This window comes from Wolbachia endosymbiont (group A) of Apotomis capreana (genome assembly GCF_964027025.1).
Lineage (GTDB): Bacteria > Pseudomonadota > Alphaproteobacteria > Rickettsiales > Anaplasmataceae > Wolbachia > Wolbachia pipientis.
The window spans coordinates 864,926-980,268 of the sequence record NZ_OZ034721.1; the positions used below are offsets into that span (position 1 = coordinate 864,926).

Annotated in this window: 112 protein-coding genes, 1 tRNA gene, 6 pseudogenes and 1 riboswitch (1 of these 120 cut by a window edge); of the genes and pseudogenes, 40 read left to right on the top strand and 79 right to left on the bottom strand. The window is 35.1% G+C overall.

What is annotated here, in order from left to right; translation table 11 throughout:
* Nucleotides 1-77 precede the first annotated feature (77 nt).
* Together dut and AAGD50_RS04275 are read left to right on the top strand one after the other, a co-directional pair.
* Nucleotides 78-539 carry a dUTP diphosphatase gene (gene dut / locus AAGD50_RS04270; RefSeq protein WP_006279458.1) on the top strand — a complete coding sequence of 154 codons (462 nt, stop codon included), beginning with the start codon at nt 78-80 and terminating at the stop codon, nt 537-539.
* 78 nt (nt 540-617) lie between these two features.
* The gene (locus AAGD50_RS04275; RefSeq protein WP_246484087.1) at nt 618-878 is read left to right on the top strand and encodes a hypothetical protein; all 261 of its coding nucleotides are present in this window, start codon (nt 618-620) and stop codon (nt 876-878) included.
* Nucleotides 879-936: 58 nt separating this feature from the next.
* On the opposite strand, the gene AAGD50_RS04280 is transcribed toward AAGD50_RS04275, so the two are convergent.
* The 9 genes from AAGD50_RS04280 to yidC all read right to left on the bottom strand — a co-directional run bounded on the left by AAGD50_RS04280 (nt 937) and on the right by yidC (nt 5,787).
* Nucleotides 937-1,344: a transposase gene (locus AAGD50_RS04280; RefSeq protein ID WP_174516160.1), complete on the bottom strand. Its 408-nt coding sequence runs from the start codon at nt 1,342-1,344 to the stop codon at nt 937-939.
* Nucleotides 1,345-1,466: 122 nt separating this feature from the next.
* The gene (locus AAGD50_RS04285) at nt 1,467-1,877 is read right to left on the bottom strand and encodes a transposase (protein ID WP_151807722.1); all 411 of its coding nucleotides are present in this window, start codon (nt 1,875-1,877) and stop codon (nt 1,467-1,469) included.
* A 63-nt stretch (nt 1,878-1,940) separates the two neighbouring features.
* Nucleotides 1,941-2,069: a hypothetical protein gene (locus AAGD50_RS04290; RefSeq protein WP_264339183.1), complete on the bottom strand. Its 129-nt coding sequence runs from the start codon at nt 2,067-2,069 to the stop codon at nt 1,941-1,943.
* A gap of 7 nt (nt 2,070-2,076) precedes the next feature.
* The gene (locus AAGD50_RS04295) at nt 2,077-2,484 is read right to left on the bottom strand and encodes a transposase (RefSeq protein ID WP_007548764.1); all 408 of its coding nucleotides are present in this window, start codon (nt 2,482-2,484) and stop codon (nt 2,077-2,079) included.
* Nucleotides 2,485-2,503: 19 nt separating this feature from the next.
* Nucleotides 2,504-2,704, bottom strand: a complete 201-nt coding sequence (locus tag AAGD50_RS04300) for a hypothetical protein (protein ID WP_010082383.1) — start codon at nt 2,702-2,704, stop codon at nt 2,504-2,506.
* Nucleotides 2,688-3,017 (bottom strand): transposase, encoded by a 330-nt coding sequence (locus tag AAGD50_RS04305; protein ID WP_007548762.1) that lies wholly within the window; start codon nt 3,015-3,017, stop codon nt 2,688-2,690. The genes AAGD50_RS04300 and AAGD50_RS04305 overlap by 17 nt, the downstream gene beginning before the upstream one ends.
* Nucleotides 3,018-3,189: 172 nt before the next feature.
* Nucleotides 3,190-3,672 (bottom strand): transcription antitermination factor NusB, encoded by a 483-nt coding sequence (gene nusB / locus AAGD50_RS04310; protein ID WP_007549265.1) that lies wholly within the window; start codon nt 3,670-3,672, stop codon nt 3,190-3,192.
* A complete protein-coding gene (locus AAGD50_RS04315; protein WP_264723741.1) occupies nt 3,672-4,100 on the bottom strand; it encodes a 6,7-dimethyl-8-ribityllumazine synthase in 429 nt (142 codons plus the stop codon). The genes nusB and AAGD50_RS04315 overlap by 1 nt, the downstream gene beginning before the upstream one ends.
* Nucleotides 4,078-5,787: a membrane protein insertase YidC gene (gene yidC / locus AAGD50_RS04320; RefSeq protein ID WP_264723739.1), complete on the bottom strand. Its 1,710-nt coding sequence runs from the start codon at nt 5,785-5,787 to the stop codon at nt 4,078-4,080. Before yidC ends, AAGD50_RS04315 begins: the two co-directional genes overlap by 23 nt.
* A 134-nt stretch (nt 5,788-5,921) precedes the next feature.
* Here yidC and AAGD50_RS04325 point away from each other — a divergent pair, with 134 nt between their 5' ends.
* Entirely contained in the window at nt 5,922-6,437 is a 516-nt protein-coding gene (locus tag AAGD50_RS04325) for a TIGR02281 family clan AA aspartic protease (RefSeq protein WP_006279648.1), read from the top strand.
* Between the two features lie 6 nt (nt 6,438-6,443).
* Here the strand turns inward: AAGD50_RS04325 and secF are convergent, their stop codons facing one another.
* The 3 genes from secF to AAGD50_RS04340 all read right to left on the bottom strand — a co-directional run bounded on the left by secF (nt 6,444) and on the right by AAGD50_RS04340 (nt 9,354).
* Nucleotides 6,444-7,319: a protein translocase subunit SecF gene (secF, locus tag AAGD50_RS04330; RefSeq protein ID WP_264339180.1), complete on the bottom strand. Its 876-nt coding sequence runs from the start codon at nt 7,317-7,319 to the stop codon at nt 6,444-6,446.
* Between the two features lie 200 nt (nt 7,320-7,519).
* Nucleotides 7,520-7,825 carry a hypothetical protein gene (locus AAGD50_RS04335; protein WP_265040959.1) on the bottom strand — a complete coding sequence of 102 codons (306 nt, stop codon included), beginning with the start codon at nt 7,823-7,825 and terminating at the stop codon, nt 7,520-7,522.
* A gap of 182 nt (nt 7,826-8,007) precedes the next feature.
* On the bottom strand, nt 8,008-9,354 hold the full coding sequence (locus AAGD50_RS04340; RefSeq protein ID WP_174515809.1) for an IS110 family transposase: 1,347 nt from the start codon (nt 9,352-9,354) through the stop codon (nt 8,008-8,010).
* A gap of 259 nt (nt 9,355-9,613) precedes the next feature.
* On the opposite strand from AAGD50_RS04340, the gene AAGD50_RS04345 reads away from it, so the two are divergent.
* Both AAGD50_RS04345 and AAGD50_RS04350 read left to right on the top strand, forming a co-directional pair.
* Complete coding sequence (locus AAGD50_RS04345) at nt 9,614-10,027, top strand: hypothetical protein (protein WP_341810007.1); 414 nt, start codon at nt 9,614-9,616, stop codon at nt 10,025-10,027.
* A 569-nt stretch (nt 10,028-10,596) separates the two neighbouring features.
* Nucleotides 10,597-11,616 carry a virulence RhuM family protein gene (locus AAGD50_RS04350; protein WP_138265019.1) on the top strand — a complete coding sequence of 340 codons (1,020 nt, stop codon included), beginning with the start codon at nt 10,597-10,599 and terminating at the stop codon, nt 11,614-11,616.
* Nucleotides 11,617-12,999: 1,383 nt separating this feature from the next.
* Here AAGD50_RS04350 and AAGD50_RS04355 read toward each other — a convergent pair.
* The 6 genes from AAGD50_RS04355 to AAGD50_RS04380 are packed head-to-tail and all read right to left on the bottom strand — an operon-like array spanning nt 13,000 to nt 19,041.
* Complete coding sequence (locus AAGD50_RS04355; protein WP_264724053.1) at nt 13,000-15,135, bottom strand: AAA family ATPase; 2,136 nt, start codon at nt 15,133-15,135, stop codon at nt 13,000-13,002.
* Nucleotides 15,136-15,177: 42 nt separating this feature from the next.
* The gene (locus AAGD50_RS04360) at nt 15,178-16,347 is read right to left on the bottom strand and encodes an AAA family ATPase (RefSeq protein ID WP_341810008.1); all 1,170 of its coding nucleotides are present in this window, start codon (nt 16,345-16,347) and stop codon (nt 15,178-15,180) included.
* Nucleotides 16,344-16,835 (bottom strand): hypothetical protein, encoded by a 492-nt coding sequence (locus tag AAGD50_RS04365; RefSeq protein ID WP_264724055.1) that lies wholly within the window; start codon nt 16,833-16,835, stop codon nt 16,344-16,346. The genes AAGD50_RS04360 and AAGD50_RS04365 overlap by 4 nt, the downstream gene beginning before the upstream one ends.
* A 26-nt stretch (nt 16,836-16,861) precedes the next feature.
* Entirely contained in the window at nt 16,862-17,671 is an 810-nt protein-coding gene (locus tag AAGD50_RS04370; protein ID WP_264724056.1) for a helicase RepA family protein, read from the bottom strand.
* Between the two features lie 19 nt (nt 17,672-17,690).
* A complete protein-coding gene (locus tag AAGD50_RS04375) occupies nt 17,691-18,500 on the bottom strand; it encodes an ATP-binding protein (protein WP_264724057.1) in 810 nt (269 codons plus the stop codon).
* A 52-nt stretch (nt 18,501-18,552) separates the two neighbouring features.
* Nucleotides 18,553-19,041: a sigma-70 family RNA polymerase sigma factor gene (locus AAGD50_RS04380; protein ID WP_264724058.1), complete on the bottom strand. Its 489-nt coding sequence runs from the start codon at nt 19,039-19,041 to the stop codon at nt 18,553-18,555.
* Nucleotides 19,042-19,293: 252 nt separating this feature from the next.
* Here AAGD50_RS04380 and AAGD50_RS04385 point away from each other — a divergent pair, with 252 nt between their 5' ends.
* The 16 genes from AAGD50_RS04385 to AAGD50_RS04460 all read left to right on the top strand — a co-directional run bounded on the left by AAGD50_RS04385 (nt 19,294) and on the right by AAGD50_RS04460 (nt 33,040).
* Nucleotides 19,294-19,977 (top strand): hypothetical protein, encoded by a 684-nt coding sequence (locus AAGD50_RS04385; protein ID WP_341810009.1) that lies wholly within the window; start codon nt 19,294-19,296, stop codon nt 19,975-19,977.
* 6 nt (nt 19,978-19,983) lie between these two features.
* The gene (locus AAGD50_RS04390) at nt 19,984-21,915 is read left to right on the top strand and encodes a DUF4815 domain-containing protein (RefSeq protein WP_264724060.1); all 1,932 of its coding nucleotides are present in this window, start codon (nt 19,984-19,986) and stop codon (nt 21,913-21,915) included.
* 20 nt (nt 21,916-21,935) lie between these two features.
* On the top strand, nt 21,936-23,132 hold the full coding sequence (locus AAGD50_RS04395) for a hypothetical protein (protein ID WP_264336323.1): 1,197 nt from the start codon (nt 21,936-21,938) through the stop codon (nt 23,130-23,132).
* Nucleotides 23,133-23,139: 7 nt separating this feature from the next.
* The gene (locus tag AAGD50_RS04400; protein WP_174517025.1) at nt 23,140-23,325 is read left to right on the top strand and encodes a hypothetical protein; all 186 of its coding nucleotides are present in this window, start codon (nt 23,140-23,142) and stop codon (nt 23,323-23,325) included.
* Complete coding sequence (locus tag AAGD50_RS04405) at nt 23,322-24,776, top strand: hypothetical protein (protein WP_264724061.1); 1,455 nt, start codon at nt 23,322-23,324, stop codon at nt 24,774-24,776. Before AAGD50_RS04400 ends, AAGD50_RS04405 begins: the two co-directional genes overlap by 4 nt.
* Before the next feature lie 22 nt (nt 24,777-24,798).
* A complete protein-coding gene (locus AAGD50_RS04410) occupies nt 24,799-25,359 on the top strand; it encodes a hypothetical protein (protein ID WP_264724062.1) in 561 nt (186 codons plus the stop codon).
* On the top strand, nt 25,352-26,533 hold the full coding sequence (locus AAGD50_RS04415) for a phage tail sheath subtilisin-like domain-containing protein (RefSeq protein WP_264724063.1): 1,182 nt from the start codon (nt 25,352-25,354) through the stop codon (nt 26,531-26,533). Before AAGD50_RS04410 ends, AAGD50_RS04415 begins: the two co-directional genes overlap by 8 nt.
* 15 nt (nt 26,534-26,548) lie before the next feature.
* The gene (locus AAGD50_RS04420) at nt 26,549-27,055 is read left to right on the top strand and encodes a phage major tail tube protein (protein WP_264724064.1); all 507 of its coding nucleotides are present in this window, start codon (nt 26,549-26,551) and stop codon (nt 27,053-27,055) included.
* A 37-nt stretch (nt 27,056-27,092) separates the two neighbouring features.
* Entirely contained in the window at nt 27,093-27,347 is a 255-nt protein-coding gene (locus AAGD50_RS04425) for a phage tail assembly protein (protein WP_264724065.1), read from the top strand.
* Nucleotides 27,348-27,462: 115 nt separating this feature from the next.
* A complete protein-coding gene (locus AAGD50_RS04430) occupies nt 27,463-29,727 on the top strand; it encodes a phage tail tape measure protein (protein WP_264724066.1) in 2,265 nt (754 codons plus the stop codon).
* On the top strand, nt 29,727-30,083 hold the full coding sequence (locus AAGD50_RS04435) for a phage tail protein (RefSeq protein WP_038536970.1): 357 nt from the start codon (nt 29,727-29,729) through the stop codon (nt 30,081-30,083). The genes AAGD50_RS04430 and AAGD50_RS04435 overlap by 1 nt, the downstream gene beginning before the upstream one ends.
* Nucleotides 30,080-30,289 carry a tail protein X gene (locus AAGD50_RS04440; protein WP_038536967.1) on the top strand — a complete coding sequence of 70 codons (210 nt, stop codon included), beginning with the start codon at nt 30,080-30,082 and terminating at the stop codon, nt 30,287-30,289. The genes AAGD50_RS04435 and AAGD50_RS04440 overlap by 4 nt, the downstream gene beginning before the upstream one ends.
* Nucleotides 30,290-31,225 (top strand): contractile injection system protein, VgrG/Pvc8 family, encoded by a 936-nt coding sequence (locus AAGD50_RS04445; RefSeq protein WP_264724067.1) that lies wholly within the window; start codon nt 30,290-30,292, stop codon nt 31,223-31,225.
* A 52-nt stretch (nt 31,226-31,277) separates the two neighbouring features.
* A complete protein-coding gene (locus AAGD50_RS04450) occupies nt 31,278-31,790 on the top strand; it encodes an ankyrin repeat domain-containing protein (protein ID WP_264724068.1) in 513 nt (170 codons plus the stop codon).
* Nucleotides 31,791-31,874: 84 nt separating this feature from the next.
* Nucleotides 31,875-32,102: a hypothetical protein gene (locus AAGD50_RS04455; RefSeq protein WP_151807931.1), complete on the top strand. Its 228-nt coding sequence runs from the start codon at nt 31,875-31,877 to the stop codon at nt 32,100-32,102.
* Between the two features lie 20 nt (nt 32,103-32,122).
* Nucleotides 32,123-33,040, top strand: a complete 918-nt coding sequence (locus AAGD50_RS04460; RefSeq protein WP_341810010.1) for a patatin-like phospholipase family protein — start codon at nt 32,123-32,125, stop codon at nt 33,038-33,040.
* Nucleotides 33,041-33,132: 92 nt separating this feature from the next.
* Here the strand turns inward: AAGD50_RS04460 and AAGD50_RS04465 are convergent, their stop codons facing one another.
* Both AAGD50_RS04465 and AAGD50_RS04470 read right to left on the bottom strand, forming a co-directional pair.
* Nucleotides 33,133-34,035, bottom strand: a complete 903-nt coding sequence (locus AAGD50_RS04465; protein ID WP_208571565.1) for a helix-turn-helix domain-containing protein — start codon at nt 34,033-34,035, stop codon at nt 33,133-33,135.
* 25 nt (nt 34,036-34,060) lie between these two features.
* Nucleotides 34,061-34,975, bottom strand: a complete 915-nt coding sequence (locus AAGD50_RS04470) for a helix-turn-helix domain-containing protein (RefSeq protein WP_264724071.1) — start codon at nt 34,973-34,975, stop codon at nt 34,061-34,063.
* A gap of 363 nt (nt 34,976-35,338) precedes the next feature.
* On the opposite strand from AAGD50_RS04470, the gene AAGD50_RS04475 reads away from it, so the two are divergent.
* A complete protein-coding gene (locus tag AAGD50_RS04475; RefSeq protein WP_264724072.1) occupies nt 35,339-36,220 on the top strand; it encodes an Rpn family recombination-promoting nuclease/putative transposase in 882 nt (293 codons plus the stop codon).
* Nucleotides 36,221-36,491: 271 nt separating this feature from the next.
* Here the strand turns inward: AAGD50_RS04475 and AAGD50_RS04480 are convergent, their stop codons facing one another.
* Both AAGD50_RS04480 and AAGD50_RS04485 read right to left on the bottom strand, forming a co-directional pair.
* Nucleotides 36,492-46,232, bottom strand: coding sequence for an ankyrin repeat domain-containing protein (locus AAGD50_RS04480; protein ID WP_264724073.1), 9,741 nt, complete (start codon nt 46,230-46,232; stop codon nt 36,492-36,494).
* Between the two features lie 101 nt (nt 46,233-46,333).
* Nucleotides 46,334-47,569, bottom strand: coding sequence for a hypothetical protein (locus AAGD50_RS04485; protein WP_264724074.1), 1,236 nt, complete (start codon nt 47,567-47,569; stop codon nt 46,334-46,336).
* 922 nt (nt 47,570-48,491) lie between these two features.
* Here AAGD50_RS04485 and AAGD50_RS04490 point away from each other — a divergent pair.
* Both AAGD50_RS04490 and AAGD50_RS04495 read left to right on the top strand, forming a co-directional pair.
* The gene (locus AAGD50_RS04490; protein ID WP_264724095.1) at nt 48,492-49,931 is read left to right on the top strand and encodes a hypothetical protein; all 1,440 of its coding nucleotides are present in this window, start codon (nt 48,492-48,494) and stop codon (nt 49,929-49,931) included.
* A gap of 147 nt (nt 49,932-50,078) precedes the next feature.
* On the top strand, nt 50,079-52,010 hold the full coding sequence (locus AAGD50_RS04495; RefSeq protein WP_265040951.1) for an ankyrin repeat domain-containing protein: 1,932 nt from the start codon (nt 50,079-50,081) through the stop codon (nt 52,008-52,010).
* Nucleotides 52,011-52,295: 285 nt separating this feature from the next.
* Here the strand turns inward: AAGD50_RS04495 and AAGD50_RS04500 are convergent, their stop codons facing one another.
* The 13 genes and pseudogenes from AAGD50_RS04500 to AAGD50_RS04560 all read right to left on the bottom strand — a co-directional run.
* Entirely contained in the window at nt 52,296-53,771 is a 1,476-nt protein-coding gene (locus AAGD50_RS04500) for a recombinase family protein (RefSeq protein WP_341810139.1), read from the bottom strand.
* A gap of 10 nt (nt 53,772-53,781) precedes the next feature.
* Nucleotides 53,782-54,213, bottom strand: a complete 432-nt coding sequence (locus tag AAGD50_RS04505) for a DUF2924 domain-containing protein (protein ID WP_341810011.1) — start codon at nt 54,211-54,213, stop codon at nt 53,782-53,784.
* A 4-nt stretch (nt 54,214-54,217) separates the two neighbouring features.
* Nucleotides 54,218-54,682: an ankyrin repeat domain-containing protein gene (locus AAGD50_RS04510; RefSeq protein ID WP_341810012.1), complete on the bottom strand. Its 465-nt coding sequence runs from the start codon at nt 54,680-54,682 to the stop codon at nt 54,218-54,220.
* Between the two features lie 26 nt (nt 54,683-54,708).
* A complete protein-coding gene (locus AAGD50_RS04515; RefSeq protein WP_341810013.1) occupies nt 54,709-55,419 on the bottom strand; it encodes an ankyrin repeat domain-containing protein in 711 nt (236 codons plus the stop codon).
* A 167-nt stretch (nt 55,420-55,586) separates the two neighbouring features.
* Nucleotides 55,587-56,753, bottom strand: coding sequence for a phage tail protein (locus tag AAGD50_RS04520; protein WP_341810014.1), 1,167 nt, complete (start codon nt 56,751-56,753; stop codon nt 55,587-55,589).
* Between the two features lie 263 nt (nt 56,754-57,016).
* Nucleotides 57,017-57,817 (bottom strand): annotated as a pseudogene (locus AAGD50_RS04525) (baseplate J/gp47 family protein).
* Nucleotides 57,818-57,819: 2 nt separating this feature from the next.
* Nucleotides 57,820-58,155 carry a GPW/gp25 family protein gene (locus AAGD50_RS04530; RefSeq protein ID WP_264375260.1) on the bottom strand — a complete coding sequence of 112 codons (336 nt, stop codon included), beginning with the start codon at nt 58,153-58,155 and terminating at the stop codon, nt 57,820-57,822.
* Between the two features lie 2 nt (nt 58,156-58,157).
* Nucleotides 58,158-58,412, bottom strand: a complete 255-nt coding sequence (locus tag AAGD50_RS04535) for a PAAR domain-containing protein (RefSeq protein WP_047759655.1) — start codon at nt 58,410-58,412, stop codon at nt 58,158-58,160.
* Nucleotides 58,409-58,873 (bottom strand): phage baseplate assembly protein V, encoded by a 465-nt coding sequence (locus AAGD50_RS04540; protein WP_264724209.1) that lies wholly within the window; start codon nt 58,871-58,873, stop codon nt 58,409-58,411. Before AAGD50_RS04540 ends, AAGD50_RS04535 begins: the two co-directional genes overlap by 4 nt.
* Nucleotides 58,860-59,333 carry a hypothetical protein gene (locus tag AAGD50_RS04545; protein WP_250120148.1) on the bottom strand — a complete coding sequence of 158 codons (474 nt, stop codon included), beginning with the start codon at nt 59,331-59,333 and terminating at the stop codon, nt 58,860-58,862. The genes AAGD50_RS04540 and AAGD50_RS04545 overlap by 14 nt, the downstream gene beginning before the upstream one ends.
* Entirely contained in the window at nt 59,330-59,815 is a 486-nt protein-coding gene (locus AAGD50_RS04550; RefSeq protein WP_370107316.1) for a phage tail protein, read from the bottom strand. The genes AAGD50_RS04545 and AAGD50_RS04550 overlap by 4 nt, the downstream gene beginning before the upstream one ends.
* Before the next feature lie 19 nt (nt 59,816-59,834).
* On the bottom strand, nt 59,835-60,152 hold the full coding sequence (locus AAGD50_RS04555; RefSeq protein WP_250120149.1) for a hypothetical protein: 318 nt from the start codon (nt 60,150-60,152) through the stop codon (nt 59,835-59,837).
* A 96-nt stretch (nt 60,153-60,248) separates the two neighbouring features.
* A pseudogene (locus AAGD50_RS04560) lies at nt 60,249-61,139 on the bottom strand (major capsid protein); the annotation flags it as partial.
* 49 nt (nt 61,140-61,188) lie between these two features.
* Here AAGD50_RS04560 and AAGD50_RS04565 point away from each other — a divergent pair.
* Nucleotides 61,189-61,951: pseudogene (locus AAGD50_RS04565) on the top strand (IS5 family transposase).
* Here AAGD50_RS04565 and AAGD50_RS04570 read toward each other — a convergent pair.
* The 20 genes and pseudogenes from AAGD50_RS04570 to AAGD50_RS04665 all read right to left on the bottom strand — a co-directional run.
* Nucleotides 61,945-62,187 (bottom strand): annotated as a pseudogene (locus AAGD50_RS04570) (baseplate assembly protein J); the annotation flags it as partial. The pseudogenes AAGD50_RS04565 and AAGD50_RS04570 overlap by 7 nt on opposite strands.
* Nucleotides 62,188-62,189: 2 nt before the next feature.
* Entirely contained in the window at nt 62,190-62,525 is a 336-nt protein-coding gene (locus AAGD50_RS04575) for a GPW/gp25 family protein (protein WP_264724210.1), read from the bottom strand.
* Between the two features lie 2 nt (nt 62,526-62,527).
* A complete protein-coding gene (locus AAGD50_RS04580; protein WP_174515618.1) occupies nt 62,528-62,782 on the bottom strand; it encodes a PAAR domain-containing protein in 255 nt (84 codons plus the stop codon).
* Between the two features lie 2 nt (nt 62,783-62,784).
* Nucleotides 62,785-63,249, bottom strand: a complete 465-nt coding sequence (locus AAGD50_RS04585) for a phage baseplate assembly protein V (RefSeq protein ID WP_174515619.1) — start codon at nt 63,247-63,249, stop codon at nt 62,785-62,787.
* Nucleotides 63,236-63,709 (bottom strand): hypothetical protein, encoded by a 474-nt coding sequence (locus AAGD50_RS04590; RefSeq protein WP_174515620.1) that lies wholly within the window; start codon nt 63,707-63,709, stop codon nt 63,236-63,238. The genes AAGD50_RS04585 and AAGD50_RS04590 overlap by 14 nt, the downstream gene beginning before the upstream one ends.
* Nucleotides 63,709-64,218 carry a phage tail protein gene (locus AAGD50_RS04595; RefSeq protein ID WP_265041215.1) on the bottom strand — a complete coding sequence of 170 codons (510 nt, stop codon included), beginning with the start codon at nt 64,216-64,218 and terminating at the stop codon, nt 63,709-63,711. The genes AAGD50_RS04590 and AAGD50_RS04595 overlap by 1 nt, the downstream gene beginning before the upstream one ends.
* Nucleotides 64,219-64,524, bottom strand: a complete 306-nt coding sequence (locus AAGD50_RS04600) for a hypothetical protein (RefSeq protein WP_264724213.1) — start codon at nt 64,522-64,524, stop codon at nt 64,219-64,221. It abuts the gene before it with no gap.
* Between the two features lie 173 nt (nt 64,525-64,697).
* Nucleotides 64,698-65,702 carry a major capsid protein gene (locus AAGD50_RS04605; protein ID WP_264724214.1) on the bottom strand — a complete coding sequence of 335 codons (1,005 nt, stop codon included), beginning with the start codon at nt 65,700-65,702 and terminating at the stop codon, nt 64,698-64,700.
* A 51-nt stretch (nt 65,703-65,753) separates the two neighbouring features.
* Entirely contained in the window at nt 65,754-66,122 is a 369-nt protein-coding gene (locus AAGD50_RS04610; RefSeq protein ID WP_264724215.1) for a head decoration protein, read from the bottom strand.
* A 167-nt stretch (nt 66,123-66,289) separates the two neighbouring features.
* Entirely contained in the window at nt 66,290-67,375 is a 1,086-nt protein-coding gene (locus AAGD50_RS04615; protein ID WP_264724216.1) for a S49 family peptidase, read from the bottom strand.
* Nucleotides 67,376-67,400: 25 nt separating this feature from the next.
* Entirely contained in the window at nt 67,401-69,191 is a 1,791-nt protein-coding gene (ltrA, locus tag AAGD50_RS04620; protein WP_264724217.1) for a group II intron reverse transcriptase/maturase, read from the bottom strand.
* A gap of 481 nt (nt 69,192-69,672) precedes the next feature.
* The gene (locus AAGD50_RS04625; protein ID WP_341810015.1) at nt 69,673-71,097 is read right to left on the bottom strand and encodes a phage portal protein; all 1,425 of its coding nucleotides are present in this window, start codon (nt 71,095-71,097) and stop codon (nt 69,673-69,675) included.
* The gene (locus AAGD50_RS04630) at nt 71,097-72,128 is read right to left on the bottom strand and encodes a YhcG family protein (protein WP_264374238.1); all 1,032 of its coding nucleotides are present in this window, start codon (nt 72,126-72,128) and stop codon (nt 71,097-71,099) included. The genes AAGD50_RS04625 and AAGD50_RS04630 overlap by 1 nt, the downstream gene beginning before the upstream one ends.
* A 26-nt stretch (nt 72,129-72,154) precedes the next feature.
* Nucleotides 72,155-72,373, bottom strand: coding sequence for a gpW family protein (locus AAGD50_RS04635; protein WP_264374239.1), 219 nt, complete (start codon nt 72,371-72,373; stop codon nt 72,155-72,157).
* The gene (locus tag AAGD50_RS04640; protein WP_264724219.1) at nt 72,373-74,193 is read right to left on the bottom strand and encodes a phage terminase large subunit family protein; all 1,821 of its coding nucleotides are present in this window, start codon (nt 74,191-74,193) and stop codon (nt 72,373-72,375) included. The genes AAGD50_RS04635 and AAGD50_RS04640 overlap by 1 nt, the downstream gene beginning before the upstream one ends.
* Nucleotides 74,190-74,312, bottom strand: coding sequence for a hypothetical protein (locus AAGD50_RS04645; RefSeq protein WP_264719160.1), 123 nt, complete (start codon nt 74,310-74,312; stop codon nt 74,190-74,192). The genes AAGD50_RS04640 and AAGD50_RS04645 overlap by 4 nt, the downstream gene beginning before the upstream one ends.
* Before the next feature lie 14 nt (nt 74,313-74,326).
* Complete coding sequence (locus AAGD50_RS04650; RefSeq protein WP_264724252.1) at nt 74,327-74,824, bottom strand: MarR family transcriptional regulator; 498 nt, start codon at nt 74,822-74,824, stop codon at nt 74,327-74,329.
* Between the two features lie 7 nt (nt 74,825-74,831).
* The gene (locus AAGD50_RS04655) at nt 74,832-76,070 is read right to left on the bottom strand and encodes a DNA modification methylase (protein WP_264724220.1); all 1,239 of its coding nucleotides are present in this window, start codon (nt 76,068-76,070) and stop codon (nt 74,832-74,834) included.
* 131 nt (nt 76,071-76,201) lie between these two features.
* Nucleotides 76,202-76,678, bottom strand: coding sequence for a crossover junction endodeoxyribonuclease RuvC (locus AAGD50_RS04660; protein WP_264724221.1), 477 nt, complete (start codon nt 76,676-76,678; stop codon nt 76,202-76,204).
* Between the two features lie 37 nt (nt 76,679-76,715).
* Nucleotides 76,716-77,735 carry a virulence RhuM family protein gene (locus AAGD50_RS04665; RefSeq protein WP_265024618.1) on the bottom strand — a complete coding sequence of 340 codons (1,020 nt, stop codon included), beginning with the start codon at nt 77,733-77,735 and terminating at the stop codon, nt 76,716-76,718.
* A 287-nt stretch (nt 77,736-78,022) separates the two neighbouring features.
* Between AAGD50_RS04665 and AAGD50_RS04670 the strand changes: the two genes are divergently transcribed.
* Together AAGD50_RS04670 and AAGD50_RS04675 are read left to right on the top strand one after the other, a co-directional pair.
* On the top strand, nt 78,023-79,255 hold the full coding sequence (locus tag AAGD50_RS04670) for a hypothetical protein (RefSeq protein ID WP_264724223.1): 1,233 nt from the start codon (nt 78,023-78,025) through the stop codon (nt 79,253-79,255).
* Nucleotides 79,221-80,327: a hypothetical protein gene (locus AAGD50_RS04675; RefSeq protein WP_264724224.1), complete on the top strand. Its 1,107-nt coding sequence runs from the start codon at nt 79,221-79,223 to the stop codon at nt 80,325-80,327. Before AAGD50_RS04670 ends, AAGD50_RS04675 begins: the two co-directional genes overlap by 35 nt.
* A gap of 521 nt (nt 80,328-80,848) precedes the next feature.
* Here the strand turns inward: AAGD50_RS04675 and AAGD50_RS04680 are convergent.
* The 11 genes and pseudogenes from AAGD50_RS04680 to pgsA form a co-directional block, all read right to left on the bottom strand.
* Nucleotides 80,849-81,700: a Bro-N domain-containing protein gene (locus AAGD50_RS04680; protein ID WP_213862822.1), complete on the bottom strand. Its 852-nt coding sequence runs from the start codon at nt 81,698-81,700 to the stop codon at nt 80,849-80,851.
* A gap of 1,439 nt (nt 81,701-83,139) precedes the next feature.
* Nucleotides 83,140-84,888, bottom strand: a complete 1,749-nt coding sequence (locus tag AAGD50_RS04685) for an AAA family ATPase (protein ID WP_265024617.1) — start codon at nt 84,886-84,888, stop codon at nt 83,140-83,142.
* A gap of 25 nt (nt 84,889-84,913) precedes the next feature.
* Nucleotides 84,914-85,676, bottom strand: a pseudogene (locus tag AAGD50_RS04690) (IS5 family transposase).
* Between the two features lie 242 nt (nt 85,677-85,918).
* A complete protein-coding gene (locus AAGD50_RS04695) occupies nt 85,919-86,611 on the bottom strand; it encodes a thiamine diphosphokinase (protein WP_264724225.1) in 693 nt (230 codons plus the stop codon).
* Nucleotides 86,592-86,867, bottom strand: coding sequence for a SemiSWEET family sugar transporter (locus AAGD50_RS04700; protein ID WP_006280002.1), 276 nt, complete (start codon nt 86,865-86,867; stop codon nt 86,592-86,594). The genes AAGD50_RS04695 and AAGD50_RS04700 overlap by 20 nt, the downstream gene beginning before the upstream one ends.
* Nucleotides 86,856-86,958: riboswitch (TPP riboswitch) on the bottom strand. It overlaps the preceding gene by 12 nt.
* Before the next feature lie 76 nt (nt 86,959-87,034).
* Nucleotides 87,035-87,946 carry an SPFH domain-containing protein gene (locus tag AAGD50_RS04705; RefSeq protein ID WP_264724256.1) on the bottom strand — a complete coding sequence of 304 codons (912 nt, stop codon included), beginning with the start codon at nt 87,944-87,946 and terminating at the stop codon, nt 87,035-87,037.
* Between the two features lie 7 nt (nt 87,947-87,953).
* Entirely contained in the window at nt 87,954-88,892 is a 939-nt protein-coding gene (locus AAGD50_RS04710; RefSeq protein ID WP_264724226.1) for a M23 family metallopeptidase, read from the bottom strand.
* A gap of 3 nt (nt 88,893-88,895) precedes the next feature.
* Entirely contained in the window at nt 88,896-89,636 is a 741-nt protein-coding gene (locus tag AAGD50_RS04715; RefSeq protein WP_264724227.1) for a YebC/PmpR family DNA-binding transcriptional regulator, read from the bottom strand.
* 60 nt (nt 89,637-89,696) lie between these two features.
* Nucleotides 89,697-90,404 carry an outer membrane protein assembly factor BamD gene (locus tag AAGD50_RS04720; protein WP_264724257.1) on the bottom strand — a complete coding sequence of 236 codons (708 nt, stop codon included), beginning with the start codon at nt 90,402-90,404 and terminating at the stop codon, nt 89,697-89,699.
* Nucleotides 90,405-90,464: 60 nt separating this feature from the next.
* The gene (locus AAGD50_RS04725) at nt 90,465-91,406 is read right to left on the bottom strand and encodes a hypothetical protein (protein ID WP_264724228.1); all 942 of its coding nucleotides are present in this window, start codon (nt 91,404-91,406) and stop codon (nt 90,465-90,467) included.
* A 111-nt stretch (nt 91,407-91,517) separates the two neighbouring features.
* Nucleotides 91,518-92,060, bottom strand: a complete 543-nt coding sequence (pgsA, locus tag AAGD50_RS04730) for a CDP-diacylglycerol--glycerol-3-phosphate 3-phosphatidyltransferase (protein ID WP_341810016.1) — start codon at nt 92,058-92,060, stop codon at nt 91,518-91,520.
* Between the two features lie 134 nt (nt 92,061-92,194).
* Here pgsA and AAGD50_RS04735 point away from each other — a divergent pair, with 134 nt between their 5' ends.
* On the top strand, nt 92,195-93,517 hold the full coding sequence (locus AAGD50_RS04735; RefSeq protein WP_264724231.1) for a malic enzyme-like NAD(P)-binding protein: 1,323 nt from the start codon (nt 92,195-92,197) through the stop codon (nt 93,515-93,517).
* A gap of 14 nt (nt 93,518-93,531) precedes the next feature.
* Here AAGD50_RS04735 and AAGD50_RS04740 read toward each other — a convergent pair whose 3' ends face one another.
* The gene (locus AAGD50_RS04740) at nt 93,532-94,404 is read right to left on the bottom strand and encodes a P44/Msp2 family outer membrane protein (RefSeq protein WP_080717615.1); all 873 of its coding nucleotides are present in this window, start codon (nt 94,402-94,404) and stop codon (nt 93,532-93,534) included.
* A 164-nt stretch (nt 94,405-94,568) separates the two neighbouring features.
* On the opposite strand from AAGD50_RS04740, the gene AAGD50_RS04745 reads away from it, so the two are divergent.
* Nucleotides 94,569-94,787 carry a BolA/IbaG family iron-sulfur metabolism protein gene (locus tag AAGD50_RS04745; RefSeq protein WP_341810017.1) on the top strand — a complete coding sequence of 73 codons (219 nt, stop codon included), beginning with the start codon at nt 94,569-94,571 and terminating at the stop codon, nt 94,785-94,787.
* Nucleotides 94,788-94,802: 15 nt separating this feature from the next.
* Nucleotides 94,803-95,126: a Grx4 family monothiol glutaredoxin gene (gene grxD, locus AAGD50_RS04750; protein ID WP_006280013.1), complete on the top strand. Its 324-nt coding sequence runs from the start codon at nt 94,803-94,805 to the stop codon at nt 95,124-95,126.
* A 194-nt stretch (nt 95,127-95,320) separates the two neighbouring features.
* On the opposite strand, the gene fumC is transcribed toward grxD, so the two are convergent.
* The 4 genes from fumC to murC all read right to left on the bottom strand — a co-directional run bounded on the left by fumC (nt 95,321) and on the right by murC (nt 100,893).
* Nucleotides 95,321-96,715 (bottom strand): class II fumarate hydratase, encoded by a 1,395-nt coding sequence (gene fumC, locus AAGD50_RS04755; protein WP_077188081.1) that lies wholly within the window; start codon nt 96,713-96,715, stop codon nt 95,321-95,323.
* Between the two features lie 392 nt (nt 96,716-97,107).
* Entirely contained in the window at nt 97,108-98,130 is a 1,023-nt protein-coding gene (gene cgtA / locus AAGD50_RS04760; RefSeq protein WP_264724233.1) for an Obg family GTPase CgtA, read from the bottom strand.
* The gene (gene eno, locus AAGD50_RS04765) at nt 98,118-99,392 is read right to left on the bottom strand and encodes a phosphopyruvate hydratase (RefSeq protein ID WP_264724234.1); all 1,275 of its coding nucleotides are present in this window, start codon (nt 99,390-99,392) and stop codon (nt 98,118-98,120) included. The genes cgtA and eno overlap by 13 nt, the downstream gene beginning before the upstream one ends.
* A gap of 4 nt (nt 99,393-99,396) precedes the next feature.
* On the bottom strand, nt 99,397-100,893 hold the full coding sequence (murC, locus tag AAGD50_RS04770; RefSeq protein ID WP_264724235.1) for a UDP-N-acetylmuramate--L-alanine ligase: 1,497 nt from the start codon (nt 100,891-100,893) through the stop codon (nt 99,397-99,399).
* 26 nt (nt 100,894-100,919) lie between these two features.
* Between murC and AAGD50_RS04775 the strand changes: the two genes are divergently transcribed.
* The 3 genes from AAGD50_RS04775 to AAGD50_RS04785 all read left to right on the top strand — a co-directional run bounded on the left by AAGD50_RS04775 (nt 100,920) and on the right by AAGD50_RS04785 (nt 105,367).
* Nucleotides 100,920-101,594 carry a septal ring lytic transglycosylase RlpA family protein gene (locus tag AAGD50_RS04775; protein WP_010082236.1) on the top strand — a complete coding sequence of 225 codons (675 nt, stop codon included), beginning with the start codon at nt 100,920-100,922 and terminating at the stop codon, nt 101,592-101,594.
* 786 nt (nt 101,595-102,380) lie between these two features.
* Nucleotides 102,381-103,745, top strand: a complete 1,365-nt coding sequence (locus AAGD50_RS04780; RefSeq protein ID WP_155968480.1) for an ankyrin repeat domain-containing protein — start codon at nt 102,381-102,383, stop codon at nt 103,743-103,745.
* Between the two features lie 134 nt (nt 103,746-103,879).
* Nucleotides 103,880-105,367 carry a type II secretion system protein GspD gene (locus AAGD50_RS04785; protein ID WP_015588942.1) on the top strand — a complete coding sequence of 496 codons (1,488 nt, stop codon included), beginning with the start codon at nt 103,880-103,882 and terminating at the stop codon, nt 105,365-105,367.
* Between the two features lie 7 nt (nt 105,368-105,374).
* Here the strand turns inward: AAGD50_RS04785 and AAGD50_RS04790 are convergent, their stop codons facing one another.
* Together AAGD50_RS04790 and mtaB are read right to left on the bottom strand one after the other, a co-directional pair.
* On the bottom strand, nt 105,375-106,286 hold the full coding sequence (locus AAGD50_RS04790; RefSeq protein WP_070357048.1) for an outer membrane protein: 912 nt from the start codon (nt 106,284-106,286) through the stop codon (nt 105,375-105,377).
* Nucleotides 106,287-106,352: 66 nt separating this feature from the next.
* Complete coding sequence (gene mtaB / locus AAGD50_RS04795) at nt 106,353-107,579, bottom strand: tRNA (N(6)-L-threonylcarbamoyladenosine(37)-C(2))-methylthiotransferase MtaB (protein WP_010082135.1); 1,227 nt, start codon at nt 107,577-107,579, stop codon at nt 106,353-106,355.
* 389 nt (nt 107,580-107,968) lie between these two features.
* On the opposite strand from mtaB, the gene gatA reads away from it, so the two are divergent.
* Nucleotides 107,969-109,438 carry an Asp-tRNA(Asn)/Glu-tRNA(Gln) amidotransferase subunit GatA gene (gene gatA / locus AAGD50_RS04800; RefSeq protein ID WP_010962643.1) on the top strand — a complete coding sequence of 490 codons (1,470 nt, stop codon included), beginning with the start codon at nt 107,969-107,971 and terminating at the stop codon, nt 109,436-109,438.
* A gap of 180 nt (nt 109,439-109,618) precedes the next feature.
* On the opposite strand, the gene AAGD50_RS04805 is transcribed toward gatA, so the two are convergent.
* Nucleotides 109,619-110,212 (bottom strand): hypothetical protein, encoded by a 594-nt coding sequence (locus tag AAGD50_RS04805; protein WP_231115873.1) that lies wholly within the window; start codon nt 110,210-110,212, stop codon nt 109,619-109,621.
* Nucleotides 110,213-110,297: 85 nt separating this feature from the next.
* On the opposite strand from AAGD50_RS04805, the gene AAGD50_RS04810 reads away from it, so the two are divergent.
* The 4 genes from AAGD50_RS04810 to AAGD50_RS04820 all read left to right on the top strand — a co-directional run bounded on the left by AAGD50_RS04810 (nt 110,298) and on the right by AAGD50_RS04820 (nt 111,341).
* Nucleotides 110,298-110,600, top strand: coding sequence for a transposase (locus tag AAGD50_RS04810; RefSeq protein WP_151807816.1), 303 nt, complete (start codon nt 110,298-110,300; stop codon nt 110,598-110,600).
* 122 nt (nt 110,601-110,722) lie between these two features.
* Nucleotides 110,723-110,938 (top strand): IS3 family transposase, encoded by a 216-nt coding sequence (locus AAGD50_RS06835; protein ID WP_353286574.1) that lies wholly within the window; start codon nt 110,723-110,725, stop codon nt 110,936-110,938.
* 84 nt (nt 110,939-111,022) lie between these two features.
* Entirely contained in the window at nt 111,023-111,187 is a 165-nt protein-coding gene (locus AAGD50_RS04815) for a DDE-type integrase/transposase/recombinase (protein ID WP_156768661.1), read from the top strand.
* Nucleotides 111,177-111,341, top strand: a complete 165-nt coding sequence (locus AAGD50_RS04820) for an IS3 family transposase (RefSeq protein WP_080717614.1) — start codon at nt 111,177-111,179, stop codon at nt 111,339-111,341. The genes AAGD50_RS04815 and AAGD50_RS04820 overlap by 11 nt, the downstream gene beginning before the upstream one ends.
* A gap of 89 nt (nt 111,342-111,430) precedes the next feature.
* On the opposite strand, the pseudogene AAGD50_RS04825 reads toward AAGD50_RS04820, so the two are convergent.
* From AAGD50_RS04825 to AAGD50_RS04835, 3 genes and pseudogenes are all read right to left on the bottom strand, one after another.
* A pseudogene (locus AAGD50_RS04825) lies at nt 111,431-111,801 on the bottom strand (IS4 family transposase); the annotation flags it as partial.
* Between the two features lie 221 nt (nt 111,802-112,022).
* Nucleotides 112,023-112,886: a gamma-glutamyl-gamma-aminobutyrate hydrolase family protein gene (locus tag AAGD50_RS04830; protein WP_375138385.1), complete on the bottom strand. Its 864-nt coding sequence runs from the start codon at nt 112,884-112,886 to the stop codon at nt 112,023-112,025.
* Between the two features lie 228 nt (nt 112,887-113,114).
* Nucleotides 113,115-113,187: transfer RNA gene (locus AAGD50_RS04835), tRNA-Phe, on the bottom strand.
* A gap of 79 nt (nt 113,188-113,266) precedes the next feature.
* On the opposite strand from AAGD50_RS04835, the gene coaD reads away from it, so the two are divergent.
* Entirely contained in the window at nt 113,267-113,773 is a 507-nt protein-coding gene (gene coaD / locus AAGD50_RS04840; protein ID WP_015589048.1) for a pantetheine-phosphate adenylyltransferase, read from the top strand.
* 68 nt (nt 113,774-113,841) lie between these two features.
* Nucleotides 113,842-114,033, top strand: a complete 192-nt coding sequence (locus tag AAGD50_RS04845) for a zinc-finger domain-containing protein (RefSeq protein WP_006279326.1) — start codon at nt 113,842-113,844, stop codon at nt 114,031-114,033.
* A 16-nt stretch (nt 114,034-114,049) separates the two neighbouring features.
* Here the strand turns inward: AAGD50_RS04845 and AAGD50_RS04850 are convergent, their stop codons facing one another.
* Entirely contained in the window at nt 114,050-114,676 is a 627-nt protein-coding gene (locus AAGD50_RS04850; protein WP_264723665.1) for a phosphatidate cytidylyltransferase, read from the bottom strand.
* Nucleotides 114,666-115,343, bottom strand: partial view of a polyprenyl diphosphate synthase gene (gene uppS, locus AAGD50_RS04855; RefSeq protein WP_182309382.1) — the 3' portion only. Its footprint extends 18 nt past the window's final position; only the last 678 of its 696 coding nucleotides appear in the window; the start codon falls outside the window, past its right edge; its stop codon occupies nt 114,666-114,668. Before uppS ends, AAGD50_RS04850 begins: the two co-directional genes overlap by 11 nt.

Here is a 115,343-nt window from a genome sequence, read left to right on the forward strand (position 1 = left end):
TGACATCATTTACATTTATCACTTTTGCAGATACAATTTACATGCTATAATTGAGTCTTCATAGATGGTAAATTGGAGTGCAAAGAAGTAAAATTAAAGTAGAAATAAAAAGATTATCACACGGAGAAGACTTGTCTCTTCCATGTTATGCAACTACGCAGAGTGCTGGCATGGATCTTTATGCTGCATTGAATGATTCTGCTGTTTTAAATCCACTTGAAAGATTACTTGTTCCAACTGGAATTGTGATTGCAATACCAAACGGTTTTGAGGGGCAAATCCGCCCACGTTCTGGTCTTGCTGCAAAACATGGAATCACTGTCTTAAATTCTCCGGGTACTATAGACTCTGATTATCGAGGTGAAGTTAAAATTTGTCTAATTAATCTAAGTAATCAGCCATACGAAATAAAAAGAGGAGATAGAATCGCACAAATCCTTATTTCTCCTGTATCTCAGGTAATTTGGGATGACAGAGAAGAATTCTGCGCAGAAGAAACCGGTCGCAATGCAGGGGGCTTTGGCTCAAGCGGCAGGTAGCTTACGAAAAAGCTTGACTATGACAGTTCTTTTATACACAATTTAAGCATATTAATATTTTATTAAATGAAGTCGTTTATGCTAACTTTCAAAAATCATTGTGGCCAGCTCCACAAAGCAAACACTGTATTTGTTGCATTTACTGCTATATACGTTATAGGTGGATTAGCAATACTTTCAACACCGCTTTGGAGGCCTTCAACTTGCAAGCTAGCAGCTTTTGCAGCTACACCACTTGGAATGGGCGTTTTAGCATTTGTTGCTGCTGCGCTGACTTATTTAGCAAATTGCACAACAGATAATGTCATTCCAGTGCTCCCTTTCTTGTCATCCAAGTAGCTGACACTGGGATGGCTTTGTTGCATCACACTTTATGAGATGGTGATTTATGGTAAATTCATGTAACTATCTCAAATTTAGCCATACCAATATCAGTGAATTTATTAAGCAAATAGCATTTGATTAGCAGTTCTTTTTCTCGATTTATCTCAGATTTATTCCTAAAACTAAATCCGAATATTTGCTTTAATCTTGAGAAAAACCCTTCAATATAAGATCTTTTCCCATAATTTACTTCTTTTTTCCATTCTTTCATGCCATCTTCACCGTATAATTTTATTAACCTAATAGCAGCATTCCTGTCAGACATATAATCTATTTCTGGATGTTCTGCCGCATTGTTTATTGGTGGAATTTTTGTCTTTATATCATATTCGTTACACAACTTATAAAACTTGTGCCTATCACATGCTCTATCTGCATATAGTGCTTTTATGGCATGCTGAAAATCAACTTCTTTTAGCAAATCACAAGCTCCATAGTGATCAGCCGTTACTGTATTTTACAGCTATGGCTTTTTTGTTGTTTATATTCAACATTACGTGCAATTTTCTCGTTTGCTCATAGCCACGATATTTTCTGTCAGTGCTATTTTCCTTGCTGTGTGTTGTTGTATATACTAATTCCTGTACTGTCTATAGCAATTTCGATATCTTCCATATTATTTTTATCAATTCTGCAATCATTTATCTTAATATTAAGTTTCTTAAACCTTCTTGATGCTTGTGAATAGCTGATAACTGCCAAATCTCTTCCTATTTGTTGCAAATACCCTTTTATAAACCCGACTGTTTGTCTTAAACCAATTCTAAAGAAACTGACGATTATATGCACCAAAATCACAACTTTATCACTATAAATATAGTTGCCGCCCTGCATTTTTGGACAATTCTCGTACCAATTTTCTATGGCGTCATTGATATAACAAAAAATGCTTCCTCTTTCTTGGAGAAATTTGTTATATTCATGGCAGTTACTGACTCTCATTTTTTGTGGCATATTTTTTCTTCAACAGTTAAATGGCTATTTATAATGAATTTTGTCAGTAACTGCCAGTTCTTTTCACTTGAGCGATGCAACAAAGCCCACTGGGATCCAGCTTTTGATCGAAAATGTTGTATAGTGCACAATCAATTTTTCTGGATTCCAGTGGGCTTTGTTGCATCGCTCTTCGGATAGTAGGTAACGCACAATAAATTTATGAAGCTATCTCAAATTTAGCCATACCAATATCAGTGAACTTATTGAGCAAATAGCATTTAACAAGTAGTTCCTTCTCTCTATTTGTCTCAGATTTATTCCTAAAACTAAACCCGAATGTTTGTTTCAGTCGCGAGAAAAAACTTTCTATATAAGATCTTTTTCCATAACTCATCTCTTTTTTCCACTTCTTTATACCATCTTCATCATATGACTTTATGAGCTTGACTGCAGAATTTCTCTCAGCCATATAGTCTAACTTTGGATGCTCTGCTGCGTTGTTTTTCGGAGGAATTTTCGTTTTTATACCATATTGATTACACAGCTTATAGAGCTTTTCTCTGTCATATGCCCTATCTGCATATAGTACTTTTATGACATACTGAAAATCGACTTCTTTTAGCAAATCACAAGCTCCATAGTGATCAGCCGTTACTGTATTTTACAGCTATGGCTTTTTTGCTGTTTGTATTCAACATTACATGCAATTTTCTTGTCTGTTCATAGCTGCGATACTTTCTATCTTCGCTATTTTCTTTGCTATGACCAGGAGTGTTGTTGTATATACTAATTCCTGTACTGTCTATAGCAATTTCGATATCTTCCATATTATTTTCTGCAATCATTGATCTTAATATTGAGTTTCTTAAACCTTCTTGATGATTGTGAATAGCTGATAACTTGCAAATTTTTCCCAATTTGCTCAAGGTATCCTGCTATAAACCCAACTGTTTGCCTCAGGCCTATTCTAAATAAACAAGTTATTATGTGCACCAAAATTACAACTTTATCGCTATAAATATTGTTGCCACCTGGTATTTTTGGACCATTCTCGTACCACTTTTCTATGGCTTCGTTGATATAATGAAAAATATTTCCTCTTTTTTCTAGAAATTTGTTATATTCGCTATGGTTACTGACCCTCATTTTTTGTGGCATATTTTTTCTTTCAAGGTTAAATGGCTATTTTATAATGAATTTTGTCAGTAGCCACCAGATTTTTTCAGTTGCTATGCAACAAAGCCATCCCAGTGTCAAGCACTGGGATCTGGTAGACAATGTTCATACAGCAGCTACTCGGATGACACCTTGTGCTTGCTGGCTATAATTGCTAAGGATTTTTATTTAATTTAACTGCATCTTTTGCCTTATCCAATAACCCATTAATAAAACCTATTTCGCTTGGTTTATCAAGTAAATCAGATGCAATGTTAGTATATTCATTAATGACAACTGGAACTGGCGTATCACAATTAGCTAACTCACATATTGCAACACGCAAAATAGATAAGCTTATAAGATTTAACCGTGAAAGGGACCAACTTGGGTGTAAATAAGACTCTATTATTTTATCATATTCTTCACTGCTTTTTATAACCTTATATAACAAGTTTTCTAAGAACTGATGTTCAAATTCTTCACATTCAAATATATCTTTCAACTTATTTATGTAGTCCTTAAGCTCACAATTTTCCAGTTTAAAAGTGCTTTTGTTGTAACCTACGAAAATATTTGAATAAGCAATTTGTACAGCAAGAAATCTTGCCGTGCTTCTTTTTATGCGCCACTTTTTATCTACTGGTTTTTCCTCCATTATTTTAATTTATTGTGTAAATCTATCATACGCAAAACAGTTGAGGCTGCATGGCCACCAACGTTCTTTTTGTTTTTATCAGCTCTAACTAGTGCTTTATCTTTGCTGTCAGCGGTAATTACACCCATACCAAGGGGTATTGCATAATGCATAACAACCTCATTTAAGCCTTCAATTACTCCTTTACAAACATATTGATAATGATCGGTTTCACCGCGAATTACGCACCCAAGAGCTAAATAACCATCATAATTAGTATGCCCACTCTTGACTGCAAAAAGAATTGTAGCTGGTATCTCAAATGTACCAAGAACCTCAACTACATCGTAACTGGCATTACTGCCTTTTAATTTATCAATTGCACCTTCAAGCAAAAGGTTCGCTATTTCAGTATAATAAATCGAATTAACTATTAGTATTCTCGACATTTACTACCACTTTTTTTGTTAAAAACAACTTTATTAATGACTGTTGAATTAGAGTTATAATATTACTAAATATCCAATATATTACCAGGCCGGCAGGAAAAGAAGAAAAAATAAAGACAGAAATGTAAGGTAAAAACTTCATAACATTTACTTGAATATCATCTTTACTGGTTTGATCTTTCTCACTTAGCTTCTGCTGAATTATCATGGTGGCACCGAAAATTATAGGTAAAATGCCTATAGAAATAGGAAAGTTATAATTAAACAACCCAAATAATGTAAAGATGTTCGTTGGGTCAGGAGCTGAAAGATCCTTAATCCATAAAAAAAAAGGAGCATGCCTCATCTCTATAGTAACAAATAATACTTTATATAGAGCAAAAAATACCGGTATTTGTATTAGCATGGGAAAAATGCTCGACATTGGATTTACGTTGTTTCTCTTAAACAATGCAATTGTCTCTTTATGCTGCTTTAAGCTGTCATTTTTATACAACTCTTTTATACGAGTTAATTCAGGCTGCAGGCTTTTTACCTTAAACATCGAAATATATGATCTATTAGATAAGGAAAGCATCAAAAGTTTGATTACTAAAGTCAGCAATAATATTGCTAAGCCAAAATTTTTTAAAACGAAGTTAAAATATTCAAGCAGTAAAAACACTGGTTTAGTTATAAAGTAAAGAACACCAAAATCTACAGCTTTATCAAACAGGGGTATATTGAGAGTGTCCTTATAAGAATCCAGTAAATTCAACTTTTTTGCTCCAGCAAAAAAATAATTCACATTAGAAACGCTTGCACCAGGAAGTATGCTCTTGTAAGGTTTGACAAAATCTACTTGGAATTTATCAGTATTATTAACGTTTGTGTGTTTAATGCTTACATTTATTTTATCAGATTTTTCAGGTATGATGGCTGTGAGCCAGTATTTATCAGCAAAACCAAACCAATTTTTTTCACTCGTGCTTGCTTTTATTAAATGTTTTTTGGAAATATCCTTATATGTCCACTCCTCTAGTTTATTATCAAATGCACCCAGTACTCCTTCATGGGATATCCAATAAGATTCGTTGATATTGTCACGTTTACGGTTAATTTTACCATAAGGAACCAAAACTACATTATCCTTTGTATTATTTTCAACAACTTGCTCAACTTTAAACATGTAATTATCGTCGAGGTTAATTTTCATTCTAAATAAAATGCCATTCTCATTGTCCCAAGATAAATTGACCTCTTTTTGATTAAGTTTATCTGCTCGCCAGACTGCTTTAGAATCTGGAACTTTAATCTTGTTACTCGGATCGAGCCACCCAAATTCTGCAAAATATACATCTTTTGATTCTGCAGGTGACAGTAACACCACTTGTGGAGAAGAAGAACTCGGTTCTAAGTGGTAATTAGTTAAAATTAAGTCATCAAACCTTGCACCTTTCAGAGAAATTGATCCTTTAATCATGTTATTGGTTAAACTAACCCTCTGTTCTCGAGTAGAATTAATAATTTCAGAACGATTTTGGTGTATTATAGGAGCAAGGTCGTTAAAAGATTCGATATGTTCAATATTTTCAATCAATGGCTGATTTTGGTTTGTACTAAAAAAATTATCATAAATAATACGCCAAGACACCATGATTAACATGGAAAGGATAGCTGCCAAAATTAAACTTTTTGCTTCTGACATGAAATTAAATCAAACATATCTTCTTAAAGTGTATACTAAATATTGTACTAAAACAATGAAATTTACTTATTTTTAATAATAACTTTTAACGCTGATCTTTAAAATTTATTTTAATAGCTTCAAATTTTAACAATATGAACGCGGTGAAAAATCTAGTTATTTGGTTGCTAATAATAGCCACTACTGCAATGCTTATTGATTCACAAAGGGACAAACTAAGCGACAGATTTCTCAGTACTTTTTTACCATATAAAGGAAGAATTCAAAATAGCGGTCAGAATAGTGGAAGTATTGAATTTACGAAGTCATATGATGGACACTTTTATATTCAGGCTCAAGTCAATGATCGCAATATAACGTTTTTGCTTGATACTGGAGCAACCGATATTGTTCTATCACAAAAAGACGCATTACATGTTGGTATTAACTTACAAAATGTTCAGGATTTTAAAATATATGAAACTGCGAAAGGTCAAATAAAAGCTGGAGTGGTTCAAATACCTCAAGTTAAAATAGGAAATTTTTTGATTAATGATGTACAGGCAAGCGTTAACACTCATTCTATGTCTCATTCACTACTTGGAATGAGCTTTTTAAGGTATTTTCATTTCACTATAAGAGATAATAAGTTGATATTATACCGCGACTAAACACTTCTACAATCTACTTATCAAAGCTCTGTAGGTCAATATAGGAGCAGAAATAAATATTGCAGAACAAGTGCCAATCAAAATACCAAAAAAAATGATCAAGCTGAAGTCTCTCACTGCATCTGTGCAGATTAATACCAAAGGAAGAGCAGCAAGAAGGGTTGTACCAGAAGTTAATATAGTGCGAAATAATGTAGCGTTGATACTTGCATCTACTACCTCACTCATCCGCCCACTTTTACCACTCCTGCGATACTCTCGAATCCGATCATATATAATTACTGAGTTATTGATTGAATAACCAATGACAGTGAGGAGAGCTGCAACTGATGAAATATTAAACTCAATGCCAGTTAGGCTAATAAAACCAACAGTTAAAATCACGTCATGAATCAGTGCTGTTATTCCACTGAATCCACATTGCCAATTAAATCTAAACCAAACGTAAAAAAATATTCCAACAATCGCGATCAACATGGATAACATTCCTTCAAATATTTGTGTTGAGCTTATTTGTGGGCCAACATAGTCTATTTTACGATAGCTTATTGAGCTACCTAGCTTTTCTTCTAGTATGCTTTTTATCTTTTTGATTTTATCTTCATCTCCTTCATCTTTAAAACGCATGACTAAATTATCACCCGCTTTTGAACTCTGCACTGTAAAACCATTTTCTTTTAATGCATCGAGAATAGAGTGATTCTCATCTGAAGATTTTATCTCTATCAAAATTCCGCCTGCAAAGTCTATGCCTAAGTTCACTCCACGCAGTACAACAATGAGCATTGAAAAGATGATAAGAATAATGCTAACGAGTGCTGTCAAATTTCTATATTTACTAAACTTGATATTGAGGTTATCTGGAATGAGTCTAAGTGCCATGCTATTTACTTAAACTTGAATTTTATATACTTTTCAAAAAATTCACTAGTTTATTCTGTGATTGTTTGATTATGTCAATTTTTCCATCAGTTAATTCTTGTCTGTCAATTAAGTTCTATCTAGCTTGCATACTACCATTTTGAAGTACATTACAAAAGCGAAATACTGCCAATTTGGCCCATCATTTTATCTCTGCAAGCTTATCCCCCCCTTGCTATGTTAGCAACGCAACCTAAGCTAGGTTCCTTCATAGCAGTGTTAGGTACACTGCCATATCTTTCAAAACTTTCATGCTCTATAGCTTCCTCAACACTTTTTCCTCCTAAAAGACAGTTTTCCCCTAAACTTTTTCCCCTATTTTTTAACTCATTAAGCCTTGCTCTGTTTTCCCCATCAATCTCCACTTTTATTTTATTGCTGCCTTTCTCACTAGGACTTAGATAAATACTTATCTCTCCTACCTCAGTAGTAAAAGACATTTCAATACCACCTTTTGAGACATCCATGTAATTTCTTTTTCCCCCTATTTCTTCTACATTTTCAACTCTTACTATACTTTCTCCAATTTTGAGTATGCCAACTCTTAAATTTAAGTCTTTGGCTTTTTCATTGTTTAGGATTTCTGCAACTTCAACAATACTATCTTGCGAATATTCTATACAAAAATATCCATTATCCTTGTCTACTTCTAAGAAACTCTTTCTGCTAGTAGCTCTTTTTTAATCAAGACATAACCAAATTCACTAGCTTTCTTGCTTAGAGTCTTCACTATTTTTTCCTTATATAACTTTTCATAGTAATCAATGCCCTTCTCTACATATTCCTGTCCATACTTTAGCATACTATAAAAAATGCACGCCAATTTCCTAGCCGTAGCGGTAATCGCTTTCGGTGCTCCTAGTCGTTTTTTTAACCTTCTGCAATATGCACCAATCCCACTGTTGCTTCTTGACACACACTGGGCAGCCATCCTAAAAGCATTTGCAGCACGAGCAATAACTTTGCGAGTTCTCGTCCCAAATACTTTTTCCCCTGTAACTTTATTAGCAGGACTTAGCCCCAACCAAGAAGTAAAGTGCTTCTCTGATGGCCATTTATCGTGGTTCAAACCAACTTCTGAGATAATTGTTTGTATAGTTAGCACATCAAGCCCAGGAACTTTAGTAAAATCAATACCGGTTACTCTATACAGTTCTTCGTGTAAAGGAAAGTCTGGTCTGTTTTTTGAAAACCTATTCTTTATTTTGCTGCATCGCTTATTCTCGTCAGATTTTGTTTCAAATGTTTTGTAATATTGTTCGATGCTTTTGTCGCATTCTGCTATTTTTTCCTGATAAATATTATACAATTCAAATTCTTGCTTTAACACAAATAAGAGTTCCTTTCTGTAGTCGCCTTTTAGCGCTTTTGCCATGGTAGATCTATCATTTCTTATCCGTACATCTCTCAATTCTGATAATTTTTCAGGATTCCTTTCACCTTCAATTATTGCTTTGATAATTTGCATACCGGTCACTCCAGTAATATCACTTATGACTTTGTGTAATTGAACGTTCATTTGAATTAACGCTTTTTGCATACGTAGAATATGTGTGGATGCACTTTCAATCAGGTTGCTACGTTGCCTAACGTAATTACGCAACACACACATTTGATCATCAGGTCTAAACGACCCATGGAGTAATCCATAGCTGTGTAATTGTTGTAACCATTGACAGTCTTGAACGTCGGATTTTCTACCAGGCACGTTCTTAATATATCGTGCATTTACCAATTTTACCTCAAATCCATATGACTCAAGTATTTGAAACAAAGGAATCCAATATACTCCTGTTGATTCCATAGCTACTGTTCTAACTTTACATTTCTTTAACCACCCTGCTAAGTTATGAAGATCAACTGTAAAGCATCCAAATTTTTTGACACGTTGTTCATCTCTTCCTTCAGGTACACATACATAATGTACAGCTGAGCCGATATCAATTCCTGCTGTATCAGGATTCACTATTTCTAGTTTACTTTTTGCCTTTATCATGGTAATTATCCTACTATAACTTATAATGGAGAAGCACTTAAGCTTGGGACGGTTAGATTATACAATCTTCTAATCGAGGTAGTCATAATAGACTCCATCAGTGGTTTAACCGTTCCTCCAAAACCACGCTCCTAAACGGGCACTTAAGCACCATTGATCAGTCGGTTATAACTGCAGAAGTACTTCTTGATAAATTATATATAAAAATTGCTATGGAAGTGAAGAAATAGTTTCTTTCCGGTTTAACAAGATTTTTTTCTTGTTCGACGCTCCTAAAGAGAAGGAATTACTAAAGTTGCAATTGATAGAGGGCTCACTTTACGTAAACAATATAGAGATTCTAAATAAGAAAGCTGTAGCATGTATGAAAGTTTTGCGCGTATTATTTGAACAATTTTTGAATGATTGTAAAAAAGAATTACCTCCTGAAAAACACATGTTGCTTCGCATAACTGAAATAGAAAAGCGCCTAAATCTTGATCCAGAAGCAGATCCAGAACATCACATCAGAAAACCACTAAACACAATCCAAAGAACAATAAAAACCACCTTAGCTAAAAAATTAGGACTAAACATCGAACGTAATGATGTGATTCAAACAGTTGGTTGGCCTGGATCATCGCGTAGAGATTATGGTTACCGTATTAACCCTTTTACTGTGGTAGTTCGTTAACTGTGTTGACGAGAAGTAAAAGTAGTATATTTTACCCTAAAGTCACATCTAGCTTTAAAATACAGTTTTTGTCTTATTTAAAGAAATTTGAAAATATAAATTCTCAATTACGCAACTCACCAAAAACCTATCTCGTTTCTTTTGCTTTCTTCAATCTTTTCTACTCTGTTCGTTTGCCGACTTTTGTGTTTGAAGCACATCTACACTCAATGCCCTTCTATAATATATATACCGGATTTCTTGCTACTTTTTCCGGGATTTTCTGAAAAAAAGTTAAAATAATTTGAATGTAGCTCAGAAATTAAAGAGCTTTAAGAATCCGCTAAACGGAACTCCTAGACATCTTACTATTTGAGTTGTTTCCATTTTGGAAATAACTGTTTACTGGAGCTGAGAAGAGTTCAAATGGATTTTTGATAAAACATATATCCCCCTCTATCTAGCTCATTAATAAGTTATAATAGCTCTCTAAAGACGTTTTAAAGAATTTGGTTGCAGTAAAGACAATTAATTGGTTAAATTCCTTAAACTTCATTAATGGTTTGTTTGTAAGTTATAGGAGATAGATAATGGATGAGAATAAGATTGTATTTTATACTACCCCAGGTGGAAATATAGAAATTGAAGTTTTATGCAGAGATGAAAATCTTTGGCTTACGCAAAAAAGGATGGCTGAATTATTTGATGTGCAACTGCCGGCTATTAGTAAGCATATAAAGAACATATTTGAATCTGGTGAATTACAAGAAAAAGAAGTTGTTTCCACTTTTGAGGTAACTGCTGCAGATGGTAAAAATTACCCGACGCAATTTTATAATGTAGATACAATCATAGCTGTTGGTTATCGAGTTAATTCTAAAAAGGCTACATCTTTCAGAGTATGGGCTACAAAAGTTTTGAGGGATTTTATCATCAAAGGATTTGCATTGAATAGTGAACGGCTAAAAAACGGCCCAAAGTTTGGCAAAGATTACTTCAATGAATTACTTGAAAAAATCAGGGAAATACGAGCATCCGAACGTAGATTTTACCAGAAGATTACAGATATTTATGCTGAATGCTCTGCAGATTATGATCCACATTCGGATATAACAAGACAATTTTACGCAAAAGTACAAAATAAATTATATTGGGCAATTTATGGTTTAACTGCAGCAGAGTTGATATGTTCTCGAGTTGATCACGAAAAGCCACATATGGGGCTAACTACATGGAAAGATGGTTCTGGCAACAAAATTCATAAGAGTGATGTGAGTACTGCAAAAAACTATTTGACTGAAAAAGAGTTGAGTGAACTAAATCATATTGTTTCGATGTATCTAGATTATGCGGAACTTCAAGCAAGAAAGCATCGGCTAATGAAAATGCAGAATTGGGTTGAAAAGTTGGATGCATTTCTATTGTTCAATGATTATGAAGTGCTTAAAGATGCTGGTAAAGTTAGTGCTGAAGTTGCAAAAGCTCTAGCTGAAGGAGAATACGAAAAGTATAGAGTTATACAAGATAAATTACATGAATCTGACTTTGATGAATTAATTAAAGCAAGTAAAGAAAGTGAGAAAATAACTACAACAAAAACCAGCTTGTAGTTGAGCTATCTATGTTTGACATCTTGCTTTTATTTTAATTTCAAGGGGGGTGACCCACCCTTTAGAAAGCCCTATCTGCCAATAAATAGTGAAAACATGAATCTTTGTCTTCATTATACGCGATAAAATTGGAGACGTAAATAAATAAATTTAGATCTTTGTCTCCATTTTGAACTATTAAGCGGGTTAAGAGTTCTGTAGCTTCTGTTTCTTCTTCTATGGCAGTAACTTTTTTCCTTTAGCTTCATCTACAATTTGCTGATTTCATTACTGAGAGTTTTGCAATCAATTGCTCAGAGGTTTGCAATAAAAGTTGTTGTATTCTCATATAGTCTCCATTAAACCCTTATACTCACCACAAGTCGTTCAATCTTTTTTGAAGAATTTTCTTTGCAAAGTGTAAAAAATGTGTTAAACCTACTAGTAAGTTTATTTTGCAATAGTTGGGTTACTAAAGATGCCTTTTATTCGAGTTTTTAGGGGAGCTACACGCGTTAATTAAAAAAAGACGAACTTTTATATCTAAATTACAAATAGTGTTGTAAGGACCTCCTAAAGCGTTTTAAAAGGTAGGAGTATTTTGTTACCCTCTCTATGATAGAAGTGACATAAGTTGGCTGTTGCAAAAATAACGTTTCAAAAAGTCTACTAACCATTTGTTCTTTAAGTTTGAAAAATTTTCTTTGCAACCAACAAAAAAACATGATAGACTAGTTTTAGGGTTTCTTGTAGTAAATAAAAGTTTGGGGTAAAAAATAATTTAGAAGTGCCTCGTAATCGAGTTTTAAGCTACCCTACATGAGTAACTTAGGTCTTGGTGGTATAATTGTACCCTTGGGTCATAGAGTCTTTTTAAAACGCTATTATAAATTGTTTTGTCTTTCACTTTTAGGTCCTTCATTTTTTTTTTCAAGTTGTTCAAAATGCAATAGTAGGTTTTTCGTATTTTTGTCTCTGTGTTGTATTTCTATTAGTGACTACTTTTCCAAACTTCTTTCTTTTTGCTCAAAAGTTACTATGAACCATTACTATAGTTATTGTATTTTATATTAGTTTATTATTATATCATTTATTATTATTTATATATATATAATATATAAGATTCTCGGAAAGTGGAAATCAGCCACTGTAGCGGGTTTGAGTGTTACCAAATTAGCTAAATTTTTTGGAAATGGAAACGTAATATTTCTTATATTAGATGGCTAAAAATCAACGAATTTCAATGGTTTAAGTGTGAATATACTCTAATTTCCAAATCTTGATAAATTTTCCGGAAATCATGGAAATTTGGTCGTGTGGAATTCATTTTTTGTTCTTAAAACCTTACTTTCAGAGAGACAAAATGAACCCACAAAACTTTCATAAGTGAGCTTTAAGTATTTTTTAGAAGTTACCTATTTCAAACCTTCCTGCACCTAGCTTAAACTTACCTTCTCCTCTGGCAAAAGAACCAGTTTTGATATCAAGCCATTTATCCTCTTTTGAGTTTGTAGCCATACCTTTTACTATTTTTCTTTCGTTTAATAGTTCCTGTGCTAAACGTTCAAGTCTATGCCTACTAACACTATGAAATGCAGCTGGTAATCTATGCCGTTGTTGAAACACTCCTGGTCCACCTGTATGAGTAAACGGATGACCTTCTTCTGCTGACACTGCAATAGCTTGCATCAGTATCTTTTTTAAGTATTCATCAGATAATTTTCCAAGCTTAAATTCCTCAGATATATCCTCAAGCAAGCCAGTTGAGGAGCGTAAGTAAGTTCTTATATTCCTATCTGTTGCTCCATTAGACTTAACTATAGCTCCTTGGTATACTGCATTATTAACTTTACTAACCTTTAATGTATTAAATACAGTATTCTGATGCTCTTTTGAAGCAGGCCATAATGCAAAAGAACACCTAACTCCATCAACAAGTGCAGTTGTACCTCTTATCGCATCTCTTGCCTGTTCCACAGTCGTAATCGGTTCACTGCACTTGGGTTTTCTCATATGATGTGCTACAATTACAGCTGCTCCTGTTTCATTTGCTAAGTTTGCAAGTAACCCCATTGCGTAATACCCCATTTCTGGATCTGAGTTTATATTAGCATGGACAAATGATACTAGTGGATCAAATACTATTAGTTTTAGATCTTTTACTTTATCTAATTGTCTACAGATGTCTTCAAATTTATCTGAAGTTTCAGGACATTTACCACGCATGTTGCTTTTCACTATAGAAAAGGGCTCTCCCGTATTTGGAATAGGTATAATAAATAATCGATTTTGATATTCTGCTCTCTTGCTACCAGGATCAAGACGATCAAGACGACGGTGTATCTCACCTGCATCATCTTCTGCTGAAAAAATCACTACTGATCCATGCTCTGTAACAAGGGAACCAAAACCACATATCTGATCTGCATCACTTGCAACCTTAAGTGCCAAGTCAAGGAGTAGCATACCTTTACCTGTATCTCCCATAGCAGCTACTATTGAGGTAACACCTAAAGGAAATAAACCTTCAACAAGAAACCTTTGTATTGGTACTGAACCTAAATAACGACTCACACTCCAGTCTAAAATGTTAAGCGGCTGTTTTGTAGATCTTTCTAAACTTTTCATATTTGAAGTATTTGGAATGTCAGTAGATGGGGTATCAATAGTAAGTAAAGGAGTTGAAGCTAAAAATTCTTCAATGCTTATACCCTCCTTTACACAATCAGCAGCATCCCAACCTTTCGGCCTATCTTGTGGTATCTTAAGCTTAACAAGTGATGCAACTCCGATCTCTAAAAGCTTTTTTGCAGCATTTTCAGCATATCGTTTACCTGGTTCATCATTATCTGGCCATATAATAATGTGTTTACCTTTAAGTGGAGTCCAATCTGTCTTCTCAATAGGTGCATTTGCTCCAGACATTGCTGTTGTTGCAGTTATTCCTTTCTCTATCAGCGCTTCTGCACATTTTTCCCCTTCAACAAAAATAACTTTATCGGATTTCAAAATACCTGGAATATTATAGAGTGGCCTTATCTTCGGTGCACCAAAGTCAGATTTTTTTATATCAAAAGGAAGATATCGCTTTCCATTATTATCATCATAACGATAGACCCTAACAATAGCTTGGCCGTTTTCATCGTAATAATCCCAATATGCAGTTGGATTACTTGAAGTTTTGAAATGACCAAGCCACTCAGCTATAGAAGCCATTACTTCAGGAAACTCTATTCTTGTACTTTTTCTATTTACTCCCGCCCAAAGGTCGATAATGTCACCACCTTCTCCTGTTGCAAAATCATGCCATAGGCCAGCTTCACTGCCACTTAATTCTACTACTAGACTCTTTCCTTTATCACCTTGTACATTGCCTACATAAAACTTATCACCACGAAAAGTTCCTCTTGGTAATAGATATGAAAGGCATGATCTGATATTTAACAAAAGCTGAGCTTTTAGCTGTTCTTTTTCTAATAACGGTTTGTAATGTCCATTTCTTTGTGGTGCTGCTGTATTAAAATCATAATAGATATCCATAAAATTCCCCAATATATTTAAAATTTAACTTATGAAATTCAACTAAGCTGTTTTCCAGTGTCCGTTAACTTCACTGATGAATTTTGTTGGTATGGGTTTTCCATTTTTGAGTTCATACATTACTTGCAGAACATTTCTATGCTGACTAGGTTTAAATATTACTACTCCAGATGTATATAAACTTCTTAAAACATTATCACCACTCAATGCTTGAAATGGATTCTTTTTTAACGTGGTTGTTGACATTTTTTTGGTGTAATGTGTAACTATTACTCCAGCAGCAGGATTAGTTATAGAGCGTAGTTCATCAATACTATTTTGCAGAAAAGAGATCATACTCCTATAATCAAAAAGAGAGTCTATCACTATAAGATCAACTGTTTTTACATCGAGATTTTCCGACATAATTTCTTTTATTTTTTCCACATTCAAAGTTAACTGTACTTTTTTAGTAATAACTAAGTTTTCTGTTCCTTCACCAAGGATTTTCTTGCTGATTCTTAGCTTCTGTAAGCGCTCTCTATATTCCATTTCATTCTGTAGATAGAATATCTTAAGTGGCTTTGCAGGCTTCATACCAAGAAATGATACTCCAGCAGCTAAATGTACCAACATGGAAAGTAGAAAATTACTCTTTCCTATTTTAGGAGTTCCACCTATCACCAAAAGACCGCCTGGAGTTAAAATTCTTGGGCCTATTATATCTTTTGGCATTGGTGATTTATCATTCAAGTAATGCCTTGCTGAAAACGATGTAATTTTATGTTCTGTTGTGTTTTCTTTAGTATTTAACCACTTCTGAGCGGAATTTATATCACCTTTAACTAAAGTCCAAAGATCGATAATATCACCACTGATTCCTTTAGTAAAATTACGCCATTTTCCAGCTTCTTTACCCACTATTTTAACTGTAATCATATCCCCGTCACAGTTGCCAACATAAGTCCTCTCTCGATAAAAATTACCGTTTGGAATTAGGTAAGGTACACACTTCTTAATATTATCAATCAATAATCCTTTTATTTCCTTTCTCTGCATAAAACCCCCATACATACTTTTCATACGTTTAGAGTTGAGATTAGCTAGCTCACAAACAGTTTCAAAAGACTCTGAATCAAACCATTTAATTGCTTCTTTCTTTAGCTCTACTGCTGCATCTTTGATAGCTCTCTCAATTACAGCAATCCAGAGCTTCTCTTCGTCGTACTTCAAAATGGCAACCAATCAACTTCAGATTGTTCTAGAGTAATAACCGTAGCAATCTTGTTCTTTTCTCCATACCGATCAGCTTCAATACCAACTTTTGCAGTAAACTCTACCCCGTTAAAGTCAGCTATAGAGTTGATTTTTCTAGCAACCACTGCTTTTTCTGAAGTGTCATTTGAATGAATGTTCCGTGCTGACTCCAAAATACTTCTAAGCATAGAACGACCAGATTCTCCCCAAGTATCTTCTCCTTCAACTCTTGCTTTGCCACTTTTAATACCAATTACTTGAAAAATCTTACGTTTTGCATATTGACCTTCAGTGACGGTAAATTCAGCGTTTAAATAGATGCTGCCGGTAGCATAGCTTTTAGTGAACCAATTTTCATAACCTCCTGGTTTAATTGCCATTTTTACCTTGACTATTGTACCTTTTGGTATTAAATTGCTCTGCAGTTTTGCGTTATTAAAATCAGTTAAAAAATCTGATAACATATTGTCTCCTATAAATTAAGTAAAAATCAGTTACTCCATTGGTCTACAAGCTCCCAATGACCATTTATCTTATCGACAAGCTTGCTTGCTACACGTTCACCATTGCGCAGTTCAAATACTATTTGACGTACAGTACTTCCTTCATCATGAGCAAACATCACCATGCCAGTGCTATAAAATCCACGTAAAGATCCAGCACCGCTTAGGCCTTGAAATGGATCTTCTTCCAGCATCTTTTTCGATAATTTTTTTGTGTGGTGAGTGAGTATTATGCCCGAATCTGGATTGATAACATTTCTCAGTCTTTCAAGCGTTTTTTGCAAAAAGAATAGCATAGCGCTATTGTCATTTTCATTGCCATATTCACTTGAGTTGAAGATGTTGCGAAGAGGATCGATTGCAATAATATCAGGTTTAAAACGCTCTTTAATAACATTTTTAATTTCATCTATTTCTTCACTGCTGAAAGATAATTGTACTCTTGGTGTAATGATTAAGTTATTGGCAGCTATATTCAAAAGTTCGTTATCCAGTTGAAGTTGTTGCAAACGTTCTTTCATATATTCATATTCAATTTCAGTTTGCAGATAGAAAATTTTCATAGGTTTGCTTGGAGTCATACCCAAAAATGAAACTCCAGCAGCCATGTAAACAAGCCAAGAGATCAAAAAGTCGCTTTTGCCAATCTTAGGAGGGCCACCCAGTACCAATAAGCCTCTTTTTGTTAAAATTCTTGGTGAGATTATATCTTCTGGTATTGGTGATTGATCATTCAAGTATTCTTTCACACTGAAAAAGGGAATTTTTTGACCGATATTGAAAAAGCTTTGTTCCATAATAATTATTCTCCAATTTTTAATTAAACAGCAAAGTTTTGGCTTTAATTTTCGCAAGTAATTTACCTAGATGTGGTTCCTCAACCATATTCAGGCAGCCACTGCGATCTTTAGCTGGGTATCCCCAAGTATTAATAGTCTGACAGACAAATGAACGTTTCTCTGTACCATCATCTTTCTTGATTCCAACCATGCTGATTACCTCATCAACTATCCCTGGAATCTCACTAGCAGTTTTAGCCCCTTCACATTGAGGTAGCCAAGTTGGACGATTGCAGTCATCGAGATATTGACCTAATGTGCCAACTATGATGATGTCTTTATCTCTGATATGTTGAAACTGATTGAGCCAAGCCATCATCTCTTGAGCAAGCAACCCATAAGCAGCTCTTTTATCTTCTTTTCCTGATCTATCGGAAAAAGCTTCAGGTTGCATCCTTGCCCATAATAGACATAAACGTGAAGCAACGGTTATACTATCCACAAAGATGCATCGGTATTTAGAAACTTCAGAAAGAAGATCTTTATACTTGCCAGATACATGTTCATGGTGTTTTTGACTGTATGCTTGGTCAGATTTCAGCGCAGGGTTTGGACCACCAATTAGGCAGGCAATATCCCGAGCTTGATTCCAAGTACGAACACTAATAGAATCTCCCTGCCAATCTTGAACAGCAAGCAGACCTGCTTCAAAGTCAAGACATAGTGTTGGTTCACTTATAGTCTTTAAGAGACTGGTTTTACCAATACCGTAAGGACCAAAAATTACTACTTTTATGCCTGTAGTTGTTTTCAATCTTTCATTATTGTTTAAAATTTTAAAAGTCATTTATTCACCTCAATGGTATATGTTATATATTCAGGAAAGGTAGAATTTATGTTCAATTTTTCTTTTTGCCCTTGTAGTAGATGGAAGAGAGTTTTATACGTATTTTTCTTACCATAGTATTTAAAGTAGTTCTTGATATGTTGTTCATCTTAGCAACTTCATATAAGTTAAAGTACTTGAGTTGTTCGCATATCCTCTGCATCTTTCTTGGTAGCGTTGAAATCATGTAATCTACATCAGTACGTTTTGCTACTTCATCTTCAAAAGCTTCTGTTTTCTCAATATTGATGTAGTTATTAATATTGCGTTTTATACATAGTTGTTTCTCCAATAAGTTATTGGCACGACGTTCAGTTAATCTTGCTACAAAAGTGTTAAAGCTACCTTTGCTTTCATCATATCTATCAAGATAAGTCCAAATTTCACAGAAAAGTTCTTGCTCAAGATCTTCATGAGTTTCATGAGCAAAGCATTCAAAAAGTTTTAATCTCTTAGCTTGATACCGTATATTTTGAACAACTATGGCAGTTTTTAGTTTCATAACTTTTCCCTAAAACAATTAATGCTTTAAGGATGAGAACTTATAGGTGCACTTTGTAGGACAGGAGCAAAAATAAATAATACAGATGCAATTTTTAACCTATTGATATTCTATTGTTTTTTTTTCGAGAATAATACAGTTCGATTTTTAAATAATACTGCAACAAAAAATTAGGCAAAAATTCATTTTTTTTGGACAAAAATTTTCCAAATCCTGAATATATATTATATAAGCCTTTCAAACTCATCACAGGTGTCAATTCTTACACAATCAGGAAGAGCAGCAATAGCAGCAAGTATAAAAGAGCAATCTCTACATCTTGCCTGGGGAAGTGGTGATGGAAGCTCTGGAAGTAGCCATAAAGTAGAAAAAACTTTCGTTAAGGGTGAAATAAAACTTGATCATCAACCTGTTAAAGATGTGAAGGTTGTTACAGGACAAACAATGCATCAGCCAAGTGTTGACTATACAGTTGATAGCAGTACTGGTGTAATTAAACGTACGGAAAATAGCTCTATTCCAGTAAGTGATAAAGTTACCATAGAGTACATTCAAAGCACACCAGCTGAACCTATAAATTCTATAAAGCTCTTGAATGAACTTGGCAGACGTACTGCAGATGAAGTGCTATTCTGCACAGGTGATGAAAACGGCGAACTTATAACTCCTTCTGGAAGGTTTAAACCATCGAATGTACCAATCAATAATCTGTATCTTAAATTTACTTTCGATTTCACGGACGCAGCAAATCAAGTAATAAGAGAGCTTGGAGTTATGGTTGGTACAAAGGTGGTAGAAAAATTGCCTCCTGGACAGAGATATTTTGAACCAAAAGATATAGAAGACCATGGAATCTTGCTGATTTTAGAACACACTGTACCACTTATCAGAACTGCTGCCACAAGAGAGACTTTTTCATTTGTTGTAACCTTTTAGAATAAAATGACTTTAAACACCTATTATAACCGCTTTAATCCTGACAAAGAATACGAAAAAAGCTTATTTCTTGCTGGAAGAGGTTTGCAATCTGCAGAATTAAACGAGACTCAGGAGTATGCTCTCTCTAAGCTTAAAGGCATAGGCGATGCAATATTTCGTGATGGTGATGTTATAATAGGAAGCAATTGTATTATAGATAGAGAAACTGGTAAAGTTACGCTTGAATCAGGAAAAATCTATCTTCGTGGAGCGGTTAGAAAAGTTGAAAAAGAAGAGTTTGTTATTCCACTGAGTACCACAGTGCGTATAGGTGTTTATTACGTAGAATCTACCATTACAGAACTTGAGGATGAAAACCTTCGTGATCCTGCTGTTGGTACACGTAACTATCAAGAAGTAGGGGCTGCAAGGCTTAAAGTTTCCACCACTTGGAGTTATCAAGCTGAGGGTGTGACTACTAATGCTTCAGGAGAATTTTATCCAATTTATAACATTGAAAATGGAGTATTGATAGAACATTCACCGCCACCACAAGCAAATATAGTAACTACTGCTCTTGCTCGTTATGACAAAGAAGCCAATGGTTCCTATGTCGTAAATGGTCTTGAAGTAATGTTCCTGCAAAAGGAAGAGGGAGAAGGAGGAAAAAAAATATTTGTGATTAATGAGGGCAAAGCTCATGTTGATGGCTATGAGATTGAACTTCCTCACAGTATTCGTGTTTCTTTTGATGAAGATCCGGATATAAAATCAGTTGAATCAGAACCACATACTTTTCAGCCAAATAGCCAAAGAGTAATGGAACTGAAGGTGAATGATTTTCCAATAAGTGAAATTAAAAAAGTAGATATAACTGTTCAGAAAACCATTACTGTTACTCATGGTTCATACTCTGGAGCTATTGATCCGATACCTGACTCTGCAGTACTTGAGATTATTCAAGTTAAACAAGGCAATGTTATTTATGAAAATAGTGTAGATTATAAACTAAACGCAGGAAACGTTGATTGGTCATTACCCGGCAAAGAGCCAGCTCCTGGAAGTAGTTATCAAATAACTTACCGCTGTCGTACTCATGTAAGCCCTGAAGATATAAGTGAACAGGGATGCAAAGTAAAAGGAGCAGTTGATAACAGCTTGGTTTTGATAGATTATACCTGGAAAATGCCACGCTTTGATTTAATTACTATCGATAGCAAAGGAGTAGTAAGAAGAATAAAAGGTATAGCTCACCCTTGGCGACCATCAATGCCTAAAGCACCTAGCGGACAACTTTTGCTCTGCTACATTCATCAGACATGGAAAAACGGAGAAAAAGAAGGGGTAAAAATAGTGAATAATGCTATTCATGCTGTACCGATGAATGAGCTTGAAGCAATGAAAAAAGGAATAAATGATCTTTATGCTCTTGTTGCACAGGAACGTCTACGTAGTGATGCAAATTCAAGAGAGCCAACCACGAAAAAAGGAGTATTTGTTGATTCGTTTTTTGACGATGATATGCGTGATCAAGGAGTTTCACAGTCTGCAGCAATAGTAAATAAGGAACTAATTTTACCAATAGATGTAACTATTGCTGATATTGATGGGGAAGAAAAAACTTATTTGTTGCCGTATGAACTTGAACCGGTACTGGAGCAGCTTTTACAGACTAAAGGAGAAAAGATTAATCCATATCAAGCTTTTGATCCAGTCCCGGCACAAATTACTCTAAATAAAAACATTGACCACTGGACGGAGGTTACCACGAATTGGAAAAGTCCAGTAACTAGAGTATTTAATGTTAAAGAAACAACAGAGCTGCTGTCAAGTACTTCATACGAAACTGAATTTATGCGAGAAGCAACTCAAAATTTTGAGATTGAAGGTTTTGCAACTGGTGAAAAGCTTAAGGAATTAAAGTTTGATGGAATTTTTATTCAACCTAAAGCATAGAAAATATTTGAAAGAAAAACATGATCGCAACATTTATTGCTGATAACAGAGGAAAAATAAAAGGAAGATTTACTGTACCAAGAAACATTCCTGCTGGGACTAAGTTAGTGCAGTTCTTCGGTGATAAAGGCAGTTATGGAGAAGCAACTTATACTGGTAAAAAAACAATTACCATAGAGGAAAGAAGAAGAGTTATCGCAGCAAGAAGAGTTGATCCTTTAGCGCAAACATTTACTCTAAATGAAAGTAGGCACATAGGAGGCGTGGAACTATGGTTTGTAAATAAAGGCAAAAAACGTGTTGTTGTGCAGATTAGAGAAACAGCAGTGGGAGTGCCCTCGCAAACTGTCATTGCTGAAAGCTATATTGAGCCAAAAGATATAAAGATAGATGGCACAGCAACACGTATAGAGTGGTCACCAGTGTTTTGCCATGCAGGAGAGGAGTATGCAATAGTACTACTTACTGATGATGCAGATACTGCAGTAAAAATAGCAGAACTTGGCAAATATGATGCAGTAAATAGCCGTTGGGTAACAAGCCAGCCATATCAAGTAGGAGTATTACTTTCATCAAGCAATGCAAGCACCTGGACTCCACATCAAAATTTAGATTTAACGTTTCGGCTTTTGGCTGCAAAATTTAGCGAAAATTCTCACGTTATTGATCTGGGAAAAGTTACAGCAACCAATACTTCAGATTTAATTGTTTTGACGAACGTCGAAAAAGTAGCATTTGATACCAATGTGGAATTTATCTTAACAGATGAAGAGGGAAAAGAGAACTTTTTGTCTGATAATTTGCCACTTGCACTGCGTGAAAGACTATCTGGAGAGCTAACAGTAAAGGCAAGCCTAAAAGGAGGGCGAGAAAAAAGTCCAGTGCTATATCCTGGGTTACAGCTAGTTATGGGTAATATAGGGGAAAAAGGAGATTATGTTACAAGAAGTATTACAGCAGGAGCTAATACTAAAATCACCATAACGTACGATGCGCTGATACCTGGCACTGCAGATGTTAAAGCTTATGTACAAAAAAGCAACAGTGATTGGCAATTAGTAAATTTAACATCAGGAAAACCAATTGGAGAAAATTGGGTAGAGAGAACTCATGTGCTGACAAATTTTAATGCTAATGAGACAAGGATAAAATTAGTTTTAAGTGGAACGGTTATTTATCGTCCTAAAGTCAAAAATCTCAGAGTAATAGTAACATAAAATTTAAATGACTTTTGATCAAACCAAACGAGGATATCCTTTGCCGCATCCAGAGAACATAGCTGTAGAAGATGTAGTACGTATTCGCAGAGCCATAGAAAAGATAGATGAAGATATGAGTGAAAGAGAAGATGAACTTAAAAATAATTTTGAACGATTTAGATTTGAAACTTTTTTGAATTTTTGGGAATGAAAGAAGCAATAGAAGCATTACAGCAAAGGATAAAGGATTTAGCAGCAAATAGCACGGCTGATCAACTGGCATATCTTGCAAAATCGCTGGAATTGATAGCAGATAAAAAAGCTATTGCTGACATTGTACAAATAACTGAAGTAAAAGAGATAATTGATGCACTACAGAGAAGGCTTAAAGATTTAGCAGGAAGTAGTACACCAGATCAACTAGCATATCTTGCTAAAGCACTGGAATCAATAATCGACAAAAGTGCGGTTTCTGAAATTGTACAGATGACAGATGGTAAGTTAAAAGAACTCTTGAGCGCTGCAAGGACGCACTTAAGTGACATAAATAGCAATAAGGAAAATTCAATATCTGCAATAACTGAAGCGAAAACAGATTCTGTCAATGAAATTAACAAGCTTAGGGATAATTCCTTAAATACTTTAAAAGCATCATCAGATTCGCATATATCGCTACTTGATACGAGAAAGAATGCCAATATTGCAGCAATAAATAGCATTAGTAACAGTCATAAAGATGGTCTTAAAGGTTTAGTAGAAGATTTTCGTGCTGTTAATAATGTACCACCTGGCTCATCAATTATAGGAGAAATAGAAACTCGAATTGAAAACATCCTTAATGAGATAAAAACTAGAGATGATGAGCTGAAAGTGTCGCTTACACAAGAAATAAGAAAGCGCAACATGGTTGAACCTGGAGCATTACCTTTCTTATTTGGTGTACTTGGCAGAAAAAATAATTACTTTGGCCACGGAACTTTTATGACAGAGCTTGGAAAGTGGAGTAGTGATATAACAAAAACTGACTATATGTTACAACTACTAGCAGGTAGCCATACATACGATACAGATTACGTTAGTTTTTATCGACCAAGACAACTCAGTTTTATAGAGGGAAGTAAAGGAACATTTATTTACGGAGAGTTATGCACAAAAAGTTTTTCTGGTAGTTATGATGAGATATACTATTACCCATATGCTGCACTTGGAGTAGTATTTGTAAAAAATACAACCAATGTGAACATAAATAAAGCAATAGAATTTGTTGGATCATCATATTCGAGTACGGAGTATGGGGGTGCAGGATTATTTGTGGGAACTCCTGATAATACCAGTAAGTCAAGAATCTCTAAAATAATGTGGAAAAATATTTACCAATACACAAGTTCTGATAGCAAATTAGCCGGATCTGGCAACGTAGAAATTCCAGCAGGAAAAACAGTTGCAATATTACTTTACACATCGTCTTATTTATATTCCAGAACAAAAGTTAGTGAAGGTGTGCTCTCAGGTAATGTATATACCTATGGTCAATTTATCCAGTGGGGAATTTATAACATACGTAGCAATTTTCTCACCACAGGACTTGAGGTGGACGTAGAGAGAACGCTAAGAGCTTGGCAATGTCCAGGATTAGATGCCACCCACAAAATTTGGAATTGATACTAGAAAACGGAGAAAACCAATGCCAATTTATATTAGATTTGAAAATAACAAACAAGTAGAGACAACAACGCTTGAAAGTAAGCCAACTGGAAATGATTGGTATGAAGCACCAGAAGATTTTGATTGGCAAAAAAGCTATTGTCTAACAGAAGGAGAGAAAATTGTTGAAAGGAATAAGGAAGATATTGAGCTGGAATTATTGGAAAATGCGAAATTTTCTGCACTTTCTAGTCTCCGTACTTATTATAATAACTATACTCACCAATACGCAGGATATTCTCATCAGAAGTCTAAATCGTATCAAATACAAGAAAAAGCCGCAAAAAGCATTCTAGCAGCACCAGAATCTATGAATGAAAAGGATAAAGAAATTATAGAACCTTTAGCAAAAGTCCGTGGTATTACAATTATTGAAATGGCAAGAATAATTGAAGGAAAAGTAAAAAAAGCAGTAAAAGAAATAATTAAATGTGAAGAGTTGGAAGACATTACCAAGAAGAAAATTGCAGAAGCCAAAAGTGAAAATGAGCTAGAGAACTTACTAAACGATTTTAAACAAAAGATACAAAGAAATGGCTGAAGAATTTTTACATGGTGTAAATGTTATTGAGGTAACCTCAGGGGCAAAAACAGTACGTACAGCTAAATCATCAGTGATAGGTGTAATTGGTACTGCACCTGAAGCAGAAGTGGAAAGATTTCCACTGAATAAACCAATGTTAATTGCAGGAAGCTTAAAGGAAGCAGCAAAGCTTGGAAAGAGTGGCAATTTACCTTCTGCAGTAAATGGAATATTTTCCCAAATTGGTGCAACAGTAGTAGTTATTCGAGTTGAAGAAAGTGAGAACAGCGATCCAAAATTAAAAGAAGAAGAGACGCTGAAAAATATAATTGGCGGTGTTGATAAAGAAACCGGAGAATATCAGGGAATTGAGGCATTCTTAAGCAGTGAAAGCATAGTTCATGTTGCCCCAAGAATATTAATTGCACCTCAGTTTACTCACCAATTACCAGAAGATGGCAAAAATCCAGTAGTTGCAGCATTAATTCCTATAGCAGAAAAGCTGAGAAGCATAATAGTAGCAGATGGACCAAATACTAATGATGAAGAATCAATAAAATGGAGAAAAAGTGTAGGCAGCTCAAGAGTTTACGTAGTTGATCCATGGGTTAAGGTACTTATTGAAGGAAAAGAAGAAATCTTGCCAGCAAGCCCATTTGTAGCTGGTTTAATAGCAAAAGTAGATAGCGAACAAGGATTTTGGCATTCACCTTCAAATAAAAAGATAAACGGTATTGTTGGAACAAGCAGGCCTATTGATTTTACGCTCGGTAATACAAATTGTAGAGCAAACCACTTGAATGAAAATGAAGTAACAACGATAATTCATCAAAATGGCTACAGGCTTTGGGGAAATAGAACATGTTCAAATGACTCAAAATGGGCTTTTTTGTCAGTGAGAAGGACTGCAGATTTAATCAATGATAGTTTACTTAGAGCTCATCTCTGGGCAGTTGATCGCAATATTACCAAAACTTATATAGATGATGTGATTGAGGGGGTGAATTCATACCTATCAAGTTTAAAAGCACAAGGAGCGATTATTAGCGGAAAATGTTATGCAACTCCAGAACTCAATACGCCTGCGAATATTGCAAGCGGGAAAGTGTATTTTGACTTTGAGTTTACACCACCATATCCAGCAGAACAGATTACTTTCAGGTCACATCTTGTGAGTGGTACAATATTATAAAAATGGGAGAAAGAGATGTTACCGAAGATTTTAAAGAATTTTAATGTATTCGTAGATGGTCGTGGTTATGCAGGAAAAATAGATGAGATAACCTTACCGAAGCTTACCATAAAAACAGAAGAGTACAGAGCTGGTGGTATGGATATTCCAATAAATATTGATATGGGCATGGAAAAGCTTGAAGCAGATTTCACTTTTTCTGAATACGATACAGAGCTGTTTAGGCTATTTGGTCTAATAAATGGGAATTCAGTTTCTTTGACGCTCCGTGGTGGAATGCAAGGTAGTGGTAGCAATGATATTGAAGGAGTAATAATCAATTTAAGAGGCATTTTTAAAGAGTTTGACTTTGGTAGCTGGAAACCTGCTGAAAAAGCAACGCTCAAATGCACTGTAGCTGTCCATTACTATAAACTTACTATAGGTGGTAATGAATTAATAGAAATCGATGCTGAAAATATGATTAGAAAGATAAATGGTGTTGATCAAATGGCACTACTTCAGATGGTTTTAGGCATATAAAAAACATATTTGAAATTTTATTTTTAAGGAGGCGATAATGCACACTATAACACTTAATAACCCAATAACAATTGACGGGATTTCTGTCTCAGAATTATCGATGCGTGAACCTAAAGTAAGAGATTTACTTGCTATAGAACGCATAGAAGGCGAAGCTTTAAAAGAAGTAGCTTTAATTGCTAATCTAGCATCCGTACCAAAAGAAGTAGTTGAAGATTTATGTATTAAAGATTATGTAGAAATACAGAAGGTGCTAAAAGATTTTTTGTCGCCGCTGGAACAGAGGAGTTAAGATTCAATATTTTAAAACTTAGCTCAACAACAGGAAGTGGAATTGAGCAAATTATTAATATGAGTATAAAAGAGTTTCTAAAGTGGTTAGAAGTAAGTGAAGGAGTAACAAAAAAATGTCAATGCTTTCAATAAAAATAGGTGCGACGTTAGATGGTAGTTTTAACAATGCAATGACAGGTAGTGCAGCAAAGCTTTCTAAGTTGGGCGATAGTATAAAGCAGCTTGATTCGTCAATGAAATCTGTTTCCAAATTTAAGCAACTAAATCATGATGCCCTTGAAGCTATGAAGAATTGGAAGGAAGCGGAGAAGAAAGCAAAAGAATCAGCCGCAGCAATTGCTAAAGAGAAGAAGGAAAAAAAAGAGCCAAGCAAAGCACTGAGAAATGAATTCGAAAAATTGAAAGTATCGGCATCAAAGGCAAAAGAGGCTTATATTAAAAAGAGAGATGCACTTCACACATTAAATGAAGAAATCAGGAAAAGTGGAAAGGATATTAAATCTTTAGTGAGGGATCAAACTAAACTTGGTTCATCTATTGAAGTACTTAAAGGAAAATACAGTAAATTAGGATCTGTAATACAAAAACAGCAAAATGCTTTGGCAAAAAAAGCGCATTATAGGTCACAAGTAATGGAGACTATAGGACTAGGTCTTTCACTTGCAGCACCAATTAAAGTTGCGATTGACTTTGAAAGTGCTATGGCTGATGTTAAAAAGGTAGTAAATTTCAAGGATGGAACAAATGAAGCCGAAGAATTTGCTCAAAAATTGAAGAAATTATCCCGTGAAATACCATTATCAGCTGCAGAGTTAGCACAAATAGCTGCAAGTGGTGGTCAGCTTGGTATCGACAAAGATAAGCTACTTGAATTTACCACAACAGTAGCTAAAATGGCCACAGCATTTGACATGTCTGCTGAACAAGCTGGTGATTCTATTGCCAAACTCGCTAACATTTATGGAATCGCAGTAGAGAAGATGGAAGAAGTTGGTGATGTTATAAATTACCTATCAGATAATACTGCAGCTAAGGCGAACGATATGATTGAAGCACTCGCTAGAGTGGGTGGTAATGCAAAACAATTTGGTTTAGATATTAATCAGACAAGTAGTTTAGTAAATGCCTTCGTTAGTTTAGGTAAACAACCTGAAAAAGCAGCAACTGCAATAAACGCTCTACTTAGTAAACTTCAGACTGCTGAAGGACAGGGAAAAGAGTTCAGAGCAGCATTGGAATCCATAGGTATCACTGCAGAGGAAATGTCACAAAAGGTTGCTGAAAACGGGCAAAACGCTCTACTTCATTTTTTTGAAATTTTAGAAAAAGTAGATAGACAGGAACGTTCTCAAATTCTTCTCAACCTCTTCGGTCAAGAATATCAAGATGATATTGCATTGATAGTTGGGAGTTTGGAAGAATATAAAAAAGCAATAGGTTTTGTGACCGATAAAGAAAAGTATAATAAATCTATGCAAAAGGAATTTAATAACCGTGCAAGTACTACAGCAAATAATTTGCAGCTACTCAAAAATACAATAGCAGAGCTAGGAATGAACTTAGGGTCAGTTATGCTACCTCCTTTAAATTGGATAAGTAAGATTTTGAGGTCAATATCTACAGGTATAGCTTGGTTCGCAGAGAAGTGTCCAATTTTAACTACAGGAGTTATGAGCATAATTTCAGCTCTTATTATTGGCAAGATTGCAGTGGTAGGTTTTGGTTATGCATTTGCATTGGCTGGAGGTGGAATACTAACTTTTAAGGCTATTTTGCAGGGAACACTTTTGCCAGTATTAACTTCGTTATCAGCGCGAGTAATTCCAGCAGTAATCATGGGACTGAAAGCTTTAACGCTAACCAATCCTATAGGAGCTGCTATTGCTGGACTATCAGTTGGTACAGCGCTTGTAATTGCTAATTGGCAAAAGGTAAAGGACTTTTTTTCAAGTCTCTGGAAATCAATTACAAAATCTATAGAAAATTGGACTGGTATAGGAAAATTTTTTAATGATAGTCCAATAAAAGCATTAGAGAAACCAGTAGAAGCAAAAATAGGCAGTGCAACTAGTGAAAATAATGTTTTTAGTAAAGGAAATCCTTTATTGAATAATAATGCTTTTAGTAGAATTTCGAATAGTAGAACGAATATTGAAAGTGTGATTACAGAAAAAAGTTCTGTAGCAGATAATTCAGAGAAAGTTTTAAAAGACTGTGAAAAGTGTGAACAAAAAATTTTCAATCAAACTTTTACATTTAATATAAGTATAAAAGCAGAACCTAACCAAGATGTACGTAGTCTTGCTGATGCAGTGATAAAAAGAATAAGGGAAAAATCTCGTGATGTTTTATTTGATTCAATAGAACCAATTTACTAATGCTATCACTTGGTCAACATAAGCTTTCTCCAACAAGTGTAAGGTATAGTAAAGAAAATCGTTGGAGTACAATTGAGTGCATTGGTAAAATACCTTCATTACAAAATATTGGTCAAGGTGCAGAAAATATAGACTTAGAAGGAGTAATTTATTTCCATAATCTCAATGATTTAAATCAATTAAAAAGTATGAAAGAAACTGAGAAAAATCATGAACCAAGTATCTTAGTAGACAATTTAGGGAATGTTTTGGGAAGATTTGTTATTGTGCGGTTAGAAGAAAAGCAAACGTCGTATTTTCCCTGTGGATTACCAAAAAAGGTTGAATTTAGCTTAAGTTTAAGGAGTTATGTATGACAGTACATTATATAACCCGAGAAAATGAAATGTTAGATTACATATGTTTTAAGCACTATGGATATAGCTCTGGAGCAGTAGAAATAGTATTGGAGGCTAATCCTGGTCTTGCAGAGTATGGAAGTTTTTTGCCTACAGGATTAAAGATCAGGTTACCTAGAATACAAGAGCAATTAAAAAAATCGAAGTTAAAAGTGTGGGAATAAATGAAACCTGAATTTAGCATTGAAGGAATAAAAGATCATGTAATATCGGTGCATCTTACTGATGAATCTGGTACTATAGATGATGTCGCAGAGGTATGTGTTGATTATGGCAATGAAAATGTAGAAATTCCAAATGAATTGAACATAGCACTAGGTTATAAGGAAACGGGAATCTTTCCAATGGGTGTATATACAGTCAATGAAGTTACGATACAAGGCCCACCTAAGACCCTACTAATAAAAGCTCATGCAACAAATTTAAGAATATCTTTAAAAGCAAAGGTATCAAAAGAATGGCATCAAATTACCATAGAAAACTTAGTGAAAGAAATAGCCCAAAAACATGGATATGGACATAAAGTTGCTGAGGAATTTAAGAATGTATTGATACCCCATATTAATCAGGCAGATGAAAGTGATATAAGTCTGTTAACAAAGATCGCAACAGAGCGTGAAGCAATGGCAAAATTAGCTGGTGGGTATATATTATTTATTTCAAAAAACATGGCAAAATCAGCCACAGGAAAAGCTTTAGGAACAACGACTATTAGACCTCAAGACACAATTAATTGGAAAGTGCATTTTACCGTACGCGATAAATACAATTCAGTAGTAGCAAAATGGCACAGCTATGAAAAGGGTGAGACTATTAAAGAAATAGTTGGTAGCGGCGAACCAAGTTATATTATGCTAGAAATTTACCCAAATGCAGAATCAGCGCTAAGTGCAGCAAATGCCAAATTGAAACAATTGAAGCGTAACAATGAAACTTTAGATATAACTATGCCTGGTAATCCAGAGTTATTTGCAGAAGCAAAGCTTAATCTTATAGGTTTTAATCAAGCGGTAGATGGTGAATGGATAGTTAATAGAGTGGAGCATACTTTAAATACCTCAGGTTACCTTACTGTGTTGTCAGCATCTTTTAGTAAGTAATGTTAAGAAAAAATGAGTAAATGATCTATTTAATATTAAAAAGATGTTGAATATGGATAAATTGGGTCAATACACAAAAAACAAGCTGCATTTTTGGTGGCTTATAACAGTAATAGTATGTATTATTGCTACCTATTCCTACATGAAGGCAAAAGCTGAAGGTAATTATAAAACGATACTACGCATTGCTTCTCAAAATTGTAACTTAGATGTAGTAAAGTTTTCAGTAGAAAATTTATTAAGTGTTAACACACGAGTTCCTAAATTAACAGCATTACATCATGCATCTGATTCAGGATGCTTGAAAGTTACTAAATTTTTAGTATACCAAGGAGCTGACATTAGTGCATTAGGTGAAAATGAAAGATGGACAGCATTACATTTTGCTGCATTAGAAGGGCACTTAGAAGTAGTGAGTTTTTTACTGGAAAGAGGTGCAAATCCTGATGTTAGAGATAGAAGTGGAAAAAACCCTCGAGATGTAGCTGTAATAGAATCAAGGCAAAACAAAGACAAGCCCTACGATCAAATAATAAAGCTACTTGCAGAAGCAGAGGGCCGATAACAAAAAGTAATCACTAAAGCTGTAAGTTTTCTATAATCTGTATATAAACTTCTAAAACTATCCATAACAAGTTAATATTTTCACATGAAAAAGCAAAAAATCCCAATTACGGTAATTATTACCATATTAATCCAAACCGTAGCATTGATATGGTGGTTATCCAAGTTAGACTCAAGGGTACAATTTCACGATAAACTTATTGAATATGGTTTAATGGAAAAAGTGTTAGTGCTTGAGGAAAGGGTAAAAAATCTTTCTGAGGAATTGGATGAGTTTAAATTACACGTTCTAGGCGGAAAAATTAAATCTTAATACCCTTACCTAAATTCATAATGATTAAATATATTTTATCCGTTGATGGAGGTGGAATTAGAGGAATCATTCCTGCCATTATTCTAGCAGAAATAGAAAAAAGAACAAGAAAGAGGGTAGCTGAAATCTTTGATCTTATGGCAGGAACCTCAACCGGTGGAATTGTTGTAGCGGGATTATGTAGAAAAGATGAACGAGGAAATCCCCAATACTCAGCCAACGACCTAGTTGAGTTTTACCAAAAGTACGGAGCATATATTTTTAAATCTTCATTTTTGAGAAGATCAATATTTTCTTGGCTTAATTGCGCACAATACCCACATAAAAATATTGAATTTGTACTGGATAAATATTTTGGCGATGATATCCTTAAAAACACTTTAAGTAATGTGTTGATTACGAGTTACGATGTTCAGAATAACTGCCCATTTTTCTTCAAAAGCTGGAAAGAAGGTAATATTAAGCTAAAAGATGCACTCAGAGCTGCAACGGCTGCACCTACTTACTTTACACCTAAATATCTTAAAATCAACCACAAGGAAATGGTATTAGTGGATGGCGGGGTATTTGCGAATAATCCAGCGGCTTGTGCATATGCAAGTGGTAAGAGGTTATTTCCAAATGATGATATTCTACTGTTATCGATAGGTACTGGCAGAACAGATAGAAGCATAGCCAATTCAAAGAGATTGGGAAAAATAGGCTGGATAAAACCACTAATACATGTGATGTTTTCTTCAAGTTTAGATGCAGTGAACTATCAACTTAATCAAGTTATAGCTGATAAATATATACGCATACAATCGCAATTGAAAATAGCATCACCTGACATGGATAATATTACATCAAAAAATATCAAATCTCTTCAGCAAGAGGCAAAGGCAATGATAGAGGACAATCAGGAACTGATAGATAAATTCTGTGATGTTTTATCTTGATACGTAGAAATGCCAAAAAAATTCTGCAGAGCTAAATAAGGGTTTAGAATAGATAATATATTAACCATTTTTACTTATATCTTAAACATAATTCAATTTTCACACTCATCAACAGTTAGGCCACTTGCTCGCAAAATAACATCAGTAGAAACACCAGCCTTCACTAGATTTTTCGCAACCTTGATCTTTTCTGTTTTTTTAACTTTCTCTTTGCTATTCTTCATATCCCTAGATAAAAATTTCTTCACTAATTCTTGCTCTTCAGTTTTTCTTAGTAAATTAAGTAGTTCACTATCTTCATTTGTTTTAGGCAGCAGAACTTTAATATTCACTGATAATCCTTCTGCTATTTGATATAATTTGTCAAATGATATGGCAGTGTATCCTATTTCATACTCGTGTATTTCCTTGAGTGTTAAACCAACTTTGTTTGCTAAATCTTTTTGAGTATACCTTTTTATCAATCTCCATTCTCTTATTCTTTGCCCTACTCTATAGTATATAGAATCAGTGCAGACTTCTTTCTCTGTATTATCATACTCGTAAATAGATAAGCCGGTTGCTTGGGAAATTATGTCAACTGAAACTCCTTCTTTAACTAGATTTTTTGCTACTTCTAATCTTGCCTCCTCTTGATTGATTTTCTCGCTAATATGAACAAACCTGACTAATGAAGGTACTATTTTGCCTAACTTTTGATTCTCATATATTTTTGTTAGATAGAGTATTTCTTCGTCTTCATCTTCATACTCTCTTACTGTTATTGGTTTAGGTAATAGATCTACAACATTAACTGACAGTACTCTTGCTATTACATATAGTACTTCAATCGTAATAGGAATATACCCATTTTCATAATTGGTTACTTCTTTATATGCTAATCCGATTTTACTTGCTAACTCTGCTTGAGTACACCTTTGCATTAATCTACAATCTTCTATTTTTTGCCCTATTTTATAACTTATAGAACTAATATCTCTTACAGAAACAAACATATATACCTTACTTAGAAATAAATTTTCATGCAATTTGATCAGCGGATAAACCAACTATTTGCAAAATAATATCAATAGAAATTCCCCCTTTCACTAAATCCTTTGCAATTTTCATCTTTTCTGCTCTTTTCACTTTCTCTTCGCAAATTTGTATGCTTTCAAACAGAGATTTCATTAGTGCATGACGTAGTTCTTGGCTTTCAATTTTTTTGTATTCTTCAATTAAATTAGGTACCACTTTATCATCTGCATCCTCTGTTAGTTCAAGTAGGTCCATGATATTAATCGATAACGCCTTTGCTATCTCATATAATCTTCCCAGTGGAACAGCAGTTCTTCCTTGTTCATAGTTGCTTATTTCATCACGTGTTGTACTCATTTTCTTTGCTAAATCCTTCTGAGTATATTCCCGCACTAGTCTCCATTCTTTTATCTTCTTTCCTATTTTGCAGTATATAGAACCTATTTTTTCTTCAACACATTCATCAGCAGAGAGGCCAATTACTTGTGAAACAATATCAACAGAAATCCCTGCTTTAACCAGGCCCTTTGCAATTTTTACTTTCTCTGCTTTTTTACTACTTTTCTCACCAACTCGGGTAAATTTTGTTAGCAAGTAAAACACCTTGCGCAACTCTTGATCATTAATCGTTTTATATTTTCTTACTAGATTTAATATTTTCTCTCCCTCATCTTCAAAACAGATTTTTTCATTTGATACAGGAATTAGGTCTACAATACCAATCGACAATATCTCTGCTATAGCATACAATTTTTCAATCGAAATTTTACGTGTTCCTTTTTCATATTGTAGTACTATTTGATACGTTACGCCGATTTTTCCCGCTAAATCTTTTTGAGTATAACCCTTTGCTAACCTAAAACTTCTTACCTTCTTTCCTACTTCGTGATCTAAAGAATTAGTATAGCTAACGGTCATTCTTTTTCATAACCTGCCATTTTAAAAGTTTCAGATAGAAATTTTGCTAGCATATGTTACCTTTGTTGAGAACTAGTATATTAAATGCCTATACTATGACAAGCTAAGAAGTTCACACTTTAAATAGGTATCTTTGGAGGCTGCTAAATCATGAATCCATTTGTTGGCATTTTAATATACCTTATAGAAGAGTTGATAAAAAGATCTACAAAAGGGCGTCTAAGGTGCATACTAGGGTTATCTATGAAGGTAATTTTTCCCAACTCTTGAAATTTTGCTAACTTTAATAGGCTTTAGTATAAAAACGTTGAATATTTCTTCACAATTGTGTATAATGATTAATGCTTTTTATCTTACTTTCTCATGGCTCTTTCGAAGTTTCTTGACGCACGCAACGATTATGCATTTAAAAGAATATTTGGCACCGAGAAGAATAAAGATATCCTCATTCATTTCCTGAACGATATTTTAGGCTTTACTGGCTTAGCTGCTATTCACGATGTTGAATTCTTAGCTACCATTTTGGACCCTGAAATTGCCGCTAAAAAGCAGAGTATTGTCGATGTTCTTTGTAAAGACTCTCAAGGTTCAAGATACATCATAGAAATGCAGTTTACTAAGACCAAAGGCTTCGAAAAACGTGCTCAATATTATGCTGCTAAAGCCTACTCAAGTCAAGCTGATCAAGGTGATAATTATCATAATCTCAAGGAAATTATCTTCATAGCTGTTGCTGATTGTATTATTTTTCCAGATAAGGCTGAGTACAAATCTAATCATGTCATTTTAGATCAAAATAGCTTTGAACATGACTTAAAGGATTTTTACTTTGTATTCATAGAACTACCAAAATTTACAAAGACAAAAGAAGACCAATTAGAAAATATAGTAGAAAAATGGTGTTACTTTTTTCGCTATGCAGGAGAAACAAGGGAAGAGGATCTAGATAAGATAGTTGGTAGTGACGTAATAATAAAACGAGCTTATGAAGAAATGAATAAGTTTAATTGGTCAGAAGAAGAGTTACTAGCATATGAACAAATGAAAAAACGCATAATGGATGAGGTAGCTGCTTTAGCTCAAAAATTTGATGAGGGCCTTAAAGTAGGTCAAGAAAAAGGTAGACAAGAAGAAAAAATTGAAGTAGCAAAAAACTCACTCAAGGCCGGTGTATCTATTGATGTTATAGCTCAAATTACCGGTCTCTCTCATTCTGAAATTTCACAACTCGGGAAAAAAACATAATATTCCTACTTATTCACTTTAACATTATGGCTATAAAGATTACACATAGAATTATATAAATTACTATCATAACGTTACCCAAACTTCTATATCAAAGCTACATACTGTAAGTTCAATATGGAAAACACATGAAACACTTAGCATTTAATGTCTACTTCATCCATTTTAGCATTAAGACTATCAAACTTGCTACTGGTTGTTTCCCTAATTGTTTTGGCCACCCTCACTTTAAATTTTCCACTACTTGGCATATTACCTCTTATATTATAACCTACCTATTGAGATTACCTCCAAGTTTGGTTACTCCTACATCAGAAAGACAAGTTGATACTTTTGAATGGCTTTGAATAGAAGCATTACTTAAATAACTTTGAGGCTCTAAGCTCATTTCCTGTTTTTCTACACCACGAATCTCTAATTTACCATCTCCACCGTGTAATATCTGTTGTATTGATTGATTTAGCGCTATATCTAGTTTATTATCAAATATATTCATAAACTTGTCAAATTTCTTCGGACTTAACTTACCAGGGCATCCTGCTTCTCTACCAGGACATGCTTTCTCTAAATACGAACTTAAAACTCCTGAGATCTCATCAAATTTACCACTCATGATTTTCCCTGTAACTTCTTTCTGTATTTCCACAAAATCAATATTCAATCGATGCATTGATACACCACTTTTTAATCCAGCTTGCTCTACTACTTTCTCAAATTCCTTTGTAATATTGAGTGTATATCCCTGTGCCTCTAGTGGGGATATAGACTGACCTACTGTAGAAATATACTTTTGACCTGTAACTTTTCTAATTAATAAATCAAGTAACATTATTGTACCATTTACATCAATTGGTGCACTAATTTGTGAGATTGAACTTTGAGTGAATGTTTTCTCAGGTAAAGCAGCTCTAAACCCACCTATAGAGCTCTTTACCCAACCAAATAAATCATTTATCCATGAAGATGGTCTTGCACCACTACTTGCTACTATTTCGGGTTGATTACTCGAATCTATACTACGAAGCTTGCGTGATAAGTGATGAGAATTGTAATCTCCATGATGATGAAGGCGTTTACGTCGTACAGGTTTTTCTCTTTCTTTACTGAGCTCTTCCTCTAAATAATTTACAACATTATCATATCCTTTATCTCTAGCAATATCTAGAGGTGTTCTACCGTCAGCAGTTGAGGCATTAAAATCAGCACCTCTTTCAACAAGACGCTCAACGACGTCTAATGAACCCAACTGCACAGCCCAATGAAGAGGTGTCCAAGCTTCATTATCTTTGACCTTAATATCAGCACTGTTATCTAAAAGAAGTTCAACTATATTAAAATTATTGTTTTGAATGGCCAAGAACACAGGAGTCCAACCCTGCCCATCCTGAACATTAACGTTAGCACCTTGTCTGATACCGTCTCTAACTTTTTCAAGATCTCCTTTTTCTGTAGAAATTAATAATTCTTTATCTAGATCCAATTGTTTTTGTTTCAAAACTTCTACTATATCTTCGTAACCCTTTTGAATAGCTAGGTCTAAAGATGTCCTGCCGTACATTTCTGTAGCCTTTAAATTAGCACCCCTGTCAAGAAGTAGATTCACTACATTCAACCTATTTGCGTCAACAGCAAGATGCAAGGGTTTTTCATTATATGTATTTTCAACCTCAATATCAGCACCTTTATCAAGAAGAAATTGAGCTATATCCAAATTACCCCCTTGAGCAGCAAAATGTAAAGGCGTTCCCTGATACGTTATCTCATTATTAAATTTTGCACCGTTACTAATAAGAAGTTTGACCACACCCCATTTACCTGACTGAGCAGCATAAAGTATCGGTGTCCAATCACGCCCGTCTTGAACTTCGATACTTGCACCTCTGTCAAGAAGGAATTGAACCATATCCAAATTATTTCCTGATGCAGCAAAGTGTAAAAGTGTTTTACCTTCCTTGTCTTGAGCATCAATATTAGCTCCTCTATCAAGAAGAAGTTCTACCACGCTCCATTTACCTGATTGAGTAGCAAGAAATATTGGTGTGTAACCAAACTCATCTTGAACTTCGATATTAGCGCTCTCATCAAGAAGAAGCTTCACCTTATCCCATTCACCCGCTTCGGAAGCAAGATGCAAAGATGTCCTATCAAGTTTACCTCGAGCATTTATTTCTCCACTGTTTGTAACTTCAAAAGACGCAGAATTTTCCTGTAAATTGAGAATAGAACTCACATTATTTAATTTATCAATACTATCTGAATTATGTATTTTATCTACTTCATTACTTAATAATATCTCTTTGTCAGTAAATTTTATAGATAATGTTTTCATTTCAGGTTCTTTATAGAAATCTCTAAAATATATAATACACAACTCATTTGCTTCTATGCCAGCATTAAAGGCATTGGTAACTATCAAGTCATATTTATCATGAAGGTAGGTATACCGCCCTGCTTTTTTAGATATAATTAGTTTACTATTTTCTTCTATGTCTTGAGGTCTTACTACAATAATTTTCTCATCAGAAATAAAGAGTGAAGGCTTCAAATCTAAACTATCACCTATTTCCATAGGTGCATTATCAAAAATAATTTGTAATTTTTTATACCACTTATTTATAAGTGCATCTTTTAGCCTAACTGTTATTATATCTTGCCTTAAGCCAGTAGCTGATATAGACAACTTAATTAACAAATCACTTGCATCTTTAATAACCATTGATATTGGTTCAATACCCAAATCCTTATCTATTTGTTGTACCAACTTATACAAATCTAACGTACTCCTCAAACTCCTTTTTCTGTTGATATTGTCATTAATTACTACTTCTCGAATAGGTAAGTTTTCTATATCGAGTGTTTCATGGTATGAAGTAATTACACGTATACTGCTTTCTTCTACAACAATATTTCTCCTTTCACTTTCTTCTCTATTAAGTTCATTGTGTATATTTTCCAAAAACGCTGGACAAAAATCAGAGCTTCTTTTCCTCCTTTTACTTAAACATCTACCTAAATCTAACTTATTTTCTGATTGGCTGAGGAAAGTAGATTCTTCAACACTCTTAACCATGGAAGATATTTTACTCTGCTGATTATTTTCCTCAGTCAATATTAATTTAGAGCACTTACCTACTATATTTTGATCATATCCATTTAATAAAAGATTGTTTTGTAAATTCTTTGATAACGCTGAAACCTGAGTGTTCTTCGATTTATCTCTAAATTCAGTGAGTTGTTCTAAACTACAGAAATTTTCAGTAAAGCTAATTTGATTTTGGAATGACGAAAAACCTAAACATTGATACGTTGAATTTTTATTTGCAAAACCATCAATTGATATTAAACATTTAAAGTCAGTTTCTACTTTAGGAGTATATTTACTTCTATTGTGGTAATTTTCTGAAGCTTTATCAATTAAAGCTTGTATTTTTCTTACCTCAGATAAACTAAACCTATCTAATCTACGGATTACTATTGGTTCTAAACCTAGATCAAATTCCAACGTAGAAATTCTATGAAATTCATTATTATCCCAATCTTTTATATTGATCGTGTGATTAGACATCTTATCGCGAAATATCAGATCTGCACCATTGCTGAAAATTTCAACTTGACCAGGAGTAATATTCTTTAATATCATTACTCCTATGCGTTCCTCATCTTGTTCTATAGAAGTAGAGATATTTTCTTCCAACTTTTGATTGTGATGAATAATACTAGTAGAGTCACTGAAATCTTCAGTGTATTCTTTAAAAATTCTTTCATAATCATTTCTAAGTTTATCCTTATACTCCATTACATTATCAATGTTTCCTAATAACCCAGGAGATGGTAAAAGATCATTGTTATTCCAGAGAGAATAAGAAATATTTTCCCATTTACTTCGATCAGTATAGAATCCTTCTATTCTAATGATAAAAGGATTTTCACTTTCTCTTATTAATAAGAGATCATCCTTATCTTTATATTTCTCAATATCTTCAAGACGGGAATCTATCACTACATGATCATCTTCAAAATCTTTAGGCAATAAAAACATATTCTGAGTTTGTGTAGCTTGTAAAAAAGGAACTAATTTCCCTTTTTTTGAAGAAGAACATGACATTGATTGTACATAAGGAATAAATGCTTCTCCTTTGTGATTCATAATTATAAGATGCCTATAATTAGGATCTCGAAGGTAGCTTTTCACTCGAATGTTACTATTATTGTATTTTAAATGCAGATCACATTTGTAGATTGAAAAATCTTTTTCAACTACTCGCATAAATAGTATATCCAGTTTTTTATCATTTGAATTATTATCAATTTTGACTGCTTTACTACTTATATCATTGCTAACAAAATACACATCTCTTCCTTCTCCTCCCTTAGCAAACATAGTACCTTGATCAAAGTTAATTATATCATCTCCTGAAGAACCAAAAACCATGTGTGAAACTACACTATTATTTTGACTTTGTGTTTTACCTCTAACAACGCTCAAGACTTTATAACCCTTATGATTATTTAGAATTTTCTTGTAATGATTTTCTACAGCTCTAAAACCCTTTAGAGAATGTTCTGAATGTAGCTCAAATGATTTAATTTCTATAGTTGGTGAGTCCGATTTTTCAATTTTAGGAACAATATTACTACCATTTTTGTCTATTAGTGCAAAGTGAGGTTTATTACTGCTTTGTTCAACATAATTTTTTATATCGAGGGTAAATTGATTATTTTGACCAAAATTTATTTTCAAAGATAAAGTATTACTATTTTTAGAGTAAGTTATTTGATCACAATCACTTAATAAATCAAATTCAGGAAAACTTACAGTTCCTGTTCCATCTACGTCAATTTCTGAATATAACCCCCTACCCTTATAGTCTGCAGTTTTTACGTAAAAAGTATAATTGCTTTTTCTACCTTTGACTCTAGTATACGGCGAAATAATTACTTTTTTGCAACTTTCAACTACATCTTCCTTATTTCTATTAAAACCACCGCCACTATCTATTATAACATCACTGCTATCACTTTCTGTAAAATGCTCAGAATAACCCACGCATAAGATCTCATCTACCTTGTTCTGTCTTCCAACATAATGGTAATTAAAGAGGTTGTTACTAACATAATCATCAATTAATAAACAATTATTTATTTTTACCTTTAATTGTCCATAGGCACTAGGCTTAAAACGATAGTCAATCACACCTGTAACTTTATTTTCTGCTAATTGACTTAGATCAAGTATATTAATAGAGTTACTTCCACCAATCATTTTGCCTGAAAAGCTAGGGTTATTTACAAGAACAAACCTGTTCACTACATTATTACCACCAGTTATTTCTGCTGTACCTGAGCCAATTAGAAAATTATTGTGCCACTCATTACTTCCAACAATTGTACCTCTGTTTACATTTTGTAGATCATAAACAATTGTCTTGTCTTTCTGCGCCACGTTTACTCTACCACCTTGGTTAATAACCATTGCATTTTCACAGTAGTATACAGCTGACTTAACTGAGCTTTTAATACCTTTCTCATAATCTTGATTAGTAATCTGTGGTAAACAAAGCATGTTAGCACCTTTGATATAATCAGGTACAACACGTGAAAGATTTTTTGTATTGGCATTTTTCCTATTCATCATAATCGTTGCATAATCTGGACGAAGAGTATTACCACTTACTTTTCCAAGACCAACACCATAAGCAATAACACTATTAGGAGCATTATTTAAAGCCTTCCAAACTTGTTTAGCTAAACTATTAACTATGTCTTTCCTAGCTGCAAGATGCTGCACATCAGCTGCCATAGGTTGAAAAAGAAGTGTACGCCAAAAAATACTCCAATTCTCTCCATGGGTTGTATCATACTTTTTCTTGTACTCTACGATATTGCTAACACCACTATAAATTCCGCAACCTACCATGAGCCCAAACCCAACTGCAATACCAACTACCGGCATACTTGCTGCTGTAAGAGCAACACCAGAAACAAATGACACACCAGAAAAAGATATAGATGCTATATTATCTCTTATTTCTTTCTCTCCACATGGATTATCACTATTCTCTCTTTTTTTACAATCTACAATATTACTTGCTGACATGCCTATATCAACAATATCAAAGACACCAGTTAAAGCTCCTGCTGTACCTTTCGCTATTGTACTTCCAAATTTTACTCCTGCAACTCGAATAGCAAATTCTGTCTGTTCACCTAAAGCACCTGGTATAACTTTTCCTACAACCTTTTCAGCTGATGTTACAACTCTTGGAGTAATTTTAACCATTACATTCTCAATTGGTTGAGATGCAAAAGACCACCCTACTCCGCCTAGATTTAATCCACAATCCGTTGCTGTTCCATCCTTACAAGACACAATGGCACCATGGATCCCTCTTATTAATTGTATCCCACCAGCAGCATTCATTAACCTGCTTTTTAGCTTTAGATTTTTTGTTAAACTACTCTCTTGATGTACAATATCACCGTGCAAATCCTTGATACGTTCATTCTGGACATAGCGCTCATATCCTTGATCTTCAATTACCTTATCAACTAAATATTTATAGTCACCTTCAATATTTTTGTTCCTAACAAACTCCACTAGTTGAGCATTTTTTGCTTCATCTTGACTGTTTTTAACATAAGTTAGAAATTTTTCGCTATCAACTATAATTTTGTCCACATTATTTCCATCTACTTTCCCTTTACTAAACTCTTCCACATCACCCTTTGAAAATAAACAAGGATTGATACTTCTTCTACTTCTACCTCCTCCTACGCAACTATTTAGGTCGAATTTTGGTTGTTGTGTCCCAGCAAGTACAGCCTCTAAGTTAGCTATACGTTGTGGATCTATACTTAATGTGTTTGAAATACCTTCTCTCATACGTATAAAATGATTTTCTCTTCTTTGAATTCGCAAATGGTTACGTATTTCATCAGGAATATTACTTAATCTATTTCCTTGCAACACAGTATTAATATCTCTAGCGTTTTCTAACGCCCATAAGCCGCAATTATAACCATCTCTTTGTTGAATAACAGAAACATCATTAACGGTAATTTGAGCCTGTTGTAAAACTTGACGAATATTATCTGGAACATTATTACCCAACGAGTCTACATAGTATCCATTATACTGCCCATTTTGATGAGAGATGACCAACGTAACCCAGTGATTATTATCTAAATTAACAATTAAAGTTAATGGCCTTCTTTCACCTCTTGTTGTTACGCTATCTTGAAACTGTTGCAATTGATTAACTATATGTTCTGGTGATCCCACTATTTCAAACAATGTGTCAATTCCATAACCATATTTTATTCTTGCAATATCAGCTATATCATGTTGCTGCAGCCAATAATGATAATCTCGTTCTGCTGTTGCAGATTCTAACGTACGTAGATTCTCCTCTTGTATACCAGTATTTTTAAGTCTCTGAGTTATCTCTTGTATTCCTTCTAAATGTTTTCTCTTAGCTATGTCAATAGAACTATGAACTACTAGAGCATGGACAAGCTTATCACTCGTTAATATTAAAGAATTTTTATCCTTAGCCTTCACATTAACAACTACACCCATGAAAAACATTTTATCACTATCTGTAATTGCTTTCAGTGCCGCACCTTTAGCATATCTAATGTTTTGTTCTTTTGTTAATTTATCAACTTCCTGTTTTAGCTGATCTTGATTTAAGTTTTTACCTATAAGCTTAAATTCCAGTGCTATAGGAGTGTATTCTTTAGCACCCTGAGGTGAAGGACCAATACCTTGAATTACCATATCGACACGACCACCTGCTCCTACTTGAAATTCAGGTATAATTACAGTCTTCGCAGAAGTCTCCTGTAGCTTTAAATCACTGTAACTACTAAATAAACCATTAAGAATGGCTTGTAATCTTGCTTCATTAGTAATCAAATCTTTGATAGGGTAAATCGTATCTGCTACTTCAGTAAGCAACACTTTATAGGCTTGCAATGAAACCTCACCGTCGGAAGCATGTTGAGAAGTGATTGCTTGATCAAATTTTGCCTTTAATTCATCAGAATTAGGTATCTCAATAAACTTGCCATCTGTAAATTGTTGATCATTACCACTTGATTCATATTTACTTATCTGTTCTATTTCAAAAAGGTCTTCAAAAGATAACCCTGTTTCATATTTTTTGAGACTCATTTTAATTTCTATGACATTTCCTACTCCTCCTATTTCAGGTATGTTCAGCACTGGAATTTTTTTATCAGCATAGAATTCCTTTGTATTAGACTCTCGTATATGAAAAATGAATGCTGTGTTTTCTTGCCCTTCATTACCTTGAACAAATATTAATGTCATAACCGGGCTTTTGGACAAAGTGTACTCCGTTCCTCCAGACCAATCCAGAGGGTACTCACCATATGAGTATATATATTTTTTAATGTTACTTTGATCTTGACCAATCTTGTTGATTAAAATTGATTGACCTAATATGTCTCGACTGAAATAGTAATGATCTTTTGTTTCTTTATTTGCTGGAAAAGTATTGTATTCACTTGATAACAAATCCGTTATTTCTTGCTTAAAATCTTCCTCAGAAATTTGTTGATTATCCCACTCGCCAACTAGTTCGATAAATTCCTCCATCAAAGGAGCTGGTGGTTGTTTAATAGGTTGTACTTCGGTTTTAAACGGTTCCGCGTCATCTAAATTTAACCCAACAGCAATGGCATTATCTGCATTGGTTAAAATCCTCATCTTATTTGGTCTGAAACCTTCTATATAATCTTCAGCTTGTCTCAGCGCGTCACTTGGATCAACTTGTCCTTCAGTTCCAGCCTTGAGTTCAATAAGAATTGGAACTGAATCAATAGCACGATTAGGCCCACGAACAAGCAAAACAATATCAGCATAACCTCCACCAGCAAATTGTTCCAAATAGACTTTAGTGTTATCACGATATCGAAAATTATCGAATATTCCTGCTACAAAGCCATGTTGAGCAGCTTCGCGAGCTTTAATACCATAAACATTGCCCTGTAAATTTAAATTGGTATGAACTTTCTTAATATAATTGAGAATGTCTTCGAGATTATCCTGAACTTGATCTATTTCTGCATCTGGATTAACAAGCTTTTCAATATAATTTTCTAGATAGACAGATTTACCTAACTTTTTTGTCACTTCCTGAAACTTTATTGTAGGCTCAATGGGTTGATCTACAATTTTCTTTTTACTTTCTACCTTAATGTTTATTTTTTCATCTTCTCCATCACTCTTTAAGGTATATCCCTTTGCTGACGTGATTTTTGATAACTCCTTCCTAACATCATCACTAAGATCTTTACCTGACTTACTCAGAAACTGCTTGATTTCATCGAAAACCTTGCCTTTTAATTGATCACGACTAATCTCGATTGTTTTAACATTACCATATACATTCTTAGCTTTATACTCTAACACACCATCCCTTTTCAGATATAAGTATAACTTCTTTGATTTAACATCTTTGTCTGATTTAGGCTTGCTTTTTACTAACTCATACTTATCTTTTAAAATTTTTATTACATCAATTTGAAGCTTACGCGCATCTGATTTAGTATAATCTCTACCCATCACATTCTTCCACTCACCTGTGGTGAATTCGAAATTCTTAGTATTTGTTTGTTTAGAATGTTGAGCTTCTATATCTTCAGTGAAAATAAAAACATGTGTTTTGGACTCTGTTTCTGCTACAACCTTTAAAGTTCTTGCTCCCTCAAAACGAAAATGTGACTTCTTTATACCTAGCTTGTCATTAAGTTTAGTATCTAATACACTGGAAAAAGAACCTAAGAATCTATGGGGAAAAAAGCCAGGCTTTTCACTAGAATGTAAATAGGATGGTATTTGATCAACCAATGACTGATATCTTGCTTCAAAAGATTTATCCAGTGAACCCGCTGTATCAGAAGTTGAAGAATCTACCTTACCAAAAAGTAACTCCATTAGCTCGAAATCTTGTGGTTTTTCTTGCTGTTGATCGTTATTAACCATAACTAGCCCCCGATTTTAACCCTTTACAAATTTTATCCTCACTAAGCTCTTTGCATGCTTTCGTTTAAGTATAAGTAACTGAATTTTTAAAAAGAGAAACTCTACACTTCGCCTCTAACACCACTTACCTTCTGCTGTATAGTTTCTACATCTAATGATGAACTTGGTAACTGACTATCACCTGCTCCGCTATCTAATTGCCTGTTTCTAATTCCAGTAAATATCTCATGTATTGATTTATCTTCTTCCATAATAGATTGCATTTGCTCTTGATTAAGAGATTTAATAATTTCCGGCAATACCTTAATATCCGCATTCTTCTTGATCAGACAAGCAATTCTATTTCTAGATGCATATCCTACACCCAACTTATCTAAAAAGTGTTGCTTATGAGTTTCAAAGCCAGGACGATTCCACATGGAGGTGAGCATGTCACTGCCAGATTTAACACAATTATCATCTGGTGCAGAAACAAGCGAGTTTAATGCTGAAAACATTGATGTACTGTAAGCTTCAAGAGATAAATCTTCTGGCTTTAAATGTTCAAATAGCTTTCTAGCATTTTCGAAAGAATGGTTTCTTCTTAATATACTTAAAGTATAATAACACCCATGTTGTTTAAAATCCCTTTTCAATAACTCATGATACTTATCTTCATGAAGGTAACGTAGACAGAAATCAACCATACCAACATCGTCAGTGGAAAAACGCCCTTTATTATATGCTACCTCCATTAATAAATCTTCTTTCCTTTTTGGGGATACAGAACCAATTGACTGTAACTTATTCCAGAAGAATTCCAAAGCTTCAACATGCTTTTCCAGCATTGCACATTTAAAAGCGTAAACGTATGGATGCTCATTATTTAATTCTAACTGATGTTCCTGATTATTTATGGCATGTGACCAGTAGATCATTAAAGCCCCTTTATCACATCCCTTAACTAAACTCTCTACTGGTTTACTACCTAATGTTAATTTAAATTCTTCAAAAATTGCTCTTATCTCGTCTTCAAAACAACACCAGCAGGCAATTCTGTAGCGATCAAAGGGTCTAATAAGACTTCTTTGCCCATCCAAAGTTTTCAAGGCTAACAATTTTTCCCCGAAAGTATACCTATTGAGTCTAATTTGTCCTGAAGCATCTTCTATCTTCCAACAAGTTTCATCTTCTAAAACTTTCTTAAAAAGGGATGGTATTATTGTTCTACCCCATTTATTCAGCAATGTCTGATATGCAATACACCATCTTTTAATCTCTAACTCTTTAAGCCCTTTATGAGGATCATCTTCTTTAACGGAAGTTAGTAATACCTTTTGTACATTTTCGTAACCCATACTTATCCCCCTAACAAGATTGAATATATTTTAGGCATATTGCTCTACCTTTAAAACTTTGTCAATTACTATTATAGAAAAATTTTCTAACCTAAAGTGGTTTTCAGTAAAAGGCTCTTAATAGGCTTAATATACGATCTTTTGTTCATTTTTTAATTCTGTTTTTTATAAGTCTACCTTAGTGATTATTCTAAAATAAACTAGTATTAATTTAGCAAAATATATTATTAAGATCTCAAGTAAAATAACCATTTTCAGCACTAAAAACGAAGGGCGGTGAGAAGTGTTTTTCTTGGGATGGCATGGTCTACCATATGTACCATACGAACTTTTTAATATAACAATTTAACTATACGCTAAAACTAGCTATATTAGCCCATTTCATCCATATCCACATACGAACTTTTTTGCCTAAGCTTATTGAAATAATTTAAATCTTCTATTTTTATAACCTTATTTTTACGCGGCTTGTTCTCACAAATATACGACCTTTTTTGCAATCTTAGGAAGAGTCAATAATTCAATTCTTTAGCTAGCATGGTATCTTCACTAAAATATTTTTTGAAAAAGTTAGTTGACTTATAAATAATTCTCTACTAATACTGGCATGTGTTTGTTTATTCTGCTGAAGTGGCTCCGCAGGTTACTGTATAAGCTTCAGCAGTTTCCGTACTCCTTTAAAGTATAATTCATCATGCTCTTATAGTAGTGATATCAAGTATAGGTCTTAACCATGTTGATTTATAGTAAAATTAGCTCGAATTTGGAGTCATAAGCAACTTTTAACCTCTCTATATACTCCATTGTTACTCACCATAAAAACTTAACAAAAATATGAGTAGTAAAAAGATTGTGTTGAAATTAGCTTGACCAATATTATATATTGTACATAATATATTCTATATCTAGGCTAGGAGGTAGTATGGTTACAGAGTCAGTAAAATATGTTGTAGAATCTATCAGTGAACAAAAGCTAGGAGAGGAATTAAATACTGAGCCATGGCATTCAAAAATTGAGCGTAATAGCAATGAGGGACCAACTCCTGAAAATGACGTAGCAGATTTAGGTGATTATAGTTTGTTTTTCCAAGGAATAAGTAATCGTTCGGAATGTTATGACCTTGATCAGAGACATGAAACTAGGGAGGCTGTTGACACATGTGTAAAACATACATTGTCGTATCAGAGTAAAACTGATGATATTGATTTATATTGGAAAAATTACCCTATTAGTCCAAGAGACTCTGCTTTAATTAAGCTAGATCTACCACTGACTGAAAGTGAGAGAAGTCTAATTGATGAATTTCGTAAAGAGTTAAAAGATGTAGTAGCAAAAAATGATCAAGGTTATAGGGATAAGCATGAAAATTTTACAAACACTGCTTTAGAGCGTATAGAGTGCATAACAAATAAATATTTGCAAAAAGGGATAAGACTCAATTCAAAATATAACGATGATAAGTATACTATAACAAGTTTAATTTTTAAGGAAATAAGAAATATCCCTGATAGAATACGACAGCATAAGGGATTACCACCTTATGAGAGTTTATCAGACGATAGTGAGACTATAACAAGTTTAGTTTCTAAGGGAATAAGAGATATTCCTGCCTACGAGGGTGTATCAGATGATAAAAATATAGGTATTATACGCAATATCATGAGTAATTTACTATTAAAAGGTGGAAGAGTAAAATGCAGTTCCTTTTATGATGATAAGTTATTGTATGCAACTTATGGGTTCAGTTATGAGATTTTTGCAGAATGTGAAGAAATCGATAACAAGCTAAAAAGTGTAGCAGATGAAGGTATTATAAACAGTAGTGCCCAAGGCAAAGCTTTACACGTAGAAATGGATAATGGATATTTTTATGTAAAATATTCGCAAGATAGCACTGTTGAGGTTGCAAAAGTTATAAATAATCCAAAAGTGAAAGATTTAAGTTTTAGACATCATATATTTCATGTTGGAAAGAGTATAGTAAGAGTTGAAAATGTAGGAGGAAAAAGAAATTATACAGACGTTTTAGAAGGTGGCATTGAAATGTCTTTTACTACTGAAGTAGGAAAGATTAGTATTCATCTACGTTCTAGTGATAAAGACAACAATAAAATTGAAGTAAAGATAAGTGACGATGACAAGAAGAAACTTGATCAATTAAAAGATAAGGAAGAAATAGGAGAAAATTGCTTACTTGGTGGATATTCAGTACATGATGCGATTAAACGAGGATATTTTGAAAAACATGAAACACTACGTCAATCTTCTGAAAAAATTACCTTATCTAATGAAAAGAAAAAAAATAGTTGGTGTGAGATAGTAACAAATTCAAAACAGACAACAAGCCGTACTGTAGGGTAAATGCTAAACTGCTTGATTGTCTAAAGATCTTATATTACTCACCATAAAAACTTAACAAACGACATAAGTAGTAAAAAGATTATGGTTATTGACTTAATGTTACATATCGCATACAATATATCATATATCTTAGCTTAAGGGGTAAGTATGAGTGAGTCTACTGGGATAGTAAAATCTATCATCAATTTACTAAAACCAAAATCCAAATCAGAACTATATGATTTCGAATATGAATCCATTATAGAACATTTATCATCTAAAGAGCATTTATTAAATGAACTGATGAATGATATGTGGTACTCAGGAGATTTACCATCAGTTAGAAATTATAATGAACCATCATCTTTGATAGATAGCAAACTTGGATTAAGTGAACAGATTTGTGTTTGGTTTGCTCTAGATCACGATCTTACGCCAAGTCAAAAAAATTTAAACAAAAAGTTACTTAGTGCTCTAAAATGTTTAGCTTCTAACTGTGGTTCATTTGATAATACTGAGCCCCTTGAAGAATTTTTACATGATAATAAAAACAATAAAGATTTAAAAGTAATTCTTAACCTAAGAAGAGGAGAATCTCAATCAACAGTATTGCATGCGATTGCAGGAGCAAATATTGGTGGATTTCGTCGCACAGGAAATCAGGCTATAGATTTACTCTTAGAAGCAGGTGCAGATCCTAACATACAAGATAATAAAGGAAAAACACCACTATACCTTGCTGCTGCTAAAGGTCATTACGATAATGCAAACTCTCTTCTCTTGAAAGGAGCTAACCCTAATATAACAAGTAGAAAGGGGAGAACTCCACAACAAATAGCAACTAATAACCTCTGCTATGATATTGAAGAATTATTTTTAACTGATAAACAGAAAAAGTTAAATGCAGAATTGTATGACTTACTTGTACTCGATTCAGACTGCACTCAAAATTTAAAGGAGTTTTTAAGTAAGCATAAAAGAGATTCAGACCTAAAAGTGGTGCTAAATATTCGGCAAGGAATGGGTGGATCAAAAGTGTTTTCGTATGTTGATCGTTTTTCTTGGGACAATGAAGGTCTTATTCAAGAGTTAAGAAAGATATTTTTAGAAGCAGGAGCATTAGATTATGCTATAAATATTTATCGTCAGCAAAAGGAAGGACAGGCCAGTAAATTACTCGTTAATTTAACTTCAAATCAAAAGGAGAAGTTAAATAAGTTTTCTGATAAGGTATTTCGAGCTCAAAACATGGCTGAACTTGAAAAGATTGTAAACGATGCTATAAAGTCTGGTGTACGATTAAACTATTCTCTTTCACAAGATTTCTTTTCAGGTAATGAGTACACTTTTACCGATTATGTGATGAAAAAAATCAGTGAGTTGGAAAAAAATCCTAAAGTTTCTAGTAGTATAATATGTCAATTAGTATCAAAAGGGGCAGTGTTTGGTAATACAGTTGATGCTAACACACTGACATCAGAATTTAAAGAGCATAAAACTAACCTAAAAAAAGCTTATATAGATTATGTTAGCAATTCTCATAAGTTTATTGAAATCGCAAAAAGTGCAACCAATAGCGAGCTAAAAGATGCAAGAATAGACAACTCCGTTTTTTACTTAGAATATTCTAAAGATAGTAAAATAGACATTATAAAGATAACAGATGGGGTAAGGGATTTAGGTCTAACCGATGGAGATGTAAAATGTGGAAGAAATATAGTAAAGATCGGCAATAGTGAAGTAGAAATTAAAACTGAAGATGGCAAAAGGAATTACACAGACCTTACAGAAGGCAGCGGTATAGTATTAACTTTTTATACTAGTTTAGGAGAATTAGAAGTTAGATTATATCCTGATGAGAACAATAAAAAATTGATAAGAGTAGAAGTGAGCGATGAAGATCTATTTGAAGAAATAGCAAGTCATGAAGAAATAGGGCAAAATTGCTTATTGGGAGGTTTATCGGTTATTGAAGCTATAGATCAAGGTGTTTTTGCTAGATCTGGTGGATTAATGCGTCCTGAAGTAATAAGCGAGTCTAACAACAAATGGACAGGACGTGAAGAGTTAAGAAGAACTTATGATTCTAGGGCTAGGTAGATTAATTTGCCATAAAGGTTAAAGATTATTATTTAAATATAAACTACTATAATTTATAGATTTTGGATCATTTTCTACCATTGTTGCATCCAGTATGCTAAAATCTTCATTATTTATATTGATATTTTTCGCATAATTGATTCTGTAACATTGACTTACTTTTCTATATCAATTTCAGCATCTTTTTGTGTGGCCCTTTGCAGTAGCTCCTTTTGTAATAACCTTTTTTAATTTTCTGGCACATACTTTTTTCGATGTTTTTTCATATTGTTACTTTTATAAACGTTACATTGCTAATCCATAAAATTTCTCCAATTGCTCGCTCCACAACATCGGTATTTCTTTCAAATCAGATAGCTTCAAACCTCTTGGCTGTCTCCCATTGACTATGTCTTCCTTAATCTTTGGTGCTAAATAATTCAACCTTAAAATTTGCTGTATACGTCTTGTACCTATATTAATTTTAATGCTCAGCTCCTTCACACTCCCATATTTTCCTTCCTCTAGTTGACGTTTCCAGGAATGGGCTCTCACCACTGCTTTCAGTAGCGCATTATTTGTTTTTCCTTCTGGCTCTACTACTGTGCATTTGTTTCCTTTCTTCTTCATTGGTATAAATTTTTCCTCTGATTCAGAACATACTTCTATTCCATCTTCTTTTACCATTACTCCCTTTATTAACTTTTTCACTACTTCTTTCTGTTCTCTGAAACTTAAATTTTTCCATTCTTCTCCCCATTTTTCATATAGCTGCTCTGTCTTTCTCATTACTTCTTTTTCCACCTCTCCCGCTACTATAGTTCTGTTTATTGATTCACAACCTTTTCCCCTTAAATGGTTATTGCACACGTAATATCGGTACCTTTTATTTTCTTTTTTTGCATACGTTAGTGTCATATTTACACCACAGCTCTTGCACTTAATTATTCCCCTAAGCAATGCTTCCTCATATTTTGCTTTTCTATATGGTTGATTCTTTATCAATTCCTGCGCTTTTTGCCATTTTTCTTCCTCTATTATTGCTTCATGCTTTCCTTCATACTCTTTCTCATAATGTCTTATCTTTCCCATATATATTGGATTTGTTATTATTCTTCTCACCGTCGCTTTCTTAAAGATATCTGATTTTGTTCTGTAACCTTCTCTATTTAACTCTCTTGCCAACTCTGCCATTGACTTCAACTCCAAATATCTTTCAAATATGTGCCCTACTATTTTCGCTTCTTTTTCATTTATTATTAATTCTTTATCTTTTACATCATATCCAAGCGGCAAAGTTCCTCCCATCCATAGTCCGTGTTCTTTTGATGTTGCTATTTTATTTTTTACTCTCTCTACTATCATCTCTCTTTCTAGTTGTGCTGCTCCTGATAATACCGTTTGTACAAACTTTCCCATTGGCGTATTATTGTCAAATATCTGCGTTACTGCTACAAAATTTACTCTGTGCCTTCTAAAAAATGACGTTACTTCGATGCTGTCTTTTGTTTCTCTTGAGAGCCTATCGAGCGTATATACTACTACACAGTCTATCTCTCCTCCTTTAACATCTTCAAATAATTCCTTTATTGCTGGTCTTTCTAAATTCTTTCCTGAATACCCACCATCATCGTACCTTTTTGCCAATGCTACCCAGCCCTCTTTGCTCCTGATGTACTTTTCACATGCTACTCGCTGCGCATCTAAACTGTTAAACTTCTGCTCTAGGCCATCTTCATTTGACTTTCTCGTATATATCGCACATCTTACCTCTTTTAGCATTTTATTCTCTTCAACTTTCATTTTTATCACGCATTCCAAATAATAAAGGCCCATTGTAGCTCATTCCCATTATTTTTCCGGCTACTGCTGATAATGATGTGAAAAATTCTTCTCTGTAGATTAAACCCTTATCTGTTACCATTACTGCATGCGTCTCTTCTCCTCTTTCTAATATTAGCTCTGTCCCTTCTACTGGTAATTTATCGCTACTTATTCTTTTTCCCTTCTCTAGTCGATCTGCTAGATACTCTAGTCTTTTTGCTCCTTTTCTTGACATTTCTCCATACGCTTCCTCCTGTATTCTATATGCTAGCCTCGGTATCAGATATTTCTTTGAGTATCTAGGCGCTTCTTCTCCATACACCTTCTTCCATATTTTTCTCAGCTCACCCAAAGGTTTTATCCCTAAATTCATTACTTTCTTCTCTATTTCTTTCTCCATATTTTTAGCCCTTCATAAATAGCTTCTCAATTCTGTCTGTTTCTTTCTTCAACACCTTGGTTACTTCTTTGCTATTTTTCGCATAATCCATTGCTTTCATTCCAAATTTATCTGCTTGTTCTATTTCTCCTCCAGCTTTTACTAACTCCTCCACTATTTCTTTTTCACCTACCATACATGCAAGGTGTAGCGGTGTGCATTTACTGCCATACTCTTCAGAATTAACATTTGCTCCTGACTTTATCAGTTCTCTCACGGTTTCTAGACGTTTCTCCGTTACCGCTAAGTGTAGTGCTGTATAACCTCCTAAATCTGCTGCATTCACATTCACTCCTTTTTCGACCAATAACTCCACTGTTTTTGCGTCTATCGCATAATGTAGAGCTGTTCTTCCCCTTTTGTCTCTTTCATAAATATTTTTAAACGAGTTCTCTAATAGTGACTCCTCTTTTTTACCGAGCTTTACCATAACTTACCCCACCTTTTCTTTAAATTTTAAGCCTTCCTTCTCACCCCCTCATCTATCATTTCGTTCACTTTGCTCATTATCTTGCTTGCTAAATTTTGACATTCTTTCTTTATTAGCGATTTGTCTCTCTTCCTTATTTCTCCTATCTCTATTATTTTTAGCTCCGGCATGTAGCTTCCATTCAACATGTCTGCTATTTCTCCTACTAGCCCCTCTATTCCATAGCACGTCAGTTCTCTACTTTTTGTTATTCCACCTTTTTCTCTTAAAAATTTACTTGCCTTTTCACTCTCTTCTCTATCACACAGAGAATACTTTTCACTTTCCCAGATATAGTACATTGGTGTTGCGCCATATTTATTCAGTTGATTAATTTCAGCCCCTGCTTTTACTAGCTCTTTTATTATTTCAACTCCTGCTCCTCCTATTTTGCATGCAGAGTGCAGTGGCGTACATCCACTGACATATTGAGTGGCATTTACTTCTGCTCCCGACCTTAGCAGCACTTTTACATTTTCTAAGCTTTTCGCAAATACTGCACAGTGTAGTGGCGTATAACCATTTTTATCTCTTGCATTTACCTCTGCTCCTTTTTTTATTAATAATCTCACTGTTTTGTAATCAGAGATTTCTACTGCTTGGTGCAATATCGTCTCTCCTTCTTCATTTCTTTTATTAATATCGTTACTTGATACTTCTTTAAAAAACTTACTAAAAGATTCTTTGCTAAACTTCATACTTACCTCACAAAACTAGCTTTTCTAGCGCCAGACAAATTTCTTATATTTACCTGCTGCTATTCAAGTCATGTCCTTTTTAGCATGAGAAAGCAAGTCTTTTTCTTTTTATTTCATACACTTTTACCTATTATTAATATAATATATGAGGATCTAAATATAAGTATTTAACTTATTATACATATTGCTTGACTATTTTTCCAACTTCTGTGCAAATGTCGATGTTCGTGCCATTTCAGTACTCCTGGATAAAACACTAAAATGTAATTTTCTAATTCGTGTATCGAATCTTCTTTTCCTGAACTTCTATCATTTTCGCAACTAACGTGATATTCCGTTAAATTAGCTTTCGCAACCTTTTGATCAGTAAGATTCTTTGCTTCATATTCATAGCTGATATTAAATCTTTCCAAAATTGGTTTGTATTCCAAGTTCCATAGCTGATCAGAAAGTTTATCATTACCAAGGAAAAGTATGCCTCCTATCTCTTCTTGATAACAAAGAGGAAAACAGCTATTTATTTCTCCTAATTTCCAGCTATCTGACAGTACAATCTGTGCTTTGACAAACTTAATTGCTGGTAATAAACTTTGTGGTAATGGATATAGTGCTTTTAAGTTGTACCACAAATGATTTCTTTCATAAATACCGTTATAATTCTTTGTGTGAGGCTCGGTTTCTCCAAGGATTGCTACATCTAGGCGATATATATCATTGCTTAAAGCTCGTTCATAATGATCGCGTAGATAGTTTTCTATAATCCTAATAACTGGACCACTAGACCTGAAAAAATTTACTCTTCCAAACGATAATACTGCTCCATCTTTTTCAATTTTTATCCCTGAGTAATCCGATAACAAACTTCCAAAAAAGCTTTCATCTAAAATAAACCTATCAACGTTGTAGTGGTCATTGAAAATCCTCATTAGCCGCGATCTTGCTGGTAGTGATAGTTTTGCAAGTTCCACAATTGCATCTACAAAAAAGTTATTTGGAACATCTTTTATCCCTACTTGCAACTCAAAAAAGTGTTTACCGGGTGGTTCTTCGATGATTGTAATGTCTTCTATATTTGCCCACTTGAGTGCTATTTTAAGTGATTTAGGTGTTCCTCGCAGTCTTTGAAATTTTACTCCTTCTATTACGGCTTTTCTTCTATCTTTTACCCAACGCAGTATCTCTTCTAAACCATATTCCTCAATCAACCACGGCAATATTTTTTCCCCTAGGCTAAATTTAAATCCTCTTATCCTGCTTGGATCAACTTTATAATCGATTGCATTAACCAGTGCTTGCTCTTGCTTTGTTGCGTTTGGCGGTAATAAACTTTTCATTTGTCTTTTCTTTCAAGTTGCTTTAATTTCCTTTATTTAGGTAGCTTATGAGTAACCAAGAGATCATTGCAGAAAAATAAAGATGTTCTTAATATCGAAAACACTCTCCATAATATTTGACCATATTATCCATACTTTAAAAAACAAGTTACAACTTCTGGAAGAAAATCAATACTTTCGTCTCCCTAACATTGGATCCAGTAAACCTTAAACCACTTATTGCACGCAATCCCCTCACTGGCACAAAACAAAAAAAATACGTTTTAAATCCTATCTAACTTGACGTGGCCAAGCACTGCACACTCATTCCCCAATACCACAACATCCTCTTTTGGTTCTATTAATTCTACGTTTTCTACACCCTCTACAAATAGATTCGCTATTATCCACGATCTTGTTACACTCCACCCTAATCTTTTTGCTAATTCAAACTTCTCAATAAACTGCTTCTTGATTTCCTCCTCTGATATTACAGGACTTATGCTCATTCTGCTGTGGATATCTATTTCCATAATATTGCAGCCAATTACTGTTACTGTATCGGTTAAAACCCTTATATCATCTCTAGTAACCTGCTTTTTTACAATTTCTAGTAACTCTTCTAACGCTATGCCAGTTGTGGATAATTATGTTGATAAGATTGAAATTTGTACTTTTCCTGGTATAGGTGATTCCACTAGTGCGTCTTTTACTCTACTATCTGCTGACAGTGCATGATATTTATAATATTCCTTACTTCCTCCTGTTGACCAACCTGCTATTTTTGCTTTTACCCTCTTTCTAAATCGTTCGTCATCTTCTTCTTTCTGCCTCTCTACTCCATAAAATTCAGCTAAATTACCAAGATCTTCTCCTGTTGCAAATTTTAGTAAATTACTTTTTACAGCTTCATTTATTCTTTCTCTGAGTAACAACTCTCTCCATGCTGCTACTTCTAATACCTTTATCGCTGGGTCACTTTCAATTAGTGCTGTAAAACTTTTATCTCGACTTATTAATTCTTCTTTCATCCGAGCAAAAATCTCTTCAAAGTTCAGTGGTTCGATAATATTTGGCTGCTGCATTTTTAAACAACTACTCCATTAATATTTATGAACTTACCTTCTGAAAGATAGACACCTTCTAAATTCAATGTTACTCTCCCTTCTTTTACTCCTTCAACTTTTACTTTTTCTAACTTAAATCTCTTTTCCCATTTTTCCAAAGCTTCTGCTGTTGCTGCATAGATTTCCATAGTTAAATCTCTACTGATTGGTTTATCCACTAATTCAAATAGCCTAGACCCATAATCTCTCCTCATGATTCTACTGTTTACCGGAGTAGTCAGTATATCAATTATCGACTGCTTTAAGTGCTCTATTCCTTCTAACGTCTTTCCTGTTTTAGCATCCATACCCTTCATTTCTATTTTGCAAAGACGCTTTCACTGCCTTTTATTACTTTAAACCCACATGAAACTATATCTCCTACTCTTCCTACACTAAGACCATTTGCAAACACTGTTTTTGATCCTTCAGTTAATGCTCTTCCTTCACTAAAACTGTCTCCTTGTCTACATATTGACTTACCGTTTACAAAAACATTATTACTTCCGCTAATGCAGAAATGTGGTATAGCTTCTCCACAGTAGTCTCCTAACCTCACTATTCCTTTGTTCAATTTAAGTCGATCCTTTCTGCTTTCAGTTTTATTCCACTTTTTGTCATTTCTATACTTGATCCCCCAGCTTTCAGTGTTATTTTGTCTACTACTTCAATCTCTAAATGATGTTTTTCCTTATCATATAACAATCTTGTTCCATCTTGAAACTTCATACTATTTATTTCTTTTTTATTCTCTGGTGCAGAGTATTTTTCCTGATATATTCCTCCTAATACCACTCCTAATGATAGTTCACCAAGAGGAGAAAATACCATAACCTGTTCATCGATATCTGGTGGAGACCAATCTCTATCTTTTCCTGCTTTACTCGTTATCCACGGCAACCAATCTGTTATAAATTCTCCTATTTTCACTCTTACTTTTGCTTTTTCATAATCTATTTCTTTTACAACTCCTATACGAATGATATTCGCTACTTTTCTCTGTAACTCTGCAATGGCAAAATTATTTTCCAACATGCATTTCTCCCACTGCTATTTTATGTGGTTTAATTTTCCCCTCTTCCCATACTGATTTACCTAAATGAAGCTGATGACTCCAATCAACCATCCACACCAAATATGCATCTAATTCGGGTCTCAATCCATCTGGCTCTGCAGAAAGAAATTCAGCCGGAGATACATTCTTTTCCCAGGTATTCTTGTTCACTACTCTTGCTACTTCTGCTGCTAATGACCTTACAACTAACGAGGAATCCTCGACTGTTCCATCAACTACAATCCTTGCCTCAAATCTTGCTCTCAGCGCTAATTCTTCTGTCCCTGGATCTTTTCCCGATTCTAAACTCACAAGCTCTACAAATAACGCTGGCGCTACTAATTCTTTCCTTATTGCTGGATAAATTTCACATGTCTGTATAGACGATATTTCTCTCTTCAGCGTAGTGCAGATTGCATTATGCAAATCTTTAAAATTCATACATTTCTTGTAATATCACGTTCAAAGAACTTTTTAAACACTTCCTCAACCTCATAATTAACAAGATTCCCTATTATCCTTGAAGCCTCAGGTTCGAGTGACAATTTAACTTCCTTTATTGGCAATGCTGCTCTTCCTTCACGTTTAAACATACCGCTATTTCCTTTTGGCATAACTGCTGCAAATCCTCCTATAAACTCATGCTTTCCTACTTTCGATCCTCTTCTTGTTTTTTGTATTTTGCCAATTGTCGATGCTCTAATGTCGTAGAGATTTGCTCTAATTAACACTTCTAATCTGCTTGTTTTTGCTTTAAAAATTCTTAATCTCTTTCTTATCAAACTTAATTTTATCTTCTTTTCCTCACTAATTTCTTTTGCTGTCTTCAATTTTAGCCATAGTGCTGTTCTATTTAGTGCTTTTATAGCTGCCAGTTTTACTTTCTGCTCTTTTTCGTCAATATTGTAGACTATTTCATTAATATTGTTACTAATTTTAATATCAAACACTTTCTATTGCTTCAATTTTCCATATTTCACTCGAAGAATCTTTTAACGGTGGTTCAAAAATCTTGTAGAACCTTTTTTCAATCTTGATATAATCGCCTATGCTAAAGGAAGTAACGTCCTGATCACGTATTTCTATAGAAGCAATTTGCTGAGTTAATTCTCCACCTGCACCTAAAGAGTACGTAGTCTCAGGACGTTTAATTAGCACTTTTATTCTACGAATGCCCTCCTTATTTTTATTACAATATGTGGCTTCCACTCCTAAATGCTTAAAACAATCCTCCAATAATCGCTTAATATTCTCTTGCATATTTCTTTTTGATATACTAACCTTTACATGCTAAGAAAGCGCATACCGGTAGAGTCGTTCTGTGCCTCACCAACTTGTAATTACTCTACCAGTATGTTATGCTATAGCGACTTTTACTAATACGCCAGGCCTATGGCACATTGGCAGAGGATTTGACTGTGTATGTAAATCGGTCCCTCTATCAAATCTTCTTGGCTCTTGTTTTGCATAGAGTGGTTTTCCTAGTGTATTTACTGTCTCATTAAAGTCTGCTGGTGCAAAATATGTCGTAAATGTACTTGCTGTTCCTAGTGGAAAACAGTTTCCACTTTCTCTTTCTATAAACCTTCTTACATTTCCCTCAGGATCAGTTGCTTGCCCTCTATATTCCTCAAACGTGATTCCACAAAACGTAAATCCTGATCTCATATCATTCCTTAGCGCTGCTCCTTCTTGCCATCTTTCATATGCTTCTTTCACTTTACTATGCGAAGTTAATGCATCAAAAAATTCAGGGCTTACCAAGGCATGTACTCCTGTCATATATTCACCACTTAAGTTATCTTCTATATGCCGGAGTACTTCCAGACACTTACGCTTTACATCAGTTGTTGCAGTTCCTAGTGCAAAATTTACTACTTTTGGTGTGATTTCAAATTCGTTGTACAGATTTAATAATTCTGACCCATCAGCATCTAAAATTATTCCCTTCAGCGCTCCCATTCGCAAATGCTCTAATGTTATTGCGTGCTTGTTTCTCATTAGCTGTAAATGGTCAGTTATTACGTCTGCCAGCGCTTTAAGTTCACTCTCTGATCCAAATGCCCTTATTCCCTGTACTTCCTCTGGTAACACTACATCATCGTGAGGAATATGTGGAATCGTAAATGTTCTTATTTTCCGTTTTCCTCGTTTTCCCACTGTTGCTGGTGCTCCTGGAACTTGTGTTGGTAATAAACTTAAAACTCCGTTGTGTTCTTCTATGGTAATATGTCTAGGTCTTGTCGACATAAAAAAAATAGTGATATAGAGTACTCTTTATTAATAGGTAAAGAGAATGCTATATGATTTAAAAGATGAGCAATGGGAGAGAATAAAAAACAGTCTGCCAGGTAAGGAAGGAGATAGAGGAAGAAGCGCAAAAGATAACAGGAGATTCGTAGCTGCAATAATGTGGATAGGTAGAACAGGAGCAACATGGAGAGCATTGCCGGCTGAGTATGGAAAATGGTCAAGTGTACATAAACGTTTTATAAGGTGGGCAAAATCTGGTGTTTGGCAGATGATTTTCAACACATTAGCTGTTAATGGAGACACAGAGTGGCTCATGATAGACTCAACAATAATCAGGGCACATCAACATGCTGCTGGTGCAAGAAAAAAATGTGGAAACTGGTAGACAAGAACAAGAGCTGGGACGGTGCAAAGGAGGATTTTCAAGCAAATTACACGCTGCTTGTGATGCTTTGGGCAACCCACTGAGATTCTTTGTTACTGCAGGGCAAAGATCGGATTACGTAAAAGCTTTAGACCTGATAGAAGGCAAGAACATGGAGGCACTTATTGCCGATAAAGGGTATGACGCAAATTATATGATTGAGGCTGCAGAAGCTGTAAATGCTGAGCCAGTAATCCCACCGCGTTCCAACAGAAAAACACCAAGAGAATATGACAAAGAATTGTATAAAGAGAGAAACTTAATCGAAAGGATGTTCAACAAAATCAAGCACTTCCGCAGAGTTGCTACACGCTACGACAAATTGGCCATAGCTTTTCTGTCTTTTGTTCACATTGCTGGCATTTATCTTTGGTTAAAATAAATGTCGACACTGCCTAAGTCTTCTCCTCCTGCGAACTTAAGTAAATTACTTTTTACCGCTTCGTTTATTCTTTCTCTCAGCAAAAGTTCTCGCCATGCTGCTACTTCTAAAATCTTTATTGCTGGGTCACTTTCTACTAATGCCGTAAAACTTTCATCACGACTTACTAATTCTTCTTTCATCCGCGAAAAAATCTCTTCAAAGTTCAGTGGTTCGATAATATTTGGCTGCTCCATCTTTATACTACAATTCCTTCAAAATGAATATTTTTCCCATTTGGTAGATAAATACCATCTAATGAAATATTGACCTTTCCTTCTTTCACTTCTGTAATTTTTACTTTTTCTAACTTAAATCTTTTTTCCCATTTTTCTAGTGCTTCCGCTGTTGCCGCATAAATTTCTAACGTAAAATCACGATTTATTGGCCGATCTACTAATTCAAACAATCGGGAACCATACTCTCTTCTCATAACACGTGATCCTATCGGTGTGGTCAGTATATCAATTATTGATTGTTTCAGATGTTCTATTCCTTCTAATTCTTTACCTGTTTCTTTGCTCATCCCTTTCATTGTTAGCTCGCAAATACATTTTTGCTAATACTCATTACATGAAAACCACACGATGCCAAGTCACCGGTTCTTGTTATGCCAATATCATTAACAAATACGCTGTTTGATCCCTGAGTTAGTTTCTCCCCTAGAGTTAAGATATCTCCTTTTCGACACACAGATCTACCGTTTACAAAAACGTCGTTACTACCACTCATACAAACATGTGCCGGTATTCCACTACAATAATCCCCTATACAAACCACAGCTTTAGCCATACTTAATTAAGGTCGATTCTCTTTGCTTTGAGTTTTATGCCTCTCTTGGTAATCTTCACACTTGATTCTCCAACCCTAAAAGTAATCTTATCAACTACAGATACTTCCAAATGATGGTTTTTCTTGTCATATGATATTTTTGTTCCGTCTTCAAATAAAAAACAATCTACCTCTTTTTTGCTTTCCGGAGCAGGGTATTTTTGTTGCCATATTCCAGCCAAAATAACTCCTAACGATAGTTCACCTAATGGCGAAAATATTACTACTTGCTCATCAATATTCGGCGCAAACCAACTTCTATCTTCTCCTGCTCTTGCCGTTATCCACGGAAGCCAATCCGTTAAAAATTCCCCTACCTTTACCCTTACTCTTGCCTTTTCATAATCTACTTCTTTAATAAGCCCAATACGGATAATATTCGCTAACTTCCTATTTAGCTCTGCAATCGCAAAATTATGGTCTAACATGTGCTTTACCTATTTCGATAACATGTGGCGTAACTCCGCCTGAAAATATTGACTTGCCTACATGGATTTCATGCACCCATTCAACCATCCACACTAGATATGCATCTAATTCTGGCCTAAAATCATCCCCTCCTGCTGATATAAATTCACCTGCTGAAACATTTTCCACGTCCCAAGTATTCTTATTCACTACCCTTGTAATTTCCGCTGCCAGTGACCTTACAACCACCGAGGAATCCTCGACTGTTCCATCAACTATCACTCTTGCCTCAAATCTTGCTCTTAGTGCTAATTCCTCTGTTCCCGGATCTTTCCCTGGTTCTAAACTTGCAAGCTCTACAAACACTGCTGGCGCTATTATTTCCCGACGTACCGTTCTATACACTTCACATGTCTGTATTGCTGGTATCTCTTCCCTGAGCTTATTACAGATTGCCTGATGTAAATTTCCCCAGAACATTATTTCATATAACTCATTTGCTGATCAAAATACTTCTCAAATACTCTTTCTACTTCATTATCAACTAACTCTTTCATTGTTTCCCGAGCATGAGTGTTTATTTTAATTTCATCTATTGGCAAAGACGTGGTATACCTTCTTTTGAATATTCCTATATGACCATTTTTCATTGTTGCTATAAATGCTCCTTCATACGTACGGCTTCCTACTTTTGCTCCTATCTTTGTCTGTTTTATACTCCCAAGTTTTACTACTCCTATCCACTGCGAACTAAGCTTTATTATAGACCACAAACGCTTTCTATTTGCTTTATCCACACTTAACTTTTTTCTCATTGCTTTTTTTGGTATTTGTTTTTCTTCGCTAACTTGTTTGACAGTTTGCGATCTTACCCATAGTGCTGTTTTGTTTAATGCCCTCACCGTCGCTTTTTCCACTTTTTTCCTTTCAGCATCTATACTTTGTATTACCTTTTCAATACTACCGGTGACTTCGATGTTAATACGCATCTACACCCCTGATGCTTGAATTTTCCACAATATTCCTGAATTATCCCTAAGTGGTGGTGAATATACTTTGTACTTACGCTTACCAATAATAAAGATATCTCCTACTACTGGCTGCAATACATCGAATATACTCACCTCGAGAAAAACCATCTCCCCTACAAATTGTCCTTCACCGATACCATAGAGTTTGTCTGGTTGCTGTTTTAATATCTGCACCATGTACGACTTATCCTTTGACTCATACAAAGCTTGCTGCCCTAAATGTGTAAAACAATCTTTCAATAATCTCTTAATATTTCCTTGCATGTCTTCTTTTTATGTATTAACTTTTACTTCGAGCAGAGCAGCTTTTTCATACCTCTTTTCTTGTAGTTGCTCTGCCCACAAAAACCATTTTACCTCTTTATGCAATAAACTTGAAAGGCACACAAAGTGGCTATATTGGTAGGAGGAAAGTCATTCTTTCCTTTTTGGCTCCTCTATGCTGCAACGATTTTTGTTAATATCCTCGGACGGTGGCACATCGGTAAAGGGTTTGATTGGGTATGAAGGTCAGTCCCTCTATCAAATCTTCTTGGCTCTTGTTTTGCATACAATGGCTGACCAAGGGTATTCACCGTCTCATTAAAGTCCGCTGGCGCAAAGTAAGTAGTAAATGTGCTTGCTGTACCAAGTGGAAAACAGTGTCCTGTGTCTTTTTCTATAAACCTTCTCACATTTCCTTCAGGGTCGGTTGCTTGCCCTCTGTACTCCTCAAATGTTATTCCACAGAACGTAAATCCTGACCTCATGTCGTTCCGGAGTGCTTCTCCTTCTTGCCATCTCTCATATGCCTCTTTTACTTTGGCATGCGAAGTTAGTGCATCAAAAAACTCTGGACTTACCAGCGCATGAATCCCGGTCATGTATTCACCACTTAAGTTGTCCTCAACATGCCTCAATACTTCCAGACACTTACGCTTGACATCGGTGGTTGCTGTTCCCAGCGCAAAATTTACTACTTTTGGCGTAATTTCAAATTCGTTGTAGAGGTTTAATAACTCTGACCCATCTGCGTCTAAAATTATTCCTTTGAGCGCCCCCATTCGCAAATGTTCTAACGTTATCGCGTGCTTGTTTCTCATCAATTCCAGATGATCTGTTACCACGTTAGCCAATGCTTTCAGTTCATTCTCTGACCCAAATGCCCTTATTCCTTGCACTTCCTCAGGTAACACTACGTCATCATGGGGAATATGTGGTATCGTAAATGTTCTTATTTTTCGTTTTCCGCGTTTTCCCACTGTTGCTGGTGCTCCGGGAACTTGCGTTGGTAATAAACTCAATACTCCGTTTTGCTCTTCTATCGTAATATGTCGAAATCTTACCGATCTACTTGGAAATAAATTTAAGCTTTCTGTTCGACCATAATTTATCGGCAATATGTTTATTGCTTTAGTTAATTCCGTCATACTAAATGCTGGATTTGTAAATGGATTTTGCATGTTTTTCCCCTTTAGTGTTTTAAGTTGGTTTTGCTCTTCAGTTGAGCAGTTTTAAACTTCCTTACGAATGATGATGCCCCGTGCTTCAAGTTGCTTGATTGCTGCAGCTTTTTGCTCTTCAGTGATATTTGTTGGCCACACAACCGCATGATCAGCTAGCATTGCTATACGAGTAATGATTACTGCTTTGGTGGTTTCCGTTGCGTTTACATCGCTTGTTATCACACCTATTGCTGTTTGCGTGCCATCTGTAGCCGCTAAGTTTATAATTTTAATTAGATCATCTTTATCACGACCAACAACCGCACCAAGTTTAAGGTTTTGCCCCTTTGCTACTGTTATTTGGTCTCTTGAATATAGGTTTGATGCCTCATACTTTAATAGGTCACCAAGGTTATTTTGTTCAGTTATACAACTCATAAATGTTTCTCCTTAATTGTTTTACCGCCGCTTTTGTTAGTGTTATATACGGCGGTTATAAGATTTGTTTACCGCGGTGTTTAAAGTTGCTATACGTCGCGGTAAAAACTTTATAATTGGCTATTCTGGCGGACCGCGGCATTTGTAATTGCTGGTACCTAAATTTCTCAAATGCCAGATTGCGCTCGAGTTCTTGCTACCTGCATCATTAAATCTTCTGATGAACTTTGTGGTATTGTGCTCAGTATCTCTGTCTTCTTCGTTCTCTCCGCCAGTATCGACATTAATATCTCTTGGGCTTGTTTTGCGTTTACATCCTGCTCAATAAATTCTCCTATCTTCTCTGGCATCTTTGACAAATTACACAATCTTATTACCTCTAATACTTCCTTGCGGCACCTCTCATAACCTATTCGTTTTGATTCTTCCATTAACTCATCAGCATCGATGGTGTGGCCCTTATAGTTAAATTCAGCTTTACTCATATTGTTTCTCCTATCTATAAATTCAGAATATGTTATCACTTCATCAGCAAGTCCAATCTCTATTGCTTTCTCACCAAAATATAGCCCTGCTTCCGTTGATTTGATTTTTTCCGTGGAAAGATTCCTATTTCTTGCTACAAGCTCGACAAACATCTCATATAGGCGGTCTACTTCATCTTGTAAGCTTTCCACACTTTCTGATGTTATCGGCTCATGCGGATTTAAATCGTTCTTTCGACTTCCAGCAAAAACAGTTGTATATTTTATCCCTTGCTTTTCATCAAATCCACTTTGATCAATGTGACTTGCTATTACTCCTATGCTTCCAACTCCCGATGTTCTGCTTACATACACCTTTTCAGCGCTAGAAGCTATAGCGTACGCAGCAGAGTAAGCATCATCATTTGCTATCGCCACAATCCTCTTTTTTGTCCTTGCTTCGTAAATAAAGTCCGAAAGGTCGAATAAACCGTTTACTTCTCCTCCGGGGCTGTCTATGTCCAAAATTATTGTTTCTACTTCTTCATCTATTAAAGCTTTTTCTATCTCTTCACGTATCTTCTCATACGATGTCATCCCCAAAATATCGTCAAAAGCCTCTGAATTCTTCGTCAAGATTCCATGTACTTTTATTCCCCTTTCATTATTTCTTACTGCATGTTTTATGTTTTTAAAAATCGGCTGCTTTCCTGCTTGTAATGACAATAGATCAAAACTTCTTTGCTCCATCATTACCGGTCTGTTCAGCCACATTGCTTGTTGTTTCATGTCATTTCCGCAAAACTACTGTTATCTAAGTGAGGAAAGTCGCCTCTCCCCACTCGACTTCAGAACCGGACTTGATAGTTTGCCCATCATCCGGCTCCTCTGTAATTTGGTGCTTGTCACGCATACTTTTATGTAATTGATCATGACAATGCCCGTGCAACAATGACAAGTTTTTTATCATATTGTTTCTTTTATTCCGGTCTTTATGATGAACTTCTAAAATATCATCATTCTTAAACCAGAGTTGACAATGATTGCACTGACCATGTTGCAGCTTCAATAAATTTATTACTCTTGTTGATTTGTCTGGTACTTTCTTTAGACGATTTCCCCAATATACCCAATCACCATCGTATGGGGATTTGGTTCCAACTACTTTGATATGCCGTTTTATAGCATGACCTCTGTGTTTGATAAGATTCATTTTATTTGTCATAAACACCCAATTGTCATTGATGTACCTTCCAAAGTATTTCTTCTTTATCCAGCATCTTCCTTTGTTTGAATGTCTACGAGCTGCCCAGTTCCAAATCTTTCTGAACATGATACTATCCAGTAATTCAAAGATCTTGCTCGAAACTACAGAAGTATAATATTGACACCATCCTCTAATAATTAGATTGAGATCCCTTATTATAGCTTCTTGTGGTGCTCCTCGCATTTCTCTGAGTTTCTTTTTGATAGTCCATGCATGTCGTTTTATAGAATCGCGACTTGGTTTGATAATTGGTTTGAATGACATCTTATTTTGTTTTGTCGGGTACTGTCGTATAGTAAAGCCTAGAAAATCAAAACCTGGTCTCTGTCCATTTATTGATCTGAGCGTGTGGGAGATTTTTGTCTTTGAAGGTTTCAGTTCTAATCCAACAGTTTTTAACCACTTTTCGATTAAATCCTTTGCCTTGAGTATTATCTCTTCACTCTCGTGTAAAACAATAAAGTCATCAGCGTAAAAAATTACACTTAGAGATTGCCTTGTCCACTGTTGCGACACTGTGCTATACTTTCTCTTTCTGTACTGAAAGAGTTCATCGCTCAGTTCTGCCTTAATATATTGTTCCAAACCATTTAGTGCTATACATGCCAGTAATGGAGAAATTGTTCCACCTTGAATTGTACCGCACCTAGTTGGGTAAAATATTCTATTTTCCATCACCCCTGCTCTCAACCATCCTTTTATAATTCTTTTCAAAGTTGGTGTGGTATTAAGTTTTTCCAGCAATGCGTGATGGTTTATATTATCAAAGCACCCAGAAATGTCAGCATCCAACACAAATGCCGTTTTCTTAATAAGTGTTTGAAATATAGCTTCAATGGCATCATGACATGATCTACCAGGTCTAAAGCCGTAAACGTTTGGCTCAAACTTTGCCTCCCATTCCGGTTCTAGTGTCATTTTAACAAGTGTTTGTTTTGCTCGACACGATATAGTGGGAATACCGAGCGGGCGATACTCCGACGGTCTACCAGGTTTTGGAATCCAGACCCGTCTTGATGGTTTTGCTTTTTTTCTTATATCTAAAGAATATGCTACTTGTAACCTTTCTTTCTGATTAAGATTCGCTTTTCCATCAATACCTGCAGTCTTTTTCCCTCTGTTATCCTGAGTCACTCTCCTAACAGCTAGCATTCTTGCACTTGTTGATTTTAGTAATAATCTCTGAAGATTATGCATCTTTTTGATATCCTTACATTTAGAAGCTCGATAAATTCGTTTTTGTAGCTTAAATGAAGATTTCTCTAGCTTGCGCCAAGGAATTTCATTCCATTCATACCTGACTTTTTGTCGGTTCATAACATATTCACTACTACTCATAACTTTACCTTCCAAACTACAGTGTCCACGTCTGCATATCCTAGACATTACTCTAGGCATTAGCTTCTTGGACAATCCTTCCACAATGAAAGCTTGCGGTTGGCTACCTTCTTAGTTACTCCTTAAAATAAGGGACAATAAGAGCTTTCATGTAGTTACTCCGTTTCATGATTACCGTTTCTCGTTGTACTTAGGTTCCTACTATCTGCCGGAAGTTTAAGAACATCTAAATCAGGCGTACACCACCCTAATTCCTCATTCACTTCTCACCTTTTGGTCTATGCGTATCAACCCCTTTTCGCATATTCTCTGTAACGACAGTTCTATCATAGGTTTCTTTCGTAACCATATACAACCTGTTCAGGGGGATTTGTTATAAGGTTTAACATTACCCCTTTTTGTTTCATGCTTGCACTATCAAAAGTTGCCACCTCTTGAAGTGTGAAACATACTTTTACCCCGATGTCTGGGGAGAAGGAATTTAACCTTCCCAGTAATCACGACTTTCGGATCGCACTTGTACATCAGAATCAAAACTTAATCCCAATTCACTCGCACGTCTTTGATCTTCGGCAATTTCTTGGTCTATTTCTTCTACATCATAACCCAGCTCTGAAACCACCTCTGACCTACTTTTAAACCCATTTCTTACCGCCATTTGCTGTGCTTGCTGGTCTTTCAGTGGATCTACCCAATCAAACCCTTGCGCTATCCATTTTACCTTTTTTGCCCCTTTTTCACTTATGTCTAATTCTCCAGATAGTATTGCTAATTCTAACCATCTACACCATACTGGCCGGCAAAACTGAAATACTACCACGTTATGCTGTAACATTCCACACCTCCGGCGAAACTCTATTAACCCTGCTCGTATCGATGAATAATTGACACCACTTAGATCTCCTGTTAGCTGCTCGTAAGTTATTCCCATGCCTACTGCTATTGCTCTGAGCTGCTGTTTCATGAATGCTTCATAACTTCCCCCAACGTCTGATGGTTCCGAGAACTTAATATCTTCTCCGGGATCAAGTAATTGCATAGTTCCAGGTTCTAAACCAGATAATGCTACCCCTTGCTCATTGCTTTCCCCTTCTCCCATGATGTTTGCCTCAGGATCAAGTCTCGTAATAAACCCAGCAAACATCGCTGCAGTCTTTTTTCTGACTAATTCCGCATCATCATATTGATCTAGTTCATAGAGCTTTAACAGTACACTGGACAACCACGGTACTCCTCGAATCTGCCCGTGCCTCTGTAGTCTATAGATATGTAAAACATCATTTGCTGGTACTCTAACTGACTCTCCAAATGATCCTTCACCCGGATGTTCTCGAAATAGGTAATACGCTTCTCTTTGCCCAAGTCGGTTAAATTCAATCCCGTTTCTTATTACATTACCATTTGCTAAAGTTTGATTGCTCTTATTGTCTAAATGCTCTGATTCAAGTACTTGCAGTTGCAACGGCACACAAAGACCATCTTCTCGTTTTCTTGTTCGAAGTCTTACAAAACATTCTCCTCCTTCTATCATGCTCCTACAAACCAAAGCTTGTAATCCATAAAAATCACTTACTCCGCTACTGTCTGCTTCATCTGTCCATCTCAGCCATAATTCTTGCACTTTTTTCCGAAATTCTGCATCTTTCGCCTTTGACTGCGGTTTTATTCCTGTCCCAACGCAATTACTCACTATCGTATCGATGATGTTTGCTGCATAGGAGTTCTTTCTCACCATATCTCGAGATCGACTACGCAAAGTTTCAAGACTGTGAGAGAGTAAGCTATTTATACTTCCTGACTCTGGTTGAAAGTGCAATAATCTTCTTCCTGAGCCTGACGCATCCCATGCTGAACCTTTAGGCTTTGGTGGTTTGCGGAATAATTGTTTGAATGATTTTAGTAGCATTACTTTTCCTTGTCTGAAACTTTTGATAATTCAGCTTCCAACTCTTCTATTGTTGGCAGAGCTGTTTTTACCTCTTCTGGTAGATTTTCAGTGATTTGATACTCTGCTAACCCTATTGGCTTGTTCATGTCACGTAATGCATACTCGGCTACAACTCCAACTTTAGAGCGATAGAGGATAAGACCAATAGATTGATTATCACCTGGCTGTCTTAATAAATCATCAACTGCTGAAAGGTAAAAATTCATCTTTCCAGTGTATTCTGGCTTGAATTTCCCTGCTTTTAGTTCAATTACAATATAGCAACGAAGCTTAACGTGGTAAAAGAGCAAATCCAAATAGAAATCTCTATCTTCAACCTGTAAATGGTACTGCCTTCCTAAAAATGCAAACCCTTCACCAAGTTCTAAAAGGAAACGTTCTATGTGAGCTACAAGAGCTTTTTCTACTTCCCTTTCATGCGCTTTTTTACCAAGACTCAAAAAATCAAATACGTAAGGATTTTTAAGCGTTTGCTGTGCTAAATCTGATTGAGGCGATGTAAGCTTATTCCTAAAGTTTGTTATTGCTTTACCTTCACGTTTATACAAATTTGTTTCAATTTGCATCGACAAGATATTACGAGACCAGCCGTGTTCACGCGACTTTTTAGCATACCAAAATCTTTCTTCTTTGTTTTTAATTTCGTACATTATTACGATATTGTGACCCCAAGGTAATTGGTCAACAGCTTGTTGACGAATTTCGTTTTCGCTATATTCTTCCGCAAACCTTCTCATATACTTTAGATTTTGAATGCTAAACCCCTTCATATCAGGAAAAGCATCTCGCAAATCTTTACTTAGTTGTTCAATAACTTTCGCTCCCCAGCCATATTCTTTTTGCCGTTTTAAGATTTCTGTACCAGTATAATGATAAAGCAAAATAAGCTTACTATTAACCGCAAGTGCTGCTTTGTAACGATTAGTAGCAATATAACCTTTCAACTGCTCTAAAAATTCTGTATATTCTTTTCCTATAATTTTTGTCATAGCGTTCCTTTCAACGATTTTTATCATTATATGATCCCTTTATTCGTTGAAATAACAATCTTTCTCTTCACACCTGCAACTTTCAGCTCAGCTTTAATGCGTTGTCTTAAGCTCAAGAGGTCATTTATCTGCACTTCTCCGTACCTAACCACGTGATCGCCATATGCAATCGATACTACCCGTTTCCCGCTCTGTAGCTTCTTTATCGCTTCTTCTACTTGATCTAAATATTCTTGGCTATACATCAACTTTTCTTATTCAACCATTGACTTCTTCTCACTCTTTTTGACTTTTTAGTTTTTTCACCTACTAAACTTTCCCACTTACTCTCTGGCCATCTATCTATTCCCAGTGCTATCGATGCTGCTCTTGCATAAACTCTGCAATCTAGTACTTCATTTCGATCCCTTATCTTTTGCCACTCTTGTTTGGTATACCCTTTTACTACCTTGGTAATTAGTTGTTCTGCAGTAAGTTGCTTAAAATATTCAGGTGGATATTCGGGAAAATGACAATACCCCGGCGCCCCTTCTGTTAAAACATTAAGTAATTGGAAAAGCTCGGACTTTAATATCGATACCCCAACTGGCCACAGCTTCATTCCTCTCTTTAGCTTTTGTCCGCTAACTGTTACATCTACTCTACTTGGGCTGCTAAGTGGCACTAGCGCTTTGTTTGCCCCTTTTACTGCCATTACTCTCCCTGACCCTTGGTGACCTCTTACCCAGTTGTATACCTCTTGTGTTGCATACCCAGCATCTACCGCCATCATGCTTATCATGTATTCAAGACCATTTTCACCGATAAAATGATGATTCAAAAGCTCTGAAAGTTTTTCCCATACTTCTCCACTTCCAGTATCACCTTCTAATACCTGATAGTCTATTGACCAACTCTCACGACCCATACCCCATGCTACTACTTCTGCTTCTAAGCGGTCTTTTTGTACATCAACCCCTGCCGTTAACACTATTTTTCCACCTTTTGGCACCATGCCTATCGGAAAATTTTCTCGACGCTCAAATAGTTGCTTCCAGTCTGGTACTTCTCCCTTATCTACCCAGGTTTCTCCGAGTGTTGTATTTATCCAAACTTTTAGTAATTGTTCATTTTCCTTTGCATGCAGATAATCTTCCACTGCTTGTTTCCAACTATACCAACCAACTGGGCTATACAAGCTTGAAAGGTGGAATCCTTTTTTTTCACCTTTTATTGGATTAGTAGGCCTCCATTCACCTCTAGCTAACATCTCTGTTTTCTGATGATTTTTTATTTCTCCCCTACACTCTATGCAAACGTAGTGGGCTGTTGAGGGATCTTTATCTTTCCACTTTATCTGTGGCCATTTCAGCACCTGATAGTGATCACAATGTGGACAAGGTACAAAAAAGTATCGTTTGTCTGAATTCTCAAATTCCTTCTCTATTCTGCTTATTCCGTGAACCGTTGGTGTTGAAACTAAGAATATTTTTCGCCGCGTAAATGTATTAGTTCGGGCAATGCTGAGTAAAACTGGATCTCCTTCTCCTCCTGAATCTCCTGGATATGCATCTACTTCATCTAAAAAAAGATATCTTACCGGCATTGAACGTAAACCCACTGGACTGTTGGCACCTGTTACTACTACCGTTCCTCCCGGAAATTCCTTACTTTGTACAGTGTTGCCTGAATCTCTCGACCTTGGGTCTTTTATTTTACTCCTTAAACATGGCGTATCTTCAATTAATGGTGCAAATCTTCCCTTTGACCAACGTTTTCCCATCTCTACAGTTGGCTGCACTACCAACATTGGACCTGGTGTTTGGTCGATAATGTAGCCGATCCAGTTGTTTCCTGCTTCTGTTCCTCCTATCTGCGCTCCTTTCATGAATACCACTTTTTCAGCCGGTGAAGATGAAGATAGTGAATCCATGATTTCTTTAAGATATGGGGTTCTCTCTGTTCTCCATTTTCCTGGCTCTGATGATGCTATCGTCGAAAGCTGACGGTTCTTATCTGCCCACTCTGATACTTTTAGTGGTGGATCTGGCCTTAGCCCTGCATAAAAACTACTGCTGTATATCATAATGCTGCAATTGTTGCACTTTTAAGGAGAAAAAGAGGTATTTTTTGTCTGCAATAAGTATCTGCTGATGCCTTACTTAAAATCAGTATTGCAACTAATATGTTTATTAAACCTATCAAGTGCTTCCTTAGTATCATTGAAATGTATTTTCCACTAACTCTTCCAACGCAGTTCTGATTTCCTCAGTTAACGTTTCATGGATCTTCTCTGTGTCATTTATCGATGCTAGTAACGCTGAAACCCTATCTGGAATGTTAAGCAAATTATTACGGACAACTCTTGCAACATTAAATGCTTCAGTCTTTACTTCTTCTACTGAGATAAGTTCACCAATTTCAGCTTTTGCTTTTGCCTCGAGCAGTTTTCCCCGCTCCATCTCGTTTTTAATTCGGGTTTTAAGCAACATCGTTGAAAGATCATTATTTCCTCTTTTTTCCCCTTCTTCTCCACCTTTTCTCCTCAGTGGTTGACTTGGATCTCTAATTGCTTCTATTGCTCTATTTGCTTGTTCTCGGTCAATCAAACTATCCTCCAGCTCAACTATTCCTTTCTTTACTAAGTAACAGACGTATTGCTTTGAAACTCCTAGTTCTCTTGCCCATTCTGTCTGCGTGATTTTCCCCTCTTTCACCCCTTTTTTACCGTTTTTCTTCTTGAATTTGTGCAAAAGTCTTTCCAGTATCCGAAAGTATCGCTTCTCTTCCCGTATACACCCGCCAACGCTTTATCGTTACATCGACGAAGGCGGAATCAAGTTCTATAGTTCTGCATATTCTTCCTGTCCTCTCACATGCAATTAATGTACTTCCAGAACCACTAAATGGATCAAGAACTATGTCCCCTGGTCTACTGCTGTTTACTATCGCTCTCTCCATTAACTCCACTGGTTTCATCGTTGGGTGCAGTGAGTTGTACGTTGGCTTATCGTAAAACCAGAGATCACTCTGATTGCGTCCCCCATGCCACTCACGTTTATTGCCGTTTTTCCACCCGTAGAGTATTGTTTCGTATTGTCTTTGATAATCAGATCTTCCTAGCGTAAAATGATTCTTTGCCCAAATGATGAATGTCGACCATCTTCCCCCTGCTTCTTCAAATACTTTTTGCAAGGTCGAAAGCTCTGATGATGATGCACAGATGTAAATTGCCCCTTTGGTGTATGCTAAAACATGAGTACAAATGTCATAAAGGAACAATTCGTAATTTTCACCTTGATCATCGTTTAGTATTTTTTTGTCTTCTCTTTCCTGACTGTCACCATATGCTACGTTATACGGAGGGTCACACACGGTAATATCTGCCATTTTATCGTCCAGTACCGCTTTAAATGATTCAACCAGACAACTATCACCACAGTAGATTCGATGACCACCTAAAATCCACAGATCCCCTGGTTTTGTTATTTCCACTTTTTTGTCATCACCAGCTAAATCAGAAAATTTTTCTCCCTTTTCCCCTTGTTCTTCCCTTCCATCAAGATTATCAAGAAAGCGTTGGACTTTTTCTAGCTCAAATCCGGTCATTTTAAGGTCAAACTGCAAATCTTCTAACTCTTGAATTTCCACTTTTAAAAGATCATCGTCCCACTTTGCCCAGTTAGCTGATTGATTGGCAAGTAACCGAAAAGCTTTGGTTTGGGCTTCACTTAAGTTATCACTGAGCACTACGGGAATACTCTCCATACCCAGTTTTCTTGCTGCTTTGAGGCGTAAATGACCATCAACCACAGTGCCATCGCTTTTTGCAACTATTGGGATACGAAAACCAAATTCCCGAATAGAGGCACACATTCTGTTTACTACATCGTCATTCTTGCGAGGGTTACGATCGTATTCGACAAGATTTTCAATAGGATAGTAGTGGATTGCTAAGTTCATATTCCTAATAGTTGTTATGTTTAAATTCTTAATAACTTGTTAAAAAGTTAATAATCAAAATACGTCTGACGCTAGAGAGGACCCGGGGTTTCGCTCCTAAGTCCGCCAGTCTGGCCGAAAGGACCCACTTCCTATGTGTTATCTAGCATATTAAAATCTTTACTAAAATTATTAACATAGAACATCAACGCCAAAGCATCCCCCTCATTGTCATCTTGAGGAATAAACCCTTTTCCCTTCACAGCTTCAATAACTTCACTTTTACTTGCATTACCCTTACCGGTGATAAAGCGTTTTATGGTCTTGACAGGTACACCTTGATAAGGTATATTGTTTTCCTCGCACCAAGCTGTTAAATGAGCTAGAAAGCCTCCGTAGCAATGTGCAGCGTCAGTACCTAAATGTCTTCTTACTTCTTCAAAATACACTGCTTCAATATCTGAAAATCTTTCCCTCATCTCATTGAGCCACCTACGAAAATTTAAGAAGTGCATGCCACCTCCGCTGAAACGGCTACCATGAAAGTTTTCACTACCACTTTGAATTACTCCATCTGTAAGCATTGCCCAGCCTGTTTGTTTGCCGAGGTCTAGTGTTAGGATTGACATATTTTATTTTTTATATACTTATAGACCTTTAGTTTTTCTACTTATAAGGAGATTTCTTAATTAGAGTTTTCTTTCTATTTTCTTCTACCAATTTATCAAAGTCTGACTTGTATGATTTATCTTGTGTTTTTCTGAATTCTTTATATTCTTCTGCAGCTAAGGCAATTGCTATCTCATGAGAAACTTTACCGCAGTTCTTTAATATCTCTTGCTCATTAAATCTTAAAAATGCATCAAGCTTTTCCTTCCAATCTTTCATATACATTACCTTACCTCGAGCAGCTTGAAACTCTGCGTGGTCTATATACATATTCACTATCTTATTCAGTTGAGCAATTTCATTTCTATCTAAGTAGTTTCTTGCTATATGTGTATCAGAAAGAAATATTTTCCCTTTAGGTGCTTTTCGCCAATTTGTTAGGCCCATATTTGGTTTATTTCTATTTGCTCTATTTGTTATAATTTCCGCTGCTGTATTCCCGGTAATGGCAAAATGCAATTTGTTCTGTACTACAGCAAAGAAATTTTTCGTTTCAATTGCGCAATTTGAATAATCTACTGAAGTTGCATAAATATCTGTAATTTTCTGGTAAGCCATACGATCACTAGCTCGAATTTCTCTTATTTCTTCAACTAGCTCGTCAAAAAACCTGGCATCAAATTTTGTACCATTTTTAAACCTGTTACTATCTATTGCAAAGCCTTTAAAAATGTACTTCTTTAGTTTATCGGTTGCCCATGTACGAAAAGCTATGCCACTAACACGATAGCCTACTGATATAACAGCTTCTAAATTGTAGAACACTACATTACGTTTTACCTCTCTTTCTCCCTCTTTTTGAATTATCGAAAATTCTTCGGTAGTTGAACTTTTATCTAACTCTTTACTTAGATAAATATTCTTTAGGTGCAATGAAATATTATCACTTGAACAACCAAATAGCTCAGCTATATGTTTTTGTGTAAGCCACAGATTGTCATTTTCAAACCTGACCTCTATATGTACCTTTCCATCTTCTGTCTCATAAAATAAGATTTCATTGTTATCTGGTTTCATACATCTTTTCAAATTGTTATCTGCTTTAAGTAGCAATTTTATTTGAAAGAGATTTCCATACTCTGTTCTTGGATTGCTTTTATCATAAAGTTTTAAGCTTATATAATATATATTCAGGATTTGGAAAATTTTTGTCCAAAAAATCTTCTTCTTAAATAAACTTTTTAGAAAAAAACTTGGTTAAAAATCAGTAAACAAGCATTGTATAATTATTGGTCAAGACTTTCAGATTTCTATCTTAACAATGTAATTAATCTATTATGCTAACGTAGCTTAGCTAATTTCTTATGAACGTTTACCCAAACCGTAAATTCTGGGAAGATGATTTAGAAGTACCAGTTAACTACTTACTTGAGCGTTTTCACAATACAGAAGTCCGTCATTCCTGGATGAATTCACTTTCTGGTAGGCAGTTAAGTGTTATCTTTCAACACTGCTTTAAAGACAAGCTAAATGGTCAACTCTTTGATGATCAAGACTACGATAACACATCCATACAATATAAACGTAAAGTGATTGCTAAACATTTAGACTCTCTAGTTATTTATTATCTGATTAGCTGTTTTGAACGTGCAAAGCTTGAAGCTACTGTCAGTGAAATTGCAAGATCTGCATTGACTGACGAACTCATGAAATCCTACCTTCTAAAAGGTAACAATAAATACGACAAGAAGTCTTTGTTATTTCTATTGTTTCATGTAGATCACAACCTTTTAAAGTCTGTCTATCACTTTGAAAAAATACAAAGAAAAGGTTCTGTATCATTTGCTCTTCAAAAGACACCACGACAGCCAAATGTTCCATTTAAAGACTTCATCTCTCAGGAAACCATAGTGCAGATACTGAAAGAAGACGACATTAAACGCAATGACGGTTTTGAAAATCAATTACAAGGTTTCTTCTACCATCAAAATCGTTTATATGTATTAGTTCGTAGAGCTAGTGGTATAGATTTACTACTAAACTCAAATAAGGTTATTCATGGTCATAAGCCAGATTGGATGATTTTGGATTTTCTAGTTAATGGTACTCAGGTAGATCTTACTGCCAAAAATATTGATCAAGCTACAGAGATAGCAAATAGCATTGCAAGTCGTTATTTTAGCTCTGAATGTGTTTTTGTAAACGCGCAGGATAAAAACTTTGCAGAGCAAGTATATAAATTCATTAAAGTTTGTGTTGATGGCTCTGATTCAAATATATTCACTTTTGAGTTAAAATTTCAGTCAAATCGTTTTAAATATAGCAACACTTGCATTACTTTAACCGTTATACCACATGATCCTATTGCATCTGAGCTCTATATTTTACACCCTTCTATTGGTGATATACTAAAATCTATTGAATTGATGAAGATAATATTTCAAGACAAAAAGATAGGATTATTTTTTAAGCGAAGTGATGAGTACATAGCAATTTATTATTCCGAACATCCATTGAATAAAAAGGAAAGAGAAGATTTTAAAGCATATATGAAACAGTCTTATGGTCTTACAATCTTGCCAAGAGCAAATCTCTGACCTTTTTAATTCTGGTAGCTCTTGGGTTAATCCAAATCAAAACTACATTAAAGCAGCAAAGTATTTGTCAGATCTTGAATTAATTAAGATGCAAGAGAGGGCCTATATTATCTGCTCTCATAGACAAGATAAATTAGATTGGCCAAATATAGTTGATCCATACTGTAACAATGAGATTTTCATTGATGAGGATTTTGATGAAGTATGCGATAATATAATTTGTGAAAATTGCAACCGTGATATTTTGCCTAACACCTACAAGAAGCAAAGATTTCATCGCTTATCTGTATATTTAAACCCAGAGAAAATCATGCATTGGTTTGAAGGTCAGCTAAGTAATACGCATTTCATGTGGCAAAAGGTGGAAAGAGGAGTTTATCATGTTGGTGGCCAAGGTAAATTTGTAAATCTCATTGTTCTTGATTTTTGCACCAATCCAACATTCTTAACCATAGATAGGCTAAGAGTCAATCCAACCGTATTAGTAATACTGAGAAAAAACATACCAGACATACCTCTTGATTTGCCTATAGTAGAAATGGTTGACCTTTTCTGTCAGCGTAGGACTTTAATTGAAATATTTCAAGAAGCAGTACAAAGAGGAGTACCAGAGTTAATACCAAATACTTCAATGCAAATTTTACATACTTCACTTGAGCAAATTGAACCTGCTAGAGAGAAAGAATTACTAGAGTTACAATTGGTAGAAGGCTCACTTTACGTAAACAATATAGAGATTCTGAATAAGAAAGCTGTAGCATGTATGAAAGTTTTTCGCATATTATTTGAACAATTTTTGAATGACTGTAAAAAAGAATTGCCTCCTGAAAAACACACGTTGCTTAGCATAGCTCAAATAGAAAAACATCTAAATCTTGATCAAGAAGCAGATCCAGAACATCACATCAGAAAACCACTAAACACAATCCAAAGGACAATAAAAACCACCTTAGCTAAAAAGTTAGGACTAAACATCGAACGTAATGATGTGATTCAAACAGTTGGTTGGCCTGGATCATCGCGTAGAGATTATGGTTACCGTATTAACCCTTTTACTGTGGTAGTTCGTTAACTGTGTTGACGAGAAGTAAAAGATGTTATAATGGAAAAAGTAAAATTCATGTAATTGAGTTTTAAGCTTTGGTTGACTCTAAAGTCGCATCTAGCTTTAAAACACAGTTTTTGCCTTATCTAAAAAAATACAAATTCTCAATTACGTAAAAGCCTAAATTTCTTTTGCTTTCTTCAATCTTTTTGTTTGCCGACTTTTGTGTTTGAAGCACATCTACACTCAATGTCTCTATACTAATATATACCGGATTTCTTACTACTTTTTCCGGGATTTTCTGAAAAAAAGTTAAAATAATTTTAAGACAGCTAAGAAATTAAAAAGAGCATTATGTCTTTTACAACAGAAATCTTCACTATTTGAGTTCTTTCCATTTTGGAAACAACTTTTTACTTGATCTGAGAAGAGATTACATGAGTTTTTGGTAAAAACATACAAAACCTATCTAAATCATCAATAACGCTATAATAGCCTTCTAAAACGTTTTAAACCATAAAATTCAGAGGTTTCTCATAGTGAGAACTTTAATCTTTAATCCTCTTTAAAAAGTTATCTGAAGAAACGACTTTCACACCTCTCGCTTTTTCAAATGCCTCTCTTGCTGTGCCTGCGTTCTTGCCTCCTTCCTTTGCCGCTTCTAAATTTTTATTATAGCCCTGTGCATCTTTATCTTTTATTTCATCAATGGTAGCCTGTTCTCCTAGCATGTTAAAAATTAATTCAATTGGTGTCATATGGTCTCTTAGTGGTTGTTTCCTCAAGCCTTTTATTTCCTTATGATGCTTTGTTTTTACTCCAAACGTTCCCTCAGAAATTACGTCTGTCAATATTGCGTATTCCCTACCTTCAATATACTTATTATTGTGGTCAGATATATTTCTGTTACCCCATTCTTTTGTTAGTTGATTTCTGACAGCTATCGATTCTATTCTCTTTTGTATCCATTCCTGAGGGTACCCTTTTGCAGCATAATCGGCATAGATTCGTTTGAGTGCAAGCTCAGGGTTTTCATATTCTTGTAGCCTTTCATACCCGACTTTTGCAAGCCAACGTTTAAATTGTTCAACTCTTTTGGAAGGAATAGACTGCAAAATACGAAACAACCCCTCAACATTTGTACAATTAACATTCTGTTTACCACCTTTTGTTTTAATTTCAAGGGGGGTGACAAATTGTCCCCATCCTTCAGAAAGCCCTATATCTCTGCTTTTTATCTTTTTTAGATAGTCAGATGGGTTCTTACTACCTGTCAGAAAAGCTATTACTTCTGTTATTACGTACCACCATTCTCCATCGTGTAATACTCTAGTAAAATTGCTATTATCAAAAGCAGTAGTTTCAATATCTCCTTCTTTTAAAGTTAAAGTGTCAATCATATTGAAAATAAGTTTATTCTAAAAACCAAATATAAACTAAGTTGCTTTTTATTACTAATAAATAGTGGAAGTTTTATCTCCATTATACGTGATAAAATTAGAGACGTAAATAAATTTCGATCTTTGTCTCCATTTTGAACTATTAAGCGGGTTAAGAGTTCTGTAGCTTCTGTTTCTTCTTCTATGGCAGTAACTTTTTTCCTTGAGCTTCATCTACAATTTGCTGATTTCATTACTGAGAATTTTGCAATCAATTGCTCAGAGGTTTGCAATAAAAGTTGTTGTATTTTCATAAAGTCTCCATTAACCCATTCACAAGTCGTTCAATCTTTTTTGAAGAATTTTCTTTGCAAAGTGTAAAAAATGTGTTAAACTTACTGGTAAGTTTACTTTGCAATAGTTGGGTTACTAAAGATGCCTTTTATTCGAGTTTTTAGGGAGGCTACACGCGTTAATTTAAAAAAGACGAACTTTTATATCTAAATTACAAATAGTGTTGTAAGGACCTCCTAAAGCGTTTTAAAGGGTAGGAGTATTTTGTTACCCTCTCTATGATAGAAGTGACATAAGTTGGCTGTTGCAAAAATAACGTTTCAAAAAGTCTACTAACCATTTGTTCTTTAGGTTTGAAAAATTTTCTTTGCAACCAACAAAAAAACATGATAGACTGGTTTTAGGCTTTCTTGTAGTAAATAAAAGTTTGGGGTAAAAAATAGTTTAGAAATGCCTCGTAATCGAGTTTTAAGCTACCCTACATGAGTAATTTAGGTCTTGGTGGTATAATTGTACCCTGAAGTCACAGGATCGTCTTAAAACGCAATTATGAGCCATTTGTTCTTTCTTATTCAATTTAAATATCCTAATAAGTTTTGTAGTGGTCTTTTTGCTCTTCTTTCTTTTTGATAAGTTTTATTTATTTGTAGTTTATATATTTATTAATTTATATTTATTACTATTGTTATTATATATATATAATATATAAGGGTTTTAGGAATAGCAAAATCAGCCATATTGGCTAACTTTAGGTGCGTAGTTGCTAGGAATACTTTTAGGAATGTAGGTCAAAAAGCCTAGGTTTTATGCAGAGTCTAGCTTCCTTGATTTCTAACTATTTAGCTGATAACCTAGGAATTAGGAATATAATGCTACCTATAATAGATATCAATTTTTAAGAGATTAATGTCTGTTTGTAAAAATATTCTTGCATAGCTGTTGAAAAACCAATAGCCCATCTGGTATGGTTTTAGCTATTTCTGGTTGTTTCTCCATTCTACTATATATCTATCTATTGTAGCATTCAACGTAAACTAGCAACTGAATATTGTATATATCCATATATAGAAAAGTATGGTTAGGAGCAATGCAACAAAGCCTACAGAACAAGTATTTGAATAAGAGATCTATTAAAAATAGCTGTAAAGAATTTACCTACAGAAGTTTTATTTGCAGTTAAGATCTTCAGCTCCAGGGGTGAATTTTCCTATACCACAAGCAAAGGGTCCTGTTGTAACGTCAAGCCACTTATCCTCTCTTGAACCTTTAGACATTCCTTTTACTAACTGTTTTACCTGTAAAAGTTCCTGTATCATACGTTCTAATTTATCTCTTCCCATATTGTGAAAAATTTCAGGCAGTCTATGCCGTTGTTTATATACTCCTGCACTTCCTGTATGAGTAAATGGATGCCCTGCAATAGCAGATCGTTTAATTGCATCGATAAGATATATCTTAAGACTTTTATCGCTAATGTTTTTAACTTTCAATTGTGCTGTTATATCTTCTAGTAGCCCTGTTTCTTGATTTCTTAGGTAAGTACGTACAGTGCGATCAGCTAACCCATTTGCCTTAACAACCGCCCCATAAAATAAAGCATTTTGTCTTGGAATCTCCCCCATTGACCTAAAGATCTCTGGCTTAGCTGTATCTTCCACTGTCCAAAAAGCATAGGAACATCTAACACCATTAACAAGAGCAGAGGTACCTCTAATTGCATCGCGTGCTTGTTCAGCAGTTAATATTGGTTTTTCTCCTTTTGGCTTTCTCATGTGATGAGCAGTAATTATCGAAGCTCCAGTACTACATGCTAAATCAGATAATAAGCACATTAGATAATCCCCTACAGCAGGATCAGCATTTATATCTGCATGGATAAATGAAGCAAGTGGATCAAATACTATCAATTTCAGATCTTTAATTTCCTCGAGCTGTTTCATTATGGATTCGAATTCAGGAGAAACTTCGACGATTTTACCACGAACATTTCTGAGTATTGTAAGTGATCCTCTAACGTTTGGCAGTGGTACAATAAATAATTTATCTTTATGTTTCAACCTTTCACACTTAGGGTCAAGTCGTTTCAAGCGGCGGTGTATCTCACCTGCATCATCCTCTGCTGAAAAAATTACTACTGTTCCGTGTTCAGTAACAAGTGAACCAAAGCCACACATCTGATCCTTATCACTTGCAACCTTAAGCGCTAGGTCAAGAAGAAGCATACCTTTGCCTGTATCTCCCATTGCTGCTATTATTGAAGTAACACCTAAAGGAAATAGACCTTCAACAAGAAACTTTTGCTCTGGTACCGGACCTACAAAGCGCTCTGCACTCCAATCTAAAATGTTAAGTGGCTGTTTTGTAGATCTTTCTAAACTTTTCATATTTGAAGTATCAGTAGCTGGAGTATCAATAGTAAGTAACGGAGTTGAAGCTAAAAACTCTTTGACATCTATACCTTCCTCTACACAATCAGCAGCATCCCATTTCTCAGGTTTACCTTGCGGAATCTCAAGCACAGCAAGTGATGCAACTCCAACATCCAAAAGCTTTTTTGTAGCATTTTCAGCATACTTCTTACCTGATTCATCATTATCTGGCCAAATAATAATATGTTTACCTTTTAGTTGTGACCAATCAGTCTTTTTGACATCTGCGTTTGCTCCAGACATTGTTGTTGTGGCTGCAATCCCTTGTTCTATCAGCGCTTCTGCACATTTTTCTCCTTCAACCAGAACAACTTTATCAGACTTTAAAATTCCTGGAATGTTGTAGAGTGGCCTTATTTCTGGTGCAGCATAATTCAATGTTTTAACATCAAATGGGCGATATTCTTTTCCTTCAGGTGGATCATAACGATAAACCTTAACAATAATCTGATTGTCTTCATCGTAGTAATTCCAACTGCAAGTCAAAAATTGTTCTAGGCAGTGTCGACATTTATTTTAACCAAAGATAAATGCCAGCAATGTGAACAAAAGACAGAAAAGCTATGGCCAATTTGTCGTAGCGTGTAGCAACTCTGCGGAAGTGCTTGATTTTGTTGAACATCCTTTCGATTAAGTTTCTCTCTTTATACAATTCTTTGTCATATTCTCTTGGTGTTTTTCTGTTGGAACGCGGTGGGATTACTGGCTCAGCATTTACAGCTTCTGCAGCCTCAATCATATAATTTGCGTCATACCCTTTATCGGCAATAAGTGCCTCCATGTTCTTGCCTTCTATCAGGTCTAAAGCTTTTACGTAATCCGATCTTTGCCCTGCAGTAACAAAGAATCTCAGTGGGTTGCCCAAAGCATCACAAGCAGCGTGTAATTTGCTTGAAAATCCTCCTTTGCACCGTCCCAGCTCTTGTTCTTGTCTACCAGTTTCCACATTTTTTTCTTGCACCAGCAGCATGTTGATGTGCCCTGATTATTGTTGAGTCTATCATGAGCCACTCTGTGTCTCCATTAACAGCTAATGTGTTGAAAATCATCTGCCAAACACCAGATTTTGCCCACCTTATAAAACGTTTATGTACACTTGACCATTTTCCATACTCAGCCGGCAATGCTCTCCATGTTGCTCCTGTTCTACCTATCCACATTATTGCAGCTACGAATCTCCTGTTATCTTTTGCGCTTCTTCCTCTATCTCCTTCCTTACCTGGCAGACTGTTTTTTATTCTCTCCCATTGCTCATCTTTTAAATCATATAGCATTCTCTTTACCTATTAATAAAGAGTACTCTATATCACTATTTTTTTTATGTCGACAAGACCTAAACGACAATCGTCATCCCGCTACTTGTTAGCGGGATCTCTTGTTAGCGCCGCGGCGGTATGACGTAGGACTGCTGTCATTCAAGTAGCTGAAACTGGAATGACACGTCATAAAGGAACCAGTGTCAGCTACTTGGATGATACCTTTTTTCTACTTAGTTTGGGTTATGCAAGAAGTCTATTTACTTCTTAACTTGACGCACATGATGTCTTGCAGCATCATCTACTGTCTCTAAATAAATCGTTGCTAGACATATACCACTGTGTACTTCTACGGATACCTTATTGCCTAAACTTCGATTAAAGCAAGAATTTTTTCCCGGAAAAGCAAGATTACTAAGGTGCAGTTCCCATTTTAATCCTTTGGTTGATATTTGAGCTCTCGGTATACCAAGTAAAGATATTTTAGTATTTTTTGGCAAAGAAAAAAAATGGGTAATACCTTTTTGTAAAGTGTAACCTACCATGGGAGGTGAAGGTGTGTAAAAGATACTGCCCGTACTTAGAAAAATGTTAATATTCTGTAGTATGTGATCAATTGCTCCTCCAGTAATACCCGTTACTATTGATGGCAATAACTTTACTGTTTTTAAGTGAGCCATTGCTTTAGAAAAGTCGCAATAATCTTGATCAGGTAGATATATCGTATTCAAATTAGCACGTAAATCCAGATTTACGCTATCCAAATCTCCTACTACAAGATCAGGTTTTACGCCAATTGATAGAAGCTTGTTTGCTCCTCCATCTACAGCAATAATAGGTATATCTCGTTTAAAAAACGATGAGCTCGGTATTTTTCCATTTAGCACTACAATAGAACGATATTGTTGTTGTGTACTGCAGTGCAGCACATGATCATGGTGCAGGTTTTGCATCGTAGTAACATTTTTGAATAATTGATATTATGCTAATCACTAATCCAGCAATATTGCTAAGCACCACAAAAATTGAGCTCTGGTAAAGACCATAGCCAATCCAAGACAATGAACAAATAAGATAGTTTACTAACATTAACATCGATACATCACGAGTAACTTTAGTGATATATGCTTTATATACTTGAGGTGATAATCCAATTAGAGATGCAATTAACGCAATGAAGCCGAAGCATTCTTCAATATTTATATACATACATTTTCCTACGCTTGCTTTAACAATATCAGGTTCAAAGGGTTGTACTTTATGTACTCTCAGCTTTTCTAGAGCACCCCTAATGCGTGTAATTTATAACATCATTTAGTCTATTAATCAAGAAATTAATAGTGACTTGCATTTATGAAACCCAATCGGCTTCTATGCTAATTATTATCTAAACTAATCGTCGGTTGTGCATCTTGCTCAGAGATTAGGGCAACCAACAAATTATTTATCAATTGAACCTTTTGCTTGCCATCTAATTGTAAGCTTTTGTTTTTTTCAAAATGAGCTATTACTTCCTCGACAATTCCTATTGCATTTTGCACTATATGCCTTCTTGCCGAAGTGATAGCATGTGCTTGTTGACGCCTTAACATTGCTTGTGCAATCTCGGACGAATACGCCAAATGCGATATTCTTGCTTCTGTAATCTCAATTCCTGCAATATCTAATCTTTGTTGTAACATTGACCGCAATTCATCTGAAATTTTATCAGAATTTTTACGTAAAGATTCCTCATTGCTCTCGCTGTCATACGGATAATTGCTCGCCAATTCTCTAATTACCGAGTCACTTTGTACAAAAACAAATTCGTGATAGTTGTTAACATTATAATACGCCTTCGCCGGGCTGTTCACTCTCCAAACAATTACTGCAGAAATCTCTATTGGACTTCCATTTGCATCATTCACTTTTATTTTTTCTGTGTTGATATTTTGAAATTTTAGAGAAATGACATGTTTGTTTGTAAATGGGATTGTGATAAACATTCCTGGTTTAAAATAAGTTCCAATATAATGACCAAAAAATTCTATCACTCTTGCTTCATTAGGATGATTGATAAAAAACCCTGTAGGTAAAATTATGAATAGGATCACGAATAGGATCACAAATGGGATTATTAATACTAAAGCAGTACCATCCATTGAAACCAGGCTATTGTGTATTAAAGCCAGAGTATCATACATCGCAAGTAGTGATAACGGTATTGCCATTAGTATTACCGCTAGTATTAATGCAGGAAAAAACCGAATTTGACTCAAATTTCTATCGTTTATCGTATTCTTATCCATATTGTCTTTAAACTTCTTTTTCACTTGAACCCTCTCTGTTGATCGTTTTATTTATCTTATTTACAAATAGTTTAAACTCTCTTAATTCATGATCAGGCAATTTTACTTCAGTTTTATGTGCTATCGTAAGCGGATCGATGTGTTTGCCGTTATATATAACTTCGTAATGTAAATGGGGTCCTGTTGCAACACCAGTGCTACCAACATAAGCGATGATCTGCCCCTGCTTTACTTTAGAGCCTAACTTTATATCGCCACTAAATCTACTTATATGCGCGTAACAGGTTGAATATTCATTTTTGTGTTTTATTTTGATGTAATTTCCATAGCCACCATTCTTTCCTATATATTCTATCACACCCTCTGCAGCAGCGTATATGGGAGTGCCAAGTTTAGCTGCATAATCCACTCCTTTGTGAAAAGCAATTTTACCGCGAACAGGATGCTTTCTATTGCCAAATTTTGAGGATATGCGATAATCTCCATTTAAAGGATTTGCAAAAATTTCGCCATTTTTTAAGCTTATTCCTTCTTTATTAAAATATCTTTCTTTGCCGTCTTGCGATTTATAATGATATAAACTAATAGCTTTCTTGTTTATTGTCAGTGAAGCATATAAAATTTTTTCTTCAGTCTTCTGATTATTAGGCAATCTCTCAAAAAGAACCTCTAATTTACTCTTCGGCACAATGTCTTTTTTAAAATCAACACCGAAATCTTTATATATGTTGATTAATTTCACCACTGTATTTGGCGCCAACCCTTCCGTGGCAAAAAAGGAAGATTTTATGGTACTGGATATGAATAACAACTTTCTATCACTTTCTGTCGTCAAAGTAGCTTTTTTTTTTCTGATTCCATGCTGGAATGGCTGTGCAAGATCTGTTGATGTTTCAGCGGTATATAACGGTAAGATAAAGAGCAGCATAAATACAATCAGCTTCATCATTTAAACAGCATCAACAAAAGTAAAATTACCTTCCACATACTGTACATCGTCGTTATCTTCTAGTTCTTCAACCAATGCAGATAATTTATCAATCAACTCTTTATCACTAATTTCAACTAGATCCTTTGGTTGCCACGAAAGACGAGCAAGTTCTGGTTCTCCGAATTTTGCATAAAAGGCATCGCGTACTTTACCAAAATCTTTTATTTCACAAGTTATAACGTGTAATCCTTCTTTGTCATTTTCCTCAATATTCAATACTTCTAATTCGATTCCATGACTGAATAAATCATCAAAATTCACACCCTCTGCTTTATAGACAATTAAACCTACATGATCAAAAAGGTAACTAACACTTCCTGTTTCTCCCAAGTTTCCACCCTTGCGAGAAAATATATAACGTACCTCAGAAGCAGTACGGTTGCGGTTATTAGTCAAGGCATGGACAATGAGTGCAGTGCCAGAAGGCCCATGACCTTCATATTGGATTTCTTCGTAATTTTCTCCAGCAACGTTACCAGTTGCATTTTTTATTGCTGTTTCTATTTTATCTTTTGGTAGATTTTCCTTGCGTGCAGCAAATATAGCAGAGCGAAGGCGCGGGTTGAGTTCGGGATCGGGTAACCCTTGCTTTGCAGCAACTGTTATTTCTCTAATCAGCTTCGTAAATTTTTGAGAGCGCTTTGCATCCTGAGCACCTTTCCGGTGTTTTATATTTGAAAATTGTGAATGACCAGCCATATTCAAATAGTTAAAAACCTAAATTATATATCAAAGCATAGAAAAAGCTAAAGCAAATTTTCAAGCCTCTGGCTTGGCATCTTGCAGGTTTTCTGCTAATAACATACTTTCATACTGCTCAGCTTCCCAATTAAGGCCAAGAGCTGAATGGGCTGCTACTAAATAGTTAATAGACTTAGAAAAATATTTAGAATCTTTATAGCTTGCCATATTCTGGAAACGCTTAATTGCTGCTAAATATTCACCACGCCTCAGGTAAAATTTACCGATAGAGTACTCTTTTGTTGATATATGCTCTGTGATCAGCTTTGCTTTTTCCTTCATCTCGTCTACATATTCGCTGCCTGGAAAGAGATTAATGTACTCAGTGGCTAGCTCTAAAGTTTTATATGCAGTTTGCTGTCCAAGTTGCACTTTATTAATTTGCATGTAATAAGATAATACTCTTAAGTAGTATACATATGGTAAATCTTCACCATTTGAATAAACATATATATAATCAGCCATATCACTTGCAGCACTGCTATAGTTACCCATATTATAGTGAGAGACCCCAGATAATAATTTTGCTTTCATTGCCCAATAAGAAAAAGGATACAAATCCTCTATCTTATGAAATGCCCTAATAGCTTGTTTATATTTTTTCTGGTCAAAAAGTTCAACTGCTTCTTCATATAGTTCAGTTTCAGTTTTTTCAAGATCATCCGCATACGATTGTGTAAAGGAGCAAATTAGGAAAATAAAGCACGTGATTAAAGTCTTATACATAAGATTTTTTTCGATCAAAATAAAGTATAGACCTAAATATTACTTAAATAAATAAATTTCTTAGGCAACAGCCGGTCCTTCTTCTTTATAACTACGGTCAGAACTACCTGCATTTCTTGATTCACCTCGTCCTTCCACTTTTGGATCTTTCAGCGTCTTACTGTAGGAATGTATAGTTAAGACCTGTACAGCCATAAAAATTGCAATACCTACCAAGCCTAAAGTAGTTCCAACAGCAGGATTTAAGGACGATGCTAATGCTATTAACATTATCCTTCTTATTAAAAATACAGAAGAACCAGCAAGCGCCAATCCGGCTACAGATATATTGCTAGTTTTCTTGCTAGATTTCTCATCAAGATCAGACTTTTCTGTTTCCTTTTTCTTATTTTTTTCATGCTTATCAATATAAGAAACAAGAGTTGCAAGAAAAGCAATTGCATTGGCAAGAAATAAAATTGCATCCTCTGCTGCTTCAAGTGAAGATGTTTCACCCATTATCATACCTACAATAACCAGTGCAGTTGTTATAGCCTCAATATAGATCAAACACTGACCTATATCAGAAATATTGTGCTCTTTTTCCTTTACTTCCTCTCCATTTTCAATAATCTCCAACTCTCGTTCTTTTTGTGCTATCTTCCTATTATTGTAAATTAAATATAGCGTACAAATAAGAGATAAGACTGTAAAAGGTAATATAGTGTTGCTTAGCGCGCCACTTATCACGCCAAGTAATACCTGATCGCTATATGTTTTTTCCAGTTCAATCGCCATCAGCAATGTAAATGGGACCATTGTTGCCAATGATGCACATTTTCTATATAGCTCTCTTTTTTTTAGTGCTAATAGTTCTTGTTCTAGCCTTTCTCTTTTGACTTCTTTATCAACTGTTGGCCAAAAATCCCAAAAAAACTCTTCTAATGGTTCAAAATCTCTTTTTTTCTTATTCTTTCCTGGAACCTTTTTAGTAGAAGAAAATTTGCCACTAGGTATTTTCATAATATTAACCTAATTAGTTGTAAGTTAATATAATTATACACCTTTTTGCTTTCTGAGTCAATATCACTAAGATATTAACTACTCTTGTCTATTAACTATTTCCTAGAAGATTTAATCAATCTGTTTGATGCCGGCTAGGATATAATTATAGCCTGACCACATAGTTATAATAGCTGCAACCCATAAACAAATCGCACCTGTATATTGAATCATATAATAATCGTTCATTATTAGCGCTACTACAGCAACCATCTGTAGAAATGTTTTAATTTTTCCAGATTTGCTTACAGGTAGACTAACATTTGTAGCTATCAAAAACTCCCGCAAACCCGAGACTAATATCTCCCTACAGATGATGATAATCGATGGTACTATTGTAAAATCATTTATCTTCTGCTTATAAACTAGCATAATTATCGTTGAAACCACTATTAATTTATCAGCAATTGGATCAAATAGCTTGCCAAATTTTGATTGGACTTTCCACGCACGCGCCAAGTAACCATCAAAAAAATCCGTAATGCACGCAAATACAAAGATTGATATTGTTATCAGGCCTGCATATTTATTTTCTATATAAAAACTTAATATTATTGCTGGTACTGCAAGCGCACGAGAAATTGTAAGCAAATTAGGCACGTTTTTCTTAAGCATGTAATACCATTCTACGTAGTAGGTAAACTTATACAGAAGTACACCAGAGTTCACAAGCTAATAGTTTACAATTGAACATTTATAAAAACTCCATATACTTAAAAAATACAAGCTTAAAATATAAGGATGTAATGATGAACGATGATTTAGATAGTACCACAAAACAAGAGGCACTTAATTATCACAGTAGAGGTGGTAAACCTGGTAAAATTTCAATCATGCCAACAAAACCTTTATCTACCCAGTATGATTTGTCACTTGCTTATTCCCCTGGCGTTGCAGCTCCGTGCCTTGAAATAGCTAAAAATCCTGAGGTTGTTTATGATTATACGGCAAAAAGCAACTGTGTTGCTGTCATTTCAAATGGCACTGCAGTGCTTGGACTTGGTAATATCGGTCCTCTTGCTGCAAAACCTGTCATGGAAGGCAAAGCTGTTTTATTTAAGCGTTTTGCTGATATTGATGCAGTTGATATAGAAGTTGGTACAGAAAATATAGAAGATTTTATCAATGCAGTAAGGTACCTTGGGCCAAGTTGGGGGGGGATAAATTTAGAGGATATAAGATCTCCCGATTGTTTTATAATAGAGAAACGTCTGAATGAACTGATGGATATTCCAGTGTTCCATGATGACCAGCATGGAACTGCAGTGGTTGTTGCAGCTGGTATAGAAAATGCTCTTGATATTGTCGGAAAGAAATTAGAGGACGTTAAGATCATTATGAATGGTGCTGGAGCAGCCGGTATTGGATGTTTAGAAATACTAAAGTCCATGGGCGCTAAAAATATAGTGCTGTGTGATAAGCAAGGAGTAATATACAAAGGTAGAAACGAGGACATGAATGAGTGGAAGGAAAAATATGCAATTGATACTTCCGAACGTTCTCTACTTGATACAATAAAAGGCGCTGATGTATTCATCGGACTATCTGCAAAAGATGTGTTAAATGAAGAGATGTTAAAGAGTATGGGCAAAGACCCGATTATTTTTGCTCTTGCCAATCCCGATCCAGAAGTAAGGCCTGAGTTTGCAAAATCTGTGAGGCCAGATGCAATAATTGCAACTGGTAGGTCAGATTACAACAACCAAGTCAACAACGTAATGGGTTTTCCTTATATATTTAGAGGGGCACTTGATGTACATGCAACAACAATAAATGATGAAATGAAAATTGCAGCTGCAGATGCAATAGCAAAGCTTGCCCGTGAGCCAGTACCAGGTGAGATATCTGCAGTCTATGGCGGTCGTAAAATGGGCTATGGACGTGAATATATAATACCTACTCCATTTGACCCAAGATTAATTTCTATAGTAGCTCCTGCTGTTGCAAAAGCCGCAGTTGATTCAGGTGTTGCAAGAAAGGCAATACAAGATTGGAGTAAATATGAAAATCAATTAAAATCTCGTCTTTCTAATGTTCTCAGTACGCTGAATTTACTATCTTCACATATGTAATTTATTGGATAAAGTTAAAAGTGATAAACCAACCCAAACTCTAAGCCATATATGCCAAACCTATTGGTAATGGTTGCAGTTGTTGATTCAACACGTGCAGTTTCATCAACTTTACTTCCTCCACCGGCAGGAATATATCCTTCACCAGCTAGTATCTTTATTCCTGGTACAATATCTTTAAATTGGTTATCAAGGATACCAAAATAGCGTAAACCAGCAAATGCTTGAGTTTGTGCTGTAAGTTGGTGATTGATACCAAGTTTTGCTTGGTAAGCCAAGGCATATCTGGTTTTTCCTAGAAATTTAACCCTAGTTACACCTGCACCAATACCAACATATGGGGTGAATGGCATTTTTGCTATATTAAAATCACGATATACATTGACCATTCCAGCTAAGTTATTAAAACCTTCATTTTTCATCTTAAATGCAGCTCTGAACTCTGCTTCAACACTACAATTTTCTTGAATGTGAATATCAACCTTTCCACTTCTCCAAGGTGAATTGCATTCCGCTCCAGTAGACGCATCATTGTGACGACGAAGTTCAATATATCTTGCTTTTTTCTTATCTGAATAATCTTCATCATATAAGTTAGTCTGAGAATATAAGCCTTCAAACTCAACTCTCATATTTTTGAATAAATACCCTATTGCAGCACTACCGGCAAACCCTGGAACATATTTAGGACTGTATCCAGCTTCAATTCGCTCCTTCTTATTAAAACTAAAAACCCCCTCTGTTATATTGTCACCTGCATCTTCTTTTCCTTCTAGAGAACCTATTGCATTGAAGAATGCTCCAAAATAGTTAGCTTTGATGTAAACATTCTCTAAGTTATTTATTTTATCATCGTAAGATAAGCACCTAAATGAAAAAGTTAGCAAAACCAAAGATATGTGAATTTAAATCTTTCGCCCACCACAAAGCCTCCCTGCATAACTTGTCATTCCATTATTATAGTATGCTTCTATTTTTTATGATAGCAACTTTTTATTGCGCTCAATCGTTTTAGATTTATAATGAAAGTATTGTAATTTAAAGCAAATCAATGACTATTGCAATTCACGAATCAGAGAGGATCATCAAACAATCGTTCCCCGACGCTGATATAAAGATTCATGATCTTGCTGGAGATGATGACCATTATCATTTAAAAATAAACTCCAAGTGTTTTCTTGGAAAGACAAAAATAGAACAGCATAAAATGGTATATAAAGCTCTGGAAGGTCAGTCTATACACGCCTTGCAACTGGAAACTAATACTTAAAAATAAGGTGAATTTATGAGCAATTTTGAACAAATAAAAAAAGATATAACAGAAAATGATGTGGTATTGTATATGAAAGGCACTTCTGATTTTCCTCAATGCGGATTCTCTGGACTCGTCGTGTCAATCCTAAAAAAATTGAACGTGAAGTTTAAGTATATTAACGTGTTGGAGAATGATGAAATACGTGAATCTATAAAAAAGTTTTCTGATTGGCCAACAATTCCACAATTATATATAAAGGAAGAGTTTATTGGTGGTTGCGACATCACTCGCGAGATGTACGAAAAAGGCGAACTGCAAAGTTTATTGAAGGAAAAAAAAATTATTGCGGAATAAGTACCAAGAAACCAGTGCCCAGACGCTGGATAACGTAGTATAGCTATGAAAAAGGATCTTATGTCTTAAATCGTATCCGTTCAGGGGAGCGGCAAAATAAGGTAGACAAAGCAAGATAATAATGTTGATGTTAACACTATTGTCAAGTTTACTGGCCTTTCTATTAGTGAGATTGAAGAATTAAGTGTGAGCGGTTACAAATAATTTACCATTTCTTCTGGTTTCACTATCCTTTCAAACTCTTCCTCAGTGAGCAGTTGAAGTTTTGCTGCTGCTTCTTTTAGAGTGATATTTTCTTTATAAGCAAGCTTCGCTATTTTTGCTGCATTGTCGTACCCTATATGCGTATTTAATATAGTGACCAACATCAACGACTGATTCAGTAAATCTTTTATCCTCTCTTCATTTGCTTTAATACCAACTACACATTTTTCTGTAAAATTTAAACTTGCGTCAGCTAAAAGTCTTATAGACTGCAAAACATTGTAAATTATCACTGGCTTAAACACATTCAATTCAAAATGACCGTTTGAACCACTAATGGTTACAGCAACATGATTTCCCATAACTTGAGTGCATACCATAGTCACCGCTTCACACTGAGTTGGATTCACTTTACCTGGCATAATTGAAGAACCAGGCTCATTTTCCGGTAACATTATTTCCCCAATTCCGCATCTTGGACCAGAACCAAGCAACCTTATATCATTTGCAATTTTCATTAAACTGACTGCTACTGTATTGAGTGTTCCACTGAGCTCAACTAAAGCATCATTTGCTGCTAGCGCTTCAAATTTATTGCCTGCTGAAGTAAATGGAAGGTTAGTAATTTCTGCAACTTGGCTTGAAAAATCTTCAGCAAAACCCTTTTTAGTATTGAGTCCCGTGCCAACTGCAGTGCCACCTTGTGCAAGCTCATATATATCACTTAAAGTTGATTTTACTCTCTCTATCCCCTTTTTAATCTGGACTGCATAGCCAGAGAACTCCTGTCCTAGTGTTAGGGGCGTTGCATCTTGCAGATGAGTACGTCCTACTTTTATTATATCTTTAAATTCCTGAACCTTATTATCCAGCACCTTATGCAATTTTTCAAGATTTGGAATAAGCAAGCGGTTTATCTGGTCTGCTGCTGCTATATGCATTGCTGTTGGAAAGGTGTCATTTGACGACTGACCATAATTCACATGATCATTTGGATGTATTGGAGATTTACTACCCAAATTACCACCTAAAATCTCTATTGCACGATTGCTGATCACTTCATTCATATTCATATTAGTCTGCGTTCCGGATCCGGTTTGCCAAACAACAAGCGGAAATTCATTATTAAATTTGCCATCTATTACTTCCCTCGCGGCTGTGCAAATTGCGTCCCCTACCCTATCATCTATAACACCATGTTTCATATTAACACGCGCTGCTGCAAGTTTTACTATTGCTAATGCTTTAATCAGAGGCTCTGGCATTTTTTCTGTGCCAATCTTAAAATTTTCTAAAGAACGCTGAGTCTGCGCTCCCCAGTAATGTTCACTTGGTACTTTTACTTCCCCTAAGCTGTCTGATTCTATTCTCGTCTTTCTATCCATATTTTCCTCCTGGTGTTATGCAAACTGGTTCACTACATAATTTTTTCATGCCTACTTCTTGGTTAATTAAATCATACTAGATCCAAGTAGTCAAGTGTACGAACATTGCAATTTTCAGGTAACTTGCATGGTAGATGCAAGTAGCTGACACTGATTCACTTTATGATGGTGTCATTCCAGTCTGGAATCCAGCCTTTTCATAATCATTAAAACGTTGTATTTTAACATAAAACGGCTACTTTTATGCTTACCAACTTAATAAAATTCCTGGATCCCAGTGTCTGGGCACTGGGATGACACCCTTCTGGTGGACTCAAATCACGATGTTTGCACAGCTGTACGCTTAGTTCTGGTTGCACGCTACCATTCTTGTACATCCATAAATAGAAAATTTACGCTTTAAAAGGATCATATACATCGATTTCCTTAGAATTACTCTTTTTCAATTTTTCACTTAATAATCTTAAAATAGGCTGTAAATCACCATTAATTGATAAGCACAGCACTTCTTTATTGAGATAATTAGCTAGGTGATTCTTCTTTTCCAGAATTTCTGCTTCCCTCAATAAGTCGCATTTGTTTAATACTACAATCTCTTCTTTTTCAACAAGATCACTATTGTAAAGTTCCAATTCATTATGGATACAACTATAAGCCGAAACAACGTCATCGTGAGTTACATCGATTAAATGAAGTAAAATTTGACACCTTTCTATGTGCTTTAAAAATTTATGCCCGAGCCCAACTCCAAGGTGAGCATCAGTAATTATTCCAGGAATATCTGCTATTACAACTTCGCTATCATCCACTTTTGTCACACCTAAGTGGGGTCTTACGGTGGTAAATGGATAATCGCCTACTTTTGTATCGGAATTTGAGCAGCGAGTCAAAAATTTTGATTTACCTGCGTTTGGCATGCCAATAATTCCAACATCTGATAAAACTTTTAGTTTTAATAATACATGTTTTTCTTCGCCAGGCTGACCGTAAGTAAAATGTCTTGGTGCCTTATTAGTAGAAGATTTAAAATTAGTATTTCCAAGTCCACCTTTTCCACCCTGTGCTACTTGAAATTCCATACCAGGCTTGTCAAGGTCTACTATTATCTCTTCACTTTCTTCATCAATTATTTGTGCACCGACTGGAACTTTAAGTATAACGTCTTTCCCTGCTGTGCCAGATCTATCCCTGCCTGCACCATTTTTTCCACTATCTGCTTTAATGTGTCTTCTATAACGAAAATGAAGCAAAGTGTTGAGATTAGCGTCGCTGATGAAAACTATGTTTCCACCCTTTCCTCCATTACCACCATTTGGACCACCAAATTCAACGAACTTTTCTCGACGAAAACTTGCACAGCCATCACCACCGTCACCGGCTTTTAAACACAATTTTACTTCGTCTATAAAACCCATGCTAACCCACGATAATATTTAGCATCCTTTCCTAATGTGCTTTCTATTCTGATTAGCTCGTTATACTTCGCAAGCCTATCAGAACGCGATAGCGATCCGGTTTTTATTTGCCCGCAATTTGATGCAACTGCTATATGAGATATTGTTGTGTCTTCTGTTTCACCTGAGCGGTGAGAAATCACAGCTTTGTAGCCATTTGATTTTGCCATTTCAATTGCAGCAAAAGTTTCTGTTAACGTCCCTATTTGATTTGGCTTGATCAGTACAGCATTTGCCATTTTTTCTTCTATTCCTTTGCCTATTAGTTCACAATTTGTAACAAATAAATCATCCCCAACCAATTGAATTTTACTCCCCAATTTTGCAGTAAGTAATTTCCAACCTTCATAGTCGTCTTCACTCATTGCATCTTCTATAGAAATTATTGGATATTTTTCCACAAGGTCACAATAGTATTCAGTCAATTCTTTTGAAGTAAGTCCCTTACTTTCAAATTCGTAAATTCCATCTTCATAAAAAGTAGATGAAGCAACATCAAGGCCTAGTGCAAAATCACTTTGCGCTGAATAACCTGCTGATTCTATAGCGTATATGATCAAATCAAGTGCTTCTTCAGTACTTTCAATATTTGGTGCAAAACCACCTTCATCCCCTACATTTGTGCTATAACCTTTTTTCTTAAGAATGCTACGTAAGTTGTGGAATACCTCCGCAGATATTCTAATCGCTTCGCTGAAAGTCTCAGCACCGACCGGAAGAATCATGAATTCTTGGAAATCGAGCTTATTGTCTGCATGTACTCCACCATTAATTATGTTAATGAGTGGAACCGGCATAACACTCGTCTGCTTTCCTCCCAAATATCTATATAGCGGCATTTTGAAACTGTTTGCTGCTGCTTTTGCAACTGCAAGAGACACACCCAAAGTTGCATTTGCTCCAAGTTTTGATTTGTTTTTTGTTCCATCCAGTTCAATTAATGCTTTATCAATTGCATTTTGGTCCGCTGCATTCATTCCAATGATTTCATCTGCTATTATCCCATTTACAGCTTGAACAGCTTTCAGCACTCCCTTACCACAATACCTTTTCTCATCTTGGTCCCTGAGTTCCAAGGCTTCTAATTTACCGGTTGAAGCTCCAGAAGGTACAGATGCCCTGCCTATTGCACCATCACAGAGCTCAATTTCTACCTCAATAGTGGGGTAACCCCTGCTATCTAAAATTTCTCTTGCAAATACGTTATTGATTATCTTATTCATTACATTAAACCTTAACTTCCGCAATAAGTGCTGCAGTTTCCTTTGCCAATTTAGCTATATTACTACCAGCACCAATAAATAATACTATATCACTTGGACTTGTCGAATCACTAATAAAATGTGAAATGAGCAAAGCATCATTCATAATTTTTGTGTTATTAAATCCATTACTGATTAAAGCTTTTTGTATATCATCAATCCCACAACCAGGAATAGGCTTGTCTTCTGGGGGATGAACAGGAGTGAGGATGACATAATCAAACATCATGAAAATTCGTATGAATTCATCAAAAAAATTACGAATGCGGGCAAAACGAAGTGGTTCGATAATTCCTATTACTTTTCCTTTAGTAATCGAACGTGCAGCCGTTAAAGTTGCATATATTTCATTTGGATGATGGGCATAATCCTCAATTAACTTAACACCTTTAATATCGGCAATCAAAGAGAATCTTCTTGCTACTCCTTGAAATTCCAAAAGGCCTTTTTTAATATCTGCATCGCTAATTCCGAGCTTTATCGCAACTGATATTGCAGCTAGGGCGTTGCTTACTTTGTGAATTCCAATTGCATTTGATAGTACTATGTTTTTTAAAGGGCTGGATCCCAGTGTCACGCACTGGGATGACATCTCTGTACACTTTCCTTTTGTCATTCCAGCACGTAATGCTGGAATCCAGTTGTTCAACACATCAAATTCTATGCTGTTAGCATGCTGTTTAATGTTGCTGGCTCTTATGCTACCATTCTCAAACCCAAACGTTATAGAATTACCCGCATCATAATCGATGTCTACAGAATCAGGTAAAACTGCAGAACCTGCATTATTCACGAATTGGGAAAATGCATTTTTGATATTATCAAATGTGCCGTAATAATCTATGTGGTCATTGTTGATACTTGTTATGACAGCAATCTTTGCAGGGATTTTTAGCATAGTTCCATCAGACTCATCAGCCTCGATCAGAAAAGTGTCACTCCCTCCAAGTTTGAAGTTGCTCTTATAGGAATTTAATATCCCTCCTACAGTTACAGTCGCATCAATGCCAGAATGATCAAAAATGGAAGCAATCATAGCGGTTGTTGTTGTCTTTCCGCTTGAACCTGAAACCGCTATCACATATTTATCTCTTAAAAGTTCAGCAAGCATGTCTGATCTATGCAAAACGATTTTATTGTTATTTTTTGCCGCAATTAACTCCACATTATCAGATTCTATCGCAGAAGAATATACAACTATTTGAGCTTGGCTTATATTATCAGCATTGTGACCAATGTAAACTTCTATACCCAGCTTTTGTAATCTATCTACATTGTTGTTTGACTGCGCATCACTGCCTTGAACTTTGCAATTGGAATTGTGAAGAATTTCAGCAATGGCACTCATTCCGATTCCACCTATACCAATAATATGTATTATTCCTTTTTGAGTTTTGTTAATATTTAGCAGTAGATGTTTACTCATTACTAAATTTATTATAGTATAATTTAAAATCCTCATAGTATCGAACCCTCTTACCGAATACAATGATAAAAAACCTAACCTTTCTATGTCTAATATTTGTTTTGATAAGTAGCTGCAGTTTTAGCAACAGGTTTAACTGCACTGCAGGTCATTATAAAATTGGCAGCAGCTACACAATAAATGGTATAACTTATTATCCAAAAAACTGTAAACACTATGAAGAGATAGGGATAGCATCGTGGTATGGAATAGAAGATCATGGCACACTTACAGCAAATGGTGAAGCGTTTAACCGTCACTTGATCTCTGCAGCGCATAAGACTTTGCCCTTACCCTGCTTTGTTCTTGTCACTAATTTAGAAAATGGAAGAAAGCTTGTTACAAGGGTTAACGATAGAGGGCCTTTTATTGAAGGCAGAATAATAGACTTATCAGAAAAAGCAGCTCAAGTCTTAGGATTTCATAAATCTGGGCTTGCAAAAGTAAAAGTTCAATACCTAAGAAAGATGTCAGAACAATTGATACAAAATACTCCTCATTACAGAAAGCAATATGAAAAAGAAATGCAGAAACGTCATCCGAAACAAGACAGTGCAGAAAGTAAGGGATATGTTGCATTTTTTAAAAGTGCTCAGGCTGCTAAATCAGCTGCATCAAAGCTTCGCAATCAAGGAATAAAAAATGTTAGATTGCTTTTTAAGAACGATCAATATTGCGTGAAAGTGAGTTATAGGTAGTGGTGAGTGCAGAATTTGAAAGATTTGGTTAATGTAAGGAACGCTGGCTAACTATTGTAAGTTAAAAATGTGATATAAAAAAGATATCAACAATTTATAGCTATACCACCGCGATATCTCTTAGCCGCTAACACGTAGCGGAATGACGAGCTTATCGTCACGCCACCGCTAACCGTCATACCGCGATTCATTCGCGGTATCTCAGCCGCTAACAAGTAGCGGGATGACGAGCTTATCGTCATGCCACCGCGAACCGTCATGCCGCGATTCATTCGCGGTATCTCAGCCGCTAACAAGTAGCGGGATACTTGACCTTTACAGGAATGACAGTTGTCGTTTAGCTATAAATATTAAGAAATTTACCAAATGAAAAAAAAGGCAAAGAAACCCTAGGGTAGCTAGTATTCAAATTCTCCCTTGTCTATTTGACGTCTTTTACTGTCTTAAACACTTTATAAGCGCGTTTCGGCTTGTATAGGTAGAAACCTAAAAGTTTTATAAAGACATGAGGTGCACATAGTGCAAAAAATTAAGCATGATTTACGCCAAATACATTAAGTTTTTTGTCATTAATCCACTGCAGAGATTGCGAAGATAAATAAATAGCTTCAGTTTCATGATAAGAGGGCTGGCGGAGTTTGTCAAGTAAGTTTTTCGTTTCATCCAATGCGCTGCCAAAAGTTTGTTATGCAAGAATGCACTAGCCATTTCTCACAGATTCATTTAAACTTAATCAAGTAGGAGTATTATTAACGCGAAAAGAGTTTAATTAGAGATTTAAGTGATATGGCGCGTGAGGAAGATATAAACCAATTAGTAGAAAATGGATTTGATATTAACTCAAAAGATGCAAGTGGAATCACTCTCTTGCATAAGTTCACAAAAGAAGGCGATTTAGTTGGAGTAAAGTCATTACTAGAGCACGAAGCTGATTTCAATGTCGTAGACAACGAAAATAGAAACCCTCTGCATTACGCCATTATGCATGGACACAAGAAAGTTGCTAAACTTTTTGTTAACCAACTGACAATTAATTCCAAGGATAAAAATGGATTCACTCCACTGCACCTTGCTGCACTACAAGATGACACGGAATTAATAGATTTTTTGATAACAAAAGGCGCAAAAATTAATGAAAAAGATGTCAAAGAGGGCTATACTCCTCTTCATATAGCTTCACTATACGGTTCTAAAAAAAGTGTTCAAATTTTAATTGATAGCGGAGCAAATCTCGAATGTGAAGATAACAATTTTCGTACTCCTTTGTTTTTAACCATTTATCAATGCACTGCACATTATGACAGCAGAGCAGAAATTATAGAATATCTGATAAAGAAAGGTGCAAATATAGAAGCCAAAGATGCAGAAAATAACACTACGCTTTTCCTAGCAGCGTATAACAACAAAATGCAAATAGTAAAACTTATTGCAAAAAAACAGCAAGCAAGTAACGATAAAATTAAACTTAAAGAGTTTTTTTGCACAAAAAACAACCATGGTTTTGATGCGTTAGATTGCGCTATTGAGCATAATAATAGAAAAATGGTAACATTTCTTGTTTCAAAGGGAATAGAAGCAAACGATCAAGATTTTAATGGTAACGCTAGGCTGCATAAAGCTAGCCATAATGGTAACACTAAAACAGTTAAGCTCTTATTGAAGCTTAAGGTAAACGTTAATGCTGTTACTAAATGTAACAGAACTCCCTTGCTACTCGCAGTTAAAAAAGGCCATACACAAATTGTGAAAATGTTATTGGAAGTTAGAGCCAATATGAACATTTGTGAGCAACAAGGTTTTGCACCTCTACATCTTGCTGTTCAAAAGGATTATTTTGATATAGCTCAGTTGTTAACAGAAAAAGGTGCAGACCTTAACATTAAGTGCAATAACGGTCATACCGCAATAGATATGTTCATTAGCAAGGCTCATAGCAAAAAAAACATCGAAGAAAATTACAAAAAATTTTGTAGATTTTTGATGCTTTACCTGAAAGAGCTACATAGTAAACACAAAGCCTGTTGTATACTTTCAACCCTAGCTCTAAGCTTAACAATTATAGGCTTACCATTTATTTTCAAGCCTATTATTAAATACAGAGAAAGAAGTAAAATATATAAAAAAATTAGGGCTATGCTGGTCTACATTTAAGTACAAGAAGAGTATACAAAAAATACATAGCCAAAGCTAATACACGACAATTATCTGCTCGATGAAAATGAGATTAAATACATTTTTAATATTTTTATAGAAATCTATTAGTATAGATTTTGTATGCTGTTCTAATGGCTATTTTTAAATGCTTAATACTCCTCTTCATTATTTCTTGCACACATCTACCTACCAAGCAATATCCTATTAACATAGACAATTATAAGCACGATTATCCGTTGCAACAATATAACACCTCTTTGGAGATTAATGAACCGGCAATACCAGAAATTATGCCTTTACCAATAGAGTTTCCCGATCTCACAATCAGTAATCAGCTTATTTCTATTAATGTTAGTGAAGAAGTATCAGTAAAGGATTTGCTGATTGAGATAGGAAAACTTTCTGACGTTAACTTGGATATGGACCCAAAAATATCAGGTAATATTATTTTAAAGCTAAAAGATAAGGATATAAACGAAGTAATTCAGAGTATAGCAAATAGCGCCAAACTGCGTTACTCAACAAGTAATGGTGTAATTAGAATTGAGCAGGACTTGCCATACGCACAAAATTATTACGTAGACTTCATCAATATTCAACATTCTGCTCAAAGCAGTTTCGTCATTAATAACAATATTACTAACAGTGATGGAAGTAACGTTGATAGGGACTATAACAATGTTATGAAGTCTCAATACAGTAGTGACTTATGGAATTCATTAGAAAAAGGCTTGAATGCAATAATGGATGTTAACGGGGTGGATGATGGCGAATTCCTTTCATCCAACAGAGAAGCTGGTGTTATTATTTTGAATGCTAGAAAAGATATCCACAAAGCTGTTGAAGAATATATTAATAAGGTTAAGAAGTTAGCGTCTTCTCAAGTAATGATAGAGGCAAAAATAGTTGAAGTTGTGCTAGATGACAAATACCTTTCTGGTATGAACTTAAATGACTTACAAGATGGAACTAAGTCTATAATAAATCAAGATAACTCCATTATTAACCTAGCAATGAACTTTGGTGCAAATGATCTAGGAGATTTAGTAAAAAATTTAGACAAATTTGGCACTTCAACTGTAATTTCAAGCCCCAGAGTACATGCTATAAATAATCAGCAAGCGATGATTTCATTTACTAAAAACCATATTTATTTTACCTCCGATATACAAAAAGATACTAGAAACTCTAATCAGACCTTAATTACCAAGATGAATAGCGTCCCAATAGGTGTTGTGCTAATAATCCACCCAAGCATTAACATTGATACTAGTGAAATATTCATGGATATACATCCAACTTTATCAAGAATTAACGGCTACACTAAAGATCCAGATATAGAGTACGTCGCACAGCAGAGTAAAATGAAATTAAATAGCGACATTCCAATTGTTGAAATCAGAGAAATGAACTCTATGTTAAAAATTAAGAGCGGTGAAATTATGGTAATCGGCGGGCTTATAGAACATAGAGAAGATAAGCAAAGCTTATTGCATCAGAAATCAAAAAGGCTAGCGAATAATATTAGAACAGTAGAAACTGTCATTTTTTTAAAAGCAACAATCGTACCAACATTTGGTTTGTTAGATAGAAAAGATAAGAATTTATATATATATTAAATTATCACTAAAAATTAAATATCAAACCAACTTCAATATTGTGAGTAGATATGTCATCTGCAACAGGTATCGGAACGCTAAAGTAACGATAGCCGAGAAAGGTTTTGATTTCTGGGATTATTGAATAATCAACACCAAGTTTTATTTGATAAGCAAACCAAGGAACATTCAGTGGCATTGAATTTTGGGGTGACCCATTAATCCTTTTTAATCTAAAAACTGTTGGTCCTATACCAAGACCGATGTACGGAGCAAATTGTGTATCCTGAACGCTGGGATTATAATAGAAGTTTAACAAAAACGCAAATATACTTGCTGATTTATCAAATACCGGAGGAGAATTACTATCTTCAATATTGGCTATAGAATACGCGGCTTCAAAATCAATTTTACCATTTTCTCCAGCATAGTAACCTAAAGACATGCTGCTAAACCACTGGAAATCAATTTTACCATCAAATTGCTGTATACTTTTAATTTCATCTGCCACTATATTTTTTATTATAAAACCATAATGACTTTCAACTAAAGTTAGGACTCTTTTTCCTATTTCTTGTATACCCTTTACAAATATTTCTGAATTATCATGGTATACCTTACCACCGTTAGCGCTAACATAAAAATCAAGTTTTTTTGATTTTTCTTTTGTAGGCTCAGCTTGATCTGCAATACGTGACCACATATTTTTCTGATCAGCTACTTGGAAAACAGAAGGTGGACTACTTTCAAGTTCTTGATATTTTATTGGTATTTCTTTTGCAGTAACCTCCTCAGAACGTATCACACTTTTATTATTGTCTGTTTCTAATTTTAAGGGTTGTACTTGCTCAATGTGTGTATCATTACTAATATAAGTAATAAAAAAATAGACACATGAAATGAAAATCAAAAATAAAGTAATAGATATTCTAGTTATCATAAATGAATTCACAATTATCATTTACAGTATAATTACTATATCGTATATTTCTTCAATGTACAAAAATTAAGAAAAAATATTTCCAATTAGATAATTATTTTCCACTCCTTTAACATTAACTTTCACAATACTCTTGGCTTGAGCTTTTGATTCAAGCTTTATTAATGCAAAATTTTCTGCTCTACCGACATTATTTTGCTCAACCAGAACACTTTGCTTAGTGTTGATCAAGGATTGACAAAAACTGCTCATAATTTCTTTATTTACTTCTCTTAAATTTTTTACTCGTTCTTTACGCACATTCTCTGGTACTTGTGGCATTCGTGCAGCAGGTGTATTTTTCCGCTCTGAATATGGAAAAGCATGTAGGTAAACTATATTTGTTTTTTTCAGTAAATCAACTGTATCCTGAAACATTTCATCAGTTTCTGTTGGAAATCCAGCAATAATATCAGCGCCAAATGCTATATTAGGCCTCAAGCTCTTCATTTTATGACAAAATTCTATCACTTGTTCTCTGTTGTGACGACGCTTCATTCTCTTTAGTATTAAATTATTACCAGATTGTAGACTCAAATGTAAATGAGGCATAAGTCTTGACTCATTAGCTATTAAATCCATTAATTCGTCGTCAACTTCAGCAACATCGATAGAGGAAAGTCTTAGCCTCTTCAACTCTGGTATATCCTTTAAAACTCTCCTAATCATTGAACCAAGTGATGGCTTACCCAACAAATCTGTACCAAAGTCAGTAATATCAACCCCTGTAAACACTACTTCTTGATATCCATTTTCTACAAAGATCCTGATTTGCTCTATAATACTGTTTATTGGCACAGATCGATTATTCCCTCTTGCCTCAGTAATTGAACAAAATGTGCAGCTATGATTACAACCATTTTGAATTTCAATAAATGCCCTTGACTTATCTTCAAATCCATTAATTAGAACAGGTTCTACTTGGTTATCACTGACCAAGATTTTATCGTCATTTAGTAAGTAATTTTCAGCTTTTAGCTTATCTTGATTACCGAGCACTTTACTTACACCAGGAATGCTACTGTAAACTTCTGGATCCAACTGAACAGCACAACCAACTACGATAATTTCTTTATTTGGATCATTTTTGTAAATCTTACGTATCTTTTGCTTTACCTGACGTTCTGCTTCGTTTGTCACTGCACAGCTATGCACCACAACAACATTTTCTCTCTTTGCTTTTTTTAATGCTTCTTTGATTAACTCGCTCTCGTAAAAATTTAGACGACAACCAAATGTTATCACTTCATTCATGTTAGTATTTTTTGCTTTAATAGACCTAAATTATATCAAATATCCAAGCAAAGTCTCTTGCATGACTATTTTTTTGTAAATAAATGCTATGCAAGCAGCAGACACTGGGATCTCAACGATTTTCACTCAGACACAGTATCACTCCTTTGCTTATTATAGTCTTTTGACCTTTTTAAGATACAATCCGGATTGGATACTGAGTTGGTGAGTATAAAAGTATAGCTTCTACGTCATACCGCTGCGGTATCTCTTAGCCGCTAACAAGTAGCGGGATGACGATTGTCGGTGAATCTAAGTTACCTTAGCTACATTTCTAGCTGTAACTATAAATGTATGGATTTTTTATCGTGCCATGTTATAATTAACGTCTTGCTAAAAATTAAATATTGATGAATGAACTAAGAAAGTTAAGTATTACACAAATGCATGACGGGCTCAAAAAAAAGAGTTTTTCTGCCGTTGAACTCGTAGAGGCGCACATCAGTGCGGTTGAAAATGAGAAATTAAATGCATTTATAACAAAAACCCCAGAGATAGCAATGAAAGCTGCTAAAGCTGCAGATGAACATTTCTCTAGGCAAAAGGATGATTTAATCTCGCCGCTCATGGGTGTACCAGTTGGCATCAAAGATCTATTCTGTACAAAAGGAATAAAAACAACAGCATGCTCAAAAATGCTGGAAAATTTCGTTCCGACTTACGAATCTACGGTGTCTGACTTGCTTTTAAAAAGTGGAGCAGCCATGCTCGGTAAGCTTAATATGGATGAATTTGCTATGGGTTCTGCGAACACAAATAGCTATTTTGGCCCTGTTGAAAATGTGTGGATTAGAAAAAGCGATGGGGAAAAAGTTGTTCCTGGTGGATCATCTGGTGGATCTGCAGCATCGGTGGCTGGATTTTTATGCGCTGGAGCACTAGGGAGTGACACCGGTGGATCTGTGCGCCAACCAGCAGCTTATTGTGGAGTGGTTGGAATAAAGCCAACTTATGGAAGATGCTCGCGTTTTGGTATGATTGCATTTGCGAGTTCTCTAGATCAAGCAGGAGTCATTACTCGTTCTGTCTCTGATTCAGCATTAATGCTGGAAGCAATCTGTGGCTATGATACAAAAGATTCAATATCAAGCGAAAAGCCAGTGCCTAAATTTTCTAGCTTTATAAATGGTGATGTCAAGGGTAAGCGTATTGGTATACCAAAAGAATATAGGATGGATGGAATTTCAGAGGAAATAGTCCATAATTGGGAGAAAGTTGCTTCCTATTTAAAAGAAAATGGCGCTGAAGTTGTTGACGTTACTCTGCCACATACTAAATATGCAATACCAGTCTATTATTTAATTTGTTCTGCTGAAACTTCATCCAATCTTGCTCGTTATGACGGTGTGCGTTATGGGTTCAGGGTTGATGCTGATACCCTTGAAGAAATGTATTCACTAACAAGAGCAGAAGGTTTCGGTAAAGAGGTGAAAAGAAGAATTTTAATTGGCGCTTATGCGCTTTCCTCAGGTCATTACAATGAATATTACGAAAAAGCACAGTGTATCAGGGCATTAATCAGAAATGATTTTATAAAAGCGTTTGAAAAAATAGATTACATACTTGTGCCATCTGCTCCAACAGAAGCTTTTGGCTTAAATGAAAAGCCAGATCCGCTAATTATGTGCATCAATGATGTGTTTACTGTGCCGGCAAGTCTGGCAGGATTGCCTGCTATTTCTGTTCCTGTTGGGCTCTCCAATGAGGGTTTACCACTTGCCTTGCAAGTGATTGGAAATTATTATGATGAAGCTGGAATATTAAATGTGGCAAGTGTGATAGAGCAAAATTGCGGCAGAATAATTAGACCTCTTGCATAATCTATTTTTTGATAGTAATTTTTGCATTAAAATTTGCTTACGCTCCTCAACGTACTCTATGATTCCATTTTTAGATGAATAGCAAAAACAGGGTATATTAATCTGTTTACAAAATTTTCGTGTAACAGTTCACACTTAATTAAACAGACTGAATTCTGTAATTTTGGGATGTTGAAAAATTTACCTCACGTTGTCATTCCAGCGCATAACGCTGAAATCCAGATTTATAGAAACGAAAAAACTTGCTTGACACATTTTGCCAACCCCCTTATTACGATGTGTAGTACAATGATACAAATTAAGAATTCCCCCATCCTGTGCTGGTTCTTCGATCTGAAATCCTACTTCTACCTGATCACAACCAATGTTAATTTGTCCTATTAATGCTTTAATAATGCCGCGCTTAGTTTGCCAATCTAGCTGTTCCAGGTTCGATTTTACACTAGAATAAAAATTCTTTATGCTATTTATAATAAGACTTATTCCTTTTTCTACTGCCTTCTGATCAACTACCTTTTTTTTCTCTTCTTCTATCCCTTGTAAGCGTTCTTTCATTTTTCTCATTGTCTGTTTAAATTCTTCCTCGCTTATATATCCTTTCTCTCCTGCATTTTCTTGACTATAATAATCTTCCATTAATTTTTCGATACCTTCTTTTATTTGATTTTCTCTTCTTGCAAACTTTTTCTCTGATGATTCATCATTTTTATTTTCTAATACTCTACGTTGGTATTCCTTTTTTATCATCTCTGGGTTTTTTAGTACATCTTTCACCTTTTCCCATACTGACCTTACCCAGAAAAAGTGGAGAGAAAGAAAGGAGTTTTTTCGGGTAAAATAAAATTTTGGAGGATTAGAAATGGTAAGAGAATATACGGCAGAATTCAAATTGGAAGCTGTTAAGCTGGCAAATGAACAAAGAAAGGTAGGTCAACCAGTTGCAAAAGTAGCAAGAGATCTAGGAATAAGGGATAGTGTATTAGGAAAATGGATGAAGAAATATAACGAAAAAAAGTCAGCGGCAAATGCATTTCCAGGTAGAGGTAACATGGCTCCTTACGACAAAGAGAGGTTTGATTTACAAAGCAAGAGTAACAAGGGAAAGAGACATTTAAAAAAAAGCCCTGGCCAGTCAAAAAGAGTAAAATATTTTTTTATATAGTAACTGCTATAAAGTACAGGAATTATGTAGGATTTTCTGCTAGTGGCTACTATAAGTGGACCACAAGAAAAATAAGCAGTAGAGAATCAGCAAATAAAGAGCTACTCGCAGCTATTCAAAAAATATATCAAGTTTCTAAATGTAGATATGGAGCTCCTAAAATTCATGCTGAATTGAAGGCTTTGGGTAAAAGTTGCAACTTAAAAACAGTGCAAAGTATTATGCAGAAAAATGGTATTCAGGCTATATTGAGAAGAAAATTTAAAATTAAGAAACAACAAACGGACAGTAGCTCCCAATATATTAGACCAAAACTTTATTGTCGATCAACCAAATAAAGTATGGGATTACTTATATAAAAACCAAAGAAGGATGGCTATATTTGGCAACAATAATCGATCTATATTCACGCATGGTAGTTAATGAGCAGTTCAATAAATAAACAATTGGTTATGGACTCTTTATTAATGGCCGTTAACAAGCGTAAACCTGCCAAAAATCTACTATTACATAGTGATCAAGGTTCACAATATACTTCGCAAGGTTATCAATATCTCTTATCCATAAAAAACATAGATGAGTCATAAAGGTTGTTGTTACGACAATTCTGTTGTGGAAAGCTTCTTTAGCTCATTGAAAAGAGAAATACTTATTGATACTTCACAACACTCTGCTCAACAAACTAGAACTGCAATATTTGAATACATAGAAATTTTTTATAACAAACAACGTCACTATTAACTATTGCATTCCTGAGCATTTTGATTCATCATTCTCTTTGTGAAAAACATTCCAAACTTTCTCTCCACTTTTTCTGGGTAAGGTCAGTTTCCATTTGGTTCAAACTCGGATACAATTTCTCCAGAGCTGGGTAATCTCATACCAGAACCATCTGCTGCAATAAGTCTATAGCCTCTCCAACTCAGGTTCATCCTGATAGGCTGTTTGGATGCTTAAATTCTTGAAAGCCTGTATGGCAAATCTTATACCTTGCTTTAGAAAAAGCTTGCTTTGAGGGTACATGTCAATGGCTCCATAAGTTTACATTCTATTCCCAAACTTTTTTTAACTAACTTTAAAATCATAGAAAATACTGTCGAAAAAGCTTGTTCGTGTAAAACTCAACACAATGGATTTTCTGAAAAGTTTTCGAGTATATTGCATTTTTAATTTGTAAGATAAGATCTTTTCCTTTTTGCATGCCTCACCTAAAAAAGACACATTTTAAACTTTTTTGTTGCAATAAAATAGAAACAAAAGTGCTGTCCCTTGCACTCTTTGGATAATTTAATGATAAAAAATTTGGAGAGAAATTTTATACACTATCGCTGATATTTTTCCTTAAGTTGACGCCATTGCCTGAACGGATACATGACAAATCTATCGTTTATCAAATCGTCGGTAAGCCTAAAGCTATAGCCATTAAGCACGATAAAGAAAATCATTCATAATCGCTATAGCAACTAGTGTAGACACTTGACGTTCCTTGTGATTTGATAAATAGAGGTTTTTATCTGACTTCACAACAAGGGCTTCTGGATGACTTTGAAAGTGAACATTACCATGCTTATCTTCAATAGCCTCTATTACCCCCTCACTGGAAAATGCTGCAACTTTATATCCAAGTGACTCCAATTTTCTTCTATTTTCTGGTGTATTACCTACTGCTCCTGAATGAGCATCTGGAAAATATGTTGAAAACCAGCCATTTTCATTAGGTATTAGGAATTTGGCTACTACTTCTGCTAAACGACTATTTGGAACGATCTTTATCTGCTGGAGAGGTACATCCTCTTTCTGTGGATTAGGTGCTGATTTTAAATGAGATCTTTGCTTCTCTTCATCACTCACAACACTCACTACTTCAATTCCCTTTGCATTCATTATGCCTTCACATATGCCAAGTAAATGAATTGCAGGGTTATCATCAACTATTTTTACAATTGCTTCAGTAACAAGCTGGCGATAAGGAGTGGGTGCTGAATGTAAATTATCCGGAATAAATATCCTATTTATTTTGTGCTCTTTAATGAATTGTGCAACTTCAACTTTTATTCGGTCTAATGTTAGCTTTTTTGCCAATGTTTTATCTTGTTTTGCGAGATTAAGTGACTCTGTCTGAATTTTTTTAAGGCTAATTATCTTATTATAATCAATCAGTACAGTCTTAACCACAAAGTTATTAAACATCTCATAGATATTTTGAGATAGCCCAAGTTCATGTGCTTCTTCCGTTTTCAACAAACCAACAACTACGTCATTATTTACTGTATTTTCTGCCGTCAAGACAGTTGACGCTGGTTCTTCTTTTCTGGTTACATGTTGAGATGCCGGTTTTTCACTAACGCCAGCATAAGTAATATTGCTTAATAATAGCACTATAATTAATAAGATATTAAATATTCTGCTATAATATCTATACATATAGTTTACCCTCTCAACACTTATATCAATATCATAACATATTATAGAACGTTTTACAACAAAAAGGTAAATTTGGTAAGAAAGAGAAGGTGGCCTGAGCAGGAATCGAACCAGCGACACAAGGATTTTCAGTCCTTTGCTCTACCAACTGAGCTATCAGGCCAACTGTATACTTTTATTTTTAGATAAAAAATGTTATTATGTCTATCAAAAGTTTTTAAAGTAGTTTATAAAAATAAAGGATGAACATTAATGACAAAATAGGAATCTACCCTGGCACATTTGACCCTATAACTTTTGGGCATATTGACATAATCAAAAGAGCGTGTAAACTAGTCGATAAATTAATAATAGGAGTTGCAGAAAACGTTAATAAGCATACTGCCTTTGACACAAAGCTACGCACAAGCATGGCTGAAAATGAAATCAAAGGACTAGGAATTGATGCAGATGTTATATCTTTTAATGGGTTGCTAGTGAAGTTTGCCAAAGAGCAGAATGCTTCTGTTATTATTAGAGGATTAAGAGCAGTGTCGGATTTTGATTACGAGTTTCAAATGAGTTGGGTAAATTATAAACTTCTTCCTGAAATCGAAACCATATTTCTTCCCGCTTCTGAAGATACTCAATTTATCTCATCAAGCTTTGTAAAGGAAATAGCAAGATTAGGAGAAGATGTTAGCAAATTTGTATCAAAAGGTGTTCAAAACGAATTGATTAACCTGAATAGGATAAAAAATGGAGAATAGTGCTTGTTGTTTTTTATTTCTGAATGGGTATATTCAATATATAAAATGTTATAAGCTAAAGGAGCAGCATGTCAAAAGTGAGGGTTAATAATAGAAAAGTTTGTTGTCATGGTGATGAGAATGATGAGGGTTCCGGCCATCCATTAATATATTTAGATATGGGAGAAGAAGAGGAAATAGCCTGCCCTTATTGTGAAAAGACGTTTGTCCATGACTGCACTGTAGAAGCGGTTGGGGAGCTGACTAGGGATGAGCTCTAATGGCACTTCTGCAGGCTTAGCTTATGTAAATAGCAATAAGAGGGGCAGTAAAAATGAAACTGTCCATACGGTCGAGCACTCCCCCATGGCCAGGTACCATATTTCCACTATCTTTAACACCGTAAGCTCTTTTAACAAGCGACTCAGTGAAATCGCCAAGTTGCGCTAGAATAGCAATTGCAAGGCCAATGATTGGAGAATAAAAAATTGAAAATAGACCAAAAAATATTGATCCAAAAATTGTGCACACTACTCCAGCTAAAATCGCACCAAGAAGTCCTGTCCAAGTTTTTCCAGGGCTAAGAATTGGGCAAATTTTAGCTCCACCAAAATTCTTGCCAAATAGGTAGGCAGTAACGTCAATTCCCCAAATGGTTAAGACGAACCATACTAATGCGTATTTTCCCTGTGGTAGATTATATAAATATATTAATGAGGCGCTTGGTAGTGCAATCAATAATAATGCAAAAACGTATAAAATTTTATTTCCTTGGGTTAGATTATACCATTCAAAAGAAGATAAAACTGCTATTGAAAAAATCAATAGGTAAAACGATAAATCACTAAAATATGTAGCAAAGGAAAATATGAATAATATTACTATTGAGGACAACATTCTAATTATAAAATTATTATCTACCATATTTTTTCTCTCTTTTTATATAATCTTCTAATGCTTTACTCAAATCTTGACAAGAAAAATCAGGCCATAAAGTATCACAAAAATACAATTCAGCATAAGCTGCTTGCCATAATAAAAAGTTGCTTAACCTTTTTTCGCCGCCAGTGCGAATTAATAAATCCAATTTTGGCAAATCTTTAGTATACAGAAATTTTTCAAATTCCTCTTCTGATACATAAGCAATATTTTCTTTTATAATATTGCTTATAGCTTGTGTAATTTCTTGCTTTGCTCCGTAACTGACTGCCACAGTGAGTAATAAACCATCGTTCTTATGTGTCATTTCTTCTGCTTTTTTAATTTGATCCAATATTTTACTGGATAACAGACTTAAATTGCCAATAAAATTCAACTTAATGTTACAGTTGCAAATGAAATTGACTTTATCTTCATTAGTTAAAACGGAGTAAAATAAATCAAATAGACAGTCAGTTTCGTTTTTGGGTCTAAGCCAATTCTCCATAGAGAATGCATACAAAGTTAAGTAGGGTATGGTTAGGTCCGTACAATACTTGGCAATATCGTATGCAACTTCACTGCCCTTTTTATAACCATCAATTTTTACTCTTCCTTGATTGTTTGCCCATCTACCATTACCATCCATAATAATTGCTAAATGTTTCGGTAA

What these genes read in the sequence shown, in the direction of transcription:
- gatA (WP_010962643.1), top strand. Translation starts at nt 107,969, where the DNA reads ATGAATGAACTAAGAAAGTTAAGTATTACACAAATGCATGACGGGCTC.
- eno (WP_264724234.1), bottom strand. Translation starts at nt 99,392, where the DNA reads ATGAATAAGATAATCAATAACGTATTTGCAAGAGAAATTTTAGATAGC.
- AAGD50_RS04485 (WP_264724074.1), bottom strand. Translation starts at nt 47,569, where the DNA reads ATGGGTTACGAAAATGTACAAAAGGTATTACTAACTTCCGTTAAAGAA.
- cgtA (WP_264724233.1), bottom strand. Translation starts at nt 98,130, where the DNA reads ATGGGTTTTATAGACGAAGTAAAATTGTGTTTAAAAGCCGGTGACGGT.
- AAGD50_RS04745 (WP_341810017.1), top strand. Translation starts at nt 94,569, where the DNA reads ATGACTATTGCAATTCACGAATCAGAGAGGATCATCAAACAATCGTTC.
- AAGD50_RS04490 (WP_264724095.1), top strand. Translation starts at nt 48,492, where the DNA reads ATGGTTACAGAGTCAGTAAAATATGTTGTAGAATCTATCAGTGAACAA.
- AAGD50_RS04375 (WP_264724057.1), bottom strand. Translation starts at nt 18,500, where the DNA reads ATGACTTTTAAAATTTTAAACAATAATGAAAGATTGAAAACAACTACA.
- AAGD50_RS04850 (WP_264723665.1), bottom strand. Translation starts at nt 114,676, where the DNA reads ATGGTAGATAATAATTTTATAATTAGAATGTTGTCCTCAATAGTAATA.
- AAGD50_RS04445 (WP_264724067.1), top strand. Translation starts at nt 30,290, where the DNA reads ATGAAACCTGAATTTAGCATTGAAGGAATAAAAGATCATGTAATATCG.
- AAGD50_RS04300 (WP_010082383.1), bottom strand. Translation starts at nt 2,704, where the DNA reads ATGATTGCAGAAAATAATATGGAAGATATCGAAATTGCTATAGACAGT.
- AAGD50_RS04545 (WP_250120148.1), bottom strand. Translation starts at nt 59,333, where the DNA reads ATGAATTTTAAAGATTTGCATAATGCAATCTGCACTACGCTGAAGAGA.
- grxD (WP_006280013.1), top strand. Translation starts at nt 94,803, where the DNA reads ATGAGCAATTTTGAACAAATAAAAAAAGATATAACAGAAAATGATGTG.
- AAGD50_RS04500 (WP_341810139.1), bottom strand. Translation starts at nt 53,771, where the DNA reads ATGCTAAAAGAGGTAAGATGTGCGATATATACGAGAAAGTCAAATGAA.
- AAGD50_RS04790 (WP_070357048.1), bottom strand. Translation starts at nt 106,286, where the DNA reads ATGATAACTAGAATATCTATTACTTTATTTTTGATTTTCATTTCATGT.
- AAGD50_RS04655 (WP_264724220.1), bottom strand. Translation starts at nt 76,070, where the DNA reads ATGAACTTAGCAATCCACTACTATCCTATTGAAAATCTTGTCGAATAC.
- AAGD50_RS04380 (WP_264724058.1), bottom strand. Translation starts at nt 19,041, where the DNA reads ATGAAACTAAAAACTGCCATAGTTGTTCAAAATATACGGTATCAAGCT.
- AAGD50_RS04460 (WP_341810010.1), top strand. Translation starts at nt 32,123, where the DNA reads ATGATTAAATATATTTTATCCGTTGATGGAGGTGGAATTAGAGGAATC.
- coaD (WP_015589048.1), top strand. Translation starts at nt 113,267, where the DNA reads ATGAACATTAATGACAAAATAGGAATCTACCCTGGCACATTTGACCCT.
- AAGD50_RS04455 (WP_151807931.1), top strand. Translation starts at nt 31,875, where the DNA reads ATGAAAAAGCAAAAAATCCCAATTACGGTAATTATTACCATATTAATC.
- AAGD50_RS04590 (WP_174515620.1), bottom strand. Translation starts at nt 63,709, where the DNA reads ATGTTCTGGGGAAATTTACATCAGGCAATCTGTAATAAGCTCAGGGAA.
- AAGD50_RS04635 (WP_264374239.1), bottom strand. Translation starts at nt 72,373, where the DNA reads ATGTATAGCCAAGAATATTTAGATCAAGTAGAAGAAGCGATAAAGAAG.
- AAGD50_RS04410 (WP_264724062.1), top strand. Translation starts at nt 24,799, where the DNA reads ATGCCAATTTATATTAGATTTGAAAATAACAAACAAGTAGAGACAACA.
- AAGD50_RS04810 (WP_151807816.1), top strand. Translation starts at nt 110,298, where the DNA reads ATGGTAAGAGAATATACGGCAGAATTCAAATTGGAAGCTGTTAAGCTG.
- AAGD50_RS04670 (WP_264724223.1), top strand. Translation starts at nt 78,023, where the DNA reads ATGAACGTTTACCCAAACCGTAAATTCTGGGAAGATGATTTAGAAGTA.
- AAGD50_RS04430 (WP_264724066.1), top strand. Translation starts at nt 27,463, where the DNA reads ATGTCAATGCTTTCAATAAAAATAGGTGCGACGTTAGATGGTAGTTTT.
- AAGD50_RS04520 (WP_341810014.1), bottom strand. Translation starts at nt 56,753, where the DNA reads ATGAAAAGTTTATTACCGCCAAACGCAACAAAGCAAGAGCAAGCACTG.
- AAGD50_RS04335 (WP_265040959.1), bottom strand. Translation starts at nt 7,825, where the DNA reads ATGGATGTCTCAAAAGGTGGTATTGAAATGTCTTTTACTACTGAGGTA.
- AAGD50_RS04510 (WP_341810012.1), bottom strand. Translation starts at nt 54,682, where the DNA reads ATGGTAAAGCTCGGTAAAAAAGAGGAGTCACTATTAGAGAACTCGTTT.
- AAGD50_RS04845 (WP_006279326.1), top strand. Translation starts at nt 113,842, where the DNA reads ATGTCAAAAGTGAGGGTTAATAATAGAAAAGTTTGTTGTCATGGTGAT.
- AAGD50_RS04480 (WP_264724073.1), bottom strand. Translation starts at nt 46,232, where the DNA reads ATGGTTAATAACGATCAACAGCAAGAAAAACCACAAGATTTCGAGCTA.
- AAGD50_RS04425 (WP_264724065.1), top strand. Translation starts at nt 27,093, where the DNA reads ATGCACACTATAACACTTAATAACCCAATAACAATTGACGGGATTTCT.
- AAGD50_RS04555 (WP_250120149.1), bottom strand. Translation starts at nt 60,152, where the DNA reads ATGCAAGAGAATATTAAGCGATTATTGGAGGATTGTTTTAAGCATTTA.
- AAGD50_RS04355 (WP_264724053.1), bottom strand. Translation starts at nt 15,135, where the DNA reads ATGGATATCTATTATGATTTTAATACAGCAGCACCACAAAGAAATGGA.
- pgsA (WP_341810016.1), bottom strand. Translation starts at nt 92,060, where the DNA reads ATGCTTAAGAAAAACGTGCCTAATTTGCTTACAATTTCTCGTGCGCTT.
- AAGD50_RS04600 (WP_264724213.1), bottom strand. Translation starts at nt 64,524, where the DNA reads ATGCAAGGAAATATTAAGAGATTATTGAAAGATTGTTTTACACATTTA.
- AAGD50_RS04780 (WP_155968480.1), top strand. Translation starts at nt 102,381, where the DNA reads ATGGCGCGTGAGGAAGATATAAACCAATTAGTAGAAAATGGATTTGAT.
- AAGD50_RS04665 (WP_265024618.1), bottom strand. Translation starts at nt 77,735, where the DNA reads ATGAAACCAGATAACAATGAAATCTTATTTTATGAGACAGAAGATGGA.
- AAGD50_RS04615 (WP_264724216.1), bottom strand. Translation starts at nt 67,375, where the DNA reads ATGAAACAACAAGCAATGTGGCTGAACAGACCGGTAATGATGGAGCAA.
- AAGD50_RS04695 (WP_264724225.1), bottom strand. Translation starts at nt 86,611, where the DNA reads ATGCAAAACCTGCACCATGATCATGTGCTGCACTGCAGTACACAACAA.
- AAGD50_RS04775 (WP_010082236.1), top strand. Translation starts at nt 100,920, where the DNA reads ATGATAAAAAACCTAACCTTTCTATGTCTAATATTTGTTTTGATAAGT.
- mtaB (WP_010082135.1), bottom strand. Translation starts at nt 107,579, where the DNA reads ATGAATGAAGTGATAACATTTGGTTGTCGTCTAAATTTTTACGAGAGC.
- AAGD50_RS04450 (WP_264724068.1), top strand. Translation starts at nt 31,278, where the DNA reads ATGGATAAATTGGGTCAATACACAAAAAACAAGCTGCATTTTTGGTGG.
- ltrA (WP_264724217.1), bottom strand. Translation starts at nt 69,191, where the DNA reads ATGAGTAGTAGTGAATATGTTATGAACCGACAAAAAGTCAGGTATGAA.
- AAGD50_RS04630 (WP_264374238.1), bottom strand. Translation starts at nt 72,128, where the DNA reads ATGACAAAAATTATAGGAAAAGAATATACAGAATTTTTAGAGCAGTTG.
- AAGD50_RS04660 (WP_264724221.1), bottom strand. Translation starts at nt 76,678, where the DNA reads ATGTCAATCCTAACACTAGACCTCGGCAAACAAACAGGCTGGGCAATG.
- AAGD50_RS04465 (WP_208571565.1), bottom strand. Translation starts at nt 34,035, where the DNA reads ATGTTTGTTTCTGTAAGAGATATTAGTTCTATAAGTTATAAAATAGGG.
- AAGD50_RS04400 (WP_174517025.1), top strand. Translation starts at nt 23,140, where the DNA reads ATGACTTTTGATCAAACCAAACGAGGATATCCTTTGCCGCATCCAGAG.
- AAGD50_RS04720 (WP_264724257.1), bottom strand. Translation starts at nt 90,404, where the DNA reads ATGTATAAGACTTTAATCACGTGCTTTATTTTCCTAATTTGCTCCTTT.
- AAGD50_RS04575 (WP_264724210.1), bottom strand. Translation starts at nt 62,525, where the DNA reads ATGAAAGGGATGAGCAAAGAAACAGGTAAAGAATTAGAAGGAATAGAA.
- AAGD50_RS04700 (WP_006280002.1), bottom strand. Translation starts at nt 86,867, where the DNA reads ATGTATATAAATATTGAAGAATGCTTCGGCTTCATTGCGTTAATTGCA.
- AAGD50_RS04585 (WP_174515619.1), bottom strand. Translation starts at nt 63,249, where the DNA reads ATGTTAGACCATAATTTTGCGATTGCAGAGCTAAATAGGAAGTTAGCG.
- AAGD50_RS04680 (WP_213862822.1), bottom strand. Translation starts at nt 81,700, where the DNA reads ATGATTGACACTTTAACTTTAAAAGAAGGAGATATTGAAACTACTGCT.
- AAGD50_RS04275 (WP_246484087.1), top strand. Translation starts at nt 618, where the DNA reads ATGCTAACTTTCAAAAATCATTGTGGCCAGCTCCACAAAGCAAACACT.
- AAGD50_RS04340 (WP_174515809.1), bottom strand. Translation starts at nt 9,354, where the DNA reads ATGATAAAGGCAAAAAGTAAACTAGAAATAGTGAATCCTGATACAGCA.
- murC (WP_264724235.1), bottom strand. Translation starts at nt 100,893, where the DNA reads ATGAGGATTTTAAATTATACTATAATAAATTTAGTAATGAGTAAACAT.
- AAGD50_RS04725 (WP_264724228.1), bottom strand. Translation starts at nt 91,406, where the DNA reads ATGAAAATACCTAGTGGCAAATTTTCTTCTACTAAAAAGGTTCCAGGA.
- AAGD50_RS04735 (WP_264724231.1), top strand. Translation starts at nt 92,195, where the DNA reads ATGAACGATGATTTAGATAGTACCACAAAACAAGAGGCACTTAATTAT.
- nusB (WP_007549265.1), bottom strand. Translation starts at nt 3,672, where the DNA reads ATGGAGGAAAAACCAGTAGATAAAAAGTGGCGCATAAAAAGAAGCACG.
- AAGD50_RS04710 (WP_264724226.1), bottom strand. Translation starts at nt 88,892, where the DNA reads ATGAAGCTGATTGTATTTATGCTGCTCTTTATCTTACCGTTATATACC.
- secF (WP_264339180.1), bottom strand. Translation starts at nt 7,319, where the DNA reads ATGGCACTTAGACTCATTCCAGATAACCTCAATATCAAGTTTAGTAAA.
- AAGD50_RS04715 (WP_264724227.1), bottom strand. Translation starts at nt 89,636, where the DNA reads ATGGCTGGTCATTCACAATTTTCAAATATAAAACACCGGAAAGGTGCT.
- AAGD50_RS04420 (WP_264724064.1), top strand. Translation starts at nt 26,549, where the DNA reads ATGTTACCGAAGATTTTAAAGAATTTTAATGTATTCGTAGATGGTCGT.
- AAGD50_RS04705 (WP_264724256.1), bottom strand. Translation starts at nt 87,946, where the DNA reads ATGGATAAGAATACGATAAACGATAGAAATTTGAGTCAAATTCGGTTT.
- AAGD50_RS04605 (WP_264724214.1), bottom strand. Translation starts at nt 65,702, where the DNA reads ATGCAAAATCCATTTACAAATCCAGCATTTAGTATGACGGAATTAACT.
- AAGD50_RS04625 (WP_341810015.1), bottom strand. Translation starts at nt 71,097, where the DNA reads ATGCTACTAAAATCATTCAAACAATTATTCCGCAAACCACCAAAGCCT.
- yidC (WP_264723739.1), bottom strand. Translation starts at nt 5,787, where the DNA reads ATGTCAGAAGCAAAAAGTTTAATTTTGGCAGCTATCCTTTCCATGTTA.
- AAGD50_RS04325 (WP_006279648.1), top strand. Translation starts at nt 5,922, where the DNA reads ATGAACGCGGTGAAAAATCTAGTTATTTGGTTGCTAATAATAGCCACT.
- AAGD50_RS04285 (WP_151807722.1), bottom strand. Translation starts at nt 1,877, where the DNA reads ATGCCACAAAAAATGAGAGTCAGTAACTGCCATGAATATAACAAATTT.
- AAGD50_RS04440 (WP_038536967.1), top strand. Translation starts at nt 30,080, where the DNA reads ATGACAGTACATTATATAACCCGAGAAAATGAAATGTTAGATTACATA.
- AAGD50_RS04640 (WP_264724219.1), bottom strand. Translation starts at nt 74,193, where the DNA reads ATGATATACAGCAGTAGTTTTTATGCAGGGCTAAGGCCAGATCCACCA.
- AAGD50_RS04395 (WP_264336323.1), top strand. Translation starts at nt 21,936, where the DNA reads ATGATCGCAACATTTATTGCTGATAACAGAGGAAAAATAAAAGGAAGA.
- AAGD50_RS04435 (WP_038536970.1), top strand. Translation starts at nt 29,727, where the DNA reads ATGCTATCACTTGGTCAACATAAGCTTTCTCCAACAAGTGTAAGGTAT.
- AAGD50_RS04475 (WP_264724072.1), top strand. Translation starts at nt 35,339, where the DNA reads ATGGCTCTTTCGAAGTTTCTTGACGCACGCAACGATTATGCATTTAAA.
- AAGD50_RS04370 (WP_264724056.1), bottom strand. Translation starts at nt 17,671, where the DNA reads ATGGAACAAAGCTTTTTCAATATCGGTCAAAAAATTCCCTTTTTCAGT.
- fumC (WP_077188081.1), bottom strand. Translation starts at nt 96,715, where the DNA reads ATGGATAGAAAGACGAGAATAGAATCAGACAGCTTAGGGGAAGTAAAA.
- AAGD50_RS04785 (WP_015588942.1), top strand. Translation starts at nt 103,880, where the DNA reads ATGGCTATTTTTAAATGCTTAATACTCCTCTTCATTATTTCTTGCACA.
- AAGD50_RS04390 (WP_264724060.1), top strand. Translation starts at nt 19,984, where the DNA reads ATGACTTTAAACACCTATTATAACCGCTTTAATCCTGACAAAGAATAC.
- AAGD50_RS04540 (WP_264724209.1), bottom strand. Translation starts at nt 58,873, where the DNA reads ATGTTGGAAAATAATTTTGCCATTGCAGAGTTACAGAGAAAAGTAGCG.
- AAGD50_RS04495 (WP_265040951.1), top strand. Translation starts at nt 50,079, where the DNA reads ATGAGTGAGTCTACTGGGATAGTAAAATCTATCATCAATTTACTAAAA.
- AAGD50_RS04305 (WP_007548762.1), bottom strand. Translation starts at nt 3,017, where the DNA reads ATGCCACAAAAAATGAGGGTCAGTAACCATAGCGAATATAACAAATTT.
- AAGD50_RS04470 (WP_264724071.1), bottom strand. Translation starts at nt 34,975, where the DNA reads ATGACCGTTAGCTATACTAATTCTTTAGATCACGAAGTAGGAAAGAAG.
- AAGD50_RS04610 (WP_264724215.1), bottom strand. Translation starts at nt 66,122, where the DNA reads ATGAGTTGTATAACTGAACAAAATAACCTTGGTGACCTATTAAAGTAT.
- AAGD50_RS04405 (WP_264724061.1), top strand. Translation starts at nt 23,322, where the DNA reads ATGAAAGAAGCAATAGAAGCATTACAGCAAAGGATAAAGGATTTAGCA.
- AAGD50_RS04530 (WP_264375260.1), bottom strand. Translation starts at nt 58,155, where the DNA reads ATGAAGGGTATGGATGCTAAAACAGGAAAGACGTTAGAAGGAATAGAG.
- AAGD50_RS04505 (WP_341810011.1), bottom strand. Translation starts at nt 54,213, where the DNA reads ATGGAGAAAGAAATAGAGAAGAAAGTAATGAATTTAGGGATAAAACCT.
- AAGD50_RS04315 (WP_264723741.1), bottom strand. Translation starts at nt 4,100, where the DNA reads ATGTCGAGAATACTAATAGTTAATTCGATTTATTATACTGAAATAGCG.
- AAGD50_RS04820 (WP_080717614.1), top strand. Translation starts at nt 111,177, where the DNA reads ATGAGTCATAAAGGTTGTTGTTACGACAATTCTGTTGTGGAAAGCTTC.
- AAGD50_RS04815 (WP_156768661.1), top strand. Translation starts at nt 111,023, where the DNA reads ATGAGCAGTTCAATAAATAAACAATTGGTTATGGACTCTTTATTAATG.
- AAGD50_RS04595 (WP_265041215.1), bottom strand. Translation starts at nt 64,218, where the DNA reads ATGCGTATTAACATCGAAGTCACCGGTAGTATTGAAAAGGTAATACAA.
- AAGD50_RS04415 (WP_264724063.1), top strand. Translation starts at nt 25,352, where the DNA reads ATGGCTGAAGAATTTTTACATGGTGTAAATGTTATTGAGGTAACCTCA.
- AAGD50_RS04675 (WP_264724224.1), top strand. Translation starts at nt 79,221, where the DNA reads ATGGTCTTACAATCTTGCCAAGAGCAAATCTCTGACCTTTTTAATTCT.
- AAGD50_RS04365 (WP_264724055.1), bottom strand. Translation starts at nt 16,835, where the DNA reads ATGTTATCAGATTTTTTAACTGATTTTAATAACGCAAAACTGCAGAGC.
- AAGD50_RS04580 (WP_174515618.1), bottom strand. Translation starts at nt 62,782, where the DNA reads ATGGCTAAAGCTGTGGTTTGTATAGGGGATTATTGTAGTGGAATACCG.
- AAGD50_RS04350 (WP_138265019.1), top strand. Translation starts at nt 10,597, where the DNA reads ATGGATGAGAATAAGATTGTATTTTATACTACCCCAGGTGGAAATATA.
- AAGD50_RS04515 (WP_341810013.1), bottom strand. Translation starts at nt 55,419, where the DNA reads ATGAAGTTTAGCAAAGAATCTTTTAGTAAGTTTTTTAAAGAAGTATCA.